A 103406-nucleotide genomic window follows, 5' to 3' on the forward strand; every position below is an offset into this window, starting at 1 on the left:
ACACTAGGGCTCTTTGAAAGAGTCCCTCCACCTCGTCGAACCGCTGTTGTTGGTAATAGAGGCCAGCGAGGTTGTTGCATGTGGCCGCCACCTCGTGGTGGTCCTTGCCCAAGACGCGCTCTCGGATATCCAGGGCTCTTCGGTAGAGTCCCTCTGCCTCATCGAACCGCTGTTGTGTTGCATAGAGGAGAGCGAGGTTGTTGCATGTGGCCGCCACCTCGTGGTGGTCCTTGCCCAAGACGCGCTCCCGGATATCCAGGGCTCTTCGGTAGAGTTCCTCTGCCTCATCGAACCGCTGTTGTGTTGCATAGAGGAGAGCGAGGTTATTGCATGTGGCTGCCACCTCGCGGTGTTCCTTGCCGAAGACGCGCTCCTTGATATCCAGGGCCATTCGGTAGAGTTTCTCCGCCTCGTCGAACCGCTGTTGTGTTGCATAGAGGGCAGCGAGGTTGTTGCATGTGGCCGCCACCTCGTGGTGGTCCTTGCCGAAGACGCGCTCCCGGATATCCAGGGCTTTTTGATAGAGACCCTCTGCCTCGTCGAACCGTTGTTGTGTTGCATAGAGGTTGGCGAGGTTGTTGTCTGTGGACGCCACCTCATGGTGGTCCTTGCCGAAGACACGCTCCTTGATATCCAGGGCTTTTTTGTAGAGTCCCTCTGCCTCGTCGAACCGTTGTTGTGTTGCATAGAGGTTAGCGAGATTGTTGCATGTGCTCGCCACCTCGTTGTGGTCCTTGCCGAAGACGTGCGCTTGAATGTCCAAAGCTCTTTTGTAGAGAGCCTCTGCCTCGACGAACCGCTGTTGTGTTTCATAGAGAGGAGCGAGGTTGTTGCATGTGGACGCCACCTTGTGGTGTGCCTTGCCGAAGACGCGCTCCCTGATATCCAGGGCTTTTTTGAAGTGTCTCTCTGCCTCGTCGAACCGCTGTTGCTCTTCATAGATGACGGCGATGTTGTTGCATGCCGTGGCAATCATGGCTTCGTCAGGTGGCGTCATGCTTTCGCAGTAATGCAGGCATCGTTCCCACTGCTCTGTGGCCTCCTCGAAAAGCCCGGCCATGCGGAAGGCTTTGCCAGCCTCGTGGCGATACAACATGGATTGGTGGCTGTCCGCCGTAGCGACCCGCTCTGCGGCTTGAAGATAGTAGTCAGCCGCCTTGGCAAAGGCGAAGCGGAGGTTTTCCAGTGCCGCCAGTTCCGCGAGGGTTTCTCCGGCCTCCAGGGCGGCGGTGTCCGCCTTTTTGAGTTGGAGGGACATGGCTTTCAGGAGAAGCTCTTCGGCCCTGTCCAATTGGCCTTCTGTCAAGGCTTCCCTGGCTTGGTGCTTGGCCGTGGCAACAGCGGCGTCGTCGGTCTCGAAACGCTCCAGACGGGCTTCCAGCTCCTTGAACCGCTCCGCAATACATCGGAGTTCATGGTCATAGTCGGAAAGAGGGATGTCTTCTTTTTCGAAAATGGCAAGGAAAGTGATCAGCGCGCCTTGGGTGATGCCGTGCTTTGTGGCGAGAGCCGCGTATTCTTCCGGTGGAACGCCATGATAGTGGGTCGTCGTTTGGTTCACAGTTCCCGCTGGTGCGGCAATGACTGAACCAGAGGGGTTGGTGATGGGGATGGTGGTGACTGATTTGTCCACCGAGGCGTGATTCCCGATGGCGGAATCGGTTGCACCCTTCGCCGTGATTTGGTCCCTCGCCGTGACTGTCCCTGGGGTGTTTCTGCGGAAAAGGCGTGTTATCATACCGCCAACAAAGATGGCTCCTGCTCCAGAAAAAAACCACTCTTTGTTTTCTGCGACCCAAGTGTAGGCGATTTCGAAATATCCCATCATCGTTTTGCCTTTATTGCGAGTTTGAAAAACTGTAGAGGCAACCCGCTGGCAGGTCAACATTTGTTGTCCGTTTTCCATTGACAACCCCCTGCCCGTGCTTATTTCCCGGGCATGTCCCGCCGTGGCGCGGGGCTTTTCACGACACTCCCAGCGCGAGGAATCTGACGAACATGGTGAAAAACAGGAAATCCGACAATCCGCTCGGCGATCTGTACGATGAGACGGGCAAGATTTTCGGCGGCGGCGACAAGGGCGCGGCACCGGAGGATGCTCCGGGAGCCGCGAAGGAAGGTGCGCAGGAAACTGTGGACGAGACCGAGGTCTCCCTGAGCCAGGACGAGCTTGAGGCGCTGTGCCGCGCTTCGGTCTGTCCGGGCTGCGATGTCTACAAGGCGGCCGAGGAAATCCGGCTGCGCGCCCTGGCCGACACCGAGAACGTCAAGAAGCGGCTGCTGCGCGAAACCGAAGACCTCAAGAAATACGCGGGCGAATCCATCCTGGCCGACCTGCTGCCCGTGCTCGACAACCTCGACCTCGCCCTGGCCCACACCGGCAACCTCGACGGCGCGTGCAAGAATTTCGTCATCGGCGTGGACATGACCCGCAAGCTCTTTGCCGACGCGGTCAAGGGCCACGGGCTGGTGCAGATCGAGGCCATGCGCGGCGGGGAGTTCAACCCCGAGGTCCACGAGGCCGTGGGCACCATGGAGGACGGCGAGCTGGACGACAACCGCATCGCCCAGGTGGTGCAGGCGGGCTACACCCTCAAGGGCCGCCTGCTGCGTCCGGCCAAGGTCATGGTGGTCAAGGCCTGACAGTGTTTTTTGGCCTGCAACCCTTTACAACCCCGGCCGCGTGATTATTGGAAGCAGTACGCAATTCTGTGCAAGAGAATTCACATCGCAATATTTTAGGAGGATATACGTATGGGCAAGATCATAGGGATCGACCTGGGCACCACCAACTCCTGTGTCTACGTGATGGAGGGCAAAGACCCCAAATGCATCACCAACCCCGAGGGCGGGCGCACCATGCCTTCCGTCGTGGCCTTCACGGACAAGGAGCGGCTTGTGGGCGACATCGCCAAACGCCAGTCGGTCACCAACCCGGAGAAAACCGTTTTCGCCATCAAGCGTCTCATGGGCCGAAAGGCTGACGCTCCCGAGGTCAAGAAGTGGCAGAAGCACTGCCCCTACCAGATAGTGGCCGGCAACGCCAACGACGCCTGGGTCGAGATCGGCGACAAGAAATACAGCCCGCCCGAAGTCTCGGCCATGATCCTCCAGAAGCTCAAGAAGGACGCCGAAAGCTACCTGGGCGAGACCGTGACCGAGGCGGTCATCACCGTGCCCGCCTACTTCAACGACTCCCAGCGCCAGGCCACCAAGGACGCGGGCAAGATCGCGGGCCTTGAGGTCAAGCGCATCATCAACGAGCCCACTGCGGCCTCCCTGGCCTACGGCTTCGACAAGAAGGCCAACGAGAAGATCGCGGTCTTCGACCTGGGCGGCGGCACCTTCGATATCTCCATCCTCGAAGTGGGCGACAACGTGGTCGAGGTGCGCGCCACCAACGGCGACACCTTCCTCGGCGGCGAAGACTTCGACCACCGCATCATCGAGTATCTGGTGGGCGAGTTCAAGAAGGAGAACGGCATCGACCTGTCCAAGGACCGCATGGCCCTGCAACGCCTCAAGGAGGCTGCGGAAAAGGCCAAGCACGAGCTGTCCAGCTCCGTGGAGTCCGAGGTCAACCTGCCTTTCATCACCGCCGACCAGAATGGCCCCAAGCACATGATGGTCAAGATCAGCCGCGGCAAGCTCGAAAAGCTGGTGGAGGACCTGGTGGAGCGCACGGTGGAGCCGTGCCGCAAGGCCCTCAAGGACGCCGGGCTTTCCGCCTCTGACATCGACGAGGTCATCCTCGTGGGCGGCATGACCCGCATGCCCCTGGTCCAGGAAAAGGTGAAGAGCTTCTTCGGCCGCGAGCCCAACCGCTCGGTCAACCCGGACGAGGTCGTGGCCATGGGCGCGGCCATCCAGGGCGGCATCCTGGCCGGTGACGTCAAGGACGTGCTCCTGCTCGACGTGACCCCGCTTTCGCTGGGCATCGAGACCATGGGCGGCGTCATGACCAAGCTCATCGAGCGCAACACCACCATCCCGACCAAGAAATCCCAGGTCTTCACCACTGCGGCCGACAACCAGCCCTCGGTGTCCATCCGGGTCTTTCAGGGCGAGCGGCCCATGTCGGCCGACAACAAGCTGCTGGGCAACTTCGAGCTGTCCGGCATTCCCCCGGCGCCGCGCGGCGTGCCGCAGGTCGAGGTCTCCTTTGACATCGACGCCAACGGCATCGTCCACGTCAACGCCAAGGACATGGGCACCGGCCGTGAGCAGTCCATCCAGATCACCGCGTCCTCGGGCCTGTCCGACGACGAGATCGAGCAGATGGTCAAGGACGCCGAGGCCCATGCCGACGAGGACAAGCTGAAGCAGGCCCTCATCGAGGCCCGCAACCACGCCGACACCCTGGTCTACACCTCGGAGAAGTCCCTGCGCGACCTCGGCGACAAGGTGGACGCCGGACTCAAGGCGGACATCGAGACCAGGATCGAGGCCCTGAAGGCGGCCCTGGCCACGGACAACGCGGACGAGATCAAGGCCAAGACCGACGAACTGGCCCAGGCCTCCCACAAGCTGGCCGAGCAGCTCTACGCCCAGCAGTCCACCGGCCAGGCCGGAGCCGCTGGCGCGGCAGGGGCGGCCGGAGCCGCCGGAGCCGATGGAGCGGCCTCGTCCTCGTCCTCGTCTAGGGCCGACGACGACGTGGTGGACGCCGACTACACCGAGGTCAAGTAATCCAACTTGCCTTGAGGGACCAAGCGAAGTATAGCATTACCCGGCCCGCATGATGCGGGCCGGGTTTTTCTTTGCCGGTTCACCAAGCCGGGACACAACGCACCATGCCCATCATGAAAAAAAATACCACCATACCCCCCATCCTGCGGTCCCTGGCGCTCCTCGCGCTGGCGGCCCTGTTCTTGTTCAGCTGCGCCCCGAGGCAGACCGTGCCCAGCGCGGACCTGCTCTCCACGCCAAACCTGCTTGTCGAGGCCGCCGCCGCCTGGGAGCGCCGCAACTACGAGGCCGCGGAGCTGTACTACGCCGCCCTGCTGGAGCGGCCCGACCTGACGCCCGGCGCGCTGCCCACCGTCTACGAGCGGCTGGCCGATTCCGCCATCCGCAGCGGCCATTACCATCAGGCGCGCATCGCCCTGGAGGACTGGGCAAACATGGACGCCTCGGTGGTGCGGCTGCGCTCCTGGGAGCGGCTGTACCTCGACACCATGGCCGCCCTGAACCGGGGCGAGCGGCTGCAAAATCACCTGCGCTGGCTCCTGGCCGCCACTGATGTCCCGTGGGAGACGCGGGCCGACGCGGCCCTGTGGTACGGCGAATATTTCCGCAACCGGGGCGACTTCGACCGCTCGCTGGAAACCCTGGCTGGGTTCTATGTCCAGGCACCGTCCCCGGCCGATCGGGCGGCCATGGAGGCCGCCTACCGGGCCACGCTTCAGTCCCTGGACAACACCCGGATCATGGAGCTTTCCCGAGCCGTGACCGCCGAGGCCCAGTGGCGCTTCCCGTACGTGCTCGTCGGGTTCGAGCGGGGTGTGCGCGAGGCCACGGACAAGGCGGCGTGGTCCGGTGTCTGGCGGACCATGCGCACCCTGGCCGCCCGGGGCGAGCTTGCGGACCGGGCTCCGCTTGAGCAGACCCTGGCCGCCCTTGAGGCGCGCTTTGGCCTGCCGCGCGTGGGCGTGGCCATGGCCCTGCCGCTGTCCGGCCCCTTTGGCAAGGTCGGCGCGGGCATCCTGCGCGGTGCCGGGCTGGCCCAGTGGCGGCTGGCCCAGGACGCCACGGACGTGGACCTGCGGGTGATCAATACCGACATCCCGGGCTGGGAGGCCCGGCTGGCCGCGCTGCCCGCCCACTACTCGGTGGTGGGTGGTCCGCTTCAGGTGCAGAATTTTCGGCAGCTTTACGAAGGGACCGCGTCGGGCAGACGCATCCTCGACTCGCGCGCCGTCTTCGCCTTCCTCGCCTCCCTGGGCGACGACCTGACCGAAGGGCGCGACGCATGGCGGTTCTTCTCCAGCCGCGATGACGAGGTGCGCAGTCTGGTCAGTCTTTCCGTGGACCAGCTGGGCATCAAGGATGTGGCGATCTTCTATCCCGAAGAGGCCTTTGGCCGGGCCATGGCCGAGACCTTCTACCGCGAGGCCGCGCCCATGGGTGCCCGGGTCCGGGGCATGCAGTCCTATCCGCCCAGGGAACTCAAGGAGTGGAGCCAGCGGGTGGCCCGGCTGCTCAAGGTGCCCGCCAATTTCAAGGACAACAAGGATGCGCCGCTCCCGCAGCCGGACTTCGGCGCGGTCTTCCTGCCCGATGGCTGGGGCCAGGCCCAGACCCTGCTGCCCAACTTCTTCTTCTACGAGGGCGACCAGCTTCTGTACCTGGGCACCAGCCTGTGGAGCCGCGCCCTGGACAGCGCCCGAAACGTGGACGAGCATTACTACCGGCTGGCCGTGTGCCCTGGCGCGTGGTGGGAGGGGAGCGACGGCGGCCGCGCCCTCCAGGCCGCGCTGACCGAGGAGGGCCTTGGTCAGGCCGACTTCTGGGTGGCCCTGGGCTACGATTTCGTGCGCTTTGCCGGAAAGATCGGCTCGCTGCCCGCAGGCTGGACCCCTGCCGACGTCAACGACCGCATCGCCTCGGCAAGCCGCATGGACTTCAGCATGGCCCCCATCAGCTGGAACGGGCAGGGCGTGGCCATGCAGGAGATGTATCTCTTCAGCCCGGCGCGCAACGGCAAGCGGCTGGTCAACGCCGCCTCCCTCGCCGACAGCATCGCCAAGGCCAAGGCCCGGCGCGACCGGCGGCTCGAAGCCTACGAGCAGCGCCAGGAGGGCGGTCGTTAGCCGTCGTTCCCGGACCGCCCACATTCACGCAAGGAGCATCGACAATGAAGATAAGCCCCCAAGAGGTGGCCAAGGTGGCGCGTCTGGCGCGCCTGGATCTGCCGCAGGACAAGCTTGAGCTGTTCGCCGGACAGCTGGGCGACATTCTGGGCCACATGGACAAGCTCGCCGAGCTGGACACCGACAGCGTGGAGCCCATGTACAGCCCGGTGGAGCACACCACCGTGCTGCGCCCCGACGAGCCGCGCAAGGAGCATGGCCGCGACGAGGTGCTGGGCAACGCGCCCAGGCAGGACGGCCAATTCTTCATCGTCCCCAGAATCGTCTGATTTTCGCCCATACCCAGGATAGACCATGTCTGCATTGCACACCAAGACCCTGACCGAACTGGCCGGGCTGCTCCAATCCCGCGAGGTCACCGCCGTCCAGGCCGTGGGAGCGTGCCTGGACCGCATTGAGGCCACCGAGCCCGCCGTCCGCGCCCTGATCACGGTCATGGCCGGCGAGGCCATGGCCCGGGCCGAGACCCTGGACGCCGAAGGACCGGACCCGTCCAAGCCCCTGTGGGGCGTGCCCGTGGTCCTCAAGGATCTGCTCACCACCCGGGGAGTCAGGACCACCTGCGGCTCGAAGATTCTCAAAGATTTCGTGCCGTTCTATGATGCCACGGCAGTGGCCCGGCTGCGCGAGGCCGGGGCCGTGCTCATTGGCAAGGCCAATATGGACGAGTTCGCCATGGGCTCGTCCACCGAGAACTCCGCCTATTTCCGCACCGCCAACCCCTGGGATGCCGAGCGCGTGCCGGGCGGCTCGTCCGGCGGCTCGGGCGCGTCCGTGGCCGCTGGCCAGTGCTTTGCCGCCCTGGGCACTGACACCGGCGGCTCCATCCGGCTGCCCGCCTCCTTCTGCGGCATCGTGGGGGTCAAGCCCACCTATGGCCGCGTGTCGCGCTACGGGCTGATCGCCTATGGCTCGTCCCTGGACCAGATCGGCCCCATGACCCGCTCGGTGGAAGACGCCGCCCGGGTGCTCCAGGTCATCGCCGGGCACGACCCCCGGGACTCCACCTCGGTCAACGCACCCGTGCCCGACTATCTGGCCGGGCTGGGCCGCGACTCCCTTGACGGCGTGACCATCGGCCTGCCGCGCGAATACTGGGGCGGGGGCATCGACCCCGAGGTGGAGGCGGCCTGCCGTGCCGCAGTGGCCCGGGCCGAGGCGCTGGGCGCAAGGACCGTGCCCCTCTCCCTCTCGCTGACCGACTACGCCATCGCCACCTACTACATCATCGCCATGGCCGAGGCCTCGTCCAACCTCTCCCGCTTTGACGGGGTGCGCTTCGGCCACCGCAGCCAGGGTGCCGAGGAACTCATCGACATGTACACCGCCAGCCGCACCGAGGGGTTCGGCGACGAGGTGCAGCGGCGCATCATCATGGGCACCTACGTCCTTTCGTCCGGCTACTACGACGCCTACTACAACAAGGCCGCCAAGGTCCGCCGCCTGCTGCGCCAGGACTTCGACGCGGCCCTTGGGCAGTGCGATTTCATCGCCGGGCCGGTCTGCCCGACCACGGCCTTCAGAGTCGGGGCCAAGGCCGACCCCATCCAGATGTACCTCATGGACATCTTCACCATCTCCCTGAACCTGGCCGGGCTGCCGGGCATGAGCTTGCCCGTGGGCCTTGGCACCGATTCAGGCATGCCGGTGGGCCTCCAGCTCATGGGCCGCCCCTTCGAGGAGGCGGACATGCTCTCCGTGGCCGCCTGCCTGGAGCGGAATCTGGACCCCATGCCGCTGCCCGCGCTTTAGACGTTTCACCATCTCTTCAACGGCAAGAAAGCCGGTGGCCGAACATTCTCGGCGACCGGCTTTCCGTTGTTCCGTCAGCGCGGGCTACTTCATGTCGTAGCTGACCGGGCCGTCCTTGTAGTTGGTCCGGTCGAGCCAGTCCGAAGGGTAGCCGATGTCGCGGACCGGGCCGCCGGGTCTGTTGAGGTAGCCATCGGAATACTTGGCAAAGAGGGTGAAGGTCAGGTCGCGCCATGTGGCGAGCACCTGGCCTGCGGTCTGGAAGCCGAACTCGGTGATCAGGCGCAGGGTTTCCTCGTCGCTCTTGCCCTTGACGGCCTCGTCCATGGCCAGCACGTCTGCCATGGCCTTGGTTTCGAGCCGTTGCTGCACGGGCTGGATGTCCACCCGGGTCATGCGCTGGAAGTTGAGGCGGGCCCAGTTGGCCAGCAGATCGAAGTGCCACCATGCCGAGGTGGGGTCGAATTCCTGGGGCGAGCCGGTCTGGTAGGGGCGCGGCAGTTGGGCCGATTTGGCGAAGAAGGGCGTGAAGCAGGTGGTGTAGGCCACGTCCGGGCCGAACCAGAGGACGCCCTTGGTGTATTCCGGGGCCTTGGGCCGGGTCTGGCAGACAAAGGTGTAGCCCTGGTAGAAGACCGATATGGCCCGCTCCCACGCGCCGTAGAACTTCTTGTCCGCGTCCACGTTGTTCTGGTTGCCGTCATAGGGGCCGACAAAGCGGTGCGGGTCGCCGTATGGCCCGGCGGCCACGCCCTTGGTCAGGTCGAACTGGGTGCCCTCGTAGTGGTCGCGGTAGAGGCTGAAGACCTTGGCCAGGTCAAGGGGGACATTGGGCTTGATGGAGAAGGGGTAGTCCGTGGTGTAGGTGTCCTTGACCCAGGGGGAGAGGCCCAGGTCCGGGTTGACCCGGTCCAGGGCCCGCCAGACGCGGCGCAGCGAGTAGTAGGGGTGGTTGTACTCGCCGGGGCTGACCGCCCGCAGCCAGTCGATGGGCCCTTGCGTCTTCTCGTCCCACCACTTGAGCTTCTTCAGGCCGGGCACGAGGTGCCTGGAGTAGAGGAAGTTGTCCGGGTCGTCCTTGATCACCTCGCGGATGCGGAAGGTATTGGCGGCCACGAAGAATTCGCCGTCGGGCACCCGCTTGGCCACCCAGGCCGAGTGGTGGGTGGCGTCGGGCAGGGCGCACATCTCAAAGACCCAGCCCTCGTTCTCGTCGGCCACCAGCAGGGTCTCGCCCGTGTCGTAGACGCCGTACTTGTCCACCAGCGCGCCCATGAGCGCCACCGCCTCGCGCGCGTTGGCGCAGTTCTCAAGGGCGATGCGCGACAATTCGGAACTGTAGAAAAGCCGCTGCGGGTTGCCCGCGCTCGCCTTGGCATTGGACGGGGGCTCGAAATTGGCCGCGTTGGTGCACTCGCCCATCATCAGGTTCTTCTCGTTCATGATCCCGTAGTTGCCGTCGAAGTAGGCGAACGACACCGTCTGCTCCCGGCCCAGGAGCTTCCATATCTCGGCGTAGGGGATGGTCGCCACCGGCTCGGTGGGCGGATACCCCGGGGTGGCGTAGGCCGGGCCGCGATCATCGGTGACAAAGCGCGGATAGGCGTAGGCCTCATGGAAAATCTTGCGGCTGCCGGTCTGCTCCTTGGAGGGAACGTAGACCAGCCGCTGGTCGCCCAGCTCGTCGTCGTCGGAGTGGGTGACCATCATGGAGCCGTCGGCGCTGGCCCCGGGGGTGATGATCATGGTGGTGCAGGCAAGGGCCCCGGGCGCGGCCAGCAGGGCGACCAGCAGTGTGGCCAGGACGGCCGTCGGGAGAAAGTGCAGCGGTTTCATGGCGAACTCCTTGTGTGATGTCTTCCTGTGCGCCGGTGTAGCACGATCTGGCCCGGTCAGACCACAAACTCTTTGCATTCGGCTCCGGCTTCCTTAGGATGCCCCGAGGCGCTGGCAGGAGCCGCGTCCGACCGACAACCCCGAGACAGATGATGACCACAGCCGTAGCCGTGAGCGGGGGCATGGACAGCCTGCTCGCCCTGGCCCTGATGAAGGAGCGCGGGCACGATGTGTTCGCCCTGCACGGCCGCTTCCTGCCAAAAGGTGGCGGGGATGGGGCGGTGGCCGGGCTGGCCGAGGCCTGCGCCCATCTTGGCGTGCCCTTTCACGTGGCCGACCTGCGCCGCGAGTTCGAGCGCGAGGTGGTGGCCCCCTTTGCCGATGCCTACCGCCGGGGGCTGACCCCCAACCCCTGCGCGGCCTGCAACCCGCGCATGAAGTTCGGCGCGCTCTTTGACGCGGCACGCGCCCTGGGTGCGGACAATCTGGCCACGGGCCACTATGTGCGGCTGGTTGACGCCAAGGAAGGTCCGCTGCTGGCGCGCGGGGCTGACCCGGCCAAGGACCAGAGCTATTTTCTCTCGTTGGTGGGGGGGGAGGCCCTGCGCCGCGCCCACTTCCCCCTTGGCGACATGCTCAAGAGGGACGTGCCCGCTCGGCTGGCCGGGCTGGGGTTGACCCCGCCCCTGCCGGGCGAGAGCCAGGAGATATGCTTCGTGCCCGGCGACGACTACCAGACGTTCCTGACCCGGCGCGGCCCCATGCCCGGCGGCGGTCCCATCGTCCTTGCGGACGGCACGGTCATCGGAAGGCACAAGGGGCTGTGGCGGCACACCCAGGGCCAGCGGCGCGGCCTGGGCATCGCCTGGGCCGAGCCCCTCTACGTGCTCCACAAACGCGTGGTTGACAACACCCTGGTGGTGGGGCCGAAGCCCTCGCTCCTGGTGCCCGGCTGCGTGGCCGGGCGGGTCAACCTCATGACCGACCCTGCGGGCTGGCCCGAGGTGGTCATGGTCCAGACGCGTTACCGCCAGCGGCCCAGACCGGCCCGATTCGCCATTGAGGACCACCGGCTCGTGGTCCGTTTCCTTGAGCCCCATGACCGCCCGGCCCCGGGGCAGGTGGCGGCGGTGTACGATGCGGAAGGGACGGTCCTGGGCGGGGGCGTCATTGAACATGCCTTGGAGCGTGGGATGGAAGGTGACGGGGGGTGAGCGGACTCGCAATCAGAGGCCCCGGCGGTCCTCCCACCGTTCCTGCCGTTCGCGGGCAAGTCCCTCGGCTCTGGCCCTGACCAGGGTCTTGCGGATGGTCTCGGGCGTCATGTCCGGCCGCTTGCGGCAGTAGCCCGTCCACCAGCGCACCTCCTGGGTGATGCGGGTGTTGAAGGGCTCGCGATAGGTGGCGAGCACGGCGAACCCCTGGTCGAGCTCGTCAAGGAACATCAGGGTCAGGCCGAGATAGAACACCGCGTCCGGGTTGCCGGGATACTGGTCCAGGGTGGCGTCGAAGTGGGTGCGGGCCGTGGGGTAGTCGCCGTCGAGAAAGGCGCGAAATCCCTCGCGGTTGATCCGATAGGCCGCGTCCGGCCCGCTGTGCAGGAAGTCGCCGTAACTGCTGAGGCTGACGCCCATGCCCGAGGCCGTGCCCACGCCCACGCCCACGCCCGAGTTCGTGCCCACGCCCACCGCGCCGTAAGAAAGGCAGCCGGTGAGCATGGTGAGCGCGGCGAGCAGCGTCAGTGTTGTCCGTCTCATGGCATTGACCCTTGTTGGGAAATGCTTTAGTCCGCTCGGGCGGGGCTAGCGCGAGCCGCCGAAATCCCGCTCGCGGTCCATGCCCTCGTCCCAGGCCCGGAACATGGCCCTGGCGATGGCCTCGTCGGTCAGGTCCGGCGTGTCGGCAAGGCGTGCGGCCATGTCGCGCACCGAGTTGGTTACCTGGACCCTGCCGGGATAGCGGAACCCGGTCAGGGTCTCGAACCCGCCCGCGCGGTCGCCCTTGGCGATCTGGCACAGGCCGGTGTAGAAGACCGCGCTCGGGTAGTTCTCCACCCCGGCGGCGTGGCGAAACGCCTCCTCGGCCTTGTCGTATTCACCAAGATTGTAGTACGCACGGCCCAGGCCGGTCAGCAGCCGGGCCGAGTCCGGCTCGTCCTTGAGGGCCTTCTGGTATTCCACCACGGCCTGTTCGTAGTCCTTGAGGGTCATGGACAGGTTGCCCGCCAGCTTGGGCTGGTGGCCGCACCCGGCCAGCAGCAGGGTTGCGAGCAACAGGGCCGAAAAGGTCAGGATGAGGGTGATGATCCGTTTGGTGTGTGTCATGGATTCGTTTTTCTCTCCGAAACATGGGTGTTCGCCTGAGCGACAGGCCGAGAGTACATGATTCGATTGTATACCGCCACCCTGGGGTGCAAGATAAACCAGTATGAGACCCGGTCCATCGCCGAGGCCTGGACCGGCCACGGGCAGGCCGTGGAGAGCGTCGCGCCCGAAGGGGCGGACGTCATCCTGGTCAATTCCTGCGCGGTCACGGCCAATGCCGTGGCCGATCTGCGCCAGACAGTGCGCCGCCTCCATCGCGCCAATCCGGCGGCCGGGATCATCGTCACCGGCTGCGCGGCCCAGGTCATGGCCGACGAACTGGCCGGGCTGCCCGGAGTGGTCAGCGTGGTGCCCCAGGCGGACAAGGGCGCGCTCCTGGCCGGGCCTGTCGCCTCGCCTGCCGCGCCTCTGGCCGCGGCGATCCCCTCCATTGATCCCGACACCACCGATCCCGACACCGCCGACGAGCCGGGCGGATACGCCCCCTTTTCCATCTCCGGCTATTCCCGGGCCAGGGCCGTGGTCAAGGTCCAGGACGGCTGTTCGCACCACTGCACCTACTGCATCGTGCCACTGACGCGCGGCCCCTCGGTCAGCCGCCCGTCGGACGAGGTGATCGCCGAGGCGGCGCGGTTGCTCGATGCCGGATTCCGCGAACTGGTCATCAGCGGCATCAATCTGCGCCACTATGGCCGGGGGCTGGCCGAACGCATGGATTTCTGGGATCTCCTGGCCCGCCTGGACCGGGAGCTGGCCCCCGGCTGGGCCGGACGGGCGCGGCTGCGCGTCTCGTCCGTGGAGCCGGGCCAGCTTGATGACAAGGCCTTCGATACCCTGGCCGGATCGTCCATGGTCTGCCCCCATCTGCACCTATCGCTGCAAAGCAGCGATGCTGGTGTGCTCCGGGCCATGGGGCGCGGTCACTACGACCCGCGCGGCGCGGCGGATTTCCTGGCCCGGCTGGCCCGGGTCTGGCCGATCATGGGCCTTGGCGCGGACATCATCACCGGATTTCCCGGCGAGGACGAGGCCGCCTTTGCCGAGACCCTGGCCCTGTGCCGTGAACTGCCCCTGACCTATGCCCATGTCTTTCCGTATTCCGAGCGGCCGGGAACCCGCGCCGCCGACATGCCCGGGCAGGTGGCCGTGCCCGTGCGCAAGGCGCGGGCCGCTCGGCTGCGTGCCCTTGTGTCCCGGCGCAGGCGGGCCTTCCGCGAGCGGCTCACCGGCTTGCCCCGCCTCGATGTGCTGGTCCAGGATGCGCAGGGCAACGGGGTGTGCGAGTTCTATGCCGGGTGTCGGCTGACCCGCCTGCCCGATGGCGTTGGCCGACGCGCCCTGGTCCGCGCCCGGCCCGTGGGCGTCGAGCGGGGTGTCGTCATGGCCGAGCCGTTGCCGGAATCGCTGCCGGAAACTGGTGGGGACAGGTCGTGAGCGTGCCCAGGGAGCCCCTGCCCGGGCTGCTGGTCATGTCCGTGCTCAGCGCCAGATGGGATTGGGTCTGGCCCGGCCTGCTCGGTGAGCTTGAGGCGCGTTTCGGCCCGGCCGAACACGTCTCCGAGTTGTTTCCCTTTGACCAGACCGGCTACTACGATGCGGAACTGGGCACGCCCATAGGGCGGCGGCTCCTCGCCTTCGAGGCGTTGCGCCCGCTGGACGAGCTGGCCGACATCAAGCTGGCCACCAACGCCATCGAGGCCGCCCACGCCGTCGGGGGACAGCGGCGCGTCAACCTCGACCCGGGTTTCCTCACCCTGGAGCGGCTGGTGCTGGCCACGGGCAAGAACTTTTCCCACCGCGTCTATCTGGGGCGCGGCATCTGGGCGGACCTGACCCTGATCTGGCAGCGGGGCGGGTGGACCGACTTTCCCTGGACATTCCCGGACTACGCGGGCCGGGAAATGAAATCGCGGCTGACAAAGCTGCGGCAGTTGTATAAAACCAAGCTCAATACATAAGGGGATCAAGCATATGCCCGTCAGCATGACCGGTTTTGGCCGGTTCGAGACCACAGAGGACGCCTGGACGCACGTCTGGGAGATCAAGAGCGTCAACGGCCGGTTCCTCGACGTCAAGTGGCGCCTGCCCGGCTCCCTGCGCGGCCTGGAGAACGGCTGGGAAAAGGTCGTGCGCACCCACGCCTCGCGCGGCCGGGTGGATGTCTCCCTCAACCTTGAGGTCATGGACGCCGGTGTGCTCGGCGTGGCCTTCAACGAGGTCATGGCCCGGGCCATGATGCGCGAGATGGAGAAGCTGGCCGCCAGCCAGGGGCGCGTCTTCGAGCCGGACTTCAACCGGATCATGACCATGTCGTCCCTGTGGCGCGACGCGGGCAACGAGCCCGATCCCGGACTGGCCGAGAGCCTGACCCGGGGACTGGAAGGCGCGCTGGCGGACTGGATGCGCTCGCGCACCGTGGAGGGCGAGGCCATGGTGGCCGATCTGCTCGCCCGGTTCGACACCCTGAGCGGGCTCGCCCGGGCCGTGGGCGCGCGCGTCCCGGCCATTCTGGAGGAAAAGAAGACCGGGCTGCGTCAGCGCATCATCGACATGCTCCAGTCTGCCGGGGCTGATTTTTCCGAGGACCGCATGCTCCAGGAGGTGGCCTACCTGACGGACAAGCTCGATGTGTCCGAGGAGCTGACCCGGCTCGACGCCCACCTTGAGCGCATCGGCGAGACCCTGCGCGGCGGCGGCGACGTGGGCAAGAAGCTCGATTTTCTCATCCAGGAGACGTTTCGCGAGATCAACACCTGCGGCAACAAGGCCCAGGATGTGGAGGTCAGCCGTCTGGTGGTGGACTTCAAGGCCGAGCTTGAGCGCTGCCGCGAGCAGATCCAGAACATCGAGTAGCCCGGCCGCGCCAACGCGATCACGTCCAAAGCATAAAGGAATTGTAGGTAGTTATGCAGAAACAGGGATTGCTCAACGTAGGTTTCGGCAACTTCGTGGTGTTGAGCCGTGTGATCTCCATCGTCAACCCCACCAGCGCGCCCATGCGCCGCCTGCGCGAGGACGCGCGCCAGGAGGGGCGGCTCATCGACGCCACCCAGGGGCGCAAGACCCGCGCCATCATCGTCACCGACTCCAACCATGTCATCCTCTCGGCCATCCAGGCCGAGACCGTGGGCCAGCGCTTCAGCGCAGAGGAGGGGGACTAGGTGGGCAAAGACGACACCTTCCGCCGCCAGGGACAGGTGCTCGTGGTCTGCGCTCCCAGCGGCACGGGCAAGAGCACGCTCATCAACATGCTGCGGCGCGAGTTCCCGGACTTCGGCTACTCGATCTCCTACACCACCCGCGCCCCACGGGGCCATGAGCAGGACGGCCGCGAATACCATTTCGTCTCCCGCGACGCCTTTGTGACCATGCGCAGCCGGGGCGAGTTCTGCGAGTGGGCCGAGGTCCATGGCAACTTCTACGGCACGGCCACCAAACCGGTGGAAACGATGCTCGGCCAGGGGTGCGACGTGCTCTTCGACATCGACGTGCAGGGGGCGAAACAGCTGCGCAACACGTTCCCGGACGGCACCTTCGTTTTCCTGCTGCCGCCCTCGCGGGCCGTCCTGGTCCGCCGTCTGACCGGCCGGGGCACCGACTCCGAGGAGTCCGTCGCCCGCAGACTTGACAATGCGGCGGGCGAGATCAGGCAGGCGGATTTCTTTGAATACTGGGTAGTCAACGACGATCTGGACATGTCCTATCAGGAACTTCGGGCCGTGTATCTGGCCGGTCGCTGCAAACCCGCCCTGCGTCCGGGCATCCTTGACGCCATCCTCGGCACCTGGGAGACACAGGGGGGGGGCGATGGCTGAACTGGTGGTGGCCCTCGATTATCCAGACGGCGCGTCTGCCCTGGCCATGGCCCGTTCGCTGCGCGGCACGGCCGGGTGGGTCAAGGTGGGCCTTGAGCTGTTCACGGCCCAGGGCCCGGCCGTGGTGGAGCCCCTCAAGAAGCTGGGCTTCAAGGTCTTTCTGGACATGAAATTCTTCGACATCCCCAATACGGTGCTCGGCGCGGCCCGGTCCGCCGCCCTGCTGGGGGTGGACATGGTCACCATCCACGCCCTGGGCGGCGAGCGCATGGCCCGTGCGGCCATGGAGGGCTGTGCCGCAGGCGCGCTTCCGGGCGCGCGGCCGCCGTTGGTCATGGCCGTGACCATGCTCACCAGCATGGGGCCGGGCGACCTGCCCGTGGACGGCGCGCCAGCCCCCTCGCGGATGGCCCTTGACCTTGCTGTGAAAGCCAAGCAATATGGCGTAAATGGAGTGGTCTGTTCCGGGCTCGAAGTGGCGGACGTCAAGGGGAAGTGCGGGGATGGCTTCCTGTGCCTGACGCCGGGCATACGGCTCGCGTCGGCGGCGGCGGACGACCAGCGCAGGGTGGTCACGCCCGGGCAGGCGGTCCGGTTCGGTTCCGATTTTCTGGTGGTGGGCAGGCCCATCACCGGGGCCGTGATTCCGGCGGACGCGGCCCGGACCATGCTTGAGGAGATGCGATCAGCCTAATCCCCGGGGGGAGCGGATGACTGAGCAAGGCGACACGGAGCGAGGCGGCCGGGAGATAGTCAGGGACGGCGCGGAGAAGATCAAGGGCGTCTTCTCCACACAGTCCGTTTCCAGGGTCGGCACCGGCACCACCCAGCGGCGAACCATCCAGAAGACCTATTGGAGCAGCGAGGAGCTTGAGGACGGCTCCATCGTCGTGCAGCCCCTCAATCGCAACTACGTTCCATCCGGACCCAGGCGCACCCTTTCCCGCGACGAGTTCCTGACCAAGTTCAATCCCGAACCCGAATTCTATCTCTCCACCGTGTTTCCGGCCATCAGGGAAATGGACGATGCCGTGGTGCGCGGCGAGAAGCACCGCGAGCGCGGCGCGGCCTACAGCGCGGAGTTCGAGTTCAAGCGGGCCACGGCCATCGACGAGGAGAACGTGCGCGCCAACTTCGGCCTGGGCCTGACCTATCTCGACCGGGGCGATCAGGTGAAGGCCAATGACATCTTCGAGCGCATCGTGGGCCTTGAGGCGGCGTTCGAGTCCGAGCACAAGCATCTGTTCAACGATTTCGGCATCAACATGCGCAAGAACAAGATGTACGAGCAGGCCCTGCAATACTACCTGCGTGCCGAGGAGTTGGTGGAGGACGACGAGCACCTGTTTCACAACATCGCCCGCTGCTTCTACGAGAAGGGCGATGTGGAGGGATGCAAGAAGTATTTGCGCAAGAGCCTGGAGGTGAATCCTGACCTCAAGGAGAGCCGCATGTTCTGGGCCTTTCTCAAGAGCGAGGGCCATGTGGCGGACGGGGCCGATCCATCGGGGACCGACACGCGCCGGACCGGAGGCGAGCGGTCGGCCGTGGGCGGAAAACCCGCTGACGAGCGCGGTGCGGCGGTCGCCAGCGGGCAGGCCAACGGGCGGCCCGTCGGGGCTCCGGCCGGGGGCAAGGCCAATGGGGCGGACGGCCAAGCCGCCACCCCCTCCAAGCCTGCCGCGCCCATCAAGCTGGATCTCGATTGACGGACCGGGCTGCCTGGGGTAGCGGCAACACGGGGCTGGCGGCCAAACACGGGGCGATCACGGAGTCTTCATGAACCAGGACAAGATACAGGCTTTCTTGCGGGAACTCCCGAGGATGCGGGACGACCTGCCCTATTCGCCCGAGGTGCTCGGCAAGCTCTTCGCCCAGACAGGGGACTCGTCCATGGCCTCCCTTGAGGATGTGGGCAAGACCGTGGGCAAGGACCAGGGGCTGACCACGCGCATCCTGCGGGTGGCCAATTCCGCCTATTACGGCCTCCAGGCCGAGGTGGTCTCCGTGTCCCGCGCCGCTGCCGTGCTCGGCATGCACGAGATCCGCAACATCGTCCTCACCCTTGGCGTCAACGGCCTCACCGCCGGTTACACCATGCCCGATGACTTTGACCTGGCCGAATACTGGCGGCACCAGTTCTATGTGGGCATGATCGCCCGCGAGGTCTCGCGTGTCACCGAGGTGGGCAAGTCAGACATCATGTTCACTGCCGGGCTGCTGCACGACATCGGCAAGCTCATTGTCGCCCTGCGCCGCCCCGCCGACTGGGCCGCCATCCGCGAACTGGCCGACGAGGAGGGCATTCCCGATGCCGAGGCCGAGGACGAGTACTGGGGGCTGGACCACGCCGTGATCGGCGCCCTGGTGCTCAAGTCGTGGGACCTGCCGCCCGCGCTGGTGGAACCGGTCAACTGGCATCACGCCCCGGAGCTTTCGCCCGGCCACTCCAACGAGGCCACGGTCATCTGTCTGGCCGACTGCGCCGCCCATGCCGTGGACGATGATGACGAATACTTCGTCTCCCGGCTCCAGGCCCTGTGCCCGGACCTGGAAATGGAGCTGGACGAGATCATGGAAGTGGCCGAGGAACTGGCCGAATCCAAGGACATCGAACAGTTCGTCCGGCTCCTCGCCTGACCCCGGGATCGCCATGCCCTGCATCTGGAAAGCCCGCGGCGAAAGTCGGCCGCCCTCGTCCGAGACCATGGCCGAGCAATTGTCCGTGTCCCCGCTCATCGTGGACATCCTCTGGAACCGTGGGATGGCCTCGGTGGAGGAGATGGACCGATTCCTCTCGCCGGGCCTGCGCCATCTGGCCCAGCCCTCTGAGATTCCCGGCCTGATGGACGCGGCCGAAGTGGTGGTGCGCGGCCTGGCCGCGGGGCGCACCCTGGCCGTGTGGGGCGACTACGACGTGGACGGCATCACGGCCACGGTCCTGCTCAAGGAATTCTTCGCCGCGCGCGGCATCGCAATCATGCACCACCTGCCCAACCGCATGGAGGAGGGCTACGGCATGAACGTTCCGGGCGTGGAGCGGCTGGCCGCCCAGGGCGCGGGCGTGCTCCTGACCGTGGACTGCGGCATCTCGGACATCGCGCCCGTGGCCCGCGCCCGGGAGCTGGGCATGCTGGTGGCCGTGACCGATCACCACCTGCCCGGCGACACCCTGCCCGACGCCCACGCCATCTGCGATCCGCGCCTGCGCGAGGGCGGCCCGTGCGACGATCTGGCCGGGGTGGGCGTGGCCTTCATGCTTGCCTGCGCGCTGAACCGGATGCTGCCGGGCGAGCCCATGGATGTGCGCCCGCTGCTCGATCTGGTGGCGCTGGGCACCGTGGCCGACGTGGTCCAGCTCACCGGCCAGAATCGCATCCTGGTCAAGAACGGGCTTTTGGTCATCAAGGATGCGGCCCGGCCCGGTATGGCCGCCCTGAAGATGGTCAGCGAATACGAGCGCAAGGCCGAGCTTGGAGCCGGACAGATCGGCTTCAACCTCGCCCCGCGTGTCAACGCGGCCGGGCGCATGGGCGATCCGGGCAAGGCCCTGGCCCTGCTCCTGGCCCCAAGCCTCGACGAGGCTATGCCCATTGCCCGGGAACTCGACGCCATCAACCTGGAGCGCCGCCGCCAGGAGCAGGATATCGCCGAAGAGGCCCTGGCCCAGGCCGAGACCATGCGGCACATGGCCGGGCTGGTGCTCCACGCCGACCACTGGCATCCGGGCATCATCGGCATCGTGGCCTCGCGGGTGGTGGAGCGCTACTACCGGCCCACCCTCATGCTCTGCTCGCGCGAAGATACCGGCCTGCTCAAGGGGTCGGGCCGCAGCATTTCCGAGTTTGACCTTCATGAAAGCCTCAAGTCCGTCAGCCCGCTGCTGGCCGGGTTCGGCGGGCACAAGCAGGCGGCCGGGCTTTCCCTTGATCCGGCCAATCTCGACGCCCTGCGGCAGGGCTTCAACGAGGCAGTCATAGCCAAGCTTGGCCCGGAGCCGCTGACCCCGACCCTCAAGCTCGACCGCCAGTTGCCCTTTGGCGAGATCACCAACACCCTGCTCAACGAGCTTGAGCTGCTCCAGCCCTTTGGCCTTGGCAACCCGGAGCCGGTCTTTGCCTCCGCGCCCGTGACCGTGGCCGAGTACCGCCTGTTCGGCCGCGACAACGAACACGTCAAGCTCGTGCTGGCCGACGCCGAGAGCGGAGCCAGGCTGTCGGGCAAGGCCTGGCGCATGGGCCGCGAGTTCCCGCGCAATACCAAGGGACAGGCCATGCGTTTCGCCTTTACCCCCAAGATCGACCGCTACCGGGGCATCCCGAGCATCGACCTGCGCATCCGCGACTGGCTGGTGTAGCCTTTCCCCGCAGTTCGCGGCATCGAAGCCGCCGCTGCCAACCATCTGCATTGATTCATCCTTATATTTGCGTGGGCAGCTTGTGCCGCTGCGTGCGGCAGGATACTGTGAGCCGCAACCCCGAGGCGTAGCAGAAGGTGTTTTCACCCCTGCCGTACGGTGATGGCGCGGGGTTGCAGGGGTTTCCGGGATGTGTCGTGATGACAAGGGCGATGGGTTTGCGGTCGTTTTCTTTGGAAACAGCAAGGAGAGAGCAATGCGTTGCAAGCGGATTTGCGGTTTCTTGTGCGTGCTTGTTGTGATGGCTGCCATTGTCGGCGGGTATGGCTGGCGGACCGCATCGGCGACAGCCGAGGTCGTTGCTTCCGGTCAGATGCCCCTGGCGGCCGAGGCGTCGGGTCGGGGATCGATCAAGACCATCGGCATCATCGGCGGGGTGAGTTGGGCGTCGTCCATTGAATACTACCGCCTGATGAACGAGATGGTTCGCGACAGGCTGGGCGGGGTGAGTTCCGCCCAGATACTGCTTTTTTCCATTGAATTCGGCGAGTTTTCCAAACAGGAGCGGCTGGCCGACAAGGGTGACTGGACGTTGATGACCCAAACCATCCTCGACGCCGCGCGGCGACTGCAACGAGGCGGGGCCGACTTCATCGTCGTCGCGTCCAATACTCTCAATTCCCTTGCCGATTCCATTGAGCGGGAAGTGGGGCTTCCAGTTCTCCACATCGCGGACGTCACGGGTGAGGCGATCAGGAAACGCGGGCTCACCACCGTGGCGCTGCTCGGGACCACCTACACCATGGAGCAGCCCTTCTACCGCGAGCGGCTCGAAAAACGCGGCATCAGGGTCGTCATCCCGAACCAGGAAGAGCGCGATTACATCAATGCCGTGATCTTCGACGAACTGTGCGCCAACAGGATCAGAAAGGAGTCGCGGGATGGATATGTCAGGATCATCAACCGACTTCAGAAAGAGGAGAAGGTGGAGGGGGTCATTCTGGGCTGCACCGAGATTCCCCTGCTGATCAAACAGGAGGATGTTTCCATCCCGGTTTTCGACACCACGGCAATCCATGCCGAGGCCGCAGTGGAATACTCCCTGTCCGATCTGAAGAAAAGGCCGGTGAACTGACGAAGGGTGGGGCCTGACCCGCCTCTCCCAGAGAAAGCGGTTACGCCGTCGGGCCTGGTTTGTCCGTTCCTTGTCCCTTCGCCACGAACTGCGCCGCGTTGTAGCTTGAGCGGACCAGGGGCGCGCTGAAGACGTGGCGGATGCCGCGTTCGCGCCCTTGGACGGCATAGGCGTCGAAGGCGGCTGGCTCCACGTAGCGGGCCACGGGGGGATGCTGGCGCGAGGGGCGCATGTACTGGCCTATGGTGACGATGTCGCAGCCGATGGCGGCCAGGTCGTCGAGCACGGGCAGGATCTGGGCGTCGGTCTCGCCCAGGCCCACCATGATGCCGCTCTTGGTGGGGATGGCTGGGGCCAGCTGTTTTGACCGCTCAAGGAGTGTCAGGCTCTGGCGGTAGTCGGCCTGGGGCCGGATGGCCGGATACAGGACGGGCACGGTCTCAAGGTTGTGGTTGAGCACGTCGGGCCGGGCGTCGAGCACGCTGTGCAGGGCTGCCTCGTCGCCCCGGAAGTCGGGGATGAGCACCTCCACGGTGCAGTCCGGCAGGGTCTGGCGCACGGCCCGGATGGTGGCCGCGAAGTGTCCGGCCCCGCCGTCGGGCAGGTCGTCGCGGGTGACCGAGGTGATGACCACGTGCTTGAGATCGAGCCTGCGCGCCCCCTCGGCCACGCGGGCGGGCTCGTCGGCCTCCAGCGGCTCCAGGCGGCCCGGGGCGATGTTGCAGAAGGCGCAGTTGCGAGAACACACGCATCCCATGATCAGGAAGGTGGCCACGTTCCTTGAGAAACACTCCCACTTGTTGGGGCACTTGGCGCTCTGGCAGACCGTGTTCAGGCGCAGGTCGTCCATGAGCCCGGCCGTGCTCGAAAACCGCTCATTGCCGGGCAGTCTGATCCGCAGCCAGGGCGGAATCCGCAAAGGCTTTTCTGAATTCGCGTGAGAAGACATGCTTGACTTCCTCGATGGTGATGTCGCGGTCGGCCTCGGCGCTCAGGGAGGTGGGCCGCGCCCCTGCTATGCCGCACAGGGTGATAATGTCGAACAGGCTCACGTCGCGGCCCACATTGAGGGCCAGGCCGTGATAGGTGACCCAGCGGCGCACGCCGATGCCCATTGAGCATATTTTGCGGCTTTCGTCCACCCACACCCCGGGATGGCCGGGGCGGCGCATCGTGGCGACCCCAAAGGCGGCGCAGGTGGCGATGACCGCCGCCTCCATGTCGTGAAAGAACCGGCGCATGCCGCCGGGCCGTTTCTCCACCCGCCAGATGGGATAGGCCACCAGCTGGCCCGGAAAGTGGCAGGTGATGTTGCCCCCGCGCGCCGTGCGGGCCAGTTCGATGCCCTGGGCGGCCAGGAACGATGCGTCCACATGCAGGTTCTCGGTCCCGCCCTGGCGGCCCAGGGTGATGACCTTGGGGTGCTCCAGCAGAAAGAGCGTGTTGTCGCATTCATCCGCCGTGACCCTGTCCAGGGTTTCGAGCTGAATCGCCTCGGCCTGGGCGTAGCTGATGAGTCCGAGGTCGGTGATGATCATTTCGATTCGACGGGGCCGGGCTTGTAGGGGAGCAGCAGGGCGCCGGACTTGAGATCCGTCCTTGGCGTGGCCGGCCACTGCGGGATGATTGCCTGCCCGGGGAACAGGGGGCGGTGCCTGCCGTAGTCCATCAGGGTCAACCCCTTGTCCGAGCAGGCGTACTGCCCGAGGCCGCCATGCAAGGGGAAGGGCTCGGAGATGAGGCGCACCGCGCCGAAATCCTTGGCCCCCTTGCGCGAGAGATAGAGGAAATTGAGCGACACGCCGGTCTTCTCAAGCCGCGCTTCGGACGAAAGCAACTCAAGCCACTTGGGCGCGCCCTTGATCGAGAGATTGAAGTGGCACCAGGGGGCGCCTTGGCCCGTGGCGGGCATGGGACACTCCAGGGTGTGCGGGCAGGGGGCGATGGGCATGAATCCGTGGGCCATGAACTGGCCGCGCATCTCGGCGATGATGCGGCCGGTCAGGCGCACCCCGGTCTCGATGAGCAGGATGCGGCCGGTCTCCTTGCACGCGCCGGTCATGTGCCGGGCGAGCTTTTCGGCCTGGGGCCGGGCGATGCGGCCGGACCAGTCCAGCTCGTTGAAGGCGTTGGCCGCGATGATCATATCCGCCTTGCGCAGGATGCGGTCGGTGAAGGCCGCCTTGACCGTCTTGACGCGCCACGGGGTGTCGCCCGCCACGGCGTTGAAGAGTCTGAGGCCTTCCTGCATGGCTTTGGGCACCCGGTCCATGCAGGTGAAGGTGAGCTTGCGCCCCCGCAGATGCGGCCGCGACATCCACAGGGCGATGACCGAGGTGAGCGGGCCGGAGCCGAGGTCCACCACCTCGCCGTCGTCGGGTATGTCCAGCTCCATGCCGCCGAAGAGGCGCGACATGCGGTAGAGGTTCCACGGCAGGAAATAGCACAGGTAGGGCGAGAGGAACCGGGCCTCTCCCATGTAGTCGAGCCGCCGCTCGGAGCGCTCGTTGGTCAGGCTGCGCGACATGTCGCGGATGTCGTACTTGAGCTGCTCCCGATGCTTGGCCTTGAGCGGCCAGACCTGCTTGAGGATGTCGCCAAAGCGTTCCAGCTCGGCCGTGTTCTCGAACGTGATGTTGGGAAAAAGGCTGTCAATCGACATGGGTGAAGCGCATCCTTTGCATGAACCTGTGGCCGAAGGAGGGATCGGCGGTCAGGTCGAGGGCGGTTATGGTGTCCGGCAGCGTCCGGGCAAAGGCCCGTGCCCCGGGATCGGTCACGAGCTTCTCTGTACCCTTGAGCGAGGTGTTGCCCGCCTTGACGGTTCTGGCTCCCAGGCCGGGCGGCAGGAAACCCAGCGTCTCCAGGTCGTCCAAGGAGACATGCTCGCCCAGGGCCCCGGCGACATGCACGGCGGCCAGTCGGGACGGGGACAGCCCGGCCTCGGCCAGCAGGGCGGACATGGCTAGGTTGAAGGCCGCCTTGACCTTGAGGATTTCCTCCACGTCCGAAGCCGGGAGAAAGAGCCCGTGGTCAAGGGCCAGGGCAGGCTCGTCGGCCAGGGTGGTCAGCCGGGCGGCCAGCCTTGCCGCCAGCGGGGTGGTGCCGGTGGCGAAGTGGCCCGCATCGTCGAGCACGCCATGGCGCAGCAGGATGGCGGTCAGGGAAATATAGCCCGTGCCGGTCATGGCGGTGGGCGGCCCGTCGGCCGAATCCCCCTCGAAACGCACGGGCGCGAGGCCCTGCGGGGTCAGCCGGAAGCCGGTGATGGTGGACGGCCCGGCGGTGCGGCCAAAGGAGAGGCCGACACCCTCCAGGGCCGGACCCATGGGCACGCTGGCCACCAGCCGTCGATCTGGCGACAGGGCCAGGACAAACTCGCCGTTGGTGCCCAGGTCGGCCAGTAGAAAGGGATAGTGCGGTGCGCTGCCGTACTCGATGGCCACCAGCCCGGCGCTGATGTCCGCGCCCACGAAAGGGGCCAGCAGCGGCGGGATGTGGGCCGGGGGCAACCCTGCCCCAAGCCTTCGCTCGTCGCCGCCCGCGTAGGTCAGGGCGTAGGGCGCGGCGGCCAGCCCGTCTGGCTGCATGCCGAGCAGGATGTAGGTCATGGCCGGGTTGCCGGACACGGCCAGTCCGGTGCACGCGCCGCCCATGTTCCGGGCGGCCATGGCCGCGATCTCGGCCAGCCGGTCAAGGATCAGGGCGCGCAGCACAAAGCGGCCCTCGGCGGTGGCGGCCACGGCCAGCCGGGACATGATCTCGCTGCCCAGGCCGGTCTGGGGGTTGAGTTCCTGGCCCGTGGCCACAGGCTGGCCGTCGGCCAGGACCGTCCAGTGGATGGAGGTGGTGCCGAGGTCCACCGCCAAGACGAAGTCTCCTCCGGCCAAGACGAAGCCGCCTCCGGCCGGGGCCGCGTCTCCCCCGGATGAAGCCAGGGCGCGCACGGCGCGGGCGCTGCGCACCGGGGCCGGAATCTCCACCTCGCACGGCTCGGACGGATGCAGGCAGGCCAGCCGCCATCCCTGGTTCAGGGCGTCGCGGCCGAGTTTCTTCAGTTCCTCGCCGGTGGAATCGGGCGGGGCGGAGACGAAGCGCACGCGGCACAGGCCGCACTTGCCCAGGCCCGAGCACAGCGGCACGTCGTGCCACAAACGGCTCAGGAAGATGGTCCGGGCCAGGCTCTCGCCCAGGCGCGGCTCAAGGGCCAGGTGGCCGCCGTCTGCGGTGTGTATCAGTATGCTCACGATCATGTCCCTGTGGCGGGCAGACTAGCCCATGCCCAACCGGCTGTAAATGAGCATCTGGCCCGGCCCCGGCAGGCGGGTGAGGCGCGGGGCGAGGGGAGGAGCCGGGAAACTCAGCAGCGCGACAGGCGGCGCATGGCGTCGTCCAGGTGGGTCAGCCAGATGTCCACCAGGGCGTCGTATTCCCCTGCGCCCTTGAGCACGGGCACACACTCGATGCCCGCGTCTTCGAGCCGGGTCTTCCAGCTGGTCGCCTCCTCGCCCACCATGTCGCGGGCCGCGTGCCAGCCCGCGCCAAAGAGGAAGGGCAGGAGATAGACGCGCTTCACGCCGCTCCCGGTGAACCGCTCGATGATGGTGTCGATGCCGGGCTCGGCTTCCATGGCTCCCATGTGCACGGCCTTGTCCCGCGCCTGAAAGGCCTGGTGCAGACAGTCGTAGTAGACGTTGCCGTCGTGCTTGGTGCCGTGGCCCATGAAGAGCACGGCATCGTGTTCGCTGCGGCCGTGCAGGGCCTCGGCCAGGATGGCGTCCACCACCCTGTCCACCCCGGCCTCGCCCGCCACCAGGGGAAAGCCCACCTCCACCCGGCTGAAGCCGCCGCGCAGCATCCGCTCGTTGGCCAGCTCCAGCAGGCCGTGGAACTCGGTGCCCGGGATCAGGTGCAGGGACTGGACGGCCACATGGGTGACGCCCTCGGCCAGCAGCCTGTCCAGGGCGTCGGGCACGGATTCCACTGCCTCGCCCGCCCTGGCCATGTGCCCCCGGATGGTCTTGGAGGTATAGGCCACGCACACCTGGGTTTCGGGATGCGCCCGGCGGACACACTCGGTGATGCGGGCCAGGGAGGCGACGGCGTTATCGTGTCGTGAGCCGAAGGCTGCGAGGACGATGGCTTTCTTCATGTCTCGGCGCTCCTACTTCCCGGTGTTTTTCTTGACCAGCGCCAGCGAGAAGTAGTGCGGCGTGGCGGGCGCGTCCCTGATGTCCATGAGGATGGATTCGCCCTCCATGCCAAGGCGCGACACGAGCACGGTCTTGTCCGACAGCCGCAGCCGCTCCAGGGTGGACCGGATCTCCTCGAAATTCTTGTAGGCCTTGAGGATAACAGCGTTGTCCGCCACGTCAAGCTGGGCTTCGAGGCGCTGTGGATCGGACACGCCCGAGGTGATGAGCAGCGATTCCTTGGACTCGCACAGGACCAGCCCGATGTGGGCGGCCGCCGCGTGGAACGAGGTGATGCCCGGAATGACCTGAAGCCGGATGGTCGGGTCCGTGGCCAGCAGGGTGCGCTGGAGGTAGCCGTAGGTGGAGTATGTCAGCGGGTCGCCCAGGGTGATGAAGGCGGCGTCCAGCCCCTGGTCCAGCACCCGGGCCACGGCCTTGGCGTTGGCTTCCCAGGCCGCGTTCAGCTCTGCATCGTCCTTGGTCATGGGAAATCCGAGATGCTCCACGCGCACGTTCGCCTTGAGGTGAGGGCGAGCGATGTCATAGGCCGTGGAGTAGTCGTTTTTGGTGGAGGAGGCGGCAAAGATGACGTCCACCTGCCCCAGGGCGCGGACCGCCTTGAGGGTGAGCAGTTCCGGGTCGCCGGGGCCGACGCCGATGCCGTAGAGGGTGCCTTTTTGTGTCATGTAATGGATTCTCCCGTGGGCCTTTCGCGCCGGGGTGTTTGTCAGTTCCAGGCCGTGGGATGGAGCAGGGTGTGGACCGTTTCGATGCCGCGCAGCAGCCGCATGGTGGGCCGCGAGACCAGCCGCTCGTCCACCAGAAAGACATTGCGGTCGCGCACGGCCTTGATGCGCGACGCCGCCGGGCCGGTGGCGATGTCCCTGACGGTCACCGAGTTCATCGCGCCGTATTGCGTGAGGTAGACGTCGATCTGCGAGGATTTGGCCAGCATGCGTTCCAGGCCGTAGTCCGCGATGTTGGTACCCTCGCGAGAGGCCGCGTCGGCGGCCACGTTGCGTCCTCCGGCCGTTTCCAGCACGAAGATGGGCATGGAGCCTGGGGCAAAGGTGGCAAACCTGCGGTGGATGGACTCGAAGAACACGCCGGGCCGCCGGGCCGGGTCGATGCTTTCCATCCGCTGCCGGGCCAGGACAAGTCCGTCCTTGAACCGGCCGACCATTTCCTCGGCCTGCACCTCCCTGCCTGTCAGGGTGCCCAGGGTGCGCCAGTAGTCGTACATCTCGGAGACGGTGTCCGGCTGCAGGGCGGCGACGGTGACGCCGTGGCGCTCCAAGGCGGCCCACAGGTCGGGCTGGTCGGCCTGCTGCATGGGCCTGATGAGTATCAGGTCCGGCCGGGCGGCCAGGAGCTTGTCCACGCTGTCGCGGGCAGTGAAGGCAGGTTTTTCGAGGGCGGTGGAGGGGAAGTCCTCGTGCTCGGTGACGCCGATTATTGCGTCGTCCAGGCCGAGTTGGAAGAGGTTTTCCGTGTGGGCGGAATAGAGCGAGATGATCCGGGTGAAGGGCGCGGACACCCCGATGACGCGCCCGGTGTCGTCCCGGACGCTCTGGGCCGGGGCCGGGCCGGGCAGCAGCGTCATGACCATGAGCAGGGCCAGGATGAGGCGCAGGGCGAGGGGGGACAGGGAGTGAAGAGAGAGTGTGGTGCGCAGGCGGGTCATGTTGAAGTCCTTGGTCTCGGAGGCGATTGTCATGGGTCCAAAGGCCATGCGGCCGACGATGGCGCGTGCGCAGAACACCGCCCGGATGGTCTCGGGGGTGAGGGCGATGGCCGGGTCGCTCAGGGTGTGCCGGATGTCCATACTCGAAGTGGGCGCGTCGGGCAAGAGGCCCGGCCCGGACGCGCCCGGCCACCGGCCCATGTCCGTCCCGGCCACCGGAGGGTGCAGCGGCATCCGGGCATGAATCTCCCTCGTCGGGGGGATCGGCGGGAAAGAGGACGCCCTCTTCCCGTGGCAGTGGTCCATTGGCAGGACGAGGGCGGTTCGTCAGGGCGTCACGGCAGCGGGTCAGGACGCCGCAGTGGCCACGCCCCGAAGCTCCTCGAAATAGTGGAGGATTTTCTCGGTGTCGATGACCAGGGCGTCGGACTCGCCCATCATGCCGAAGCCGAGGATGGGGATGTGGAAGATTTCTTCCACCGGCACGGTGAAGCCGGTGATGACCACCTGCTGCTGCCTGAGGACCTCGTCCACCAGGATGGCGGCCTTGTAGTCGCCCACGCGGACCACGATGGCCTGGGCCATCTCGATGTTCGTGACCTCGGGCTCAAGGCCCAGCAGGTCGGCCAGCCGGAGCAGGGAATGAACCTCGCCGCGCACGTCCACGGTCTCGCGGCCATCGGGCAGCTCGACCACGTTGTGGTTGCGGGGCATGTATATCTCGACCACGTCGCGGCTGGGCACGATGAAGGTGTCGCCGCCCACCTTGCAGACCAGGGCCTCCACGATGCCCTCGTTGGCCGAGCGGTCAAGGGGGATTGAGATGGTGAAGGAAGCGCCCCTGCCCGGTGTGCTCTCAATGGCGATGTCGCCGTCAAGGGTGGTGCGGATGACGTTGATCACCGCGTCCATGCCCACGCCCCGTCCCGAGACGTCGGTGACCTGCTCGGCGGTGGAGAAACCGGATTGGAGCACGAATTGAAGAATCTCAGGTGTTTCGTATGTCTTGTCCGGGTCGGCAAGCCCCTTTTCCAGAGCCTTGGCCAGGATGCGGTCCGGGTCCAGCCCGCGTCCGTCGTCGCGCACCTGGATGAAGGCATTGTCGCCCTTGCGCCAGGCCGAGAGGATGACGTTGCCCGTCTCGTCCTTGCCTGCCTGTTTGCGGCCATCGGTGGTTTCCAGGCCGTGGTCCACGGCGTTGCGCAGCAGGTGGACCAGGGGTTCGTTGAGGCTTTCGACAATGGTCTTGTCCAGGGCCAGTTCGTCACCGCGCACCGTGAATTCGAGCTTCTTGCCGATCTTCTGGCTCAGGCTCTTCACCAGCCGGTGCATGGGCATGAAAATCTGCTTGAGGGGCACCAGACGGATGGCGTCCACCTCTTTTTGCAACCGGCTGATGACGTTGTCCAGCTCGCGTAGCGAGGCGGCCATCTGGGCGAGGTTGCGCGCGCCGCCCTGGGCGATGACCGCGTAGGTGACCATGAGCTTGCCCACCAGCTCGATGACCCTGTCGAGCCTGTCCGTGGGCACGCGGATGGAGGAGATGGCCTGGGCGGACGGGGCCTTGTCAGCCTTGTCCGTCTTGGCTTCCGGGGTTTTGGTGGCTTCCTCGTCGCCATCGTCCAGGTCATCTTCCCGGGTGGCCTCGAACGAAACCGCAGCCGGGTCCAGAAACGCCCTGGCCGCGGCTTCCTCGCTCTCGAAGCGTTCGCCTTCCACCGCCGCCGGGCGCGACTCTTTGCGGCCCAGGCCCGCAGTGTCCGCGTCGAGCAGGCCCGCCACGGCGAAGAGGAACCGCTTCTGGGCCTCGCACACGCCGAGCATGGCCGTGACGATGTCGTCATTGACCGGGGTGATGCCGTCGGTGAGCATGTCGAGCACCGTGATGACGCTCGCGCTGGAGAGTTTCATGTGTGACAGCCCAAGCGCATCAACGGCTTCCCCGGCCCCGGTGCCGGAGTCCGCCATGTCGAGAATCTGTTTCTCGATGTCTACGATGCATTTGCTGATGCTGTCCTGCATGGAGTCTCCTTACTGGATCGAAAAATAGGTGTCTTCGTCGGGATACACGGCGATGGTGGCGTCGAATCCCCAGGCGTAGAAGGTTTGCTTGGCGGCGGGGCTCAGGGCGCAGGCCGCGACCTTGAAGGTGGTGCCCATGCTGGCCACCGTGGCCCAGGCCGTGGAGCCGAAGGTGAGCACTTGGCTCAGGTCGAGCAGTATCTTGTCGCCCGGCTCCACGCCGAGCACGGCCGAGATGATGGGCTTGTAGTGTCCCTCCAGATGAACGCGGCGGTCACGCACCCTGATGATGGTGACGGTGTCGCGCACGGCCACCTCCACCCCGGCTCCGACGGTTTCTGTGCCCACCTGCCTGCTGGCCGATGCCTCGATGATCAGGGCCAGCACCTCCTCCTGCTCCTCCTCGTCCACGGTGTCGTCCCTGAGTTGCTCAAGCACCTGGAAGATCATGTTGATCCCGCGCGAGAGGAGCGTCAGGTTCTCCTGGGCGGGTTCCACATCGCCGGACTGGACCTTCTTGAGGAAATCCTCGATCTTGTGAGTGAAGTGCGAGGCGGGCTCGAAGCCGGGCATGAAGCCGGTGACGCCCTTGATGGTATGCAGCGGGCGCGAGAGAATCTCCACTCCCTGGGCCACCTCGCCGCCTTCGAGCAGTTCCAGTCCCTCCATCACCTGGGGGTAGTACTTGTCGTTGACCTCGGAGAAGAACTCCTCCACCATCGGGTCGTCGCTCATGAATGCTCCCCGTCCTACTTGCTGAGAAGATTGAGCTTCTCAAGCTCCTTGTAGAGTTTTTCCTTGACCACGGGCTTGACGATGTAGGCCGATGCCTCTCCGTCGTAGAAGGATTTCATCACCGTCTGCGGGTCGTCAAGGGCCGTGGTCATGATCACCTTGACCCTCGGGGTGAGGCCCTCCCGGGCTTCCATCTCCCTGATCTGGCGCAGGGCCTCGATGCCGTCCACCTCCGGCATCATGATGTCCATGAGGATGAGGGCGTAGGGCTGGTTTTCACTGTGGGCCAGCCTGAAGGCCTCTATGGCTTCGCGGCCGTTGACCACGATCTCCACTTCAAAAAGGGTCATGAGGAAGGATTTCAGGACCTTCCTGCTCAGAAATTCGTCCTCGACAATGAGTGCTCGCATCGGCGTCCCCTGATTCTTGGACAGGTGAAAGAGTCATCTACCTTTTCCTATGTAATGGAAAAATTTGTCAATAACTTGCGTGAAAAAATAATGCCTCGGGGCCGTTCGGGCTGACCACGCCGCCCTTGCGCTCCCGCGCGATCTTCGGGTACCAAACCGCCATGAGACGCGAAATATCGGAAAAAAGAAAACAGCGGATAGACCAGGTGCTGGCCCGGCGGCAAAGGGACCTGACCCTGGTCATGGACAACATCTGGGACCCGCACAACGTGTCGGCCGTGCTGCGCAGCTGCGACGCCTTTGGCGTGTCGGACGTGCATCTGTACTACACCATCTCGCAATGGCCCGACCTGGGCAGGAAGAGCTCGGGCTCGGCCAAGAAGTGGATCCGGCTCAACCAGCATGTGGACGCGCCATCCATGGTGGAGGTGCTGACCCGCGAGGGCGGGCAGGTGCTTCGCACCGGGTTTTCGGCCACGGCCCGGCCGGTGATGGCCTTTGATTTCACCCGGCCCACGGCCGTGATCCTGAGCAACGAGCACCGAGGCACCTCGCCGGAGCTGGCCGCCCTGGTGCCCGACGAAGTGTACATCCCCATGCAGGGCATGGTCCAGAGCCTCAATGTCTCTGTGGCTGCGGCCATTATCCTCTACGAGGCCTTCACGCAGCGGTATCGGGCGGGCCTGTACGACGCCCCGTCCTTCGATGCCGGGGAGCTGGCCGCCCTGCGTGCCGAGTGGTATGGCCGCTGATGGCCGATGCCGCCCATTTTTTCGTTGAAAGGGCGTCCGTTCAGGTATACATATTCGGCCAAGTTTCCATGCCCGGCCGGGCAGCCCACGGGCGGCGGCCGCTGTCAGCAATGCGCACGGATTGGAGGCACGCTTGCAGAATCTACTCAAGGCCATGACCGCGGGAGATGTCGTCGTCTATCCCACCGAAACGCTCTACGCGCTGGGTTGCGACGCCACCAATGCGGCGGCCTGCGACAAGGTCATGGAGATCAAGGGGCGAAGCGCGGCCAAGCCGCTGCCGCTGATCATCGGCGGGGTGGACATGCTCGGCCTGGTCACGGACGACAGGCCCCCGGCCCTGCTGCAACTGGCCAGCGCCTTCTGGCCCGGCCCCCTGTCCATCCTGGTCAAGGCGCTGCCCGACCTGCCGCCGAGCCTTTCGGACGACGAGGGCTATACCTCGGTGCGCTGGAGCGGCCATCCCTTTGCCTCGGAGCTGTCCCGCCGCCTGCGCCGACCCATCGTGGCCACCAGCGCCAATCTGGGCGGTGAGGCCCCTGTGGCCCTGCCCGAAGACCTCTCACCCCGGCTCATGGAGAAGGTGGGCGCGGCCTACGTGGACCCGCCCTGGCCCAAGGGGGGCATGCCGTCCACAGTCATCCGCGTCCTCGGCGCCACCCGGCTTGAGGTGCTGCGCGACGGAGCGGTGTCGGTCAAGAAGCTCTGTGACAAGGGTTTTTCCGTGACCATCGCCGACCCTGCCTAGGAAGCACCGCCTGCGTCCGGCGGGCACATGCCTGCCCCGGCGATCTGCCTGCGGACAGCGTCTGCGCTCTCATCTGGCTGGCACGGCAGGGGTTTGACTTGCCCGGCGCGTTGGGCCACAAGGAGGCGTGGTCCCGGCGCGATGCTGTGCCGGGCGGCCCGGGAGCAGTGCATGGAATCGAGAAAACCCTGTCCTCATTGCGGCGGCGAGTTGGTCGCCCACTGCCACTGCAATCCGTTGCCCACGGTGGACGTGGTCATTCTGGTCCCTGGCAATGCTTCGGGCGATGACGCAGTGGTGCTCGTCAATCGGGCCAATCCCCCTCTGGGCTGGGCCCTGCCCGGCGGGTTCGTGGACTGCGGCGAGACCTGCGAGCAGGCGGCCGTGCGCGAATGCCGGGAGGAGACCGGGCTGGACGTGATCCTGACCGGCCTGCTCGGCGTCTACTCCGATCCCGCGCGCGACCCTCGCCACCATACAATGAGCGTGGTCTACACCGGCCTGGCCCGGGACATGAAAGCGCTGCGGGCGGGCGACGACGCGGGCGATGTCCGGCTTTTTCCCCTGGACCGGCTGCCGCGCACCGCCTTTGATCACGACCGGATTCTGGCGGATTTCCTGGCCCGGCTGGCGCGGCCCGCGTGACATTCCACGCGAAGCCACAAGACAACCCCATCAGGCGGACATGACATGCTGACCCTGTGCGTGACCCTTGGCGATCCCTGCGGCCTTGGCCCGGAACTGGCCGTTCGGCATTTTGTCCATGCCCGGCGGCGCGACGAGCGCGTGCTCCTGCTCGGCCCCGAGGCGGTGCTGGCCCGCGAGCTTGACCGGCTCGGGCTGCCCGGATTCTGGGAGATCCTCGACGACCCGGCCGCCATCGCCGGAAAGGGGGCCGGGGTATACGTGCACGAGCCCGCCGCACTGGCCGGTCTCGATTTTCCACCCGGCCAGGCCACGGTGCAGGGCGGGCTGGCCGCCGGAACCTGCCTGGACGCGGCCGTGGCCCTGCTTCGGGCCGGGCTGGCCCATGGGCTGCTCACCTGTCCCTTGAACAAGGCTATGCTCAAGGCCGCCGGGTTCGACTTTCCCGGCCATACCGAATTCCTGGCCACGCGCCTTGGCGTTGGCGCGGATCAGGTCTGCATGCACCTGTGCGGCCATGATCCCGACGCAGACGCCGCGTTCAAGCCCGATCCCGGCAGGGCTCCAGCCCCGGTGCTGCGCGTCAGTCTCGTCACCACCCACCCGCCCCTGCGCGAGGTGCCCGGACTGGTCACTGCGGAGCGGGTCCTGCGCTGTTTGCGGCTCACGGCCCGGTTCGTTGAAACGCTGGGTTTGTCCGGGCCGGTGGCCGTGTGCGGTCTCAATCCCCACGCGGGCGAGTCCGGCCGCATCGGCGACGAGGAGACGCGGATTATCGAACCCGCCCTGGCTGCGGCCCGGGCAGAGGGCATCGACGTGGCCGGTCCCTTTCCGGCGGACACCATCTTCCACTTCGCGGCCCGGGGCGACTATCCTGCGGTGCTGGCCATGTATCACGACCAGGGGCTGGCCCCGCTCAAGCTCCTGCACTTCAGCCGGGCGGTCAACGTGACCCTTGGCCTGCCCCATCCGCGCACCTCGCCAGACCATGGCACGGGCTATGATCTGGTGGGCACGGGCAAGGCGTCCATAGGCAGCTTTCAGGCCGCCCTGGACATGCTCCGGCGGTTGGCCGGGACCGGGGAGTGACCATGGGGGCGGACGTCATCCTGCTCGATCGCGACGGCACCATCATCGCTGACAAGCACTACCTGAGCGACCCGGCCGGGGTGGAACTGCTGTCCGGCGCGGTCCAGGGGCTGCGCCGGATGCGCGGGCTTGGGCGGCGGCTGGCCGTGCTGACCAACCAGAGCGGCGTGGGGCGCGGCTACTATGACGAGGCCTCGGTCCGCGCCTGCAATGCGCGCATGGCCGAACTGCTGTCGGCCCACGGTGTGGAGCTTGACGGCATATTCTATTGCCCCCACGCGCCCGAGGACGCCTGTGGCTGCCGCAAGCCCGCTCCGGGGCTGATGGAGCAGGCCGTGGCCGCCCTGGGCTTTGACCCGCGCCGGGCCGTGGTCGTGGGCGACAAGGACGTGGACATGCTCCTGGGCCGGGCCGTGGGTGCCACCACCATACTGGTGCGCACCGGCAAGGGGGCCGACCATGAGGCCCGCTGCCGCCACAGCGCGGATCACGTGGTAGACGATCTCGCCGGGGCCGCAGACATCATTGCCGGGCTGGAGTGATCTGCGTTCGATTTCTCTGCCAAAAATCAGCCTGAAAGGCGTCTCCCGTGGGCCTCGACACCAGCAGCCCACCCAGGGCGGCGAGCCTGACCCGTCTGTCGGACGACCTTGCCAGTTCGGCCAAATCGGCGCGCAACGCCTTGAGCCCGTCCCCGTGGCCGGGGGTTCCGCCGAACAGGGCATGGAGGGAAAGGCCGTGGGCGATGGTCTGTAGGATCAGCCGTCCCTCCTCCGAAGCCTCGACGTGTCTGACAACCTCTTTATAACACTGGTCAAACTTGGCCGGGTCCATCAACTCCGCGCCAGCGGCGTACTGGGTCGCGCCCAGTCCCGCCCGGCGGCCAAAGACCTGGGTGGCCAGGACCATGGCCCCGCCCAGCCGGTTGGCCCCGTGCATGCCCGTGGCGCACTCCCCCACCGCGAAGAGGCCGGACAGGGTCGTGGCCCCGTGCTCGTCCACCACGGCCCCGCCGTTGCCCGCGTGGGCGAAGAGTCCGGCCCTGATCTCGCCCCCGGGCGTGATCACCCGGGCGAGTCCGTCCGGGTGCAGCCCGCGCAGGAGCAGCCTGTCCAGCACGGCCTGGGGCCGGTGGTGGAAGGCCGGGCAGTGCAGGGCGCGCGCGGCGCGCAATTCGTTCAGCGCCTGCCCCACGGCCTCACTCGGATCGAGCAGGCTGGCGTCTGGCAAGACGGATTCCGGCATCATCAGCCGGTTGCCCGGGCCGAGGAGCCGGGCCGGGGTGAGGAATGCCCCGTTCTCGCGGCCCCACATGAATTGCAGATACGGCTCGTTGGCGGTCAGTACCCCGGCATCTGCCAGCATGCCAAGCCCCAGACCGGAGCTGCCGCGCCCGGCCTGATGACGGGCAAAGAGCGGGGCCGGACCGCCCAGGGCCATGATCACAGCCCGACCGCGCAGGGCCATTGGCTCACCCGTGGTCATCTCAACCCCCCACGCCCCCCAGGCCGCGCCATCGTTGGTCAGGATGCCAAGAATCTCGACACCGTTTAAAAAGGCGACGCCGCAAGATATTGTTTTTGAATAGAATTGATTGAATGCGTCAAGAAGGTCGTCAAAAATCAGGGCACGGGCCTCAAGGCTGCCGCAGCCCGGGAACCGAGCCCGGGCACCACGGTCGGTTTGCCGAAAGCGCAGATCGAGTGTGCTGAGTTCGCGCACCCGGGCCTCGGCCTCCTCGGCCAGGATGGCGACCAGGGCGGGGTCCATCAGACCGGGGTCGCCCAGGGCCAGCACCTCGGCACAAAAGGCGGCCCGACGCGCGTCCGTGTCCGGCAGCTGGATGCCCAGCGCGTTATTGCGGTTGGCGAAGGAAGAGCCGGTCGGCCCGGCTTCGGCCCGGACCACAGTCACCGTGAGGGACGGGTTGGCCTCGGCGGCGGCCCAGGCGGCGCGCAAGCCGGCCAGCCCTGAGCCGAGGACGAGGATGTCTGTGGTCACGTGGTTGGGCGGCCAAAGGGTGGCGGGTCGGGGGGTGACTGGCATGGGGCACCGTGGGTTTCCGGGCTGGCCGGATTGGTCTGCCCAAGTGAAATTTTCCCCTGACCCCGGTCCGGGGTCAAGGGAAAATCAGGAGCACTGTGGTGCGTCCGGGTCGGGCCGAGGCCCCACTGATCAGGGACGGTTCCGGTGTTTTTGGTCGAGGGCGTGCGAGACGTAGCACATCAGGATCGCGAAGCCGATCTCTAATCCGGCCATGGGTATGGCCATCCATCCCAATTCTGTCCAATAATTCATCCTTCCTCCCATGCCCCAGGTCGGGGAAGGGCGGTCTCTACCAAGGAAGACGGTGGCCTGTAAAGGGAAATGGCGGCTTGGGCCGCCATTTGTAAAGGGTCGCGAGATCGTTTCCGGCTACTCGGCCATTTTTTTCCTGGCGAATTTGAGCATTTTTACCGCCTCGGCGAAGTCGGGATTGAGGCTGACGGCGGCTTCGGCGGCCCGGGCCATCTTGGCCCACTTGCGCCAGTCGTAGTAGAGGCGGCCGACGTTGTAGTGCAGGTACTCGTCGCCGTGGCTCAGGCTGAGCGCCTTGATGTAGTATTTTTCGGCGGTGTCGTAGTCCTTCATCTTGCGCAGGACCATGCCGATGCGGTTGTACAGGTGGATGGCGTTGGGGTCGTCGCGCAGGGCGTCGTCCAGCATGTGAAAGGCTTCCTTGTAGCGGTCCGCATTGAGGTAGCGGTCCGCGATGTCGGCCTTGAGGTCCGTGTCGCCGCCGAACTCCCTGACCAAGGTGTCGAAGACCTTGCCTGCCTCGTCCCACTGTTGCTGGTCGAGCAGGGCCTGGCCCTTTTCAAGGGCCTCGCGCTTTTTGGCAACGATGGCCTGCATGTCATCCTGGACTTCCTCGTTGAGCACCTTCTGCAATTCCTGTAGCAGCTCGCGCATGGCGTCGAGCAGGGCGCGTTCCTTGCCCGGCTCGTAGCTGATGACCAGCGGGTAGAGCTTGCGCAGGTCCGGGTCGTTGCTCAGGTTGTAGGTGACCTTCTTGAGGAGATCCTCGAACTCGTCGCGCTCGGACTTGATGGTCGGGGTCTTGAGCAGCAGGATGAGGCCGTCGTGAATACACTGGACGGCGTTCATGTACTTGCCCTTCTTGAGCATGGTGTTGACCATGTTCAGTTTTTTTCGTGCGTTGACCAGTTCGGATGACATGCGTACCTGCCCTTTGCGTTGGTGCCGGTTCGGATGAGGCGCCTATTTTCCGGTGCTGTCCCTGACCATATCACGAAAACGCGGGAAGAAATAGCGGCTGTCGTGGGGGCCGGGTCCGGCTTCGGGGTGGTGCTGGATGGCCAACATTGGCTTTTCCCTGTGACGGAATCCCTCGAGGGTTCTGTCATTCAAGTTCATATGCGTGGGTTCGAGAAAATTCAAGCCCTCGATGCCCACGCAAAAGCCGTGGTTCTGGGAGGAGATTTCGATCTTCTCGGTTTGCAGGTCGATGACCGGGTGGTTGCAGCCGTGGTGGCCGAACTTGAGCTTGTAGGTGGTGCCGCCCATGGCCAGCCCGAGAATCTGGTGCCCCAGGCAGATGCCCGCCAGGGGCAGATCGGCCGCAAGCTCGCGGGTGGCCGCCACGGCCGTGGTCACGGCGGCCGGGTCGCCTGGGCCGTTGGACAGGAACACCGCGTCCGGCCCAAGCTCGCGCACCTGGGCCGCGCTGTAGCAGGAGGGCACCACGAGCATGTCGAATCCCTGGTCGGCCAGCAGCCGCAGGATGTTCCACTTGATGCCGAAATCGTAGACCACCAGCCTGGGGCCGGTGCCCTGCCAGGCGAAATCCTTGAGATCGTCGATGAAGACCGGGCGCGTGCCGTCCCAGGTGTAGGGCTTGTCGCAGGAGACGCGGTCGGCCAGATTCAGGCCTTCCATGCTCTCGATGGCCCTGGCCCGGTCCACCAGTTCGTCGGGCGAGACGTTGCCGGTGGCCATGAAGCCCCGTTGGGCGCCGTGGATGCGCAGGTGGCGGGTCAGGGCGCGGGTGTCGATGCCCTCGATGCCCATGACTCCGGCCTGTGCGAGATAGTCGGGCAGGGACATGGTCGAGCGCCAGTTGCTCGGGGTCTTGCAGCACTCCTTGACAATGAAGGCCGCCGCCTGGACCCTGGCCGACTCCACATCCTCGGGGTTGACGCCGTAGTTGCCGATGAGGGGGTATGCCATGACCACCATCTGGCCGGTGTAGGAGGGGTCGGTCAGGATCTCCTGATAGCCGGTCATGCCGGTGTTGAAGATGACCTCGCCGCTGGCCTCGCCTTGGCCGGTGAAACTTGATCCCCTGAAAATGGTGCCGTCTTCCAGGGCCAGGATAGCTTTCATCACTCGTTCTCCAGAATATGCTTCACTTTTTCAAGGTCTTCGGGCCTGTCCACGCCGTGGCAGGCATGCCTCGTCTCGGTCACGTATATGTCCACGCCGTCTTCGAGCAGGCGCAGTTGCTCCAGTTTTTCCCGCAGCTCCAGCGGGCTCGGCTCAAGTTGGCCGAATCGTCGCAGGGCCTCCATGCGGAAGGCGTACAGCCCGATGTGCAGCAGGTGGCCGCCGGGCTCGGCGTCGCGGTCAAAGGGGACCACGGCGCGGGAGAAATACAGGGCGCGGCCATTGCGCGCCCGGACCACCTTGACCCTGTCGGGCGAGGCCGCCTCGGCCGTGCTCATGGGCGTGGCCAGGGTGGCCACGCGCACCTCGGGCGATGAGAACGGGGTGAGCAGTTCGGTGAGCATCGCCGGTTCGAGGCAGGGCTCGTCGCCCTGGATGTTGACCACCACGGCCTCGGGGGAGAGGCCCAGGGCCAGGGCCGCTTCCAGCACCCGGTCCGTGCCGCTCTGGTGATGGCTGCCGGTCATGACCACGGGCACGCCGAGGCTGCGGGCGGCGTCGAAGATGCGCGCATCGTCCGTGGCCAGGGTCACGCTGCCAAGCTGCGGGCAGCGGCTGGCCCGGGCGTGGACGTGCCAGAACATGGGCCTGCCCTTGATTTCGACCAGGGGCTTGCCCGGAAAGCGCGACGACTCGTACCGCGCCGGGATGATGCCGTGACACTCGGGAAATGTGCTCATCTCGTCTCGTGAAGAGGGTTGTTAATCCTTATCGAGAAAATCGGCAACCTGTTTGCGCACCGCTGCCGCGCCGCCCCTGCGATCCTTGATGTAGGCCGCGCCCCTGGCCGAGACATGGTCACGCGAGGGCGTGTCGTCAAGCAGGCGCAGCAGGGCGGCGAGGGCCTCGACCGGGTCGGCGGCGCGCACGGCCAGCCCGCTGTCAAAGATTTCCCGGCCGACCCAGGCGAAGTTGCTCCAGTGCGGCCCGATGACCGGCACCACGCCCCGGGTGATGGGCTCAAGGAAGTTCTGCCCGCCAAGCGGAGCCAGGGAGCCGCCCACAAAGGCGGCCCGGGCCAGACCATAGGCCGGGAGCAACTCGCCAAAGGTGTCCCAGAGTACCACCGAGCCGGGCGCGACCGGGGCGGTCAGGCGCGAGCGTTCGGCGCAGGACAGCCCGGCGCGGTCCAGCGCCCTGCTCCACAGGGGGATGTGGTGCAGATGGCGCGGGAAGAGGCCGATGACGGCCTCGGGACGGGCGCGCAGCAGTCCGGCGGCCAGCCCGGCCACCTCGGCCAGTTCTTGTTTGCGCACCGAGCCGAAGACCACCAAGGGCGAGTCTTCCGGGATGATGCCCGCCAGAGGGTTGTCGTCATGGCCAGTCGGGCCAGTCGGGCCAGTCGGGCCGGGCGCGGTCATGCGGTCGAACTTGATGTTGGGCATGACCAGGACGCGGTCGCGGCCGAACAGGGTGGCGAAGCGGTGGCCGTCGGCCTCGGACACGGCCATGATCCGGTCCGGTGCCAGGGCGCGGAAGAGTCCGGGCCAGGCCAGATAGCCGCCCAGGCTGCGGGCGGTCATGCGCCCATTGGCCAGCAGCACCCGCGTGCCCTGCCTGCGGCAGGCGTCGAGGAACCCGGGCCACAGCTCGGTTTCGAGGATCAGGGCGCAGCGCGGGCGCACATGGGCCACGGTCCGGCGCATGATCGAAGGCGCGTCCAGGGGAAAATACCAGGGCTGCACGGCCAGCCCCTGCTTGCGGCCGTTGATGTCGTCGGCCGCGCGGCACAGGGTTTCAAACCCCTGCCGGGTGGCCGAGGTGGCGAGGACGCGCAAGGGACCGCCGTCGGGCGGGACCATGTCCTTGAGCACCTCCCAGGCAAGATACGCCTCGCCGCCGCTGGCCGCCTGGACCCAGAGATCGGCCCGGGCGGGCAGGCCGCCGGTCAGGGTGCGCTGGTCCCAGCCCTCGCGCAGGCGGTGATTGAGCCTGAGCATGGGGGAGGCGCACTTCCAGAGCGCGTTGTACGCGGTCAGGGCCGCGTCGATGCCCTTGGCCATGGCCTAGCGGCCCCGCTCTTCAAGGCCGAGGCGGATCAGTTCGGCGATGAGGGAGTCAAAGGGCAGGCCGGCCTGGGCAGCGGCGCGCGGCAGCAGGCTGGTAGGGGTCATGCCCGGCAGGGTGTTGACCTCAAGCAGATACGGGGTGCCGTCGCCGGACAGGATGAAGTCGCCCCGGCTGTAGCCGGTCAGGCCCAGGGCCTTGTGGGCCGTGACCATGAGCGACTGGACGTGCTGCGTCACCTCGTCGGGCACGGGCGCGGGACAGACCTCCTCGGCCCCGTCCTCGGCGTACTTGTTTTGGTAGTCGAAGAAGGCCGCTCCGCCCTTGGGGGTGATCATGATCAGGGGCAGGGGACGGTCGTCGAGCACGGCGCAGGTCAGCTCCACGCCGGGGATGAATGTTTCCACCAGGGCGGACTGGCACAGGGAGAAGACTGTGTCCAAGGCGGCCGGAAACTCGTCCGCCGTGTGCACGAGGCTCATGCCCAGGCTGGAGCCGCCCTTGTTGGGTTTGACGAACACGGGCAGCGGCAGCCTGGGCGGGGTATCCACCCCCTGCACCCGGGTGACGAACTGCCAGGCCGGAGTGGGGATGCCCACGGACTCGAAGACCTCCTTGGAGGCCGCCTTGTTCAGGGCCAGGTAGGAGGCGGCGGCACCGGCCCCCTGGTAGGGACAGCCCGCCTTGTCGAGCACTGCCTGGATCAGGCCGTCCTCGCCGGGCGTGCCGTGCAGGTTGATGAAGGCGAAGTCCGCCTCGCGGGCCACGCGCAAGAGGTTCTGGAAGTCCTCCGCCGGGTCGAGGAAGGTGACGTCGTGGCCCAGTTGTTCCAGGGCCGAGTTGATCTTTCGTGCGCCCGAGAGGGAGACCTCCCGTTCGTCAGACCAGCCGCCCGCAATCAAAATCACATGCATTCAGATCTACCTCAAGAGTGTCGCAGAGCAGCGCTTCGAGTTCCATGGCCTGCGCCCTGGTCATCTCGATGCGTTGGCGAATGGCTTCGGTGACGCCGTAGCGGGCGTCGAGATCCCGGAACCGGGATTCGATGCTGACCAGCGTGTCGTGGCGGACGCGCTTGTCCGCGTAGATGACCGCCAGCGGCGTGAAATAGTCGGCAAGGTCCAGGGGAAAAGGCCAGTAGACGTGGTGGGTGACGCCGGTGGCGATGGCCGGGTTGCCAGTCAGGGCCACGGTCCATGCGCCGCCCAGTTGGCTGTGGTTGCCGCCGTGGCGGATGGAGTAGGACTTGGCGATGTCGTGGAGCAGGGCCGAGGCGCGCACCGTGGGCACGTCCACGGCCATGCCCAGCTCCCGGGCGCGCAGGGCCAGGAAGGTCGCAACCCGGGCCACTACCAGGCTGTGGGCGGCCACGTTGTCGAGCATGGCAAAGACGCTCCAGTGCTCCATGCACCGGGCATCGTCAGGCACCGCGAGCCCCGGGTCGACGACCACGGGCGGCGGCGCGGGCAGGGGCGAGCGCATCTCGAGGCATGGGGCAGGGGCGGGCTTGCGGGCGTTCATCGCGGTTTCCGTGCCGATCGCCGGGCACTGGTCGTCTGGCCGGGGGCATCATTGCGTCCGGCTGCTCCAACCTACCAGCAGGCGGGGGAAAAATAAAGCGCGCCGGATCGGGAAGATGGCATTTCCTCCTGTCCCGGCGTGGCCGCTGGCCGGGAAGGCGGGCGGTCTTGTCCGGGACGCGAGCCATGGCCCCTGTCGCAGCCCGAGCGTCCGGCGTGCGTCAAGCGGGTTCCCGCGATGGTGAACCCGCTGTGCGCCCCAATCGGGAGCCGCCTGATGATCACGGGGCGGCCCCCTTCCGTCAACTGCGTTCTTGCTATTCCGTGGTCCAGGGAAGGCCCTGGAAAACGCGGGCACGTTGCCTGCGCCGGATGCCCCGTCCCTGAATGGCTCCCGGGCCGAACCCGAATCCTCTGCCGGGCGCGAGGTTGCCCACTTCCTGCGCCATGGCCCGGTTCATGAGCCGGGCAGGGCGGCCGACATCAGGGGCGGTGACACCGGAGTCAACCCCCTGGGCAAAGCCGGTTCCCATGCCGCGCCCGAAGCCACGTCCCTGGCCCGGACCCGAGGCGGGATCGGCCGGCCATTGGCACCATCCGCAACCGTATCCACGGCCCATGCCGCCGCATCCCCGGCCCTGGCCGCCGAAACTCCGTCCCGCGTTCTGTGGCCGGATGGAATCGGTGGCGGTGAAACCTTGTCCGAATTTTCGATTGGTGAAGAAGGGCATGAATACCTCCCTTGTTGTGGCCGGTTCCGGCCGGTTCGGACCGCCTTTGCATTGCGCGGTCATCTGTAAGAATGAAGATATGCTCATGCGTCAAGGTGTCAAGATTAAAATGAACATATGTTCACAAAAGTTTGGCCACGAATAAAATAAACTCTGCAAATGCAGTGTGTTTTGCTCCTGCGCGTTGGCGGTAATCAGTGCGGTGCACCGGGTTGAGCAAAGGCAAATGTCACATCAGGTGTTCGTGCCGGGATTTTGTTTGCCCGTTGGGTGCAATCGGTATATGGAAAGTCCTGACCCTGAAGCCGGGGTGACACTTTCAATACGGGGGGATGGTTTGAGCTTCGAATTACTGAACAAATTTCGCGATCCCGAGTTGTGTGGCAAGGTGCTGGACACCCTGCGGGCCGAGCTTTCCGGCGGCCTGCGCTTCATGGAGGTGTGCGGCACCCACACCGTGGCCATATTCCAGAGCGGGCTGCGCTCCCTGCTGCCCGAGGAGATCATCCACCTGAGCGGGCCGGGCTGCCCGGTCTGCGTCACCCACGAGTCCGAGGTCAACGCCTTTCTCGATCTGGCGGGCAGAGACAACGTGATCATGGCCACCTTTGGCGACCTGATGCGCGTGCCCGGCCACCATGGGCGCAACCTGAAGAAGGCCCAGGCCGACGGCGCCCGGGTCAAGGTCGTGTACTCGCCCTTTGATACCCTCAAGCTGGCCCGTGAGAATCCGGGCGATCTCGTGGTCTTCATCGGCGTGGGCTTCGAGACCACGGCCCCGACCATCGCCGCCACCATGAAGATGGCCCGGGAGCAGGGCATCGACAACCTGCGCGTGCTCTGCTTTCACAAGACAGTGCCCGCCGCCCTGGAGGTGCTCCTGGCCGACGAGCGGGCGGGCATCGAGGGATTCATCCTGCCCGGTCACGTTTCGGCCATCATCGGCCTTGAGCCGTACAAGTTCATCGCCGAAAAATACGGGAAGTCCGCCGTGATCGCCGGGTTCGAGCCCCTGGACATCCTCCAGGCGCTGCTCTCCATGGTGCGCTGGCGCAATGCGGGCGAGGCCCATGTGGTCAACAGCTACACCCGCATCGTCAGCGACGGGGGCAATGCCAAGGCGCGCGAGATCATGTACGAGGTCTTCGAGCCGTCCGACGCCCTGTGGCGCGGCATCGGCTGCATCCCGGGCAGCGGCCTCGAAATCCGGCCCGAGTGGGAGTCCTTTGACGCCAAGAAGACCTTCGGCATCGTCATCGAAGAGGGGGCGGCCCTGCCCGGCTGCAAGTGCGGCGACATCCTCAAGGGCATCAAGCGGCCCGACGAGTGTCCCCTGTTCAAGAAGGCCTGCACCCCGGCCAACCCTGTGGGCCCGTGCATGGTCTCCACCGAGGGCAGCTGCGCCGCCTACTACAAATACAAACTGGATTAGTCATGAGCGACAAGGTTTTACTCGATTACGGCAGCGGCGGTCGCGCCTCGCAGCGGCTCATCTCGGAACTCTTTCTCAAGCACTTGGGCAACGACGAACTGAACCGGCTCAACGACGCGGCCGAGCTGACCGTGTCCGGCCGCATCGCCATGAGCACGGACTCCTTCACCGTGGACCCCATCTTCTTCCCCGGCGGCAACATCGGCTCCCTGGCCGTGCACGGCACGGTCAACGACGTGGCCATGATGGGCGCCGTGCCCCGGTATATGACCTGCGCCTATATCATAGAGGAAGGGCTGCCCATGGACGATCTCGAAAGGATCGTGGCCTCCATGGGCGAGGCCGTGCGCGAGGCCGGGGTGATCATCGTTTCCGGCGACACCAAGGTGGTGCCCAGGGGGGCGTTGGACAAGATATTCATCAACACCACCGGCATCGGCGAGATCATCGTGGACCCGGCCCCCAGCGGCGACCGCGCCCGGCCCGGCGATGCGGTGCTCATCTCCGGCACCATCGGCGACCACGGCCTGACCATCCTCGGCACCCGCGAAGGTCTTGATTTCCAGTCCAAGGTCGAGAGCGACAGCGCGTCGCTGAACCACCTGCTGGTTCGGCTGGTGCGCGAGCTGCCCGAGGTCCATGTGCTGCGCGATCCCACGCGCGGCGGGCTTGCCACCACCCTCAACGAGATCACCCACAGCTCGGGCGTGTGCTGCGAGCTGGACGAGGCGTCCCTGCCCGTGCGTCCCGAGGTGGCGGGCGGCTGCTCCATCCTTGGCCTGGACCCGCTCTATCTGGCCAACGAGGGCAAGTTCCTGTGCGTCCTGCCCGAGGCCCATGCGTCGAAAGCCCTGGAGATCATGCGCGCCGACCCGCTGGGTCGCGACGCCTGCCGCATCGGCACCATGACCGATGCGAACCCGGGCAAGGTGGTGCTCGTCACTCACCTGGGCGGCAAACGGCTGCTGGGCATGCTCGAAGGCGAGCAGTTGCCTCGCATCTGCTGACATGACCCGCATCTGCTGATACGGCCCGCTTCCACCCGCAAAAAGAAACGGCCCTCGGATATTTCCGAAGGCCGTTTTCTCGTCAGTGGAAAGGTGCTCAGCGCTTCTTCTTGTGTGTCTCGATGAGGGCGGCGGCGCGCTGGGCGAGGTACGTGATCTCGGGCTTGGATATCTGGTCGTCCGCGCCCACGGCCTCGCCCCGGTAGCGCAGCTTCTCGGTGATCAGCGAGGAGAAGAGGATGACCGGGATGTCGCGCAGGACGGGGTCGTCCTTGATGCGCCGGGTCAGGTGGTGGCCGTCCATCATGGGCATTTCGATGTCCGAGACGATGACCTGGACGTAATCCGTGATGGGGCGGCCTTCATCCACGGCGCTCTGCTTGATCTCCTTGAGCCGGTCCCAGCACTCGCGGCCGTTGTTGGTCTTTTCCACGCGGAATCCGGCCTGGCCGAGCATGTCGCGGATCATTTCGCGGATGAGCGGGGAGTCGTCGGCGATGAGGGCGCGGTAGCGCTCCGCGGTGTTGAACTCCACATTGTCGTCGAGCTTGAGCCGCATCTCGGGGTTGAGCTCCGAGACGATGCGCTCAAGGTCAAGGATGAAGACGATGCGGTCATCGAACTTGACCACGCCGGTGATGGAGTCGCTCGACAGGGCCGAGACGTATTTGTTGGGTGCCTCGACATCCTCCCAGCTGATGCGGTGGATGCGGGTGACGCCCGAGACCATGAAGGCCGAGGTGACCTGATTGAATTCGGTGACGATGACCTTGGGCGGTTCGTTTTCCACGCGGCGTTTCTTGAGCCACATGGCGAGATCGAGCAGGGGAATGATGCGCGAGCGCAGGTTGAAGGCGCCGAGCACGGACACATGGGAGACCTCGGGCATTTCCGTGACATCGGGCATGCGGATGATTTCCAGCACCTTGGCGACGTTGACGCCGAAATAGCTCTTGCGCGTCTTGGGTGCCCCTTCGGTCCGGGGGGACGGCGAATCGTCGTTGTTCTTGGGAATTTCCTCAATGTAGAACTCGACGATTTCCAGTTCGTTGGTTCCCGCCTCAAGCAGGATTTCGCTCGTCTCGGTGGACATGGGGCACCGTTTCCTTTCAAAAGAGAGTACGAAAACGAGAAGGTCGATCAGGCGTGGTTGTAACCGTTATTGGCAAATCACGTCAACAAGCGTTTCCGGCGTGAGGCCGTCTGCGGGTTCAAGATGGGCGATGGTCGCCGCCGCCGCCTCGAGGGCCGGCCAGTCGCGGCATTCGAGCAGGGAGGCGCGCAGGGCGCGGATGCCCTTGAGCCCCTTGGCGTAGCGGGGAATGATGGAGCGGATCTTGCGAAAGGACCGGCCGTCGCCTTCATGCTCGCGGGTCAGCCGGATGTGCTCGCGCACGATCTCTGCCAGGGCCGCGCCGTCGCGCGCGGGCGGCTGCTCCCCGGCCAGCAGGGCGCGGAAGCGGGCGAAGATGGACGGATCGTAGAGCGCGCCCCGGGCGAACATGACCGCGTCCACCCCGGTCTGTTCCACGCAGCGCACCCCGTCCTCGGCCGTGAACAGATCGCCCGAGGCGATCACCGGGATGGAGACCGCACCCTTGAGCAGGGCGAGCTTGGACCAGTCGGCCTGGCCCGCGAACATCTGGCGGCCGTAGCGCGGGTGCAGGGTGACCCAGTGGACGCCCGCGCCCTCAAGCCGCCGGGCCAGATCAAGGTAGGTGTCAACACCCTTGTCGAACCCCAGGCGGAACTTGACGCCCACCCGCCCTCCCAAGGGATGGGCGGCGGCCCGCTCCACCATGATCGAGGCGATGCGGACCAGGGTGTCCGGGTCTTCCATGAGCTTCACGCCGCTGCCGGATTTGAGCACCTTGCGCACCGGGCAGCCCGCGTTGAGGTCGAAGTTGCGGTAGCCAAGGGCCACCAGCCTTTCCATGACCGGGCCGAAGAGTTCCGGGTCGGCCCCGAAGAGCTGGAGGACCATGGGGTTATCTTCAGGGCAGGTGGCGATGAGCCGCTGGGTGCCCTCGTTGCCAAAGGCCATGCCCTTGACGCTGACCATCTCGGAGCAGGCCACGGCGCATCCGTATCGTCGCGAAAGCAGACGAAAGGGCAGGTCGGAATACCCGGCCAGGGGCGCGAGCCACGGCTCGTCAGAGGCGATGCGAAACGATGTCATGGGCCAAGCTCATAATGGGAGTCGGTCGCGGAGTCAAAGGATTCGGACGTGGCCGCAGGGCGGTTCTGACTGGTATTTTGAAAAAACTTGCCGGGCAGGGTTGACAAAACAGGGACGAACAACTTAAACCGGCCCGTCTTCGAGCGCTTCAAGGGCGCATGCGTGCATCCGGTGAAAAAGCCGACGAAACGCTTGCTTTTTGACACCATGGCGGATATAGACTTCGTTCCCGATGAGCTGGCGTAGCTCAATTGGTAGAGCAGCTGATTTGTAATCAGCCGGTTGCGGGTTCAAGTCCCATCGCCAGCTCCAAAGACACAAATGGTGGGGTTCCCGAGTGGCCAAAGGGAACAGACTGTAAATCTGTCGTCGAACGACTTCGGAGGTTCAAATCCTCCCCCCACCACCAAATTTTTTATAAGCCACGCTGTAGGAGGCGGTCCGGGACTGCTGTATGGACTACGGAGAGTGAGCGGGAATAGCTCAATGGCTAGAGCATCAGCCTTCCAAGCTGAGGGTTGCGGGTTCGAGTCCCGTTTCCCGCTCCATTACTCTAGCACTACCGTTGTCCATCCATACTCCTTATATACAAGCGTGGGCTCGCGTGCCCACGTAGCTCAGCAGGTAGAGCACATCCTTGGTAAGGATGAGGTCACCGGTTCAAATCCGGTCGTGGGCTCCATAGTTCATGCCGTGTTAGCTTAGTATTTAAAGTAATAAAAAAAACCTACACCACTTTTAGTTAGGGGGATCACAATGGGAAAAGCAAAATTTCAGCGTAGCAAGCCGCACGTCAACATCGGTACCATCGGTCACATCGACCATGGCAAGACCACGCTGACCGCAGCCATCACCAAGCTCGCCTTCCTCAGGGGTTTCGGCCAGTACGTCGCCTTTGACGAGATCGACAAGGCGCCCGAGGAGAAGGAGCGCGGCATCACCATCGCCACCGCCCACGTCGAGTACGAGACCGCGAACCGTCACTACGCCCACGTGGACTGCCCCGGTCACGCCGACTACATCAAGAACATGATCACCGGTGCCGCCCAGATGGATGGTGCCATCCTCGTGTGCGCCGCCACCGACGGTCCCATGCCCCAGACCCGTGAGCACATCCTGCTCGCCCGTCAGGTGGGCGTGCCCGCCATGGTTGTCTTCCTCAACAAGTGCGACATGGTCGACGACGAGGAGCTGCTGGAGCTGGTGGAGCTTGAGGTTCGCGAGCTGCTGAGCAAGTACGAGTTCCCCGGCGACGACATCCCGGTCATCCGCGGCTCCGCCCTGAAGGGCCTGGAGTGCGAGAGCGCCGACGATCCGGACGCCAAGCCCATCTACGACCTGCTCGAAGCCTGCGACAACTACATCCCCGAGCCCGAGCGCGACATCGACATGCCGTTCCTCATGCCCGTGGAAGACGTGTTCTCCATCTCCGGCCGCGGCACCGTCATCACCGGCCGCATCGAGCGCGGTGTGGTCAAGGTCGGCGAGGAAATCGCCATCATCGGCATCAAGGACACCATCAAGACCACCTGCACCGGCGTCGAGATGTTCCGCAAGATCCTCGACCAGGGTCAGGCCGGCGATAACGTGGGCCTGCTGATCCGCGGCGTGAAGCGTGAAGAGGTCGAGCGCGGCCAGGTTGCCGCCAAGCCCGGCTCCATCACCCCGCACACCAAGTTCAAGGCCGAGGTCTACGTCCTCTCCAAGGACGAGGGCGGCCGCCACACCCCGTTCTTCTCCGGCTACCGTCCGCAGTTCTACTTCCGCACCACTGACATCACCGGTGTCGTGGCCCTGGAAGAGGGTGTCGAGATGGTCATGCCCGGCGACAACGCCACCTTCAACGTCGAGCTCATCGCGCCCATCGCCATGGAACTCGGCCTGCGCTTCGCCATCCGCGAAGGCGGCCGCACCGTCGGCGCCGGTGTCGTCACCGAGATCGTGGAGTAATCCATGCGCATCAACATTCAGCTGCAGTGCACCGAGTGCAAGCGTAAGAACTACGCCACGCAGAAGAACAAGAAGAACACTACCGGTCGGTTGGAAGTGAACAAGTATTGTCCCTGGGACAAGAAACACACTGTCCACAAAGAGACCAAGTAGGTTCGATAGAGCAGGGGTATAGTTCCAACGGCTAGAACGCCGGTCTCCAAAACCGGATGTTGGGGGTTCGAATCCCTCTACCCCTGCCAACTCTGTTTGCAAGCGGGCGTTACGGGGCCTTGACCGCAACACGGCAAGGCCCCGCGACCCGCTCAATAATTTGGAAAAAGAAGTTATGACCAAGAAAAAAGACAAGCAGTCCGCCACGGCGGTAGCATCCGGTCCGGTCGGGAAAATCAAGGAATTCATGGAGTTCTTTGAGGAATCCAAGGTCGAGATCAAGAAGGTTGTCTGGCCGACACGCAAGGAGACCATCAGCACCTGCGTGGCGGTGTTGCTCGTCAGCCTGGTCGTGGCTCTTTACCTGGGCATTGTTGACCTGGCGCTCTCCAAGATCGTCGAGGCCATACTGTCCTAGAAGTCCCTAGCTCTGGAGCAAAGGCTGGATCAAACATGGATGCCACAATGGAACAAGCAGCACCTCGCTCGCGCTGGTACATCGTTCACACCTATTCGGGGTTCGAACAGCGCGTGGAGCAGACCGTCCGGGAGATGATGCGGACAGGGCAGGACAAGGGCCTCATCGAAGAGGTTGTCATGCCCACCGAGAAGATCGTCGAGATGGTCAAGGGGGAGCGCAAGACTTCCACCCGGAAATTCTACCCCGGGTACATCATGATCAAGATGATCTTGACCGATGACACATGGCATCTGATACAGTCCATCCCGCGCGTCACCGGCTTTGTGGGCGGGAAGAACCGTCCCACCCCCATGCGTGACAGCGAGGCGGAGAACATCCTCAACATGATGGAGAGCCGCCAGGAGAAGCCGCGTCCCAAGTTCAACTTCGAACGCGGGGACGAGGTGCGGGTCATCGACGGCCCTTTCAGCGGTTTCAACGGTGTTGTGGAAGAAGTCAATTACGACAAGGGAAAACTCAAGGTTTCCGTCTCCATCTTCGGGCGTCAGACTCCTGTGGAGCTCGACTTCGTCCAGGTGGACAAGGGATAGCCCGGAAATACTCGCCAACAGCGAAATTTCTCACCGAGGATTACAATGGCCAAGAAAGAAATAGGAAAGATCAAGCTGCAGATTCCCGCCGGGAGTGCCAACCCCTCCCCGCCGGTTGGTCCGGCGCTGGGCCAGCATGGCGTGAACATCATGGAGTTCTGCAAGGCGTTCAACGCCAGGACGCAGGACCAGAAGGGGCTGATCATACCGGTCGTCATCACGGTCTTCGCAGACCGCTCCTTCGACTTCATCACCAAGACCCCTCCCGCTCCGGTGCTGCTGCTCAAGGCAGCCAAGCTGGAGAAGGGGTCCAGTGAACCCAACAAAGTGAAGGTCGGCAAGGTCACCAAGGCCCAGATCAAGGAAATTGCCGAAATGAAGATGCCCGACCTGAACGCCAACGACCTTGAGAAGGCCATGCTGCAGATTGAGGGCACCGCCCGCAGCATGGGCATCGAAGTCAAAGGCTAGCGAGGAAATACGAAATGCCCAAGCATGGAAAGAAATACCGCAATGCCGTCGGCGACAGGGACACCACCCTGCGCGTTCAGGTCGAGGAAGGCGTGAAGACCGCCATTGAGAGCGCCTTCGCCAAGTTCGACGAGACAGTGGACGTGGCCATCAACCTCGGTGTTGACCCCAAGTACTCGGACCAGATGATCCGCGGTGCCGTCAGCCTGCCCAACGGGCTTGGCAAGGACGTGCGCGTGGTGGTCTTCTGCAAGCCCGAGAAGGTGGCCGAGGCCAAGGCCGCAGGTGCCGACTACGCGGGCTCCGACGACCTGGTCGAGAAGATTCAGGGCGGCTGGCTCGACTTCGACAAGGCCGTGGCCACCCCGGACATGATGGCCCTGGTCGGCAAGATCGGCCGCACACTCGGTCCCCGCGGCCTGATGCCCAACGCCAAGACCGGCACCGTGACCATGGATGTGGCCAAGGCCGTGTCCGAGCTCAAGGCGGGCAAGGTCGAGTTCAAGGTGGACAAGGCCGGGGTGCTTCACGCGCCCATCGGCAAGGTCTCCTTTGGCACCGAGAAGCTGTGTGAAAACCTCAAGACCCTGCTGGCCCAGGTCATGCGCATGAAGCCTTCCAGCGCCAAGGGAACCTACATGAAGGCCATGGCCGTGGCCACCACCATGGGCCCCGGCGTGAAGATCGACCCCCTGGCCATCAGGAAGTTCATCGAAGCCTAGCAGGCGGATACTGGAATACCGGGCGGCCCTCGCGGGTCGCCCTGGATATAATCGCACGGAGAGTTGAGTCAGAGAAGGCAGGTGGGACCGTGATCCCTTAATACCCTGCTCAGACAACGCTTTGACCTGCTTTCCGGGCCGAACGACGAGGAGTGGTGGATGAACAGGCAAGAAAAAGCCCAGATCATCGAGCAGCTGCACGCAAAAGCTGCGCGGGCGAGCATTGCCGTCGTCACCGACTTCAAGGGACTCAGCGTTGAGGAGATCACCAGCCTCCGCGCCAAGTGCTACGAAGTCGGCGTTGACTACCAAGTCGTCAAGAACACCCTGGCCCGGTTGGCTCTCAAGGACACCGAACACGGTGGATTGAGCGAACATCTCAAGGAGAACTGCGCCATTGCGCTCGGGTACGACGATCCTGTCGCCCTGGCCAAGGCGCTGTCCGAATTCGACAGGACGAACAAGAAGTTCGCCCTGCGTTTCGGATCTCTTGAGGGACAGTTTCTTGACGGCGACGGCGTACGTGAACTCGCCAAGATGCCCAGCAGGCCTGAGCTCTTGAGTTCCGTACTTGGCACCATGCAGGCCGTACCGCGCAATTTCGTGTGCTTGTTCGCAAACATTGAGCGCAAGTTCCTCTATGCCTTGACCGCGATCAAGGAACAGAAGGAAGCTGCGTAAACCAGGTTCAAAGCGAATCTTTCGTAAGGAGAATTTATCATGGCTGACATCACCAAAGAACAGGTTGTCGAGTTCATCGGCAACATGACCGTCCTGGAACTGTCCAAGTTCATCAAAGAGCTCGAAGACGTCTTCGGCGTCGAGGCTGCCGCTCCGGCCGCCGCTGTCATGGTCGCCCCGGCCGGTGCCGCCGCTGCCGATGCCGCCGAGGAGCAGACCGAGTTCACCGTTGTCCTGACCGGCGCTGGCGCCAACAAGATCGCCGTCATCAAGGCTGTTCGCGCCCTGACCGGCCTGGGTCTGAAAGAGGCCAAGGCCGTGGTTGACGAGGCTCCCAAGCCGATCAAGGAAAACGTTTCCAAGGATGAGGCCGACGACGCTGCCAAGCAGCTGAAGGAAGCCGGCGCAGAAGTTGAAATCAAGTAGCTTCGCACACTTAAGCTAATCAGGCAAAGAGCGCTCGCCCTGAAATAAGGGTGTTGCGCTTTTTGTCCTGTCTCTATATATACTGGGTGATTGGTTCCGCCTTCGGGCTCAGGCGCTGATGGCGAATGCAATCGCCTGCTCCTGTTTTACATGCGCTCCGGGACCGGTATCCCGGCCATGGTCATCATCCTTTAGCGCAGCGTCCGAATCCACGCGGCCGTTGCGGACGACAGTGGGCGGCCGGTCCCCCATCGACAGCGCGCCCCAACCATCAACCACTCATACATGAGGGTACAATGGGTCAACTCAGAAAAAAATTCGGCAACATCGTCAACACGCTCCCCATCCCCCACCTGCTGGAGCTTCAGGTCGATTCCTACAAGCGGTTCCTGCAGCTGGACACTCCGCCCACCAGTCGTGCCGACGTCGGGCTCGAGAGCGTGTTCCGGTCCGTGTTTCCCATTGAAGATTTCAACAAGACCGCCAGCCTTGATTTCGTCAAATATGAAATCGGTGAGCCAAAATACGACGTCGATGAGTGCATCTCCAAGGGTCTGACCTACGAGACGCCCATCCGTATAACTGTCCGTCTCGTAGTTTTTGACGTGGACGAAGAAACGGACAACCGCACCATTCGCGACATCAAGGAACAAGACATATACTTCGGCACACTGCCGCTGATGACGGACAAGGGAACTTACGTCATCAACGGCACCGAGCGTGTCATCGTCAACCAGTTGCAGCGCTCTCCGGGCATCCTCTTCGAGCATGACTCGGGCAAGACCCATTCCAGCCGCAAGGTGCTCTACTCAAGCCGCATCATTCCCATGCGTGGCTCCTGGCTCGACTTTGATTTCGACCACAAGGACATCCTGTACGTGCGCATCGACCGCCGCCGCAAGATGCCCGCCACCATCCTGCTCAAGGCCATGGGGCTGTCGCGTACCGACATCCTCGAATACTACTACGACATCGAGTCCTACACCCTGCTCAAGACCAAGGTGCAGCGCGCCGTGGTGGACGAGCAGTACCGCAAGGAAATAGCCTTTGCCGACATCAAGGACGGCGATACGGTCCTGGTGGCCAAGGGCACCCCCATCACCAAGGGCGCGTGGAAGAAGATCGTGCGCGCCGGGATCAAGACCATCGAGGTCGATCCCGATTCGCTGACGGGCCTGTTCCTGGCGGCGGACATGGTGGACAAGAACGGCGAGGTCATCGCCGAGGCGGCCGACGAGCTGACCCCGGACATGGTGGCGCGCATCCGCGAGGCCGGCATCAAGGACCTGGGTGTGCTGCATACCCGTGGTCAGGATGTGTCCTCGGCCCTGCGCGACACGCTGCTCCTCGACAAGACCACGGACCTGGAGACGGCCCAGATCGAGATATACCGCCGCCTGCGGCCCAGTTCTCCGCCCACGCCCGAGATCGCGGCCAACTTCTTCGAGAACCTGTTCCGCAGCGCCGACTATTACGACCTCTCCAGCGTCGGCCGCTACAAGCTCAACTCGCGCCTGAACCAGGATGTGGATCTCAACATCCGCACCCTGACCAACGAGGACATCCTGCTGGCGGTCAAGGAACTCCTGCGCCTCAAGGATTCCCATGGTCCGGCCGACGACATCGACCACCTGGGCAACCGCCGGGTGCGCCCGGTGGGCGAGCTGGTGGAAAACCAGTACCGCATCGGCCTTGTGCGCATGGAGCGCGCCATCAAGGAGCGCATGAGCCTCCAGGAAGTGGCCACCCTTATGCCCCATGACTTGATCAATCCCAAGCCCGTGGCGGCCGTGCTCAAGGAGTTCTTCGGAACCTCCCAGCTCAGCCAGTTCATGGACCAGACCAACCCGCTCTCCGAGGTCACCCACAAGCGCCGCCTGTCCGCACTGGGGCCCGGTGGCCTGACCCGCGAGCGTGCAGGCTTCGAGGTGCGCGATGTGCACACCTCGCACTACGGTCGCATCTGCCCCATCGAGACGCCCGAAGGACCGAACATCGGTCTGATCGTCTCCCTGACCACCTACGCCAAGGTCAACGACTACGGGTTCATCGAGACGCCGTACCGCACGGTCCGCGACAAGCAGGTCACAAACGAGATCCACTACATGGACGCCTCCAAGGAGGCCAAGGAAGTGGTGGCCCAGGCCAACGCGCCCCTGGACGAGACCGGCACCTTCGTCAACCCGCGCGTCAACGCCCGCATCAGCGGCGACGTGCAGCTGACCCTGGCCGAGGAAGTGACCTGCATGGACATCAGCCCGAGCCAGACGGTTTCCATCTCGGCCGCGCTGATTCCCTTCCTTGAGCATGACGACGCCAACCGCGCCCTCATGGGCTCGAACATGATGCGCCAGGCCGTGCCCCTGCTCCAGGCCGAGCAGCCCCTGGTCGGCACCGACATGGAAGGCCCGGTCGCCCGCGACTCCGGCGCCTGCGTGCTGGCCGAGGAAGACGGCATGGTCCACTTCGTCGACGCCGAACGGGTCATCGTCAATTACGACAATGGTCTGTACCCGGCCTCGGGTGGTGCCAAGCACTACGAGCTTCAGAAATGGCACAAGTCCAACCAGAACTCCTGCTTCGGCCAGCGGCCCAGGGTCCAGGTGGGGCAGGTGGTCAAGAAGGGCGACGTGCTGGCCGACGGTCCCGGCATCGAGGATGGCGAGCTTGCCCTGGGCAAGAACCTGCTCGTGGCCTTCATGCCCTGGTGCGGGTTCAACTTCGAGGACTCCATCCTCATCTCCGAGCGCATGGTCAAGGAGGACGTGTTCACCTCCATCCACATCGAGGAGTTTGAACTGGTGGCCCGCGACACCAAGCTCGGACCCGAGGAAGTGACCCGCGACATCTCCAACGTTTCCGAGGAGATGCTTCGCAACCTTGACGATTGCGGCATCATCCGCATCGGCGCGCGCGTCAAGCCCGACGACATCATGGTCGGCAAGATCACGCCCAAGGGCGAGACCCAGCTGACGCCCGAGGAAAAGCTCCTGCGCGCCATCTTCGGCGACAAGGCGCGCGACGTGAAGAACACGTCCCTCAAGGTGCCGCCGGGAATCGCGGGCACCATCGTGGACGTCAAGGTCTTCAACCGCCGCTCCTCCGAAAAGGACGAACGCACCAAGGCCATCGAGGAAGCGGAGTTGGCCGCCTTCGACGCCAAGGAAATGAAGCATATCGCCTCCATGACCGACGCCATCCGGGAACGGATCTGGGACGTGGTCAAGGGCGAGACATACAAGAAGGATCTGGCCGGGACCAAGAAGGCCTTGCTGGGCAAGACCGGCGAGGCGGTGGACCGCGAGGCCATCTTCTCCGTGCCGGTCAAGAAGCTGCTGGGCATCTTCGACAAGGACCCCAACGAGCAGATCAAGATGATCGTTGCCGATTACGACCAGCAGATCCACTTCATCAAGACCCTCTACGACGTGAAGCGCGAGAAGGTGACCGAGGGCGACGACCTGCCCCCGGGCGTCATCAAGATGGTCAAGGTCTACGTCGCCGTGAAGCGCAAGCTCAGCGTGGGTGACAAGATGGCTGGCCGCCACGGCAACAAGGGCGTTGTCTCCTGCATCCTGCCCGAGGAGGACATGCCGTTCTTCGAGGACGGTACGCCTATGGACATCGTGCTCAACCCCCTTGGCGTGCCTTCGCGCATGAACATCGGCCAGATCATGGAGACCCATCTGGGCATGGCTGGCCGCAAGCTCGGCGAGCAACTCAGCACCATGTACGAGGAGAACGCCTTCAAGGACATGCGCAAGGATGTCAAAGGCTTCTTCGAGGACAAGGACATGGATGCGCTCATCGACTCCATGACCGACGAGCAACTCGTGGAGGCCGTCAAGAAGGTCAAGAAGGGCATTGTGGCCAAGACGCCGGTCTTTGACGGCGCCAACGAGGAGGAAATCTGGGGCTGGCTCGAAAAGGCCGGACTCTCGGACGACGGCAAGTTCGTCCTCTTTGACGGCCGCACCGGCGAGCCCTTTCACAGCCGGGTCACGGTGGGTGTCATGTACATCCTCAAGCTGCATCACCTGGTTGACGAAAAGATTCACGCCCGGTCCACCGGCCCTTACTCCCTGGTCACGCAGCAGCCTCTGGGCGGCAAGGCCCAGTTCGGCGGCCAGCGCCTGGGAGAGATGGAGGTCTGGGCCCTGGAGGCCTACGGCGCCGCCTATCTTCTGCAGGAGTTCCTCACCGTCAAGTCCGACGATGTGCAGGGCCGCGTGAAGATGTACGAGAAGATCGTCAAGGGTGACAACTTCCTGGAAGCCGGACTGCCGGAATCCTTCAACGTTCTGGTCAAGGAACTCATGTCGCTGGGTCTGGATGTGACCCTGCACTACGAGGACCGCAAGCGCCCGTCCTCTGCTCCGCAGCGGCCTTATCTGGCGTAAGACCGGACACTCTCGGTGAAAAGCCCGGCCGGTCGAGCGGCCGGCCGGGCATATGATAACTTTTTACGATAGGGGATATCCATGACGTTGGACGATCTGTTCACCTTGCGTGGAGCACCAAATGCCGCCGCCCAGGGGCGCAACCTGAACGCAATCCAGATATCCATCGCCTCGCCAGAAACCATCAGGGAATGGTCCTTTGGCGAGGTGAAAAAACCGGAAACGATCAATTACCGCACCTTCAAGCCGGAGCGCGACGGCCTTTTCTGCGCCAAGATATTCGGTCCGGTCAAGGATTACGAGTGCAACTGCGGCAAGTACAAGCGCATGAAGCATCGCGGCATCGTCTGCGAAAAATGCGGCGTTGAGGTCATCGCCTCCAAGGTCCGCCGCGAGCGCATGGGCCACATCGAACTGGCAGCGCCCGTTGCCCACATCTGGTTCCTGAAGACGCTGCCCTCCAAGATAGGCACGCTGCTCGACATCACCATGGCCGACCTGGAGAAGGTGCTCTACTTCGACTCCTTCATCGTGCTCGATCCGGGCGACACCCCGCTCAAGAAGCATCAGGTGGTCAGCGAAGACCAGTACTTCCAGGTCATCGACCACTTTGGCGAGGATGCGCTCAAGGTCGGCATGGGTGCCGAAACCGTGCGCGTGATGCTCGAAGCACTCGACCTTGACATGCTGCGCATCGAGCTGCGCGAAGAATCGCAGTCCACGCGGTCCCAGACCAAGAAGAAGAAAATCACCAAGCGGCTGAAGATCGTCGAGGCCTTCCTCGAGTCCGGCAACAAGCCCGAGTGGATGATCATGGAAGTGATTCCCATCATTCCGCCCGAGCTGCGCCCGCTGGTCCCCCTGGACGGCGGCCGCTTCGCCACCTCGGACCTCAACGACCTGTACCGCCGTGTCATCAACCGCAACAACCGCCTCAAGCGGCTGCTGGAGCTCGGCGCGCCCGAGATCATCATCCGCAACGAAAAGCGCATGTTGCAGGAAGCGGTGGACGCCCTGTTCGACAACGGCCGCCGCGGCCGGGCCATCACCGGCACCAACGGCCGCCCGCTCAAGTCGCTCTCGGACATGATCAAGGGCAAGCAGGGCCGGTTCCGTCAGAACCTGCTGGGCAAGCGCGTGGACTACTCGGGCCGTTCGGTCATCGTGGTCGGTCCCAAGCTCAAGCTGCACCAGTGCGGCCTGCCCAAGAAGATGGCCCTTGAGCTGTTCAAGCCCTTCATCTACGCCGAGCTTGAGAAGCGCGAGATCGCCACCACCATCAAGTCGGCCAAGAAGATGGTCGAGCGCGAGGATCTGGTCGTCTGGGACATCCTCGAGGACGTGGTCCGCGAGTATCCGATCATGCTCAACCGCGCCCCGACCCTGCACCGCCTCGGCATCCAGGCCTTTGAGCCGCTCCTGGTGGAAGGCAAGGCCATCCAGCTGCATCCGCTGGTCTGCTCCGCCTACAACGCGGACTTTGACGGCGACCAGATGGCAGTCCACGTTCCCCTGAGCGTGGAGGCCCAGATCGAGTGCCGCGTGCTGATGATGTCCACCAACAACATCCTCAGCCCGTCCAACGGCTCGCCGGTCATCAACCCATCGCAGGACATCGTGCTGGGGCTGTACTACCTGACCACGCCGCGCTCCTTTCAGCGTGGCGAGGGCATGATCTTTGCCGATCCCTCGGAGGTCATCGCGGCCCACGACCACGGCGCGGTGGGGCTGCACGCGCGCATCAAGGTGCGCATCGACGGGAAGATCGTGGAGACCACCACCGGCCGCATCATCGTCAGCGAGCTGCTGCCGGATAAGGTGCCCTTTGACATGGTCAACTGCGTGTTCAACAAGAAGAACATCGCTGCCCTGGTCTCCGGCGCCTACCGGCTGGCAGGCACCAAGGCCACGGTCATCCTGTGCGACCGCATCAAGGACATGGGCTACGAGTACGCCACCCGCGCGGGCGTGACCATCGGCGTCAAGGACCTGAAGATTCCCGATGCCAAGGCCGGGCTGCTCGAAGCGGCCCACGCCGAGGTGGAGGAGATCGAGAACCAGTTCCAGGACGGCATCATCACCCGCACGGAAAAATACAACAAGGTCGTTGACGTCTGGACCAAGACGACCAACGACATCTCCAACGAGATGATGCAGGAGATGAGCACCGACGTGCTGACCGATCCCAAGACCGGAAAGACCGAGGTCAACTCCAGCTTCAACCCCATCTATATGATGGCCACCTCCGGCGCCCGAGGCAACCAGGACCAGATGCGCCAGCTGGCTGGCATGCGCGGCCTGATGGCCAAGCCTTCGGGCGAGATCATCGAGACGCCCATCACCGCGTCCTTCCGCGAAGGGCTCTCGGTCCTGCAGTACTTCATCTCCACCCATGGCGCGCGAAAGGGTCTGGCCGACACGGCGCTCAAGACCGCCAACTCCGGCTACCTGACCCGCCGCCTCGTGGATGTCGTGCAGGATGTGACCGTGTCCGAGCTGGACTGCGGCACCGTGGACGGCCTCGAGCTGACCCACTTTGTCAAGAGCGGCGAGATCAAGGAGCGTCTGGCCGACCGCGTCAAGGGCCGGGTGACCATGTTCCCGATTCATGACGAGGAGAACGGGGAGATGATCATTCCCGCCAACACCATGATCGACGAGAACTACGCGGCCAAGCTCGACGCCACGGGGGTGAACTCCATCACCATCCGCTCGGGCCTGACCTGCAAGTCGAGGCAGGGCATCTGCGCCATGTGCTACGGGCGCGACCTGGCCCGCGGGCATCTGGTCAACGTCGGCGAGACCGTGGGCATCATTGCCGCCCAGTCCATCGGCGAGCCCGGTACCCAGCTGACCATGCGCACCTTCCACATCGGCGGCACCGCGTCCAAGGAGATCGAGTCCTCGTCCATTGAGTCGCAGCACCAGGGCCGCGTGGTCTGCTCGCGCATGCGCACCGTCGTCAACACCGACGGCCACAAGATGGTGCTCGGCAAGAGCTGCCAGGTGGGCATCGTGGATGAGCAGGGCCGCGAGCGCGAGAAGTACGTGCTGCCGTCCGGTGCGCGTCTGCTGGTGGACGAAGGGCAGATGGTCAAGAAGGGCAGCCCGCTGGCCGAGTGGGACCCCTACATGGAGCCGTTCATCGTCGATGCGGCCGGTATCATCAGCTTCACCGACATCATCGAGGGCAAGACCGTCCAGGAGGATCGCACCTCCAAGGCGTCCTATACCATCATGGAATACCGGACCACCAACTTCCGCCCGGCCGTGACCATTCTGGGCGAGAACGGCAGGCCCAAGAAGCGGGCGGGCACGGCCATCGACGCCACCTTTGCCATGCCGGTGGGCGCCATTCTCATGGTCAAGGACGGCGACACCGTGCGCTCGGGCGACGTCATCGCCCGCAAACCGCGTGAATCGTCCAAGACCAAGGACATTGTCGGCGGCCTGCCGCGAGTTGCCGAGCTGTTCGAGGTGCGCAAGCCCAAGGACATGGGCGTGGTCTCGTCCATCGACGGCATCGTCACCTTCGGCTCCGAGACCAAGGGCAAGCGCAAGGTCGTGGTCACCCCGGAGACTGGCGATCCCATGGAGTTCCTGATCCCCAAGGGCAAGCACATCACGGTACAGGAGTCCGACTTCGTGGAGGCGGGCGATCTGCTCACCGAGGGCAGCCCCGAGCTGCACGACATCCTGCGCATCAAGGGCGAGAAGTATCTGGCCCGCTACCTCGTGGAAGAGGTTCAGGAGGTCTACCGCTTCCAGGGCGTCAGCATCAACGACAAGCATATCGAGATCATCGTTCGCCAGATGCTCAAGAAGGTGGCCATCGTCGATCCCGGCTCCACCACCTTCCTCATCGGCGAGCAGGTGGACAAGCTGCGGTTCACGGAGGAGAACGCCAAGGCCATTGCCGAGGGCGGCACTCCGGCCGTGGCCGAGACGCTGGTGCTTGGCATCACCCAGGCCTCGCTCTCCACGGACTCCTTCATCTCCGCGGCCAGCTTCCAGGAGACCACCAAGGTGCTGACCGAGGCATCGCTCAGGGGCAAGGTGGACAATCTGCGCGGTCTCAAGGAGAACGTCATTGTCGGCCGCCTGGTTCCGGCGGGCACCGGCTTCCGCCGGTACATCGACTCGGGCATCATCGTGCCCGAACAGCTCGAGCGCAAGGACAAGTTCCTTGAAGACCTGGAGGAGAACCCGCTCCTGGTGGAGATTGATTGAAGATTATAACATCGCCAGAACGATGTTCGGTATAGGAAAGTGACTGGGGAGGCTGGTCCTCTCCAGTCACTTTGCCGCCGGGGACCGTCCCGCGTTGAGCTGGTCAAGCCAAACCGCTTGACAAGGCTTCTGCTTTTGGATTACTAGCGGTCCTCTTTGCGCATGAATGCGTGCGGCAATGTATTAACTATTGATTTCGGAGGATGAATGCCCACCATCAACCAATTGATCCGCAAGGCGCGCGTGGCGCAGCCCAAGCGGAAAAAGACCCCGGCCCTGCTCGAGTGCCCGCAGCGCCGCGGTGTTTGCACCAGAGTGTACACCACGACCCCCAAGAAGCCGAACTCCGCGCTTCGCAAGGTCGCCCGTGTCCGCCTGACCAACGGCATCGAAGTCACCGCCTACATCGGCGGCGAAGGCCACAACCTGCAGGAGCACTCCGTGGTGCTGATCCGTGGCGGCCGCGTCAAGGACTTACCCGGTGTCCGCTACCACATCGTGCGCGGCTCCCTCGATACCTCGGGTGTCGATGATCGCCGTCGCGGCCGTTCCAAGTACGGTACCAAGCGCCCGAAATAGGTTGACGCTTTTTTCGTAATGCCCGGGGTGGGATGACAAAGTAGGGCGGAGGCTGCCCAAAATAATGTCCCCCCGGCCGAAATCCAAGGAGAAAGAAATGCCTCGTAAAGGTCCTGTCGCCAAGCGGCAGATCCTGCCGGACCCTGTATACGGCAGCAAGCTGATCACCCGCTTCATCAACCGTCTCATGTTTGACGGCAAGAAGAGCACCGCTGAAAGAATTTTCTACCAGGCCGTCGAATCGCTGGCCAGCAAGACCAACGAAGACCCGTTGCGCGCCTTCGAGAAGTGCCTGGACAATGTCCGGCCTTCGGTTGAGGTCAAGTCCCGCCGTGTCGGCGGTGCCACCTATCAGGTGCCCATGGAAGTCCGCCCCGATCGTCAGCTGGCCCTGGCCATCCGTTGGATGATCAGCTACGCCCGTGGCCGTGGCGAGAAGGGCATGGTCGCCCGGCTCTCCGGCGAGTTGCTCGACGCATTCAACAATCGCGGCGGAGCAGTCAAGAAACGGGAAGACACCCACAAGATGGCCGAAGCCAACAAGGCTTTCGCCCACTACCGCTGGTAGACCCGGAGTATTACTGTGCCAAGAATGGTTCCCAGAAACAAGCAGCGCAATATCGGCATCATGGCCCACATCGACGCGGGCAAAACCACGACGACCGAGCGCATTCTGTTTTATACCGGCGTCTCCCACAAACTGGGCGAAGTCCATGACGGCGAAGCCACCATGGACTGGATGGTTCAGGAGCAGGAGCGCGGCATCACCATCACCTCCGCCGCCACCACCTGCAACTGGCGCGACCATCGCATCAACATCATCGACACCCCCGGGCACGTCGATTTCACCATGGAAGTGGAGCGCGCCCTGCGTGTGCTCGACGGTGCCGTGGCCGTGTTCGATTCCGTGGCCGGTGTCGAGCCCCAGTCCGAGACCGTCTGGCGTCAGGCCGACCGCTATCGCGTCCCGCGCATGGCCTTTGTCAACAAGATGGACCGCATCGGGGCCGATTTCTATCGCTGCGTCTCCATGATGAAGACCCGGCTCAACGCCAAGGCCGTGCCCGTGCAGATTCCCATCGGGGCCGAGGACGAGTTTGTCGGCATGGTCGATCTGATCGAGGGCAAGGCCTACATCTTCGACCAGCAGGACAAGGGAGCCACCTTCCAGGTCGCCGACGTTCCCGCTGATCTTCAGGACCAATACGAACTGATGCGCGCCGAGATGATCGAGGCCGTTGCCGAGGAGGACGAAACCCTGCTCGAAAGGTTCATGGCTGACGAGGAGCTGACCCCCGAGGAGATTCGCGAGGGCGTGCGCAAGGCCACCACATCCCTGGCCATCTGCCCTGTGCTGTGCGGCACCGCCTTCCGCAACAAGGGCGTGCAGCAGCTGCTGGACGCGGTTGTGGACTTCATGCCGTCGCCGCTGGACATCGAGGTGATGAAGGGTATCAACCCCGACACCGGCGACGAGATCGAGTGCCCGTGCGACGACGACAAGCCCTTGGCCGCTCTGGCCTTCAAGCTGATGACCGACCCCTTTGTGGGCCACCTGACCTTCCTGCGCCTTTACTCCGGCAAGATCGAAAGCGGTGCCACCTTCATGAACGGCGCCACCGGCAAGAAGGAGCGCATCGGACGACTGCTCAAAATGCACGCCAACAAGCGTGAAGAGATAAAAGAGGCTTACGCTGGCGACATCGTCGCCGCCGTGGGGCTCAAGAACCTGGCTACCGGCGACACCCTGGCTGACCTCAAGCAGGCGGTGGTGCTCGAATCCCTGGATATCCCGGAGCCGGTCATCGAAGTGGCCATTGAGCCCAAGACCAAGGCCGACCGCGACAACCTGTCCAACTCCCTTGTCAAGCTCGCCAAGGAGGACCCGTCCTTCCGCGTCAAGACTGACGAGGAGACCGGACAGACCCTTATCGCCGGAATGGGTGAGTTGCATCTCGAGATCATTGTTGACCGTCTCCTGCGGGAGTTCAACGTCAACGCCAACGTGGGCGCGCCCCGCGTTGCGTATCGCGAGACCATTTCCGCGCCGAACAAGGCGGATGTCAAGCATGCCAAGCAGTCGGGCGGCCGCGGCCAGTACGGCCACGTCGTCATCGAGATCGAGCCCAACCCAGAGAAGGGCTACGAGTTCGCGGACGAGATCAAGGGCGGCGTGATTCCCAAGGAATACATTCCCGCCGTGGACAAGGGCATCAAGGATGCCCTGAAGAACGGCATCGTCGCCGGGTTCCCGGTGGTCGATGTCAAGGTCAAGCTGGTCTTCGGCTCGTTCCACGAGGTGGACTCCAGCGAACAGGCGTTCTACGTTGCCGGTTCCATGGCCATCAAGCAGGCATGCAAGGGAGCCAAGCCCGTGCTGCTGGAGCCCATCATGTCCGTGGAAGTGGTCACGCCCGAGGATTACCTGGGCGATGTCATGGGTGATCTGAATGGCCGTCGCGGCCGCGTGGGCGAAATGGAAGCCCGGCCCGGCGTGCAGGTGGTGCGGTCCTATGTCCCGCTGTCCGAGATGTTCGGCTACGCGACGGACCTGCGCTCCAAGACCCAGGGACGCGCCACGTTTACCATGCAGTTCAATCACTATGAGAAGGTGCCGAACAGCTTGGCCGAAGAGTTGATGACAAAGAAAGATTAACGACGAGCCGGGATTTTCCCTTCGCTTGACAGACGCGGCGTGTTGAGAGTACACAACCCGACCGCTGCGAAATTGCGCGCCCGCAATTTTTCGGGCGCGGCGAAGATAAATCCTTTGAGGAGAAAGCACTATGGCTGCTTCGATGGCGAGCGATCGCATCAGAATCAAATTGAAGTCATACGATTACCGTATTCTGGACAAGGCCGTGAACGAGATCGTCGACACGGCCCGGAATACCGGTGCGGCTATTGCCGGCCCCGTGCCCCTGCCCACCGACATTCATCGTAATACCGTCCAGAAATCCGTTCACGTGGACAAGAAGTCCCGCGAGCAGTTCGAGATGCGCATCCACAAGCGTCTTTTGGACATTCTGGAACCCACTCAGCAGACCGTTGACGCCCTGGGCAAGCTCTCGCTGCCCGCCGGTGTGGACGTCGAAATCAAGCTCTAGGAGTACCAATATGCCTAAGAAGCTTGGAATACTCGGAAAGAAGCTGGGCATGACCCGCATTTTCAAGGATGACGGCAGCGTCTGCTGCGTCACCGTGATTCAGGCGGGCCCCTGCCCGGTCATGCAGATCAAGACGCAGGACAAGGAAGGCTACAACGCCCTGCAACTCGGCTATGACGCCATCGCCGAACGCAAGGTCAACAAGCCCATGAAAGGCCACATGGCCAAGGCCGGAAAGGACCTCTACCGCCACCTCAGGGAATTTCCCATTGACGGTGTGGACGGCTACGAGCTTGGCCAGGAGATCACCGTCGATATTTTCTCGGCAGGTGAAAAGGTCAAAGTGACGGGCACCAGCAAGGGCAAGGGCTTTCAGGGTGTCATGAAGCGCCACAACTTCTCCGGTTCCCGTGCGTCCCACGGTGCCGAGAAGGTGCATCGCGTTCCCGGTTCCATCGGCAACGCCACCTACCCCGGCCGGGTCTGGAAGAACAAGAAGATGCCCGGCCAGATGGGGAACGCGCGCGTGACCTTGAGCAACGTGGAGATCATCGATGTGAGGCCCGAGGACAATGTCCTGGTGGTGAAGGGCCAAGTGCCCGGACCCAACAACGGCTTCGTGATGATCCGCAAGAACGGCTAGCCGGGGCTGGAGGTATACGTCATGGCAAAATTGCAAGTTGTAGATCAGAATAATCAGAAAGTGGGCGACATAGAGCTGGCCCCCGAGGTCTTCGAGGTTGAAATCCAACCCGAGATCCTCAACCTCGTTGTGCGCGCCCAGCGCGCCGCGAAACGCAGCGGAACCCACGCCACCAAAACGCGCGGCATGAAGCGCGGCGGCGGACGCAAGCCCTGGCGCCAGAAAGGCACCGGCCGCGCCCGCGCAGGCTCCACCCGCTCGCCCTTGTGGCGCGGCGGCGCGGTGACCTTTGGCCCGCAGCCCCGCGACTATACGTTCAAGGTCAACAAGAAGGTCCGCAAGCTGGCCTTGCAGATGGCCCTGTCTTCCCGGGTGGCTGAGCAGAAGATGACCGTGCTCAAGGCCATCGACCTGGCCGAGGTCAAGACCAAGGCCTTTGCGGCCATTGTTCGGAATCTCGGACTCGGCAAGACCCTGATCGTGGCCAAGGACGCTGACAGCACCCTGGCCCTCTCGGCCCGGAACCTGCCGAACGTCAAGGTCATTGAGGCCGACAAGCTGAATGTTTACGACGTGCTGCTGTATCCCGAGCTGGTCATGCTCGAGGCCGCCGCCGAAGACGTTCAAGAGAGGTTGAAATAGTCATGGATTATTCCAAGATATTGCTCAAGCCCGTTGTCTCCGAGAAGGCCAACGAAGCCAAGGAGCAGTCCAATCACGTCTCTTTTTACGTCCACCCCGATACCAACAAGATCGAGGTGAAGAAGGCCGTCGAGGCAGCCTTTGACGTCAAAGTCGAGTCCGTGAACATCGTCAGAAAACAAGCCATGCCGCGCAAGAAGTTTGGCCGCGTCACCGGTCGTATCTCCGGTTACAAGAAGGCCTACGTCAAGCTCGCGGAAGGCGACAAGATCGAAATCTTCGAGGGAGTGTAACACATGGCAACCCGCAAGCTGAAGCCTACTTCTCCGGGCCGCCGGTTCCAGACGATCTCCGACTTTGCCGAGATCACCCGGACCACTCCCGAGAAGTCGCTGACCAAGGGCCTGGTCAAAAAGGCCGGTCGCAACAACAATGGTCGCATCACTGCCCGCCGCCGTGGCGGAGGGCACAAGACGCTGTATCGCATCATTGATTTCAAGCGCAACAAGCTTGGCATTCCCGCCAAGGTGGCCGAGATCGAGTACGATCCGAACCGCAGCGCCCGCATCGCGCTCCTGCATTACGCCGATGGCGAGAAGCGCTACATCCTGGCCCCGGTGGGCCTCAACCAGGGCGACAGCATCCTCTCCGGCGAGGGTGCGGACATCAAGCCCGGCAACGCCATGAAGCTCAGCCAGGTGCCCACCGGCACCATCGTGCACAACATTGAGCTGCACCCGGGCCGTGGCGGCCAGTTCTGCCGCGCCGCAGGCACCTATGCCCAGCTCATCGCCAAGGAAGGCAAGTACGCCCTGCTGCGTATGCCCTCTGGCGAAGTGCGCAAGGTGCTGGCCGCATGCTGCGCCACTGTCGGCCAGGTGGGCAACGTCCACCACGAGTCGATCAAGATCGGCAAGGCTGGCCGCAACCGCTGGCTTGGCCGTCGTCCCAAGGTGCGTGGCGTAGCCATGAACCCGGTGGACCATCCGCTCGGCGGCGGCGAGGGCCGCAGCTCCGGCGGCCGTCATCCGGTCTCGCCGTGGGGTGTCCCGGCCAAGGGTTACAAGACCCGCAACAAGAAGAAGGCTTCTGCGAAGCTCATCGTCAAGCGCCGCGGCCAGAAGTAGGAGTATAAGTAATGCCAAGATCTCTTAAGAAGGGCCCGTTTCTCGACGGCCACCTGATAAAGAAAGTCCAAGTGGCTGCGGAGAACCAGGATCGCCGCGTGATCAAGACCTGGTCGCGCCGCTCCACGATCATCCCCGAGATGGTCGGCATGACCTTCGCCGTCCACAATGGCCGCAAGTTCATCCCCGTGTTCGTGACCGAAAACATGGTCGGTCACAAGCTCGGCGAGTTCTCGCCCACCCGCACCTACTTCGGCCACGCGGCCGACAAGAAGAAGTAGGGGGAGACCATTATGGAAGCCAAAGCAGTCGCCAAATACATTCGCGTGTCTCCGCGCAAGACCCGCATCGTTGCCGAGAACATCAAGGGCAAGGCCGTTGAGGACGCCCTCAACATTCTTCGGTTTACCCCGAAGAAGGCCGCCAAGATTCTCAGCAAGGTGCTCTATTCCGCCATTTCCAACGCGGAGCAGATGCCTGGAGTGGACGTGGACGCCCTGATTGTGGATACGGTCATGGTCAACGAAGGCCCCACCTGGAAACGCATCCAGCCCCGTGCCATGGGCCGCGCCTATCGCGTCAGGAAGCGCACGAGCCATATCACCATCGTAGTGAAGGAAATGTAGTTATGGGACAGAAAGTACATCCTTACGGGTTTCGTCTGGGGTATAACAAGAACTGGCTGTCCCGCTGGTACAGCAAGAAAGATTATCCTGCCTTTGTTTTGCAGGACGATCAGATTCGCAAGTTCGTCAAGAAGAAGCTCTTTCAGGCTGGCATTGCCCGCCTTGAGATCGAGCGCGCTGGCGGAAAGATTCGCCTGATCATCCACACCGCGCGTCCGGGAATCGTCATCGGCCGCAAAGGTGTAGAGATAGAGAAGCTGCGCGAGGAATTGCGCGGCAAGTTTCAAAACGAATTCACCATTGAGGTCAACGAGATCCGTCGACCGGAGGTTGAAGCTCAGCTCGTAGCTGAGAGCATTGCCCAGCAACTCGAACGCAGAATTGCCTTCCGCCGTGCCATGAAGCGTACGGTGGGCCTTGCCAGGAAATTCGGCGCCGAGGGTATCAAAGTCGCGTGTGCCGGTCGCCTTGCTGGCGCCGAAATCGCGCGCGGCGAGTGGTACCGTGATGGGCGTGTGCCTTTGCACACCCTCCGTGCCGACATCGACTACGGTTTTGCCGAGGCCCACACGACCTACGGCGTCATCGGTGTCAAGGTCTGGATCTTCAAGGGTGAGATTCTGGACAAAGAGGTGGAACAGTAATGCTTGCTCCAAAAAGAGTGAAATTCAGAAAGCGGCAGAAAGGCCGCAACAGAGGCAAGGCCCAACGGGGTAACAGCGTGTCCTTCGGCGATATCGGGCTGAAGGCATTGGAGCACGGAAAGATCACCAGCCAGCAGATTGAATCCGCTCGTGTCGCCATCATGCGGCACATCAAGCGCGGTGGTAAGGTCTGGATACGCATCTTCCCGGATGTCCCCGTCACCTCCAAGCCCGCGGAAGTCCGCATGGGCAAGGGAAAGGGCGCGCCCGACGGTTGGGTCGCCCCGGTGAGACCGGGCCGGATCATGTACGAAGTGAAGGGCGTCGATATCGCGCTGGCCAAGGAAGCGCTCAAGCGTGCCTCCTACAAGCTGCCGATCAAGACGACCATCGTTGTCAAGGAGGGTCTGTAAGATGACTTCCAAGGAACTTCGTGAACTGAACGACGCCAAGCTGGTCGAGAAGCTGGTCGAGTCCCGCAAGGAACTCTTCGGCCTGCGTTTCAAGCATGCGACTGCGCAGCTTGATAACACCCGGCAGCTGAGCGGCGTCAAAAAGACCATCGCCCGTATCCTGACTATCCAGCAGGAACGACAGGGAGCGTAACCAATGGCTGAGTTCAAACACACAGGCAACAGGCGAGTGCTCACCGGCCAGGTCGTCTCCGACAAGGGGGACAAGACCATTGTCGTCCGGGTCGAGACCCTGGTCAAGCATCCGCTGCTGAAGAAGTACATCCGCCGCCGCAAGAAGTTCATGGCCCATGATCCGGCCAACGACTGCGGTGTTGGCGACAAGGTGCAGATTGTCGAATCGAGGCCCATGAGCCGCCGCAAGCGGTGGCACTTGGTGCAAATCCTCGAAAAGGCCGTCTAGGGTTAGGAGGAAATACCATGATACAGGTTGAATCCAACCTCGACGTCGCTGACAATTCCGGGGCCAAAAGGGTCGCGTGCATCAAGGTGCTCGGCGGGTCCAAGCGCCGCTATGCCAGCGTCGGCGATATTATCGTAGTGTCCGTCAAGGAGGCCATGCCCCATTCCAAGGTGAAGAAGGGCGCGGTCATGAAGGCGGTGGTCGTTCGGACCAAGAAAGAAGTGGGTCGTCCCGACGGCTCCTACATCAAGTTCGACAACAATTCCGCTGTGCTGCTCAACAACAACGGCGAGCCCGTGGGAACCCGAATTTTCGGTCCCGTGGCCCGCGAGCTGCGTGCAGCCGGCTTTATGAAGATCGTTTCCCTCGCCCCCGAGGTCCTGTAAGAGGATATGCAGATGAAGACCAAGATACGCAAAGACGACAAGGTCATGGTCATCGCCGGGAAGGACAAGGGAAAGATCGGCAAGGTGCTCAAGATTCTGCCCAAGAAGGACACCGTCCTCGTTGAGAAGGTCAACATGGTCCAGCGTCACACCAAAGCCAATCCCTATGCCCAGCAGCCCGGCGGGATTATTGAAAAGGAAGCCCCGATCCATGTATCCAATGTGGCTGTGGTGTGCGATGCGTGCACCAAGCCCACGCGGATCGGGTACAAGAAGACCGAAGACGGCAAGAAGCTTCGTTTCTGCAAGAAGTGCAACGAAGTCTTCAAGTAAGGTGTACCAATGACTCGTCTGGAAAAAGTATATGCGGAAAAGGTAGTCCCTGAGCTCCAGAAGGAGTTCGGCTACAGTTCCTCCATGGAGATCCCCAAACTGACCAAGATCTCCCTGAACATCGGCCTGGGTGCAGCAAGCCAGAACAGCAAGCTCATCGAACCCGCCGTTGAGGAGCTGACCGCCATCGCGGGACAGCGGGCCGTGGTGACCAAGGCCAAGAAGTCCATCGCCCAGTTCAAGCTGCGCGAGGGCATGCCCATCGGCACGCGCGTCACGCTGCGCGGCAGCGCCATGTGGGACTTCTACGACAGACTCGTGAGCTTTGCCCTGCCCCGGGTGCGCGACTTTCGCGGCATTCCCGATCGCGGGTTCGATGGTCGCGGGAACTTCACCATGGGTATCAAGGAGCACACCATTTTCCCCGAGCTCGATATCGACAAGGTGGAATTGGTCAAGGGCATGAACGTGACCGTGTGCACGAGCGCCAAGACAGACAAGGAAGGCAAGATGCTTCTTGATCTCCTTGGCATGCCCTTTAAAAAGTAGGAGGACGGAAAGTGGCCAAGACAAGCATTCGCGTTAAGGCACGCCGCAAACCCAAGTTCAAGGTTCGCGCATACAATCGGTGCCCGATTTGTGGCCGTCCTCGGGCATTTCTGAGGCGTTACGGCGTCTGCCGTATCTGCTTCCGTAAAAAGGCTCTCGCCGGGGAGCTGCCCGGTGTTCGCAAGTCGAGCTGGTAATCAAGGAGAAATGAAATGGCTGTTGTTGATCCTGTAGCCGACATGTTGACCCGCATCCGGAACGCCTACGGCGCGCATCATAACGATCTCGTCGTGCCGTGTTCCAAAATGAAGACTTCCATCGCGGGTATCCTGAAGGAAGAAGGTTATATCGCCGACTACGCTGTCGAGGACAGGGACATCAGTATTACCCTCAAATACGCAGACGGAAAACCGCTTGTCACTGGCCTGAAGAGGGTCAGCAAGCCCGGCCGCCGCGTATATGTAGGTGCTTCTGACATCCCCCGCGTGCAAAACGGTATCGGCATTTGTATCGTGTCCACCTCCATGGGGGTGCTCGAAGGCGCCAAGGCCAAAGAGGCCAATGTCGGCGGCGAACTGCTGTGCGAAATCTGGTAGTGAGGTTCCACAATGTCTCGTATTGGAAAAAATCCCATCGAAATACCTTCGGGTGTTGAGGTGTCTGTTGGAGCCTCCGAGATCCAGGTCAAGGGCCCCAAGGGTACCCTGACGACCGCGGTCCATCCGACCGTGGCTTACGCTGTCGAGGATGGCAAGGTTTCCGTCACCCGTGCTGACGACACGCGCGAGGCGCGCGCCCAGCACGGTCTGCGCCGCTCGCTCCTGGCCAACTGCGTCGAGGGTGTCTCCAAGGGCTTCGAGAAGGGCCTGGAGGTCATCGGCGTCGGCTACAAGGTGTCCGTGCAAGGGCCCAAGGTGGTCCTGAACGTCGGGTTCTCCCATCCGGTCGAGTTCGATCTGCCGTCTGGCATCGAGGCCCGGGTCGAGGGCAGCAAGCTGATCCTCCAGGGGATCGACAAGCAGCTTCTCGGAGAGGTCGCGGCCCGCATCCGCCGCGTTCGTCCGCCGGAACCCTACAAGGGCAAGGGCATCAAGTACATCGACGAAGTTATCCGCCGCAAGGCTGGTAAATCCGGCGCGAAGTAAGGGTAATAAGCCATGAGTAAGAGTAAGAACGATCAGAGGCTTCTGCGCAAGCCCCGCATCAGGAAGAAGATCTCCGGCACCCAGGCCCGGCCTCGGCTGGTGGTCTTCCGTTCCAACCAGCATCTCTATGCGCAGCTGGTTGACGACGTGACCGGAACCACCCTGGCCTCGTCCAGCACTCAGGTGCTGAACAGGGCGGGCGAAACACTGAAGGCCAACAAGGACTCCGCCGCCAAGGTGGGCAAGGACATTGCCGCCAAGGCGCTCGAAAAACATATCGAGTCCGTGGTCTTCGACCGCAATGGCTATATCTACCACGGCAAGGTCAAAGCTCTTGCCGACGGTGCCCGCGAGGGCGGGCTGAAATTCTAGGCAGCTAGGAAAGTACAATGGAACAAAATGAAAGTGGACTGATCGAAAAAATCGTCTACCTCAATCGCGTCGCCAAGGTTGTCAAGGGTGGCCGCCGTTTCAGCTTTAGCTGCCTGGTGGTCGTCGGTGACGGTGAGGGTGGGGTCGGTTACGGACTGGGCAAGGCCAACGAAGTGCCCGAGGCCATCCGCAAGGCATCCGAGCGGGCCAGAAAGAACATGATCACCGTTCCCCTGCTGGACGGCACCCTGCCTTACGAGGTGCTGGGCCGCTACGGCGCGGGCCGGGTCATGCTCAAGCCTGCCAGCCGCGGTACCGGCATCATCGCCGGTGGCCCGGTGCGTGCCATCATGGAGGCGGTCGGTGTTCACGATATCCTGACCAAGGCCATCGGCACCAACAACCCGCACAACGTGCTGCGGGCCACCATCGCCGGTCTTGAATCCCTGCGCAGCGCCGAGAGCGTGTCCGCCCAGCGCGGCGTCTCGGTGTCCACGCCGAGAAAGTAAAGGAGATCGACGTGTTGAAAGTTAAGCTGATCAAAAGCAGGATCGCGGTCAAGCCCGGCCTGGTCAAGACCCTTGACTCCCTGGGCCTGCGCAGAATCCGGCAGGAAAAGACCCACGAGGACAATCCGGTCATCAGGGGCATGATCTATAAAGTGCGACACCTGGTGGAGGTAACCGAATCATGAGACTTCATGAACTGTACCCGTTTCCTGAAGAGACGAAGAACCGCAAGCGCATAGGCCGCGGCTCGGGCTCCGGTTCCGGCAAGACGGCCGGAAAGGGCCACAAGGGCCAGAACGCCCGCGCCGGTGGCGGTGTGCGTCCGGGCTTTGAGGGCGGCCAGATGCCCCTGGCCCGCCGTCTGCCCAAGCGCGGCTTCAAGAACCTCTTCCGTGAGGAATACGAAGTCGTCAACATCGGCCGCCTGCTGGCCATGTTCGACGGCAAGGACGAGATCACCCTGGCCGACATGTACGAGCGCGGCGTTATCAAGAACGGTGCGGCCGTCAAGGTGCTGGCCACCGGAGAAATCGACAAGGCCGTGACCATCGAGGCGCATCGCTTCAGCGCATCGGCCGCGGAAAAGATTGCCAAGGCCGGCGGCAACGCCAAGGCCGTCGAGGCATAACTCATAGAGTATCGGAAGGGTTATTGTGGCGATGTCAGGAGTTGAGAATCTTGCCCGAGTGCCGGAGCTGAAAAAAAAGCTGCTCTGGACCTTCGCTTTGCTTGCTGTCTACCGGATTGGCATCCATATCCCGATTCCCGGCGTCGACAGTGCCGCGTTGGCTGAATTTTTTGCCAACGCGCAAAATACCCTGTTCGGCATCTTCGACATGTTCTCGGGCGGCGGACTTTCCAATATGTCCATCTTCGCCCTGGGAATCATGCCGTACATCTCCGCCTCGATCATCCTCCAGCTTCTGACAGTCGTTTCGCCCGAGCTGAAACGACTGCAGAAGGAGGAGGGCGAGGCCGGGCGCAAGAAGATCACCCAGTACACCAGGTATGGCACCGTGCTCATCACCGTGGTCCAGGGCTTTGCCATTGCGGCCGGACTCGAGAGCGCGGCCAGCCCCACCGGGGCCCCCATGGTCCTGATTCCGGGCCTGGGCTTCAAGCTGATGACGGTGCTCACCCTGACTGCGGGCACCATCTTCCTGATGTGGCTTGGCGAGCAGATCACCGAGAAGGGCATAGGCAACGGCATCTCCATGATCATCTACGCGGGTATCGTGGCCGGGCTCCCGAGCGCGACCATCAATACCGTGCGCCTGATGACCATGGGCGAGATCACCCTGTTCGTGCTCCTGTTCATCGGTGTCTTCATGGTGGCCACCCTGGCCTTCATCGTCTTCATGGAGCGCGGCCAGCGCCGGATTCCCATCCACTACGCCAAACGGCAGATGGGTCGAAAGATGTTCGGGGGGCAGACCACGCACCTGCCGCTGAAGATCAACACCGCGGGCGTCATCCCGCCGATCTTTGCCTCGTCCATCCTGATGTTCCCGGCCACCCTGGCCCAGTTCTCCAGCGTGCAGTGGCTTCAGGACATCTCGTCATTCCTGAGCCCTGATTCCATAATCTACAACCTGATGTTTATCGGCATCATCATCTTCTTCTGCTATTTCTACACGGCGATCATGTTCGATCCCAAGGGAATAGCGGAGAACATCCAGAAGCAGGGCGGCTTCATCCCGGGCATCCGCCCGGGCGCGCGCACCCGTGAATACATTGACAAGGTGCTCGCCCGCATCACCCTGTGGGGCGCGTTCTACGTGTCTGCGGTCTGCGTGCTGCCGATGGTGCTGATTTCCAACTTTGGCGTGCCTTTCTACTTCGGCGGCACCTCGCTGCTGATCGTGGTTGGCGTGGCCATGGACTTCATGGGCCGGATCGAGTCCTACCTGATTTCGCGTCAGTACGAGGGCTTGCTCGGCAAGGCAGGCAAGGGAAGATAGTCTTGAAGAAATTCAGGGGGATCTTCCTCAAAAACGACAAAGAGATTGGCCTCATGCGCGAGGCCAATCGCATTGTTTCCCTGATTCTCGACGAACTGGGCGAGAACGTCAAACCAGGCGTCCCGACCATGCTCTTCGAGGAAATATGCCGGGCCAGATGCGAGGAGCACGGGGTTCGCCCGGCGTTTCTCGGCTACCAGGGATTTCCCTTTGCCCTGTGTTGTTCTGTGAATGAGGAGATCGTGCACGGCTTTCCGTCCCGGGAGCGCATTCTGGTCGAGGGCGACATCGTCAGCTTCGACATGGGCGTCGTGCACGAGGGGTTCTACGGAGATTCCGCCCGCACCTTCGCGGTGGGGCAGATTTCGGACGAGGCCCAAAGGCTCATGGATATCACCCGTGAGTCGCTGAACATAGGTATCGAGCAGGCTGTTCCCGGCAACAACCTTTATGACATTTCCGCGGCAATACAGTCATATGTTGAAGGGTTCGGCTTTGGTATAGTCCGTCGATTCGTCGGACACGGGATCGGAAGCCATCTCCACGAGAAGCCCGAGATCCCCAACTTCGTCCCCAAGGGCATGGCTGGCATTCCTCTCAAAGCCGGCATGGTGCTCGCCATTGAGCCGATGGTCACGGTTGGGACCTACGAAGTTGAAGTCCTTGAGGATAAGTGGACTGCGGTGACCAAGGACAGGAAGCTGTCCGCTCATTTCGAGCACACCGTGGCCATCACCTCCGACGGGCCCATGATCCTGAGTCTGTCAGACTAGCCTTTCGGGGCGCAGATTCGGGCTTGCTCTTTATATCGAAACGCTGTATAAATCGCAGCTTCGTTTTCAATGGCCAGCCCCCGGTGGGGCTTAGGCGTTATGATTTATTAAGACAGTCTGGAGTCGGTCATGAAAGTCAGACCTTCTGTTAAGAAAATGTGTTCCAAGTGCAAAATCATCAGACGCAACGGTGTCTTGCGTGTCCTTTGCGACAACCCCAGGCACAAACAGCGTCAAGGATAGAGGGATATAACTATGGCACGTATAGCTGGTGTTGATCTGCCGAGAAACAAGCGCATGGACATTGCGCTGACCTACATTTTCGGCATCGGTCGGGCCATGGCCCTGCAGATTCTCGAAACCGTTAACGTTGACTGGCGCAAGAGCTCCGATGATATCTCCGCCGAGGAAGTCAACGTCATCCGTACCGAGATCGAAAACAACCACAAGGTCGAGGGCGACCTGCGCCGCGAGATCACGACCAACATCAAGCGCCTGATGGACATCGGCTGCTATCGCGGCCTGCGCCATCGTCGCGGTCTTCCCGTTCGCGGGCAGAAATCCAAGACCAACGCTCGCACCCGCAAGGGTCCGCGCCGCTCTGTCATGGGCCGCAAGAAGAAATAGCGTCGGTACTGAGAATCTAGCGCGGGTGGCTCTTCGGGAGCCGCTGTCGCGTTTTTAAAGACTTTTATTCAACGGAGATCAAGGCAATGGCTAAACCCCGTCGAACTGGGAAGAAGAAAGAGAAAAAGATCATTCCCGTTGGCATCGCACACGTCAAGGCCACGTTCAACAACACGATCGTGACCTTCACCGATGTCAAGGGCAATGTGATCAGCTGGGCTTCGGCCGGTGCCCATTTCAAGGGTTCCCGCAAGTCCACTCCTTTTGCGGCTCAGATGGCCGCCGAGGCTGCGGCCAAGCGGGCCCAGGATTCCGGCATGCGTACCGTGGGCATCTACGTCAAGGGCCCCGGCTCCGGACGCGAGGCCGCCATGCGCGCCATCAACAACGCTGGCTTCAAGGTGACCTTCATTCGGGATATCACGCCGATTCCCCACAATGGTTGCCGTCCGCCCAAACGCCGCAGGGTCTAATGAAGGAGATGAATCGTGGCTAGATATACCGAAGCAAAATGCAAGCTGTGCCGCCGCGAGGGAACCAAGCTGTTCCTCAAGGGCGATCGCTGCTACACCGACAAATGCGCCTACGAGAAGCGTCCCTACCCCCCGGGACACGCCGGTCGCATGCGCCACAAGATGAGCGACTACGCCGTCCAGCTTCGCGAGAAGCAGAAGGTGCGGCGCATGTACGGCATCCTTGAGGGTCAGTTCCGCGCCTACTACGAGCGCGCCGACGGCATGAAGGGCGTCACGGGCCACAACCTGCTGATGCTGCTTGAGCGCCGTCTCGATAACGTCATCTATCGTCTTGGATTCGCCAATTCCCGCGACCAGGCGCGCCAGCTGGTGCGTCACGGCATCTTTATCCTCAACGGCCGCCGGGTGAACATCCCGTCCATGCAGGTCAAGGCCGAGGATGTCATCCAGGTTCGCGAGGAGGCACGGAAGATTCCCGTGATCAATGAGGCCCAGGAAGTCATCGCCCGCCGCGGCTGCCCCGCTTGGCTGGAGTCCGACGGCGCCAACTTCAAGGGCACGGTTAAGGCCATGCCGAGCCGGGACGACATCCAGTTCCCGATCAACGAGCAGCTCATTGTCGAATTGTACTCCAAGTAAATAGGGGACTTCATGCTTATTGAGAACGGCGACAAACTCATCAACACCCGCAACTGGAGTGAACTGGTAAAACCCGAGAAGCTGGTGCGCGACTCCAAGTCCACCAACCGCTACGGGAAGTTCATCTGCGAGCCCCTTGAGCGCGGCTATGCCACCACCATTGGCAATGCCATGCGCCGGGTTCTTCTTTCCTCTATGCAGGGGTGTGCCATTGTTGCCGCCTCCGTAGAGGGAGTGCAGCACGAGTTCACGACGCTGCCCGGTGTTCTCGAAGACATGACGGAGGTCGTGCTCAACCTCAAGCAGGTTCGCATAGCCATGACCACCGATGAGCCCCAGAGGCTCGTTCTCGAGGCCGATACCAAGGGCCGGGTGACCGCTGGCATGATCCAGGAAAATCAGAATGTCAGAATTCTGAACACCGATCAGCTCGTCGCCACCCTGACTGAGGACCGCCCCCTGCGGATGGAGCTTGAAGTGCGCATGGGCAAGGGCTACATGCCCGCCGACATGCACGAGGGGTTGACCGAGGAGATTGGTTCCATCATCCTTGATGCCAGCTTCTCGCCGGTCAAGAAGGTCGCCTACTCCGTGGAGCAGGCCCGCGTCGGCCAGATGACGAACTACGACAAGCTCATCCTTGAGGTCTGGACCGATGGGTCCGTCACCCCCGAGGACGCCTGCGCTTACAGCGCCAAAATCCTCAAGGACCAGTTGTCCGTGTTCATCAACTTTGATGAACTCTCCTCCGAGACCAGGGAGGAGGAGGACAGCTCCATCGATCTGAACCCGAACCTCTTCAAGAGCATTGATGAACTCGAACTCTCGGTTCGGGCCACCAACTGCCTGAAGGCCGCCAACATCCAGCTTGTGGGCGAACTGGTTCAGCGCAGCGAGCAGGCCATGCTCAAGACCAAGAACTTCGGCCGCAAGTCCCTGGACGAGATTCGTCGCGTTCTGGACTCCATGAGCCTCAAGTTTGGCATGGGCGTCGAGGATTTTGACAAGAAATACCAGGAATGGTTGAAGAGGAAAGAGAAAAATGAGGCATAGAAAGTCCGGTCGCAAGCTGAATCGGTCCAATTCTCACCGCACCGCCATGTTCAAGAACATGGCCCGTGCGCTCCTGACCTACGAGCAGATCCGCACCACTGATGTCAAGGCCAAGGAACTTCGCCGCGTTGTCGACAAGCTCATCACTCTGGCTCTTCGCAACGACCTGCATGCCCGCCGCCAGGCCTACAAGGTCCTGGGCAACCACCAGCTGGTGCAGCGACTCTTTGACGAGATCGGCCCGCGCTTTGCCGGTGGTCAGGGCGGCTATACCCGTATCATCAAGCTCTCCCAGCCCCGCACCGGCGACTGCGCCCCCATGGTCATCATCGAGCTGACCAAGAAGGCGTCCGATGCTCCGGCACCGGAGAAGGTCGAGGAAAAGGCTGCGGATACCGCTGCGAAAGAGGCTCCGGCCAAAAAGGCTCCGGCCAAAAAGGCGGCCCCCAAGGCCGAGGCTCCGGCCGAGGAGACAGCGCCTGCCCCAGAGGAAGCTCCCGTCGAAGAAGCCCCCGCCGAGGAGGCTCCCGTCGAGGAGGCTCCCGTCGAGGAAGCGCCTGCCGAGGAGCCCGATCCGAAAAAAGAAGCCTAAACGGCGTGTTATGAGGGGCAGGTCATTGACCTGCCCCTTTTTCTTTGCGCACCGACCACCAGACGGTCACAGGGAGGGAGCATGGATATCCGCAAGCTTGAGGCGTTCTGCCATGTCTACGAGACGCAGAGCTTTTCCCGGGCTGGCGAGGTGATGTTCCTTTCGCAGCCGACCATCAGCTCCCACGTTGCCAATCTGGAGGCCGAACTCGGGGTCCGTCTTTTCGATCGCCTGGGCCGCCGGGTCCTGCCGACCCAGGCGGGCGACATTCTCTACCGGAGCGCCCGCGCCATATTCAGTCAGGTCGCTCAGGCGCGGTCAAGCATCGAGACCCTGCGCGACCAGGTGGTGGGCGAGCTGGTCATCGGGTGCAGCACCATCCCGGCCCATCACATCCTTCCCGGCTTTCTGGCCGGGTTCGGCCAGCGTTACCCCCTGGTCTCCTTCCGCGTCCAGACAGGCGACTCGTCCGAGGTCGCGACCCGGGTTGTTGATGGACAATGGCCCCTTGGTCTGATGGGCCACCGGCCCGAGAATGACGAACTGGCCGTGCATCCCCTGTTCGAAGATGAGACCGTGGTGGTGGCGTCGAGCGCCGCCCCGTGGCTGCCCACCGTGAGCGGCCCCCTGTCCGTGCGCGATCTGACCGGGCTGCCGTGGGTCATGCGCGAGCGCGGTTCAGCCACCCGGCGCGCGCTGGAAGACACTCTGGCCGGCCTCGGCCTGAGTTTGCAGGACATCAATGTCCGCTGCTGGGTGGACGGCACCTGCGAGGCCGTGGCCCATGTGCTCAGCGGCGTTGGGTTGAGCGTCACCTCCCACCTGGCCACCCGGCAGATGGTGGAGAGCGGGGCGCTGGTTCGCCTTGATGTACCCGAGTTGATGGGGCGACGCCGCTTTTACCTTGTCTTTCACAGGGATCGCCAGATGTTCCCGGCGTACAAGGCGTTCGTGGATCACTGCCTGGGCCTGTGAAGGCTGGGCAAAGACGCGAAAAGGCCCGGGCGGTTTCCGTCCGGGCCTTTTCGCGTGGTCGGGGTCAGGGGAGAAAGCGCAGGGGCGGCACGGCGTCGATGAGGCCGTGCTCGGCCAGTCGGCGATAGAAGAGAGTCATGCCCTGGATTTCCGCCTCGCCCAGATCGTAGACCAGCCCGGCAAAGTACGAGCGCAATTCCTGCTGGCTCAGGCAGCTGTGCTCCGCAGCCAGGGCGCACATGGAGGTGATGTTGGCCTCGCCCCATAGCCGCGCCTCGATCAGCGCCTCGCAGGCCCGACGCATGGCTGCTTTGCTCCGAGCCAGACTGTCGCGCCGGGCGATCCACACGCCGAAGATGAAGGGCAGGCCGGTCAGGGCGCGCCACGCCTCGCCAAGATCGGTGCGCACCGGGTAGTCCGGGTGAAAACGCAGGTTGAGGGCCTCGTCGCCAATGCACAGGATGGCCTGGGGCCTGTCGCCTCCTGAGAGGATGGCTGTGGCGTCGCCGGTGACGAAACGCGTGTGGACCTTCCACTCGGCCAGCAAGACGCGGAGCAGGGCGGCCGAGGTGTGGGTCTGGGCGCTGACCAGGATGGTTGCCCCGTCCAGGGATTCCACCGGCTCGCGGCTGAGGAGCAGCACGCTCTGCACCGGACCCCGGCTGCCGATGGCGATGTCGGGCAGGAGCAGGTATTTATCGGGATGGCGGGCGTATTCGATGCTCGACGCGGCCGAGACATCGAGCTGGCCCGCGTCCATGAGCCGGTTCAGGGCCGAGGGCGGGCCGGAGACGATGGAGAAGTCGTTGTCGATGATCCCGGTTTCCAGCGGATGGTAGATGGGCAGGACGTTGAGGTAGCCGATCTTGCCAATGCGCATGCTCATGATCCGGCCTCCACCATGCCGTAGGCCATGGTCCGCTGCCTGGGCGTGAATCCGGCGTCCTTCACGAGGCGGTGGATTTCCTGGCGCGAGAGGCTGAAGGAGACACCTGCGGCCCGGACCACGTTCTCCTCGATCATGGTGGACCCGAAGTCGTTGCCGCCGAAGAAGAGGGCCAGCTGGGCGATCTTCGGCCCCATGGTCACCCAGGAGACCTGGATGTTGTCCACGTTGTCGAGGAGAATGCGCGACAGGGCCAGGGTGCGCAGGTATTCCACGCTGGTCAGCTTGCGGCAATGGCTCAAGGCGGTGTGGTCGGGCTGGAAGGTCCAGGGGATGAAGGCGGTGAATCCGCCAGTGCGGTCCTGCGCCTCGCGTACGGCCAGCATGTGCTCCACGCGCTGCTCCACGCTCTCCAGGTGGCCGAACATCATGGTGGCCGTGGTGCGCAGCCCCTGGGCGTGGGCCTCCTCCATGACCGCCAGCCACTGCCCGGCCGGGCACTTGTTGGGCGCGACCCGGGAGCGGACCTCGTCCACCAGGATCTCGGCCCCGCCGCCCGGGATGGAATCCAGCCCGGCCTTGCGAAGCCGCCCGATGACCTCGGCCGCCGGGATGCGCTCAAGCTCGCTTAGGAAGACGATCTCCGGCGGTGAAAAGGCATGGATGTGGATGGCGTGTTTGGCCTTGATGTGGGACAGCATCTCCTCGTACCAGGAAAGGGGCAGATGCGGATGATGGCCGCCCTGCATGAGAATCTGCGTGCCGCCCAGGGCGATGGTCTCCTCGATCTTGCGGCTGATTTCGTCAAAGGAGAGCACATAGCCGCCTTCCTGGCCCGGCTCGCGATAAAACGCGCAGAACGTGCAGCAACAGACGCAGATATTGGAATAATTGATGTTGCGGTCCACCACATAGGTGACCACCGGCTCGGGATGCCTGGCCAGCCGCACCCGATGGGCCAGCCACCCCAGGTCGGCCAGCTCCGCCTGATCGTGCAGGATCATGGCCTCGTCAGCCCCGATCCGCTCCCCATCCAGAACCTTCCCGAAAATTCTCTCTATCACTTTCATTCCTTCCCTTTTTTCTTCCCCACTCCCCCCTCCACCAAAAAGTTTAGGAAAGGGGATGGGATGGGGGTCCAGGGGGAAGGGGGGAAACCCTTTGAAAAGGGTTTCCCCCCTTCCCTTCCCCCGGCCGCCGGAGGCACCTCTATATCTCGTTGAAATGCGCGTCGCGTTCGGTGGGGGTGCAGCCGCAGCCTTGGATCATGGCTTCGAGTTCGGCGCGAGTCAGTCCCTGTTCGCTGGTGGCTCCAGCCTCGTGTCCGATTTTTTCCTCGACCACGGTGCCGTCGAAGTCGTCGGCGCCGAACTTGAGGGCGGCCTGGGCCTGCTTGACGCCGAGCATGACCCAGTAGGCCTTGATGTGCGGGATGTTGTCGAGCATCAGGCGGCTGACGGCGATGGTGCGCAGCTCTTCGAGGCCGGTCAGGGGGTTGTTTATGGCCAATTGGCTGTTTTCGGTCAGAAATGGCAGGGGGATGAAGCAGGTGTAGCCTTGGCTTCGATCCTGGCTCTCGCGCAGCCGGATGAGGTGGTCGATGCGGTCGGCGCGGGATTCGACGTGGCCGAAGAGCATGGTGCAGTTGGTCTTGATGCCTAGGGCGTGGGCCTCCTCGTGGACGGCCAGCCACTCTTCGGCCGTGGACTTGCGCGGACAGATGCGCTGGCGCACGGCCGGGGCGAAGATTTCGGCCCCGCCGCCCGGGAGCATGCCCAGCCCGGCGGCCTTGAGGCGCTCAAGCACTTGGCGGGTGGTCGTGTTTTCGAGTCTGGCGAAGTGGGCGATCTCCACGGCGGTGAAACATTTGAGCACGGCCTCGGGCAGGCGCTGGTGCACGGTGTGCAGCAGGGTCTCGAAGTAGTCGAGGCCGAGGGTGGGGTGGCAGCCGCCCACGATGTGGATTTCGCGCGGAGGCAGGGGCGCGGCGTCGATACGGGCCAGCACCTCGTCCGGGGAGAGGACAAAGCCGCCGGGCTGGCCGTCCTCGCGCTGGTAGGCGCAGAAGGTGCAGCCGTTGACGCAGATGTTGGTGTAGTTGATGTGGCGGTTGATCACGTAGAACGCCTTGTCTCCGTGCAGCCGGGTGCGCACGCGCTGGGCCAAGGCACCCACGGCCAGGGGCTCGGGGCAGTCGAAGAGGCGCATGCCGTCGTCATGGGAGAGCCGCTCGCCGTTCTCGACCTTGGCCCGGATGTCGGCTAGGCCCATGTTCTCGAAGAAGTCGCTTCTCAGGATTTGCATTGGATTTCCTTGGATTGCTGATGGAGGGGGCCACCCAGGCCGTGGCGCAGAAAATCGGCCACACCTCTGGCTCTGGCCCGGATGGTCGCCCGGTCCGGGATGGTCGCGACCCCCGGGTTCAGGGCTGCCACGGCGCAGGATTGGAGGAAACGGTCCATGACCGCGTCCAGGTGGAGCACGGCCATGTCCGGGTCGATGTCCGGTCGCAATTGGCCCGATTCCGCAGCGTTGGCCACCAGGGTGCGCAGGAATTTGTCGGAGGCGCGGCGTATCTCGCTCAGGAAGGTGTCGCGCATGGGGAACCCCTCCTGGTAGACCATCTTGAGGTAGATGCTGTAGACCAGCGGATGGGTGGCCACGAAGTCGGCCCCGGCCAGCAGGGTCCGCTCGATGCGCTCGAAGAGGTCGCCGCTCGCATCGTCCCTGATGGCCTTGAGGGGCTTCTTGAACTCGGCCACGGTCTGGCCGAAAAGATACTCGAAGATACCCTGCTTGGAACCAAAATACTTGAAGAGCGACCCCTTGGCGATGCCCAGCCGCTGCACCATGCGGTTGACGCTCGCCTGATGGTAGCCGTGCTCGGCGAATTCGCGCGTGGCCTCGGCCAGCACGCGCTCGCGCTTGTCGCCGGGCAGGTTCTCGAAGGTCTGGTTGCGGGATTCCATGGGTTCCTTCTTGCCCTTGCGGGCGGGGTCCGGTAGTGGTGACCAGGTGGTCACTTTGTGTATCCGTGCCGGATGAGCCTGTCAACCCGATGCAACCGTGCAGCGATCAAAGAGGATAAGGAATGCCTGAAGCGCTCAAGATGGGTTTTTCGCCGTGTCCCAACGATACCTTCATCTTTCACGCCCTGGCTACCGGGGCGGTCCCGTGGCCCGGGGCGATTGCGGTGACCCTGGCCGATGTGGAGGAACTCAACGCCATGGCCACTGCCGGGCGTCTGGACGTTGTCAAGGTCTCGGCCGCGGCCGTGGCCGGGATTCTGGACGAGTATGTTCTGCTGCGCGCCGGTGGGGCCATGGGTCACGGTGTCGGCCCGGTGCTGGTGGGGCGCGAGGCTTCGGGCGGGCTGGCCGCCCTGAACGGCGCGAGGGTGGCCATTCCCGGGCGCATGACCACTGCGGCCCTGCTCTTTGGGCTGTGCTGCCGCGAGGCCGGGATTTCCGTCGAGGTCGTGCCCATGGTCTTTGACGAGGTCATGGAGGCAGTGGTGGCCGGACGGGTGGCCGCAGGGGTGGTCATCCACGAGGGGCGGTTCACCTACGCGGCAAAGGGGCTGGCGCGTATCCTGGACCTGGGGGCGTGGTGGGAGGCGCATTCCGGGCTGCCCATCCCGCTGGGGGCCATCGCCATGCGCCGCTCCATGGGCCAGGAGGCGGCGCAGGCCATGAACGAGGCGATCCGCCGCAGCCTGCTGGCCGCGCGGGCCAATCCGCAGGGGGCGTGGGATTACGTCAAGGCCCATGCCCAGGAGATGGACGACACGGTCATCCTCCGGCACATCGAGACATTCGTGACCGACTACAGCCTTGATGTGGGCGAGGCCGGGGAGCGGGCCATGACCCGGCTGCTGGCCGAGGCGCAGCCTGATGCGGGGCGGGACTGCCCCGTGTTCATCACGCGGCGGAGGGAACCGGCCGCGTGCGGTCCTGGCTGAGGAACACCCCGCCCAGGACCACGGCCGACGCCAGGTACTGGAAGGGGGTCAGCATCTCCCCCAGGAAGAACCAGCCGAAGACCAGGGTGATGACCGGGATCAGGTTGATGAAGGCGGACGCCTGGCTGGCCGGAATCTTGGACATGCCGAAGTTGTAGGAGCCGTAGGCCAGGATGGTGACGAACACGCCGAGGAAGAGGATGGCCCCGACGCCCACGGGGTCGAAGGCGACGGGCAGGGTGGTGGTCGGCAGGAAGAGCAGCGGAAAGTAGAAGATGGAGCCGAAGAAAGCCTGGATCATGGTCAGGAACCAGGGGTTGTAGCGCGGGGTGAGGCCCTTGAGGGTGACCATGTAGCCGGTGGCGCAGACCATGGCCATGAATTCGAGGAAGTTGCCCAGGGCCGGATTGGGGGCGCTGACGCTGGGTTTTGCGGCTGCGGACAGGGCCACCGCGCCCGCAATGGCCAGGACAAAGCCCGAGAGGGTGCGCCGGGAGATGCGTTCGCCCAGGTGGAAGCGCGCGGCCACGGCCACCATCAGCGGCAGCAGGGCGCAGATCATGCCCGCCTGGGAGGCGTCGGTGTAGGTCAGGGCCATGGCCTCGAAGATGAAGTAGAGCCCTGGTTCGCAAAAGCCCATGAACAGGAGCAGCTTCCAGTCTCCGGGCTGATACTTGACCGTACGGGAGAGATGCCTGAAGACAAGGAGAAAGCACAGCGAGGCCACGGCCATGCGCCCGAAAATGACCACCATGGGGTCGAACCGGGTGAAGGCCACCTTGAGCACCACAAACGAGCTGGCCCACAGGGTCACACCCGTCAGCAGCGCCACGACAGCCAGTCCCTTGCCTTGCGTCAGCGTCATTGATCCTTCCTTTTCGTCAGTCGGTAGGGAGGTCTATCATTCGGGGGCTGGCTTGGGAACTGGATAAGACACCATTTTTTGGCATGATAGCCATCGGAAAAGACAAAGGCCCCGCATCGTGCGAGGCCTTTGGCGTTTGATCGATTGGGTTCCGGGCTAGTGGGGACAGACGGCCAGGACGTTGACCGGCTTGTAGCCGTTGCCCGGGTCCAGGGCGAAGCGGCAGCCCAGGTGCGAGTCGTCGCGCTTGTTTTCGATGTCCTCTTCGGAGCCGAGGTAGAAGGGGCAACTGTTGTTGTTGCAGATGAGGATGACCCCCCAGCCTGTTTCGGGCGGGGCGAGCCAGGGCTCCATGGCCCGGTTGCAGTGCGGGCAGTCGTGATCCTTGAGTTCGGTGATGATGCCGGCATATTCATGAATGACCATGATGTCTCCTTGTGGATGCGTGTAGCAGGAATTGCTTTAGGTATGTAGATAATCCTGCAACCGCTGACGTCAAGGGGAAGGACGGTTATTAACGGGCTTCTAGTGCAGGTCGTCCCCGGCTTCGGGGGTGTCGGTGGGGGCGTGTGGCGATGTCCTGGTCAGGCCGTGCAGCAGCCGGAACAGGGCTCGGGCCGAGGCGGGCGGTTTGCCCGCATCCTTTTCGCGCCGGGCGGCCAGCACCAGCTGGCGCAGCCGCTGGCCTTCATCCGGGTGGGCCTCGAAGAGTTGCTGCACCAGTTCGTCGTCCCCGTCCACCAGCCGGTCCCTGAGGCGTTCGGCTCGGTGGAAGGCCTCGGTGCGCACGGCGTGGCCCTGTCTGGCCGCTGCCACGATTTCGCGGATGCGGCTGGTGTCAAAGGTGCGCATGAGCTTGCCCACGTATTGCAGGTGCCTGCGCCGGGCCTCGTGCTTGGTCAGGGTCCGGATGAGCAGCAGGGCCGATTCCAGTTCGGGAGGCAGCCCGGCCTCTTTGACCACCTTGTCACCCAGGGCGGCGAATTCCTCGCCCAGGGCCTGAAGCTCGCTGCTGTCGCGCTTGAGCTTGGACTTGCTGGGGCCGTATTCGCGCTCGTCGAATTCATCGGGTCTGTACAGTGAGTTGTTGCGTTTGCCCATGGTGTTAATACCCCGCCTGCGCCAGATCGCGCTCAAGCTGCGTGAAGATGGTTCCGGTGCCCAGGTTCAGCGCCCGGACCATTTCGTCAGCGCTCGGCTGGGTCAGGGCAATGCGCTGCGTGTAGTCGCCGGAGAAGAGGATGGCGTTGTCCGGGGTGGATTCGTCCACCAGGAAGAACTGCATGGAGATGACGGCCGCCGGGGGCGAGGCAGCGAAGTCGCCATACAGGGTGTTGACCACGCCTTCAAGGGTCAGGTGGGGCACGGCCAGGCTGCCCGGGGGCACGACGTGGGAGAATCGGCCCGAGCCCGCCAGCCAGTTGCGCAGCTCGGTGGAGAGCATGATGCCCGGCGTGATGAAGTATAGGTTGTAGAAGTCTGACTCCATGCGGCCGTTGGCCATTTGGTAGACCATCTCGCGGGTGTTGTAGAGTTCCGAGATGGTCAGCCTGCGGACGCTGAGCACCGGGCCGTCCTGGGCTGGCGGGGCGACATGCTCTCTGGTCGGGGCGATGCGGTAGTATCGTTTGTCGATGGGCTTGCCGCCGAGCTTGACGCAGGCTGTGCAGGCCAGGGCCAGGGCGATGAGCAGGATGAGTTTCTTCATGGTCTCCGGGTCCGGTTAATCGGTTTCAGGTCTGGCCTGTGTCGGCGGGCTGCCGAATATCACGCCCGAGGGGTAGCGCTTGGCATCGCGGGTGATGTCCCTGATGTTTTCCATTACCTCGCGGGTGTCCTCGATGATGGCATGGATGCTTGCCTCCTCGCTGGCAGTGAGCGAGTTGAGCCGGTTGGTCAGGGCATGGACCTTGGCCACGGCGGCGGCCATGTCGCGCGAGGCGTTGCCGATGTTTTCCAGGGACGGGGCAAGCTGGGCCATGGCCTGATCCAGGCGCGGATCGGCCAGGGTGCGGGCCAGGGCATCGGACGCCTGACGGAAGCTGGCCATGGCCGCTCGCGCATCGTGGACGGCGGCCACCGCATCCTGCTCCGAGGCCGCGATGAGCCGGTCCATGCCCTCCACCGCCCGGGCCGTGGCCGGGATGATCCGCTCGGCAGCCGGGTCGGCCAGCAGCCGGTTGGCCCGGGCCAGGATGTCGCGGGTTTCGGCGAGGATGGAGAGGATCTTTTTCCCGGCCTCCTTGCCGTCTTCGGTCTGGATGAAGGTATTGATGGTCGAGACGATGGACTTGATGTCCTTGATGATGGCCCCGATATCTTCCTGGCTGAGACCGCTCAAGGTCTTGCTGATGGTGGTCACGGCCGCCTCGATGCGGCTCATGGTGCTTTGCACCGCCGGAACGTAGTTGGTGGTCGGTATCCAGTCCACGGCCAGCGGGGGTTCTGCGTCCGAATCGTAGGTGAGATTGAGAAAGAGCTGGCCGGTGAGGCCGAGCGATGTGGGCCTAACCCGCAGGCCGTGGGCCACCTCCTGCTTGATGGTTTCGGCGAACTGCTGCTTGTCCAGGTCGCCGAACACGTCGTCGTCGATGTCGCAGATGACGTAGACGTAGCGGCGTTCGTCCTGTCTGGCGCCGGGGTAGGTGTTGAGCACGAAGTCGATGTCCGCCACCCGGCCGATGTTCACGCCGCGCAGCTTGACCGGCGAGCCCACCTCCAGGCCGTTGACCGATTCGTTGAAGTAGGTCTCGATGGTGAAACTGGTGCTGAAGAACCGGCCCGCGCCCAGAATGACGATGACCGCCATGAGCATAGCGGTGCCCAGGATGATGAATGCGCCAAGTTTGAAATAATCCTGTTTTCTGACCATCTGCTGTCCTTATTCGGCGGCGCAGTCAACCCGGGGGGTGCCTGCGTCTTGTGAGGGCATGCGGTGGAAGAACCGCTTGACGTAGATGTTTTCCGACGTGTCGCGCAGCACCCTGGGGTCGCCCTGGGCGACGATGGTCCTGACGTCCTTGTCCAGCATGATAACCCGATCGGCTGTTTTGTAAATGCTCTCCAGTTCGTGGGTGACGATGACAAAGGTGATGCCCAGCGCCCGCGACAGGCTGAGCACCAGCTCGTCAAGCTCGGCCGAGGAGATGGGGTCCAGCCCAGCCCCGGGCTCGTCGAGGAAGAGGATGGTGGGATCAAGGGCCATGGCTCTGGCGATGGCCGCGCGCTTCCTCATGCCGCCGCTCAGGGCCGCAGGCATCTTGTAGAGCGCCTTTTCCAGGTTGACCATGGCCAGCTTGGAGCGGGCGATCATGGTCATGGCCTCGCGCGGCAGGTCCGTGAACTCCTCCAGGGGAAGCATGACGTTCTGCAGCAGCGACATGGAGCCGAAGAGCGCGCCCATCTGGTACATGACGCCGAATCTGCGGATGATCTCGTCGCGCTCGCGGCCGCTGGCGGTCACCAGGTCCCGGCCGTCGATGAGCACCTGACCGGCCATGGGTTCATAGAGCCCGATCATGTTCTTGAGCAATGTGCTCTTGCCGCAGCCCGAGCCGCCGAGGATGATGAAGACCTCGCCGGGCATGATGTCGAAGCTGACGTTTTCCACCACTATGGTGTCGTCGTAGCCGCAGGTGAGGTTGCGTACGCTGATGATGGGGTGGACGGCGGTCATGGGTCTCCTCGCTGCCTATATCTTGAGGTAGTAGAAGGCCACGGCAAAGAGGCCGTCGGCAAAGGCGATGAAGATGATGCCCGAGACCACCGCGCTGGTGGTGGAGAGCCCTACCGCGCTCGCCCCGCTGCGGGTCTGCATGCCGCGCAGGCAGCCCACCCCGGCCACCAGCACGGCAAAGACCAGGGCCTTGGCCATGCCCCCGAAAAAGTCGCTGTAGTGGACGTATTTGAAGACCCGGGAGGTGAAGGTCACGAGCGGATAGCCCAGGGAGAGCATGACCAGCGCCCCGCCCACAAGGCTGGCCAGATTGAAGAAGATGGTCATCAACGGGACCATGGCCAGGGCCGAGAGCAGCTTGGGCACCACCAGAAAGCGCATGGGCGAGAGGCCCATGGTGGTCAGGGCGTCAAGCTCCTCGTTGATCTTCATGGTGCCGATCTCGGCCGCAAAGGCGGAGCCCGAGCGCGCGGCCAGCAATATGGCCGTGACCAGCGGCCCCATCTCGCGGAACATGACCAGCCCGAGCATGTTGGGCACGAATATCTCGCCGCCGAACCGCTGCAAACTGATGGCCGACTGAAACGACATGATCAACCCCATCAGGAAGCCGATGAGGGTGATGATGAACAGGGAGTCCACACCCACCTGGACGCAGGAGAGCAGGACGTCCTTCCAGCGGACTCGCGAGGGGTGGCGGATGACCCCGGCGATGATGACCGAGGCCTCGCCCACAAAGGACACCATCTCCCGTGTCGCGACCAGGGTCTCGCTGGCGGCCATGCCCACGCGGTGGGCCAACCCTCGCCGCTCGGGGATGAGGGAATCGAGCTGGTCCGGGCAGTGCCAGGTCAGGTCAATGAGCTGGCTGTGCTGCGGGCTGAGTCCGGTCAGGGCCAGGGTCGCCCCCTGGGCAGCGACCACTTCGCGCAGCTTGAGCAGCAGGGCCACGCCCGAACCGTCCATGTATTCGATGGCCGAGCAGTCGGCCGGCAGGTCCCGGCCTTGCAGGTTTCCGGCCGCAACGTGGGCCGCTGCGGCCGCTTCGTCCCAGACATGGGCCGTGCCCGGCGCATCGAGCCTGCCCCGGACCATCAGGCGCAACGAACCGCCGTCCTGGTCGGCGAGGACCGAGGCTCCCGGATGGTCCTTGGGCAGCGGATGATGCGTCACGGTTGGTTTCCTGTCTGTCTGGATCGGGCTGTCGGCCCTGTTGGTGGAAAGCAGAAGATATATGAGCTTTTTCAAAATGAAAAGGGCGACCTGTTTTTCCCCTCCGCCACGCCCGGCAACCTCTTGACAGGATCAGGAAAGAACATTATTTTTTTTGACTATGAATAACAGAAAAATTGACGATCTCGATCTAAGAATCCTGAATATACTTCAGGAGGACGGCAAGGTCTCCAATGCGGAAATCGCCCGCAAGGTAGGCAAGGCCCCGTCTGCCGTGCTTGAGCGCGTGCGCAAGCTGCGCAAGAGCGGGGTCATCAAGGGCTACGAGTGCATCGTGGATCACAAGAAGCTCGGGCGCGGCCTGACAGCCTTCACCTCCATCCGCGTCGAGGAGGGAGTGGGAGCCACCGAGGTGGGCGTGAAGCTCGCCCGGCTGCCCGAGGTGCTGGAGGTCCACTACACGGCCGGGCGGGACTCCTATCTGGTCAAGGTCCGGGTGGAGGACACCGAGGCGCTCCAGGCCACCCTGGCCAAATTCGGCACCATCGGGGCCGTGCGCGACACCAATTCGACCATCGTCCTGACCACGGTCAAGGAGTCCCGGGTGATTCCGCTCCCGGCAAACGACGAATAGCCTTTATTCAAGGAGTCTTTGATGACTATCGACATTTCCTCCCTGGACCCGAGGATCATCGCTCGGGGCCGGGAGTTCTTCGCGTCCATCTCCGGCGAGTCCCCCTCGGTCTTCAACAAGGGCTGGTGGACCGGCAAGGTCATGGACTGGGCCATGAAGAACGAGGACTTCAAGGTCCAGATGTTCCGCTTCGTCGATGTGCTGCCGTATCTGAACACCTCGGAATCGCTGTCGCGTCATATCGAGGAATATTTCGCGGGCGACGACTCCAACATCCCGGATGTGCTCAAGTGGGGCGCGACCAAGACCAAGCTGGGCGGCGGTCTGGTGGCCAAGGTGCTCAACATGACCATCCGCTCCAACATCGAGTCCATGGCCCGCCAGTTCATCATCGGCCAGACGGCCAAGGAGGCTGTCAAGGGCATCCGCAAGCTGCGCAAGGACGGCTTCTCCTTTGTCATCGACCTGCTTGGCGAGGCCACGGTCAGCGAGGCCGAGTCCGGGGCCTACCGCGACGGTTACCTGGAAGTGCTCGACGCCATCCACAAGGAACTGGACAAGTGGCCCGCCCTGGACGGCGGCAAAGGCGACCTCGACTGGGGCCACGCCCCCCGGGTCAATGTGGCGGTCAAGCCCTCGGCCTTCTACTCTCAGTCCAAGCCCGTGGACCTGGACGGCACCACCGAGGGCATGCTCGCCAATATCGAGCCGGTGTATCGCAAGGTCATGGACATGGGCGGGTTCCTGTGCATCGACATGGAGCAGCTCAAGTACAAGGATGCCACGGTGGAGCTGTACAAGCGCCTGCGCACCAAATACCCCGACTATCCGCACCTGGGCATCGTCTTCCAGACCTATCTGCGCAGCGTGGACTCGGACGTGAGCGACTTTCTGGCCTGGGCGCGCGAGGCCGCGCTGCCGGTCTCCATCCGGCTGGTCAAGGGCGCCTACTGGGACTATGAAACGGTCATGGCCAAGCAGAACGGCTGGCCCGTGCCCGTGTGGACCCACAAGCCCGAGTCCGACGCCGCCTTTGAGCGCGTCTCAAGGACCATCCTCGAAAACAGCGACATCTGCCACTTTGCCTGCGCATCGCACAACATCCGCACCATCTCGGCGGTCATGGAACTGGCCTCGGCCCTGGAGGTGCCCGAGGAGCGCTACGAGTTCCAGGTGCTCTACGGCATGGCCGAGCCCGTGCGCAAGGGGCTGAAGAACGTGGCCCGGCGGGTGCGCCTCTACTGCCCTTATGGCGACCTGCTGCCCGGCATGGCCTATCTGGTGCGTCGCCTGCTCGAAAATACGGCCAACGAGTCGTTCCTCAAGCAGACCTTTGCCGATGAGGCGGACATGGACAGGCTGCTGGAAAACCCGGAAATCACCCTGCGCCGCCAGCTGGAGGCCAAGTGCAGGACCGCCGCACCCGACAGGGAAGATAAGGAAGGCATCGGCCGGTTCCGCAACTTCCCGGCCGCGGACTTCACCATCGAGGCCGAGCGGCTGGCCTTTCCGGCAGCCATCGAGCGGGTGCGCGCCGCAGTCGGCACCACGGTGCCCCTCTTCATCAACGGCCGCGACGTGGAGACCGGCGACATCCTCGAATCATACAACCCGGCCGATCCCGACGAGATCATCGGCCGCGTCTGCCAGGCGGGCGTGACCGAGGTGGACCAGGCCATCGAGGCCGCCTCCACCGCCTATCTCACCTGGCGCGACGTGGCGCCCGATGGGCGCGCCGCCGTGCTCCTGCGCGCCGCGCAGCATCTCAAGGACAACATCCACGATTTCAGCGCCCTGCAAGTGCTCGAAGTGGGCAAGCAGTGGGATCAGGCCCACGCCGACGTGGCCGAGGCCATCGACTTCCTCGAATACTACGCCCGCGAGATGATCCGCCTTGGCAAGCCGAGGCGCATGGGGCAGGCTCCGGGCGAGATGAGCCATCTCTTCTACCAGGGCAAGGGCGTGGCCGCGGTCATCGCGCCGTGGAACTTCCCCCTGGCCATTTCCGTGGGCATGGTCTCGGCGGCCATCGTCTGCGGCTGCCCGGTGGTCTACAAGCCCGCGGGCAGTTCCTCCTGCATCGGCCGCGGTTTGGTGGAGATGTGGCGGGCCGCCGGGCTGCCTGACGGCGTGTTCAACTACACCCCCGGGCGCGGCTCGGTCATCGGCGACCATCTGGTGGACCACCCGGCCGTGTCGGTCATCGCCTTCACCGGCTCCATGGAAGTGGGCCTGCGCATCCAGGAGCGCGCCGCCAAGGTGCATCCCGGGCAGCAGCAGTGCAAGCGGGTCATCGCCGAGATGGGCGGCAAGAATGCCACCATCATCGACGACGATGCCGACCTCGACGAGGCCGTGCTCGGCGTGCTCTACGCGGCCTTCGGCTTCCAGGGCCAGAAGTGCTCGGCCTGCTCGCGGGTCATCGTGCTCGACGCCATCTACGACAAATTCACGGCCCGGCTGGCCGAGGCGGCCAACTCCGTCAAGCTCGGCCCGGCCGAGAACCCGGCCAATTACATGGGACCGGTGGTGGACAAGAGCGCCCAGAAGAACGTCATGCGCTATGTCGGCATAGCCGAGCAGGAGGGCCGCGTGCTGGTCCGGCGCGAGGTGCCGGACGAGGTCAAGGCGGGCGGCGGCTGCTACGTGCCCCTGACCATCGTGGATGGCATCACCCGCGATCACCGCCTCGCCCAGGAAGAGGTCTTCGGCCCGGTCCTGGCTGTGATGCGCGCCCGTGACATGGACGAGGCCCTTGCCATCGCCAATTCCACCCGCTTTGCCCTGACCGGGGCCATCTACTCGCGCAGCCCGGCCAATTTGGAACGCGCCTCCCGGGAATTCCGCGTGGGCAATCTCTACCTGAACAAGCCCAGCGTGGGCGCGCTGGTGGAGCGCCACGCATTTGGCGGCTTCAAGATGTCCGGCGTCGGCTCCAAGTCCGGCGGGCCGGACTACCTGCTCCAGTTCCTCGATCCGCGTCTGGTCTGCGAAAACACCATGCGCCGGGGCTTTGCCCCCATTGAGGAGGACGACGACTGGTTGAGCTGATTGCAGTAACCCGTTGAATTGCAAAGGCCCGGCGCATGATGTTCGCCGGGCCTTCTTTCTCGCGCCAGTCAAGAGGGCACCCGTGCGGCATCGCGCATTGACGGGCAGCAAGCCTTTCCGGTATCCAACAGGCGACAATCCAACCAAGACACAGCGAGGCTCCGTGAAAATCCAGGACTTGTTCGGCGAGGTGGCGGCCGCTCTCGAAGAGCGGACCCCGAGGCACGGCTACGACAGCAAGAGGAAGCCGCTGTGGCGCTGGGCCTCCCGGCAGCGCGGTTCCCTGTGGAAGCGGCTCGCCTTCATGTTCGAGCGTTCCACCTTCAAGGAATGGGATCGGGCCGAGGGGTGTTTTGGCCTGGAGCTGAGTCGGTCCTTCTGGCCCCTGCTCAACGATCCTGCCCCCTACGAGGCCGCCTTCGAGCGGCTGGAGGACGAGGAATCCCGTCTGGTTTTCCTGTGGCGGCTCAAGGTCAGGCTGGCCATGCCCTTTGTCATGCGCTGGGAGGACGTGTATCCCGCCCCCCAGCCGCCGGGCGTCGGCTCGCTGTCCATCGGGGAGCGGGAGGAGGCCTTTTGCAAGGGGTTCAAGTCTGGGCAATATCTGCTGCGCGACATCTGCATGCCCGATCCGGGAGATATGGTGCTCGACGTGGGCGCGTTTCTCGGAGACTCGGCCGTGGCCTTTTCCAGGCTGGTGGGGGATGGCGGAAGGGTCTATTCCATCGAGGCCCTGAGGCCCCAGTTCGAGACCCTGAAGGAAAATCTCGCCCGCTTCGGCTGCCACAACGTGACCGCGCATTTCAACGCCGCCTGGAACAGGAACGAAGACCTGTGTATCTCGGCCAACCGGGGAAGCTCATGCATCGGCGGGGCCGGCAACCCGGTTCCGGGAATTCGCCTGGACGATTTCGTGCGCGAGCAGGGGCTTGAGAGGGTCGATTTCGTCAAGATGGACATCGAGGGCGCGGAGCAGCAGGCCATCGAAGGCGCGGCCGAAACCATCCGCCGCTTCCGGCCCAAGCTGGCGCTGAGTGCCTACCATCGGCCGGAAGACATGTACCAGCTGATGGACATGGTCGCCGAACTGCACCCCGGGTATCGGTACTACATGCGCCATTACGACCCGAAGGGGCTTAACGATTCGGTCCTCTACGCGGTGGGCTAGGCGGACGGCTTACAGGGCCAGGCTCATGCTGTGCCAGACAGCCCCGCCGTGGGTGGAGGCGGACAGGCCGCCGTGCGCGAAACCCCTGCGCTGGTAGTAGGGCACAAGGTCTTCCTTGCACAGGAGCAGAACCTTGTGCTTGCCCATATCCCGGGCGTGGTTGACGAAGCCGTCCAGCAGCCGGGTGGCGATGCCCCGGTTGCGGTACTCGGGCAGCACCGACAGGGAGAAGATGACGATGTTCTCGCCGTCAGGGTCGTGGCCCACCAGTTGCTTGAATTCCGCGTCCGAGATGTCGTCCTTGCTGGTGGAGCCGCTGTTGATCTGGCCCACCACCCGGTTCTCCAGTTCGGCCACGAGGTAGCCCTCGGGATAGGTCTCGATGCGGGTGCGCAGGGCCGAGGTCCAGGCCGCTTCAAGCGGTGGGAACGAGCGTGCCTCAATGGTGTGGCAGGCGGTCAGGTCGTCGGGCTCGACCATCCGTATGGTGATGTTTTCCATGGGCTTGTCAGTCCAGTTCGGCGCCCTCAAGGGCGGCTTCGAGTTCTTCCCAAGTGCCATACGCATTTTCCAGCTCCTGTTCAATGGCTTCCAGCCGCGCCTGGTCGGCGGCCATGGTTTCGCCCGGTGTTTTGTAGTAGTCCGGTTCCGACATCCTCGCCTGGAGCGCTGTCTGTTCGGATTCCAGCGCCTCTATGCGGGTGGGCAGGCTTTTCAGGGCCTCGCGCTTTCGCTCAAGTTCGAACTTGTCCTTGTAGCTCAGTTTTTTTCTGGCCTCGGGGCGGGCCGGTGTCGCCTTGGCCCGGCAGGCCCTGGCCGGTTCGGCGGGTGTTTGGGGCCGCTGCCGCAGCCAGTCGTCGTAGCCGCCCACATACTCGGCCACCACGCCCTGGCCCTCAAAGGCGATGGTCGAGGTGACCACGTTGTTGAGAAATTCGCGGTCGTGGCTGACCAGCAACAGGGTGCCCGGGTAGTCCATGAGCAGCTCTTCGAGCAGGTCCAGGGTCTCGGCGTCCAGGTCGTTGGTGGGCTCGTCCATGACCAGCACGTTGGAGGGGCGCATGAAGAGCTTGGCCAGCAGCAGCCTGTTGCGCTCGCCGCCCGAAAGCACCGAGACCGGTACCCTGGCCCGGTCGGGCGGGAAGAGAAAATCCTTGAGATAGCCCATGACGTGCTTGTTGCGGCCGCCGATGTCGATGAAGTCGTTGCCGTCGGCCACGTTGTCGCGGGCCGATTTGCTCTCGTCCAGCTGGCCGCGCAGTTGGTCGAAATAGACCACCTGGAGATTGACCCCGTGGCGCACGCTTCCGGCCTGTGGCTCGATCCCGCCCAGCAGGAGCTTGAGCAGGGTGGTCTTGCCCGCGCCGTTGGGGCCGATCAGTCCCACCTTGTCGCCGCGCATGATGGTGGTGGAGAATCCGCCGATCAGGGGTTGGTCGTCGAAGCCGAAGCACAGGTCCGTGGCCTCGATGACCAGCTTGCCCGTGCGCTCCGCCTCCTGGATGATCATCTTTGCCGTGCCCCCGCGCTCGCGCCGGGCGCGCCGCTCCTCGCGCAGCTTGATCAACTCGCGCACCCGGCCCATGTTGCGGGTCCGCCGCGCCTTGATGCCCTGGCGAATCCACGTCTCCTCTTCGGCCAGCTTGCGGTCGAAGTTGTGGTTCTGTTTGGCCTCGGCCTCCAGGTCCGCCTCCTTGCGCGCCACATAGGTCGCGTAGTCGCAGTCCCAGTTGAAGAGGTTGCCCCGGTCCAGCTCCACGATGCGCGTGGCCAGCCGCCGGAGAAAGGCCCGGTCGTGGGTGACGAAGAGCACCGCCGCGTTCTGGCGCAGCAGGAAATCCTCAAGCCAGTTGATGGATTCGATGTCCAGGTGGTTGGTGGGCTCGTCGAGGATGAGCAGGTCGGGCTGGCTGACCAGGGCGCGGGCGAGCAGGGCGCGCCGCTTCATGCCGCCCGAAAGCGAGGCAAAGGGCGCGTCGCCGTCGAGCTTGAGGTGCGAGAGCGCGGCCTGGATGGTCTGGTGGTGGGGCCAGCCCCCGGCCTCTTCCAGGGCATTCTGGGCGTGTTCGAGCCGGGCCACCAGGGCGGACTGGTCTCCGTCGGCCGTGCCCAGCCGGTGCGCGGCCTGATGGTAGGCGCTCAGGTGCGCGCCTACCTTGCCCAGCCCGTGGGCCACGATGTCGTAGACCAGGCCGTCGAGATCGCCGGGCACCTCCTGGGGCAGCATGGCCACCCGCGCGCCCCGGGCGTAGTCCACGTTTCCGGTGTCCGGAACCAGCGTGCCGTCGATGACCGAAAGCAGCGTGGACTTGCCCTCGCCGTTGCGACCCAGCAGGCAGACGCGCTCGCCCGGCTCGATTTGCAGGGACACGCCGTCAAGGACGGTCGTGCCGGTGAAGTTGACGACGATGTCGCGGAGGCTGACGATGGCCATGATTGTCCTGCCCGTGAGATGGTCTGCGCGGGCCGCGGCGGCTAGGTGCAGGCGTCCTGAAAGGCCCGGTGCCGGGCATCGTAGGGCGGGTGGCCGAAGAAGGCCGAGCCCGAGACCAGCACATCCGCGCCCGCCTCGACCAGGGCGCGGGCGTTGTCCAGCGTCACGCCGCCGTCCACCTGGATGAGGGTGTCGCTCCCGGCGGCGGTGATCATGGCCTTGAGTTCGCGGACCTTGCTCATGCAGAAGGGGATGAAGGTCTGGCCGCCGAAGCCCGGGTTCACGGACATGATCAGGACCATGGAAAGCTGGGGGATGAGATAGCGCAGGACATCGAGCGGCGTGTGCGGATTGAGGGCCACGGCGGGCTTGGCCCCGGCCTCGGCGATCTGGGAGCAGACGCGCTCCAGGTGGTCGCAGGCCTCGGCGTGGACGCAGATGAGGTCGGCTCCGGCCTCGGCAAAATCGCGGATGTAGCGGCCCGGCTCGCTGATCATCAGGTGGCAGTCGAAGAACAGGTCGGATTTGGCGCGCATGGCCTTGATGATGGGCGGGCCAAAGGTGATGTTGGGCACGAATTGGCCGTCCATGACGTCCAGGTGGACCCACTTCAGGCCCGCCTTTTTCAGGGCCGTCAATTCGGATTCCATGTTGGCGAAGTCCGAGGACAGCATGGATGGGGAAAGGATCATCTCGCTCGCTCCGGGTAGGGATTGTCTGCTGGGAGAGGTGTACCCGCTCCGAACCGGATGCGCAAGCCCTTCGTCCTGTTCCGGCCGGGCAGCGGTCCGGGCTATCGGTGGCGGGGCTGGCTGGTGATGAGTTTGTCCGAGGCGAGGCCCAGCAGGCCGCCGAGGACCAGGGAGGCGAGCAGCAGCGAGGCCGTGGCCGAGGGCGTGGTCTCCGAGGCGAGGACAGTGAAGGGGATGCCCGTGAGCAGGCCGATGACAAGGCCGGTGAACCAGCCGGAAACGGGCATGCGGGCATAGGTGATGATGATGCCAAGGCCCATCCAGCGCAGCAGGGCGGCCACGCACAGGTGCCAGCCCGCCCCCTGGAAGACTAGCGGGATGACGTCGATGATTCCGGCGGCGGTACCGAGGAGCAGGGCCTTGATGAAGATGTCCATGCTCTCCGCTATTGCCCGAGTCGGGCCTACTTGTCCATCTTGAAATCGACCTTGATCTTGAACAGTCGGCTGGCGGGCAGGTTGAGCACCTTGATGCCCGTGGCCTCGGTGATGGAGGCGAGGATGGCCTCCACCGCGTCCATGTCCGGGGCGATGAGGGCGAACCAGACGTTGAACTCGTTCTCGCGCAGGTAGTTGTGGGTCACGCCGTCGTGCTTGTTGACCTCGGCCACGAAGGCGTCGAGCCTGTCCTCGGGCACCGAGGCCGCGCACAGCGTGGACTGCCAGCCCAGGGTGTTCGAGTTGAAATTGGCGCCCATGCGCCGGATCACGCCGGATTTTTTCAGGGCGTGAACCCGCGCGAGCACCTCGTCCCCGCTCAGCCCCACCTGCCTGCCGACCTCGTCATAAGGCCGCGAAACCAGGGGGAAATGAGACTGGATGATGTCGAGTATCTGCTTGTCGTAGGTGTCCATGGGGTTAGCCTCCGGCGGCCAGAGAACCTTTTGGAAAAGGTTCTCTGGACTCTCCAAAACTTTTTGTGTGAAACGGCGCTGGGCGGCTTGTTCAACCCGCAGAGGTCGTATGCGCCGTTTCGTCTTCTTCCCTTGATTGAGACGGCGTGACTTCGCGAGACCGTGCGCCCCTCTACGCCGCCCTCCGTTCTTTTCTTCCCAACTGACCTTTCAGGCGGCGTAGCCCATGCAGTTTTCCCCCAGCCGTAGGAGACATTAATTCTTCGCCTTCTTCTTCGGCTCGTAGGAGCACAAAGGCTCTTCGCGCAGGTAGTGGCCGTTCATGGTCTGGGCGCGGGCGCGGCAGCCGCCGCAGACGCGCTCGTATTCGCAGTGGCCGCACTTGCCTTCGTAGACATCCGGGTTGCGCAGGTTGAGGAACTGGGGCGAGGATTTCCAGATGTCCGGGAAGGGGGTGGTGCGGACATTGCCGCAGTCGAGATCGAGGTAGCCGCAGGGCTGCACCTGGCCGCGATGGGAGATGAAGCAGAAGCCCACGCCGCCCAGGCAGCCCCGGCTGACGGCATCGAGTCCGAAGGTCTCGAAGGTGACAGGGATGCCTTCTTCCTTGGCCCGCTGGCGCAGGATGCGGTGGTAGTGAGGGGCGCAGGTGGCCTTGAGCTGCATGTCCGTGGTCTTGCGGAAATCGTAGAACCAGTTGAGCACGTCCTCGTACTCGGTGGCGGTGATGACCTCGGTGCCCAGTTCCACGGCCCGGCCCGTGGGCACGAGCAGGAAGATGTGCCATGCGGATGCGCCGATTCGCTCGCAGAGATTGAAGATGTCCTTGAACAGGTGGAGGTTGTTCTTGGTCACCGTGGTGTTGATCTGGAACTCGATGCCCGCGTCCTTGAGGTACTGGATGCCACGCATGGAGGCGTCAAAGGCACCGATTTCGCCCCGGAATTCGTCGTGCTGGGCCGCCTCGGGCGCGTCGATGGAGATGGAGCAGCGCTCGATGCCCGCCTCCTTCATCATTTTTGCAGTCTCGGGCGTAATCAGCGTGCCGTTGGGGGCCATGACGCAGCGCAACCCCTTGGTCTTGGCGTAGGCGATGAGCTCGTACACGTCGTGGCGCATCATGGGCTCGCCGCCGGTGAAGATGATGATGGGGCTGCCCACGGCCGGGAAGGTGTCGATAAGTGCCTTGGCCTCGGCGGTTGACAGCTCGCCCTCGTAGGGCTCGGGGTGCGCCTCGGCCCGGCAGTGCTTGCAGGCGAGGTTGCAGGAGCGGGTCACCTCCCAGGCGATGAGGCGGCAGATGGGCGTGACGCCGTCGTCGAGCACCCGCTTGGGCGCGGTTTCCGCTCCCGGATGAGAGCCGGGCCGGGAGCCGGGATGGGAGTCGGGATGGGAGTCGGGATGGCCCATGGCGTGGGGGTGTTCGCCGGGATGTCCTTGTTGTTTGGTCATGTCGTTATTTCAGTGCCTTGAGCACGTCTTCGGTAAAATAGGTGAGGATGAGGTCTGCCCCGGCGCGCTTGAAGGCCACCAGGGATTCCATGACCACGGCTTGTTCGTCGATCCAGCCGTTGAGGGCGGCGGCCTTGATCATGGCGTATTCGCCGCTGACCTGATAGGCGGCCACGGGCGCGTCAAAGGCATCGCGCACCTGACGGATGATATCGAGATAGGGCAGGCCGGGCTTGACCATGATGATGTCCGCGCCCTCGCCCAGGTCGGCGGCGGCCTCGCGCATGGCCTCGCGCGCGTTGGGCGGGTCCATCTGATAGGTCTTGCGGTCGCCGAACTGCGGGGTGGACTCCGCAGCCTCGCGGAAGGGGCCGTAGAAGGCTGAGGCGAACTTGACCGCGTAGGACATGATGGGCGTGTTGACAAAGCCCGCCTCGTCGAGCGCGGCGCGGATGGCGGCCACGCGGCCGTCCATCATGTCGGACGGGGCGACCATGTCGGCCCCGGCGCGGGCCTGGGCCACGGCGGCCCGGGCGAGCAGGTTGAGCGTCGGGTCGTTGAGCACCTCGCCGTTCTTGACCAGCCCGCAGTGACCGTGGGAGGTGTACTCGCACAGGCAGGTGTCGGCCACCACGATCAGCTGGGGCCAGCGGTCCTTGAGCAGCCGGATGGCCTGCTGGACGATGCCCGAGTCGGCGTAGGCCTGGGAGCCGGTCTCGTCCTTTTGCGCCGGGATGCCAAAGAGGATGCATGCCCGAAGGCCGTTTGCTACGGCCTCGCCCACCTTCCGCTCCAGTTGCCTGAGCGAGAGCTGATACTGGCCGGGCATGGACGAGATTTCCTTCATGAAGGACTCGTCGTCGGTCTCGACCACGAAGTAAGGCATGATCAGGTCCTGGGGTCTGACCTGGTTCTCGCGTACCATTTCGCGCAGGGCCAGGCTGGAGCGCAGCCTGCGACCACGATGAAAATCCGAAGGAATCATGGCATTCTCCAGCAAAAAATCATTCATCCTGAATTTCTTGTATCCGATCTCGTCTCATCCGCCAACTCCGTGAATCATGCTGACCCTCTCCCCCCCGCGAAGCGCCCCAAAAAGTTTGGGAAAAAGGGGGATGGGGGTCCGGGGG

General features: G+C 63.9%; 112 protein-coding genes and 5 tRNA genes. 75 read left to right on the plus strand and 42 right to left on the minus strand.

Annotated elements, in window-relative coordinates; translation table 11 throughout:
- Nucleotides 1-1906, minus strand: a 1906-nt coding sequence (locus tag QQS14_RS03415) for a tetratricopeptide repeat protein (protein ID WP_285905502.1), incomplete at its 3' end; no start/stop codon positions are given.
- A 92-nt stretch (nt 1907-1998) separates the two neighbouring features.
- Between QQS14_RS03415 and QQS14_RS03420 the strand changes: the two genes are divergently transcribed.
- The 5 genes from QQS14_RS03420 (at nt 1999) to gatA (ending at nt 8624) form a co-directional block, all read left to right on the plus strand.
- Nucleotides 1999-2643: a nucleotide exchange factor GrpE gene (locus QQS14_RS03420; protein ID WP_285905503.1), complete on the plus strand. Its 645-nt coding sequence runs from the start codon at nt 1999-2001 to the stop codon at nt 2641-2643.
- A gap of 111 nt (nt 2644-2754) precedes the next feature.
- Entirely contained in the window at nt 2755-4689 is a 1935-nt protein-coding gene (gene dnaK, locus QQS14_RS03425) for a molecular chaperone DnaK (protein WP_285905504.1), read from the plus strand.
- A 104-nt stretch (nt 4690-4793) separates the two neighbouring features.
- Entirely contained in the window at nt 4794-6812 is a 2019-nt protein-coding gene (locus tag QQS14_RS03430) for a penicillin-binding protein activator (protein WP_285905505.1), read from the plus strand.
- 44 nt (nt 6813-6856) lie between these two features.
- A complete protein-coding gene (gatC, locus tag QQS14_RS03435; protein ID WP_285905506.1) occupies nt 6857-7141 on the plus strand; it encodes an Asp-tRNA(Asn)/Glu-tRNA(Gln) amidotransferase subunit GatC in 285 nt (94 codons plus the stop codon).
- Between the two features lie 25 nt (nt 7142-7166).
- Nucleotides 7167-8624 (plus strand): Asp-tRNA(Asn)/Glu-tRNA(Gln) amidotransferase subunit GatA, encoded by a 1458-nt coding sequence (gene gatA, locus QQS14_RS03440; protein ID WP_285905507.1) that lies wholly within the window; start codon nt 7167-7169, stop codon nt 8622-8624.
- An 84-nt stretch (nt 8625-8708) separates the two neighbouring features.
- Here gatA and QQS14_RS03445 read toward each other — a convergent pair whose 3' ends face one another.
- Nucleotides 8709-10460: a dipeptidase gene (locus QQS14_RS03445; protein WP_285905508.1), complete on the minus strand. Its 1752-nt coding sequence runs from the start codon at nt 10458-10460 to the stop codon at nt 8709-8711.
- Nucleotides 10461-10612: 152 nt separating this feature from the next.
- Between QQS14_RS03445 and mnmA the strand changes: the two genes are divergently transcribed.
- A complete protein-coding gene (mnmA, locus tag QQS14_RS03450; RefSeq protein ID WP_285905509.1) occupies nt 10613-11674 on the plus strand; it encodes a tRNA 2-thiouridine(34) synthase MnmA in 1062 nt (353 codons plus the stop codon).
- A 12-nt stretch (nt 11675-11686) separates the two neighbouring features.
- Here mnmA and QQS14_RS03455 read toward each other — a convergent pair whose 3' ends face one another.
- Nucleotides 11687-12217 (minus strand): tetratricopeptide repeat protein, encoded by a 531-nt coding sequence (locus QQS14_RS03455; protein WP_285905510.1) that lies wholly within the window; start codon nt 12215-12217, stop codon nt 11687-11689.
- A gap of 45 nt (nt 12218-12262) precedes the next feature.
- Nucleotides 12263-12784: a tetratricopeptide repeat protein gene (locus tag QQS14_RS03460; RefSeq protein WP_285905511.1), complete on the minus strand. Its 522-nt coding sequence runs from the start codon at nt 12782-12784 to the stop codon at nt 12263-12265.
- A gap of 57 nt (nt 12785-12841) precedes the next feature.
- On the opposite strand from QQS14_RS03460, the gene QQS14_RS03465 reads away from it, so the two are divergent.
- From QQS14_RS03465 to QQS14_RS03510, 10 genes are all read left to right on the plus strand, one after another.
- Nucleotides 12842-14218, plus strand: a complete 1377-nt coding sequence (locus QQS14_RS03465; protein ID WP_285905512.1) for a MiaB/RimO family radical SAM methylthiotransferase — start codon at nt 12842-12844, stop codon at nt 14216-14218.
- Nucleotides 14215-14742, plus strand: coding sequence for a DUF4416 family protein (locus QQS14_RS03470; RefSeq protein ID WP_285905513.1), 528 nt, complete (start codon nt 14215-14217; stop codon nt 14740-14742). The genes QQS14_RS03465 and QQS14_RS03470 overlap by 4 nt, the downstream gene beginning before the upstream one ends.
- Nucleotides 14743-14755: 13 nt before the next feature.
- A complete protein-coding gene (locus QQS14_RS03475) occupies nt 14756-15637 on the plus strand; it encodes a YicC/YloC family endoribonuclease (RefSeq protein ID WP_285905514.1) in 882 nt (293 codons plus the stop codon).
- A 53-nt stretch (nt 15638-15690) separates the two neighbouring features.
- A complete protein-coding gene (locus QQS14_RS03480) occupies nt 15691-15945 on the plus strand; it encodes a DUF370 domain-containing protein (RefSeq protein ID WP_285905515.1) in 255 nt (84 codons plus the stop codon).
- The gene (gmk, locus tag QQS14_RS03485; RefSeq protein WP_285905516.1) at nt 15946-16599 is read left to right on the plus strand and encodes a guanylate kinase; all 654 of its coding nucleotides are present in this window, start codon (nt 15946-15948) and stop codon (nt 16597-16599) included.
- The gene (pyrF, locus tag QQS14_RS03490; RefSeq protein ID WP_285905517.1) at nt 16592-17293 is read left to right on the plus strand and encodes an orotidine-5'-phosphate decarboxylase; all 702 of its coding nucleotides are present in this window, start codon (nt 16592-16594) and stop codon (nt 17291-17293) included. The genes gmk and pyrF overlap by 8 nt, the downstream gene beginning before the upstream one ends.
- Nucleotides 17294-17309: 16 nt before the next feature.
- Nucleotides 17310-18308: a tetratricopeptide repeat protein gene (locus QQS14_RS03495; RefSeq protein WP_285905518.1), complete on the plus strand. Its 999-nt coding sequence runs from the start codon at nt 17310-17312 to the stop codon at nt 18306-18308.
- A 70-nt stretch (nt 18309-18378) separates the two neighbouring features.
- The gene (locus QQS14_RS03500) at nt 18379-19239 is read left to right on the plus strand and encodes an HDOD domain-containing protein (protein WP_285905519.1); all 861 of its coding nucleotides are present in this window, start codon (nt 18379-18381) and stop codon (nt 19237-19239) included.
- Between the two features lie 13 nt (nt 19240-19252).
- The gene (gene recJ / locus QQS14_RS03505) at nt 19253-20956 is read left to right on the plus strand and encodes a single-stranded-DNA-specific exonuclease RecJ (RefSeq protein WP_285905520.1); all 1704 of its coding nucleotides are present in this window, start codon (nt 19253-19255) and stop codon (nt 20954-20956) included.
- 301 nt (nt 20957-21257) lie between these two features.
- On the plus strand, nt 21258-22091 hold the full coding sequence (locus QQS14_RS03510) for an aspartate/glutamate racemase family protein (RefSeq protein WP_285905521.1): 834 nt from the start codon (nt 21258-21260) through the stop codon (nt 22089-22091).
- A 40-nt stretch (nt 22092-22131) separates the two neighbouring features.
- Here QQS14_RS03510 and lipA read toward each other — a convergent pair whose 3' ends face one another.
- The 10 genes from lipA to QQS14_RS03560 form a co-directional block, all read right to left on the minus strand.
- Complete coding sequence (lipA, locus tag QQS14_RS03515) at nt 22132-23040, minus strand: lipoyl synthase (RefSeq protein ID WP_285905522.1); 909 nt, start codon at nt 23038-23040, stop codon at nt 22132-22134.
- A complete protein-coding gene (gene lipB / locus QQS14_RS03520; protein ID WP_285905523.1) occupies nt 22967-23629 on the minus strand; it encodes a lipoyl(octanoyl) transferase LipB in 663 nt (220 codons plus the stop codon). The genes lipA and lipB overlap by 74 nt, the downstream gene beginning before the upstream one ends.
- On the minus strand, nt 23626-24753 hold the full coding sequence (locus QQS14_RS03525) for a small ribosomal subunit Rsm22 family protein (RefSeq protein WP_285905524.1): 1128 nt from the start codon (nt 24751-24753) through the stop codon (nt 23626-23628). The genes lipB and QQS14_RS03525 overlap by 4 nt, the downstream gene beginning before the upstream one ends.
- The gene (locus tag QQS14_RS03530; protein ID WP_425607910.1) at nt 24743-26344 is read right to left on the minus strand and encodes an ASKHA domain-containing protein; all 1602 of its coding nucleotides are present in this window, start codon (nt 26342-26344) and stop codon (nt 24743-24745) included. The genes QQS14_RS03525 and QQS14_RS03530 overlap by 11 nt, the downstream gene beginning before the upstream one ends.
- A gap of 107 nt (nt 26345-26451) precedes the next feature.
- Nucleotides 26452-27243 carry a sirohydrochlorin cobaltochelatase gene (locus QQS14_RS03535; protein ID WP_285905526.1) on the minus strand — a complete coding sequence of 264 codons (792 nt, stop codon included), beginning with the start codon at nt 27241-27243 and terminating at the stop codon, nt 26452-26454.
- Between the two features lie 12 nt (nt 27244-27255).
- Nucleotides 27256-27972 carry a precorrin-2 C(20)-methyltransferase gene (gene cobI, locus QQS14_RS03540; RefSeq protein WP_285905527.1) on the minus strand — a complete coding sequence of 239 codons (717 nt, stop codon included), beginning with the start codon at nt 27970-27972 and terminating at the stop codon, nt 27256-27258.
- A gap of 41 nt (nt 27973-28013) precedes the next feature.
- Nucleotides 28014-29204, minus strand: a complete 1191-nt coding sequence (locus QQS14_RS03545) for an ABC transporter substrate-binding protein (protein ID WP_285905528.1) — start codon at nt 29202-29204, stop codon at nt 28014-28016.
- A 114-nt stretch (nt 29205-29318) separates the two neighbouring features.
- Nucleotides 29319-30992, minus strand: coding sequence for a chemotaxis protein CheA (locus tag QQS14_RS03550; protein ID WP_285905529.1), 1674 nt, complete (start codon nt 30990-30992; stop codon nt 29319-29321).
- Nucleotides 30993-31001: 9 nt separating this feature from the next.
- Nucleotides 31002-31727 carry an STAS domain-containing protein gene (locus QQS14_RS03555; protein WP_285905530.1) on the minus strand — a complete coding sequence of 242 codons (726 nt, stop codon included), beginning with the start codon at nt 31725-31727 and terminating at the stop codon, nt 31002-31004.
- Between the two features lie 14 nt (nt 31728-31741).
- A complete protein-coding gene (locus QQS14_RS03560; protein ID WP_285905531.1) occupies nt 31742-32137 on the minus strand; it encodes a response regulator in 396 nt (131 codons plus the stop codon).
- 161 nt (nt 32138-32298) lie between these two features.
- Here QQS14_RS03560 and QQS14_RS03565 point away from each other — a divergent pair, with 161 nt between their 5' ends.
- From QQS14_RS03565 to QQS14_RS03585, 5 genes are all read left to right on the plus strand, one after another.
- The gene (locus QQS14_RS03565) at nt 32299-32889 is read left to right on the plus strand and encodes a TrmH family RNA methyltransferase (protein ID WP_285905532.1); all 591 of its coding nucleotides are present in this window, start codon (nt 32299-32301) and stop codon (nt 32887-32889) included.
- Nucleotides 32890-33022: 133 nt separating this feature from the next.
- Complete coding sequence (locus QQS14_RS03570; RefSeq protein WP_285905533.1) at nt 33023-33637, plus strand: L-threonylcarbamoyladenylate synthase; 615 nt, start codon at nt 33023-33025, stop codon at nt 33635-33637.
- A gap of 171 nt (nt 33638-33808) precedes the next feature.
- Nucleotides 33809-34282, plus strand: a complete 474-nt coding sequence (locus tag QQS14_RS03575) for an NUDIX domain-containing protein (protein WP_285905534.1) — start codon at nt 33809-33811, stop codon at nt 34280-34282.
- Between the two features lie 45 nt (nt 34283-34327).
- Entirely contained in the window at nt 34328-35371 is a 1044-nt protein-coding gene (pdxA, locus tag QQS14_RS03580; protein WP_285905535.1) for a 4-hydroxythreonine-4-phosphate dehydrogenase PdxA, read from the plus strand.
- Nucleotides 35372-35373: 2 nt separating this feature from the next.
- Entirely contained in the window at nt 35374-35913 is a 540-nt protein-coding gene (locus tag QQS14_RS03585; protein WP_285905536.1) for a D-glycero-alpha-D-manno-heptose-1,7-bisphosphate 7-phosphatase, read from the plus strand.
- Here the strand turns inward: QQS14_RS03585 and QQS14_RS03590 are convergent.
- The 8 genes from QQS14_RS03590 to QQS14_RS03625 form a co-directional block, all read right to left on the minus strand.
- On the minus strand, nt 35894-37417 hold the full coding sequence (locus tag QQS14_RS03590) for an FAD-binding protein (protein WP_285905537.1): 1524 nt from the start codon (nt 37415-37417) through the stop codon (nt 35894-35896). The two genes, QQS14_RS03585 and QQS14_RS03590, sit on opposite strands and share 20 nt — an antisense overlap.
- 369 nt (nt 37418-37786) lie before the next feature.
- Nucleotides 37787-38590 (minus strand): tetratricopeptide repeat protein, encoded by an 804-nt coding sequence (locus QQS14_RS03595; protein WP_285905538.1) that lies wholly within the window; start codon nt 38588-38590, stop codon nt 37787-37789.
- 42 nt (nt 38591-38632) lie between these two features.
- A complete protein-coding gene (gene carA / locus QQS14_RS03600) occupies nt 38633-39757 on the minus strand; it encodes a glutamine-hydrolyzing carbamoyl-phosphate synthase small subunit (protein WP_285905611.1) in 1125 nt (374 codons plus the stop codon).
- Nucleotides 39757-40497: a 3-deoxy-manno-octulosonate cytidylyltransferase gene (kdsB, locus tag QQS14_RS03605; protein ID WP_285905539.1), complete on the minus strand. Its 741-nt coding sequence runs from the start codon at nt 40495-40497 to the stop codon at nt 39757-39759. Before kdsB ends, carA begins: the two co-directional genes overlap by 1 nt.
- A 21-nt stretch (nt 40498-40518) precedes the next feature.
- A complete protein-coding gene (locus QQS14_RS03610) occupies nt 40519-41820 on the minus strand; it encodes a 3-deoxy-D-manno-octulosonic acid transferase (protein ID WP_285905540.1) in 1302 nt (433 codons plus the stop codon).
- Between the two features lie 3 nt (nt 41821-41823).
- Nucleotides 41824-42738 carry a D-alanine--D-alanine ligase family protein gene (locus tag QQS14_RS03615; protein WP_285905541.1) on the minus strand — a complete coding sequence of 305 codons (915 nt, stop codon included), beginning with the start codon at nt 42736-42738 and terminating at the stop codon, nt 41824-41826.
- Nucleotides 42704-43345 (minus strand): HDIG domain-containing metalloprotein, encoded by a 642-nt coding sequence (locus QQS14_RS03620; RefSeq protein WP_285905542.1) that lies wholly within the window; start codon nt 43343-43345, stop codon nt 42704-42706. The genes QQS14_RS03615 and QQS14_RS03620 overlap by 35 nt, the downstream gene beginning before the upstream one ends.
- 316 nt (nt 43346-43661) lie before the next feature.
- Nucleotides 43662-44075, minus strand: coding sequence for a hypothetical protein (locus QQS14_RS03625; RefSeq protein WP_285905543.1), 414 nt, complete (start codon nt 44073-44075; stop codon nt 43662-43664).
- A 337-nt stretch (nt 44076-44412) separates the two neighbouring features.
- On the opposite strand from QQS14_RS03625, the gene hypD reads away from it, so the two are divergent.
- Both hypD and hypE read left to right on the plus strand, forming a co-directional pair.
- On the plus strand, nt 44413-45507 hold the full coding sequence (gene hypD / locus QQS14_RS03630; RefSeq protein WP_285905544.1) for a hydrogenase formation protein HypD: 1095 nt from the start codon (nt 44413-44415) through the stop codon (nt 45505-45507).
- 2 nt (nt 45508-45509) lie between these two features.
- Complete coding sequence (gene hypE / locus QQS14_RS03635) at nt 45510-46514, plus strand: hydrogenase expression/formation protein HypE (protein ID WP_285905545.1); 1005 nt, start codon at nt 45510-45512, stop codon at nt 46512-46514.
- A 97-nt stretch (nt 46515-46611) separates the two neighbouring features.
- Here hypE and QQS14_RS03640 read toward each other — a convergent pair whose 3' ends face one another.
- Nucleotides 46612-47607: a chemotaxis protein gene (locus QQS14_RS03640; RefSeq protein ID WP_285905546.1), complete on the minus strand. Its 996-nt coding sequence runs from the start codon at nt 47605-47607 to the stop codon at nt 46612-46614.
- Nucleotides 47608-47673: 66 nt separating this feature from the next.
- Complete coding sequence (locus QQS14_RS03645; protein ID WP_285905547.1) at nt 47674-48693, minus strand: tRNA dihydrouridine synthase; 1020 nt, start codon at nt 48691-48693, stop codon at nt 47674-47676.
- A 236-nt stretch (nt 48694-48929) separates the two neighbouring features.
- Here QQS14_RS03645 and QQS14_RS03650 point away from each other — a divergent pair.
- The 48 genes from QQS14_RS03650 to QQS14_RS03885 all read left to right on the plus strand — a co-directional run bounded on the left by QQS14_RS03650 (nt 48930) and on the right by QQS14_RS03885 (nt 81371).
- A tRNA-Thr gene (locus tag QQS14_RS03650) sits at nt 48930-49005 on the plus strand.
- Nucleotides 49006-49016: 11 nt separating this feature from the next.
- A tRNA-Tyr gene (locus QQS14_RS03655) sits at nt 49017-49102 on the plus strand.
- A gap of 63 nt (nt 49103-49165) precedes the next feature.
- A tRNA-Gly gene (locus tag QQS14_RS03660) sits at nt 49166-49241 on the plus strand.
- Between the two features lie 58 nt (nt 49242-49299).
- Nucleotides 49300-49375 (plus strand) — tRNA-Thr (locus tag QQS14_RS03665).
- Nucleotides 49376-49449: 74 nt separating this feature from the next.
- Nucleotides 49450-50643 carry an elongation factor Tu gene (gene tuf / locus QQS14_RS03670; RefSeq protein ID WP_285905548.1) on the plus strand — a complete coding sequence of 398 codons (1194 nt, stop codon included), beginning with the start codon at nt 49450-49452 and terminating at the stop codon, nt 50641-50643.
- 3 nt (nt 50644-50646) lie between these two features.
- The gene (gene rpmG, locus QQS14_RS03675) at nt 50647-50796 is read left to right on the plus strand and encodes a 50S ribosomal protein L33 (protein WP_285905549.1); all 150 of its coding nucleotides are present in this window, start codon (nt 50647-50649) and stop codon (nt 50794-50796) included.
- Between the two features lie 12 nt (nt 50797-50808).
- Nucleotides 50809-50885: transfer RNA gene (locus QQS14_RS03680), tRNA-Trp, on the plus strand.
- Between the two features lie 86 nt (nt 50886-50971).
- Nucleotides 50972-51214: a preprotein translocase subunit SecE gene (secE, locus tag QQS14_RS03685; protein ID WP_285905550.1), complete on the plus strand. Its 243-nt coding sequence runs from the start codon at nt 50972-50974 to the stop codon at nt 51212-51214.
- Nucleotides 51215-51249: 35 nt separating this feature from the next.
- Nucleotides 51250-51807, plus strand: coding sequence for a transcription termination/antitermination protein NusG (gene nusG, locus QQS14_RS03690; protein ID WP_285905551.1), 558 nt, complete (start codon nt 51250-51252; stop codon nt 51805-51807).
- A gap of 45 nt (nt 51808-51852) precedes the next feature.
- Complete coding sequence (gene rplK / locus QQS14_RS03695) at nt 51853-52278, plus strand: 50S ribosomal protein L11 (protein ID WP_285905552.1); 426 nt, start codon at nt 51853-51855, stop codon at nt 52276-52278.
- A gap of 14 nt (nt 52279-52292) precedes the next feature.
- A complete protein-coding gene (rplA, locus tag QQS14_RS03700; protein WP_285905553.1) occupies nt 52293-53000 on the plus strand; it encodes a 50S ribosomal protein L1 in 708 nt (235 codons plus the stop codon).
- A gap of 159 nt (nt 53001-53159) precedes the next feature.
- Nucleotides 53160-53681: a 50S ribosomal protein L10 gene (rplJ, locus tag QQS14_RS03705; protein ID WP_285905554.1), complete on the plus strand. Its 522-nt coding sequence runs from the start codon at nt 53160-53162 to the stop codon at nt 53679-53681.
- Between the two features lie 39 nt (nt 53682-53720).
- Nucleotides 53721-54107, plus strand: a complete 387-nt coding sequence (gene rplL, locus QQS14_RS03710) for a 50S ribosomal protein L7/L12 (RefSeq protein WP_285905555.1) — start codon at nt 53721-53723, stop codon at nt 54105-54107.
- A gap of 296 nt (nt 54108-54403) precedes the next feature.
- Nucleotides 54404-58507: a DNA-directed RNA polymerase subunit beta gene (gene rpoB, locus QQS14_RS03715; RefSeq protein ID WP_285905556.1), complete on the plus strand. Its 4104-nt coding sequence runs from the start codon at nt 54404-54406 to the stop codon at nt 58505-58507.
- Between the two features lie 81 nt (nt 58508-58588).
- Nucleotides 58589-62737 (plus strand): DNA-directed RNA polymerase subunit beta', encoded by a 4149-nt coding sequence (gene rpoC / locus QQS14_RS03720; protein WP_285905557.1) that lies wholly within the window; start codon nt 58589-58591, stop codon nt 62735-62737.
- A 207-nt stretch (nt 62738-62944) separates the two neighbouring features.
- A complete protein-coding gene (rpsL, locus tag QQS14_RS03725) occupies nt 62945-63316 on the plus strand; it encodes a 30S ribosomal protein S12 (protein WP_155931598.1) in 372 nt (123 codons plus the stop codon).
- Nucleotides 63317-63413: 97 nt separating this feature from the next.
- Nucleotides 63414-63884, plus strand: a complete 471-nt coding sequence (gene rpsG, locus QQS14_RS03730; protein ID WP_285905559.1) for a 30S ribosomal protein S7 — start codon at nt 63414-63416, stop codon at nt 63882-63884.
- A 15-nt stretch (nt 63885-63899) separates the two neighbouring features.
- A complete protein-coding gene (gene fusA / locus QQS14_RS03735; protein ID WP_285905560.1) occupies nt 63900-65972 on the plus strand; it encodes an elongation factor G in 2073 nt (690 codons plus the stop codon).
- Nucleotides 65973-66102: 130 nt separating this feature from the next.
- Complete coding sequence (gene rpsJ, locus QQS14_RS03740) at nt 66103-66423, plus strand: 30S ribosomal protein S10 (protein WP_345782783.1); 321 nt, start codon at nt 66103-66105, stop codon at nt 66421-66423.
- Between the two features lie 10 nt (nt 66424-66433).
- Nucleotides 66434-67066, plus strand: coding sequence for a 50S ribosomal protein L3 (gene rplC / locus QQS14_RS03745; RefSeq protein WP_285905561.1), 633 nt, complete (start codon nt 66434-66436; stop codon nt 67064-67066).
- 21 nt (nt 67067-67087) lie between these two features.
- Entirely contained in the window at nt 67088-67708 is a 621-nt protein-coding gene (rplD, locus tag QQS14_RS03750) for a 50S ribosomal protein L4 (RefSeq protein ID WP_285905562.1), read from the plus strand.
- Nucleotides 67709-67710: 2 nt separating this feature from the next.
- Nucleotides 67711-68001, plus strand: coding sequence for a 50S ribosomal protein L23 (gene rplW, locus QQS14_RS03755; protein WP_285905563.1), 291 nt, complete (start codon nt 67711-67713; stop codon nt 67999-68001).
- Between the two features lie 3 nt (nt 68002-68004).
- Entirely contained in the window at nt 68005-68835 is an 831-nt protein-coding gene (gene rplB / locus QQS14_RS03760) for a 50S ribosomal protein L2 (protein WP_285905564.1), read from the plus strand.
- Nucleotides 68836-68846: 11 nt separating this feature from the next.
- Nucleotides 68847-69116: a 30S ribosomal protein S19 gene (gene rpsS, locus QQS14_RS03765; RefSeq protein ID WP_285905565.1), complete on the plus strand. Its 270-nt coding sequence runs from the start codon at nt 68847-68849 to the stop codon at nt 69114-69116.
- 12 nt (nt 69117-69128) lie between these two features.
- Nucleotides 69129-69461, plus strand: coding sequence for a 50S ribosomal protein L22 (rplV, locus tag QQS14_RS03770; RefSeq protein WP_285905566.1), 333 nt, complete (start codon nt 69129-69131; stop codon nt 69459-69461).
- 2 nt (nt 69462-69463) lie between these two features.
- Nucleotides 69464-70105, plus strand: a complete 642-nt coding sequence (gene rpsC, locus QQS14_RS03775; protein ID WP_285905567.1) for a 30S ribosomal protein S3 — start codon at nt 69464-69466, stop codon at nt 70103-70105.
- Complete coding sequence (rplP, locus tag QQS14_RS03780) at nt 70105-70518, plus strand: 50S ribosomal protein L16 (RefSeq protein WP_285905568.1); 414 nt, start codon at nt 70105-70107, stop codon at nt 70516-70518. Before rpsC ends, rplP begins: the two co-directional genes overlap by 1 nt.
- A gap of 1 nt (nt 70519) precedes the next feature.
- Entirely contained in the window at nt 70520-70711 is a 192-nt protein-coding gene (gene rpmC, locus QQS14_RS03785) for a 50S ribosomal protein L29 (protein ID WP_285905569.1), read from the plus strand.
- A gap of 3 nt (nt 70712-70714) precedes the next feature.
- Nucleotides 70715-70981 (plus strand): 30S ribosomal protein S17, encoded by a 267-nt coding sequence (rpsQ, locus tag QQS14_RS03790; RefSeq protein WP_285905570.1) that lies wholly within the window; start codon nt 70715-70717, stop codon nt 70979-70981.
- Nucleotides 70982-70998: 17 nt separating this feature from the next.
- Entirely contained in the window at nt 70999-71367 is a 369-nt protein-coding gene (rplN, locus tag QQS14_RS03795) for a 50S ribosomal protein L14 (protein ID WP_155931571.1), read from the plus strand.
- A gap of 12 nt (nt 71368-71379) precedes the next feature.
- Nucleotides 71380-71700, plus strand: coding sequence for a 50S ribosomal protein L24 (gene rplX, locus QQS14_RS03800; protein WP_285905571.1), 321 nt, complete (start codon nt 71380-71382; stop codon nt 71698-71700).
- A gap of 9 nt (nt 71701-71709) precedes the next feature.
- Complete coding sequence (gene rplE, locus QQS14_RS03805) at nt 71710-72249, plus strand: 50S ribosomal protein L5 (RefSeq protein WP_285905572.1); 540 nt, start codon at nt 71710-71712, stop codon at nt 72247-72249.
- A gap of 11 nt (nt 72250-72260) precedes the next feature.
- Entirely contained in the window at nt 72261-72446 is a 186-nt protein-coding gene (locus tag QQS14_RS03810) for a type Z 30S ribosomal protein S14 (RefSeq protein ID WP_285905573.1), read from the plus strand.
- A gap of 15 nt (nt 72447-72461) precedes the next feature.
- The gene (gene rpsH, locus QQS14_RS03815) at nt 72462-72845 is read left to right on the plus strand and encodes a 30S ribosomal protein S8 (RefSeq protein WP_285905574.1); all 384 of its coding nucleotides are present in this window, start codon (nt 72462-72464) and stop codon (nt 72843-72845) included.
- A 12-nt stretch (nt 72846-72857) separates the two neighbouring features.
- The gene (rplF, locus tag QQS14_RS03820; protein WP_285905576.1) at nt 72858-73394 is read left to right on the plus strand and encodes a 50S ribosomal protein L6; all 537 of its coding nucleotides are present in this window, start codon (nt 72858-72860) and stop codon (nt 73392-73394) included.
- A 12-nt stretch (nt 73395-73406) separates the two neighbouring features.
- On the plus strand, nt 73407-73766 hold the full coding sequence (gene rplR / locus QQS14_RS03825) for a 50S ribosomal protein L18 (protein ID WP_285905577.1): 360 nt from the start codon (nt 73407-73409) through the stop codon (nt 73764-73766).
- 17 nt (nt 73767-73783) lie between these two features.
- A complete protein-coding gene (gene rpsE / locus QQS14_RS03830; protein ID WP_285905578.1) occupies nt 73784-74275 on the plus strand; it encodes a 30S ribosomal protein S5 in 492 nt (163 codons plus the stop codon).
- A gap of 11 nt (nt 74276-74286) precedes the next feature.
- Complete coding sequence (rpmD, locus tag QQS14_RS03835) at nt 74287-74460, plus strand: 50S ribosomal protein L30 (protein WP_285905579.1); 174 nt, start codon at nt 74287-74289, stop codon at nt 74458-74460.
- On the plus strand, nt 74457-74903 hold the full coding sequence (rplO, locus tag QQS14_RS03840) for a 50S ribosomal protein L15 (RefSeq protein WP_285905580.1): 447 nt from the start codon (nt 74457-74459) through the stop codon (nt 74901-74903). The genes rpmD and rplO overlap by 4 nt, the downstream gene beginning before the upstream one ends.
- A 25-nt stretch (nt 74904-74928) precedes the next feature.
- Nucleotides 74929-76236 (plus strand): preprotein translocase subunit SecY, encoded by a 1308-nt coding sequence (secY, locus tag QQS14_RS03845; RefSeq protein ID WP_285905581.1) that lies wholly within the window; start codon nt 74929-74931, stop codon nt 76234-76236.
- A gap of 2 nt (nt 76237-76238) precedes the next feature.
- On the plus strand, nt 76239-77009 hold the full coding sequence (gene map, locus QQS14_RS03850; protein WP_285905582.1) for a type I methionyl aminopeptidase: 771 nt from the start codon (nt 76239-76241) through the stop codon (nt 77007-77009).
- A 129-nt stretch (nt 77010-77138) separates the two neighbouring features.
- Nucleotides 77139-77252 carry a 50S ribosomal protein L36 gene (rpmJ, locus tag QQS14_RS03855; protein WP_285905583.1) on the plus strand — a complete coding sequence of 38 codons (114 nt, stop codon included), beginning with the start codon at nt 77139-77141 and terminating at the stop codon, nt 77250-77252.
- A 12-nt stretch (nt 77253-77264) separates the two neighbouring features.
- The gene (gene rpsM, locus QQS14_RS03860; protein ID WP_285905584.1) at nt 77265-77636 is read left to right on the plus strand and encodes a 30S ribosomal protein S13; all 372 of its coding nucleotides are present in this window, start codon (nt 77265-77267) and stop codon (nt 77634-77636) included.
- An 86-nt stretch (nt 77637-77722) separates the two neighbouring features.
- Nucleotides 77723-78109, plus strand: coding sequence for a 30S ribosomal protein S11 (gene rpsK, locus QQS14_RS03865; RefSeq protein WP_285905585.1), 387 nt, complete (start codon nt 77723-77725; stop codon nt 78107-78109).
- 15 nt (nt 78110-78124) lie between these two features.
- A complete protein-coding gene (gene rpsD, locus QQS14_RS03870) occupies nt 78125-78751 on the plus strand; it encodes a 30S ribosomal protein S4 (RefSeq protein WP_285905586.1) in 627 nt (208 codons plus the stop codon).
- A 12-nt stretch (nt 78752-78763) separates the two neighbouring features.
- Nucleotides 78764-79804 carry a DNA-directed RNA polymerase subunit alpha gene (locus QQS14_RS03875; RefSeq protein WP_285905587.1) on the plus strand — a complete coding sequence of 347 codons (1041 nt, stop codon included), beginning with the start codon at nt 78764-78766 and terminating at the stop codon, nt 79802-79804.
- Complete coding sequence (gene rplQ, locus QQS14_RS03880; protein WP_285905588.1) at nt 79794-80396, plus strand: 50S ribosomal protein L17; 603 nt, start codon at nt 79794-79796, stop codon at nt 80394-80396. The genes QQS14_RS03875 and rplQ overlap by 11 nt, the downstream gene beginning before the upstream one ends.
- Nucleotides 80397-80477: 81 nt before the next feature.
- Entirely contained in the window at nt 80478-81371 is an 894-nt protein-coding gene (locus QQS14_RS03885) for a selenium metabolism-associated LysR family transcriptional regulator (RefSeq protein WP_285905589.1), read from the plus strand.
- Nucleotides 81372-81435: 64 nt separating this feature from the next.
- Here QQS14_RS03885 and QQS14_RS03890 read toward each other — a convergent pair whose 3' ends face one another.
- From QQS14_RS03890 to QQS14_RS03905, 4 genes are all read right to left on the minus strand, one after another.
- Complete coding sequence (locus QQS14_RS03890; protein ID WP_285905590.1) at nt 81436-82257, minus strand: menaquinone biosynthetic enzyme MqnA/MqnD family protein; 822 nt, start codon at nt 82255-82257, stop codon at nt 81436-81438.
- Nucleotides 82254-83327 carry a cyclic dehypoxanthinyl futalosine synthase gene (mqnC, locus tag QQS14_RS03895; RefSeq protein WP_285905591.1) on the minus strand — a complete coding sequence of 358 codons (1074 nt, stop codon included), beginning with the start codon at nt 83325-83327 and terminating at the stop codon, nt 82254-82256. Before mqnC ends, QQS14_RS03890 begins: the two co-directional genes overlap by 4 nt.
- Before the next feature lie 139 nt (nt 83328-83466).
- A complete protein-coding gene (gene mqnE, locus QQS14_RS03900) occupies nt 83467-84561 on the minus strand; it encodes an aminofutalosine synthase MqnE (protein ID WP_285905592.1) in 1095 nt (364 codons plus the stop codon).
- Complete coding sequence (locus tag QQS14_RS03905) at nt 84549-85280, minus strand: TetR/AcrR family transcriptional regulator (RefSeq protein WP_285905593.1); 732 nt, start codon at nt 85278-85280, stop codon at nt 84549-84551. The genes mqnE and QQS14_RS03905 overlap by 13 nt, the downstream gene beginning before the upstream one ends.
- A gap of 68 nt (nt 85281-85348) precedes the next feature.
- Between QQS14_RS03905 and QQS14_RS03910 the strand changes: the two genes are divergently transcribed.
- The gene (locus QQS14_RS03910) at nt 85349-86218 is read left to right on the plus strand and encodes a 1,4-dihydroxy-6-naphtoate synthase (protein ID WP_285905594.1); all 870 of its coding nucleotides are present in this window, start codon (nt 85349-85351) and stop codon (nt 86216-86218) included.
- Here QQS14_RS03910 and QQS14_RS03915 read toward each other — a convergent pair.
- From QQS14_RS03915 to QQS14_RS03945, 7 genes are all read right to left on the minus strand, one after another.
- Nucleotides 86178-87083 carry a DMT family transporter gene (locus QQS14_RS03915; RefSeq protein ID WP_285905595.1) on the minus strand — a complete coding sequence of 302 codons (906 nt, stop codon included), beginning with the start codon at nt 87081-87083 and terminating at the stop codon, nt 86178-86180. The genes QQS14_RS03910 and QQS14_RS03915 overlap by 41 nt on opposite strands.
- A gap of 156 nt (nt 87084-87239) precedes the next feature.
- A complete protein-coding gene (locus QQS14_RS03920; RefSeq protein WP_285905596.1) occupies nt 87240-87509 on the minus strand; it encodes a hypothetical protein in 270 nt (89 codons plus the stop codon).
- 99 nt (nt 87510-87608) lie between these two features.
- Nucleotides 87609-88184, minus strand: a complete 576-nt coding sequence (gene yjgA / locus QQS14_RS03925; RefSeq protein WP_285905597.1) for a ribosome biogenesis factor YjgA — start codon at nt 88182-88184, stop codon at nt 87609-87611.
- A 4-nt stretch (nt 88185-88188) separates the two neighbouring features.
- Nucleotides 88189-88791 (minus strand): ABC-type transport auxiliary lipoprotein family protein, encoded by a 603-nt coding sequence (locus tag QQS14_RS03930; protein ID WP_285905598.1) that lies wholly within the window; start codon nt 88789-88791, stop codon nt 88189-88191.
- 15 nt (nt 88792-88806) lie between these two features.
- On the minus strand, nt 88807-89955 hold the full coding sequence (locus QQS14_RS03935) for an MlaD family protein (RefSeq protein WP_285905599.1): 1149 nt from the start codon (nt 89953-89955) through the stop codon (nt 88807-88809).
- 9 nt (nt 89956-89964) lie between these two features.
- A complete protein-coding gene (locus QQS14_RS03940; protein WP_285905600.1) occupies nt 89965-90759 on the minus strand; it encodes an ABC transporter ATP-binding protein in 795 nt (264 codons plus the stop codon).
- 15 nt (nt 90760-90774) lie between these two features.
- A complete protein-coding gene (locus QQS14_RS03945; RefSeq protein ID WP_285905601.1) occupies nt 90775-91932 on the minus strand; it encodes an ABC transporter permease in 1158 nt (385 codons plus the stop codon).
- Nucleotides 91933-92092: 160 nt separating this feature from the next.
- Between QQS14_RS03945 and QQS14_RS03950 the strand changes: the two genes are divergently transcribed.
- The 3 genes from QQS14_RS03950 to QQS14_RS03960 all read left to right on the plus strand — a co-directional run bounded on the left by QQS14_RS03950 (nt 92093) and on the right by QQS14_RS03960 (nt 96785).
- Nucleotides 92093-92566 carry an Lrp/AsnC family transcriptional regulator gene (locus QQS14_RS03950; protein WP_285905613.1) on the plus strand — a complete coding sequence of 158 codons (474 nt, stop codon included), beginning with the start codon at nt 92093-92095 and terminating at the stop codon, nt 92564-92566.
- 21 nt (nt 92567-92587) lie between these two features.
- Nucleotides 92588-95617 (plus strand): proline dehydrogenase family protein, encoded by a 3030-nt coding sequence (locus tag QQS14_RS03955; RefSeq protein ID WP_285905602.1) that lies wholly within the window; start codon nt 92588-92590, stop codon nt 95615-95617.
- Nucleotides 95618-95780: 163 nt separating this feature from the next.
- A complete protein-coding gene (locus tag QQS14_RS03960; protein WP_285905603.1) occupies nt 95781-96785 on the plus strand; it encodes an FkbM family methyltransferase in 1005 nt (334 codons plus the stop codon).
- A gap of 9 nt (nt 96786-96794) precedes the next feature.
- Here QQS14_RS03960 and QQS14_RS03965 read toward each other — a convergent pair whose 3' ends face one another.
- From QQS14_RS03965 to hemB, 7 genes are all read right to left on the minus strand, one after another.
- Nucleotides 96795-97286 (minus strand): GNAT family N-acetyltransferase, encoded by a 492-nt coding sequence (locus QQS14_RS03965; RefSeq protein ID WP_285905604.1) that lies wholly within the window; start codon nt 97284-97286, stop codon nt 96795-96797.
- Nucleotides 97287-97293: 7 nt separating this feature from the next.
- Nucleotides 97294-99219, minus strand: coding sequence for an ATP-binding cassette domain-containing protein (locus QQS14_RS03970; protein ID WP_285905605.1), 1926 nt, complete (start codon nt 99217-99219; stop codon nt 97294-97296).
- 41 nt (nt 99220-99260) lie between these two features.
- Nucleotides 99261-99911, minus strand: a complete 651-nt coding sequence (gene rpe / locus QQS14_RS03975; RefSeq protein WP_285905606.1) for a ribulose-phosphate 3-epimerase — start codon at nt 99909-99911, stop codon at nt 99261-99263.
- Nucleotides 99912-100012: 101 nt separating this feature from the next.
- Nucleotides 100013-100348: a hypothetical protein gene (locus tag QQS14_RS03980; RefSeq protein WP_285905607.1), complete on the minus strand. Its 336-nt coding sequence runs from the start codon at nt 100346-100348 to the stop codon at nt 100013-100015.
- Nucleotides 100349-100374: 26 nt separating this feature from the next.
- Entirely contained in the window at nt 100375-100824 is a 450-nt protein-coding gene (gene ahbA, locus QQS14_RS03985) for a siroheme decarboxylase subunit alpha (RefSeq protein WP_285905608.1), read from the minus strand.
- A 255-nt stretch (nt 100825-101079) separates the two neighbouring features.
- The gene (ahbD, locus tag QQS14_RS03990; RefSeq protein ID WP_285905609.1) at nt 101080-102276 is read right to left on the minus strand and encodes a heme b synthase; all 1197 of its coding nucleotides are present in this window, start codon (nt 102274-102276) and stop codon (nt 101080-101082) included.
- 4 nt (nt 102277-102280) lie between these two features.
- A complete protein-coding gene (gene hemB / locus QQS14_RS03995; RefSeq protein ID WP_285905610.1) occupies nt 102281-103261 on the minus strand; it encodes a porphobilinogen synthase in 981 nt (326 codons plus the stop codon).
- Nucleotides 103262-103406 lie beyond the last annotated feature (145 nt).

This window comes from Pseudodesulfovibrio pelocollis (assembly GCF_030282845.1).
GTDB lineage: Bacteria > Desulfobacterota > Desulfovibrionia > Desulfovibrionales > Desulfovibrionaceae > Pseudodesulfovibrio > Pseudodesulfovibrio pelocollis.

What these genes read in the sequence shown, in the direction of transcription:
- QQS14_RS03430 (WP_285905505.1), top strand. Translation starts at nt 4,794, where the DNA reads ATGCCCATCATGAAAAAAAATACCACCATACCCCCCATCCTGCGGTCC.
- rplL (WP_285905555.1), top strand. Translation starts at nt 53,721, where the DNA reads ATGGCTGACATCACCAAAGAACAGGTTGTCGAGTTCATCGGCAACATG.
- mqnC (WP_285905591.1), bottom strand. Translation starts at nt 83,327, where the DNA reads ATGAAAGTGATAGAGAGAATTTTCGGGAAGGTTCTGGATGGGGAGCGG.
- QQS14_RS03480 (WP_285905515.1), top strand. Translation starts at nt 15,691, where the DNA reads ATGCAGAAACAGGGATTGCTCAACGTAGGTTTCGGCAACTTCGTGGTG.
- lipA (WP_285905522.1), bottom strand. Translation starts at nt 23,040, where the DNA reads ATGTCTTCTCACGCGAATTCAGAAAAGCCTTTGCGGATTCCGCCCTGG.
- QQS14_RS03460 (WP_285905511.1), bottom strand. Translation starts at nt 12,784, where the DNA reads ATGACACACACCAAACGGATCATCACCCTCATCCTGACCTTTTCGGCC.
- rpsC (WP_285905567.1), top strand. Translation starts at nt 69,464, where the DNA reads ATGGGACAGAAAGTACATCCTTACGGGTTTCGTCTGGGGTATAACAAG.
- QQS14_RS03615 (WP_285905541.1), bottom strand. Translation starts at nt 42,738, where the DNA reads ATGCATGTGATTTTGATTGCGGGCGGCTGGTCTGACGAACGGGAGGTC.
- QQS14_RS03885 (WP_285905589.1), top strand. Translation starts at nt 80,478, where the DNA reads ATGGATATCCGCAAGCTTGAGGCGTTCTGCCATGTCTACGAGACGCAG.
- yjgA (WP_285905597.1), bottom strand. Translation starts at nt 88,184, where the DNA reads ATGGGCAAACGCAACAACTCACTGTACAGACCCGATGAATTCGACGAG.
- pdxA (WP_285905535.1), top strand. Translation starts at nt 34,328, where the DNA reads ATGCTGACCCTGTGCGTGACCCTTGGCGATCCCTGCGGCCTTGGCCCG.
- QQS14_RS03495 (WP_285905518.1), top strand. Translation starts at nt 17,310, where the DNA reads ATGACTGAGCAAGGCGACACGGAGCGAGGCGGCCGGGAGATAGTCAGG.
- QQS14_RS03530 (WP_425607910.1), bottom strand. Translation starts at nt 26,344, where the DNA reads ATGATCGTGAGCATACTGATACACACCGCAGACGGCGGCCACCTGGCC.
- QQS14_RS03525 (WP_285905524.1), bottom strand. Translation starts at nt 24,753, where the DNA reads ATGTCGATTGACAGCCTTTTTCCCAACATCACGTTCGAGAACACGGCC.
- QQS14_RS03940 (WP_285905600.1), bottom strand. Translation starts at nt 90,759, where the DNA reads ATGACCGCCGTCCACCCCATCATCAGCGTACGCAACCTCACCTGCGGC.
- rpmG (WP_285905549.1), top strand. Translation starts at nt 50,647, where the DNA reads ATGCGCATCAACATTCAGCTGCAGTGCACCGAGTGCAAGCGTAAGAAC.
- pyrF (WP_285905517.1), top strand. Translation starts at nt 16,592, where the DNA reads ATGGCTGAACTGGTGGTGGCCCTCGATTATCCAGACGGCGCGTCTGCC.
- QQS14_RS03420 (WP_285905503.1), top strand. Translation starts at nt 1,999, where the DNA reads ATGGTGAAAAACAGGAAATCCGACAATCCGCTCGGCGATCTGTACGAT.
- QQS14_RS03970 (WP_285905605.1), bottom strand. Translation starts at nt 99,219, where the DNA reads ATGGCCATCGTCAGCCTCCGCGACATCGTCGTCAACTTCACCGGCACG.
- secE (WP_285905550.1), top strand. Translation starts at nt 50,972, where the DNA reads ATGACCAAGAAAAAAGACAAGCAGTCCGCCACGGCGGTAGCATCCGGT.
- QQS14_RS03590 (WP_285905537.1), bottom strand. Translation starts at nt 37,417, where the DNA reads ATGCCAGTCACCCCCCGACCCGCCACCCTTTGGCCGCCCAACCACGTG.
- QQS14_RS03610 (WP_285905540.1), bottom strand. Translation starts at nt 41,820, where the DNA reads ATGGCCAAGGGCATCGACGCGGCCCTGACCGCGTACAACGCGCTCTGG.
- QQS14_RS03930 (WP_285905598.1), bottom strand. Translation starts at nt 88,791, where the DNA reads ATGAAGAAACTCATCCTGCTCATCGCCCTGGCCCTGGCCTGCACAGCC.
- rpsM (WP_285905584.1), top strand. Translation starts at nt 77,265, where the DNA reads ATGGCACGTATAGCTGGTGTTGATCTGCCGAGAAACAAGCGCATGGAC.
- QQS14_RS03890 (WP_285905590.1), bottom strand. Translation starts at nt 82,257, where the DNA reads ATGAGCATGCGCATTGGCAAGATCGGCTACCTCAACGTCCTGCCCATC.
- QQS14_RS03475 (WP_285905514.1), top strand. Translation starts at nt 14,756, where the DNA reads ATGCCCGTCAGCATGACCGGTTTTGGCCGGTTCGAGACCACAGAGGAC.
- rplO (WP_285905580.1), top strand. Translation starts at nt 74,457, where the DNA reads ATGAGACTTCATGAACTGTACCCGTTTCCTGAAGAGACGAAGAACCGC.
- QQS14_RS03555 (WP_285905530.1), bottom strand. Translation starts at nt 31,727, where the DNA reads ATGAGCGACGACCCGATGGTGGAGGAGTTCTTCTCCGAGGTCAACGAC.
- rpmJ (WP_285905583.1), top strand. Translation starts at nt 77,139, where the DNA reads ATGAAAGTCAGACCTTCTGTTAAGAAAATGTGTTCCAAGTGCAAAATC.
- hemB (WP_285905610.1), bottom strand. Translation starts at nt 103,261, where the DNA reads ATGATTCCTTCGGATTTTCATCGTGGTCGCAGGCTGCGCTCCAGCCTG.
- rplD (WP_285905562.1), top strand. Translation starts at nt 67,088, where the DNA reads ATGGCAAAATTGCAAGTTGTAGATCAGAATAATCAGAAAGTGGGCGAC.
- QQS14_RS03620 (WP_285905542.1), bottom strand. Translation starts at nt 43,345, where the DNA reads ATGAACGCCCGCAAGCCCGCCCCTGCCCCATGCCTCGAGATGCGCTCG.
- rpsQ (WP_285905570.1), top strand. Translation starts at nt 70,715, where the DNA reads ATGGCTGAGTTCAAACACACAGGCAACAGGCGAGTGCTCACCGGCCAG.
- QQS14_RS03510 (WP_285905521.1), top strand. Translation starts at nt 21,258, where the DNA reads ATGGCTGCCATTGTCGGCGGGTATGGCTGGCGGACCGCATCGGCGACA.
- QQS14_RS03465 (WP_285905512.1), top strand. Translation starts at nt 12,842, where the DNA reads ATGATTCGATTGTATACCGCCACCCTGGGGTGCAAGATAAACCAGTAT.
- rpsH (WP_285905574.1), top strand. Translation starts at nt 72,462, where the DNA reads ATGGCTGTTGTTGATCCTGTAGCCGACATGTTGACCCGCATCCGGAAC.
- rpoC (WP_285905557.1), top strand. Translation starts at nt 58,589, where the DNA reads ATGACGTTGGACGATCTGTTCACCTTGCGTGGAGCACCAAATGCCGCC.
- hypE (WP_285905545.1), top strand. Translation starts at nt 45,510, where the DNA reads ATGAGCGACAAGGTTTTACTCGATTACGGCAGCGGCGGTCGCGCCTCG.
- rpmC (WP_285905569.1), top strand. Translation starts at nt 70,520, where the DNA reads ATGACTTCCAAGGAACTTCGTGAACTGAACGACGCCAAGCTGGTCGAG.
- carA (WP_285905611.1), bottom strand. Translation starts at nt 39,757, where the DNA reads ATGAAAGCTATCCTGGCCCTGGAAGACGGCACCATTTTCAGGGGATCA.
- QQS14_RS03920 (WP_285905596.1), bottom strand. Translation starts at nt 87,509, where the DNA reads ATGGTCATTCATGAATATGCCGGCATCATCACCGAACTCAAGGATCAC.
- QQS14_RS03585 (WP_285905536.1), top strand. Translation starts at nt 35,374, where the DNA reads ATGGGGGCGGACGTCATCCTGCTCGATCGCGACGGCACCATCATCGCT.
- rplA (WP_285905553.1), top strand. Translation starts at nt 52,293, where the DNA reads ATGCCCAAGCATGGAAAGAAATACCGCAATGCCGTCGGCGACAGGGAC.
- QQS14_RS03455 (WP_285905510.1), bottom strand. Translation starts at nt 12,217, where the DNA reads ATGAGACGGACAACACTGACGCTGCTCGCCGCGCTCACCATGCTCACC.
- QQS14_RS03915 (WP_285905595.1), bottom strand. Translation starts at nt 87,083, where the DNA reads ATGACGCTGACGCAAGGCAAGGGACTGGCTGTCGTGGCGCTGCTGACG.
- rplC (WP_285905561.1), top strand. Translation starts at nt 66,434, where the DNA reads ATGCCTAAGAAGCTTGGAATACTCGGAAAGAAGCTGGGCATGACCCGC.
- QQS14_RS03545 (WP_285905528.1), bottom strand. Translation starts at nt 29,204, where the DNA reads ATGCCGCTGCACCCTCCGGTGGCCGGGACGGACATGGGCCGGTGGCCG.
- kdsB (WP_285905539.1), bottom strand. Translation starts at nt 40,497, where the DNA reads ATGAGCACATTTCCCGAGTGTCACGGCATCATCCCGGCGCGGTACGAG.
- QQS14_RS03550 (WP_285905529.1), bottom strand. Translation starts at nt 30,992, where the DNA reads ATGCAGGACAGCATCAGCAAATGCATCGTAGACATCGAGAAACAGATT.
- dnaK (WP_285905504.1), top strand. Translation starts at nt 2,755, where the DNA reads ATGGGCAAGATCATAGGGATCGACCTGGGCACCACCAACTCCTGTGTC.
- gatC (WP_285905506.1), top strand. Translation starts at nt 6,857, where the DNA reads ATGAAGATAAGCCCCCAAGAGGTGGCCAAGGTGGCGCGTCTGGCGCGC.
- rplJ (WP_285905554.1), top strand. Translation starts at nt 53,160, where the DNA reads ATGAACAGGCAAGAAAAAGCCCAGATCATCGAGCAGCTGCACGCAAAA.
- gatA (WP_285905507.1), top strand. Translation starts at nt 7,167, where the DNA reads ATGTCTGCATTGCACACCAAGACCCTGACCGAACTGGCCGGGCTGCTC.
- QQS14_RS03950 (WP_285905613.1), top strand. Translation starts at nt 92,093, where the DNA reads ATGAATAACAGAAAAATTGACGATCTCGATCTAAGAATCCTGAATATA.
- rplN (WP_155931571.1), top strand. Translation starts at nt 70,999, where the DNA reads ATGATACAGGTTGAATCCAACCTCGACGTCGCTGACAATTCCGGGGCC.
- rpsK (WP_285905585.1), top strand. Translation starts at nt 77,723, where the DNA reads ATGGCTAAACCCCGTCGAACTGGGAAGAAGAAAGAGAAAAAGATCATT.
- rplF (WP_285905576.1), top strand. Translation starts at nt 72,858, where the DNA reads ATGTCTCGTATTGGAAAAAATCCCATCGAAATACCTTCGGGTGTTGAG.
- cobI (WP_285905527.1), bottom strand. Translation starts at nt 27,972, where the DNA reads ATGACACAAAAAGGCACCCTCTACGGCATCGGCGTCGGCCCCGGCGAC.
- rpsL (WP_155931598.1), top strand. Translation starts at nt 62,945, where the DNA reads ATGCCCACCATCAACCAATTGATCCGCAAGGCGCGCGTGGCGCAGCCC.
- rplE (WP_285905572.1), top strand. Translation starts at nt 71,710, where the DNA reads ATGACTCGTCTGGAAAAAGTATATGCGGAAAAGGTAGTCCCTGAGCTC.
- QQS14_RS03875 (WP_285905587.1), top strand. Translation starts at nt 78,764, where the DNA reads ATGCTTATTGAGAACGGCGACAAACTCATCAACACCCGCAACTGGAGT.
- QQS14_RS03935 (WP_285905599.1), bottom strand. Translation starts at nt 89,955, where the DNA reads ATGGTCAGAAAACAGGATTATTTCAAACTTGGCGCATTCATCATCCTG.
- QQS14_RS03535 (WP_285905526.1), bottom strand. Translation starts at nt 27,243, where the DNA reads ATGAAGAAAGCCATCGTCCTCGCAGCCTTCGGCTCACGACACGATAAC.
- QQS14_RS03640 (WP_285905546.1), bottom strand. Translation starts at nt 47,607, where the DNA reads ATGTCCACCGAGACGAGCGAAATCCTGCTTGAGGCGGGAACCAACGAA.
- QQS14_RS03560 (WP_285905531.1), bottom strand. Translation starts at nt 32,137, where the DNA reads ATGCGAGCACTCATTGTCGAGGACGAATTTCTGAGCAGGAAGGTCCTG.
- lipB (WP_285905523.1), bottom strand. Translation starts at nt 23,629, where the DNA reads ATGATCATCACCGACCTCGGACTCATCAGCTACGCCCAGGCCGAGGCG.
- tuf (WP_285905548.1), top strand. Translation starts at nt 49,450, where the DNA reads ATGGGAAAAGCAAAATTTCAGCGTAGCAAGCCGCACGTCAACATCGGT.
- rpsE (WP_285905578.1), top strand. Translation starts at nt 73,784, where the DNA reads ATGGAACAAAATGAAAGTGGACTGATCGAAAAAATCGTCTACCTCAAT.
- rplQ (WP_285905588.1), top strand. Translation starts at nt 79,794, where the DNA reads ATGAGGCATAGAAAGTCCGGTCGCAAGCTGAATCGGTCCAATTCTCAC.
- QQS14_RS03500 (WP_285905519.1), top strand. Translation starts at nt 18,379, where the DNA reads ATGAACCAGGACAAGATACAGGCTTTCTTGCGGGAACTCCCGAGGATG.
- rplK (WP_285905552.1), top strand. Translation starts at nt 51,853, where the DNA reads ATGGCCAAGAAAGAAATAGGAAAGATCAAGCTGCAGATTCCCGCCGGG.
- rpsJ (WP_345782783.1), top strand. Translation starts at nt 66,103, where the DNA reads ATGGCTGCTTCGATGGCGAGCGATCGCATCAGAATCAAATTGAAGTCA.
- QQS14_RS03645 (WP_285905547.1), bottom strand. Translation starts at nt 48,693, where the DNA reads ATGACATCGTTTCGCATCGCCTCTGACGAGCCGTGGCTCGCGCCCCTG.
- QQS14_RS03910 (WP_285905594.1), top strand. Translation starts at nt 85,349, where the DNA reads ATGCCTGAAGCGCTCAAGATGGGTTTTTCGCCGTGTCCCAACGATACC.
- QQS14_RS03955 (WP_285905602.1), top strand. Translation starts at nt 92,588, where the DNA reads ATGACTATCGACATTTCCTCCCTGGACCCGAGGATCATCGCTCGGGGC.
- rplV (WP_285905566.1), top strand. Translation starts at nt 69,129, where the DNA reads ATGGAAGCCAAAGCAGTCGCCAAATACATTCGCGTGTCTCCGCGCAAG.
- QQS14_RS03625 (WP_285905543.1), bottom strand. Translation starts at nt 44,075, where the DNA reads ATGCCCTTCTTCACCAATCGAAAATTCGGACAAGGTTTCACCGCCACC.
- rplB (WP_285905564.1), top strand. Translation starts at nt 68,005, where the DNA reads ATGGCAACCCGCAAGCTGAAGCCTACTTCTCCGGGCCGCCGGTTCCAG.
- mqnE (WP_285905592.1), bottom strand. Translation starts at nt 84,561, where the DNA reads ATGCAAATCCTGAGAAGCGACTTCTTCGAGAACATGGGCCTAGCCGAC.
- ahbA (WP_285905608.1), bottom strand. Translation starts at nt 100,824, where the DNA reads ATGGACACCTACGACAAGCAGATACTCGACATCATCCAGTCTCATTTC.
- ahbD (WP_285905609.1), bottom strand. Translation starts at nt 102,276, where the DNA reads ATGACCAAACAACAAGGACATCCCGGCGAACACCCCCACGCCATGGGC.
- QQS14_RS03595 (WP_285905538.1), bottom strand. Translation starts at nt 38,590, where the DNA reads ATGTCATCCGAACTGGTCAACGCACGAAAAAAACTGAACATGGTCAAC.
- mnmA (WP_285905509.1), top strand. Translation starts at nt 10,613, where the DNA reads ATGACCACAGCCGTAGCCGTGAGCGGGGGCATGGACAGCCTGCTCGCC.
- rplP (WP_285905568.1), top strand. Translation starts at nt 70,105, where the DNA reads ATGCTTGCTCCAAAAAGAGTGAAATTCAGAAAGCGGCAGAAAGGCCGC.
- rplR (WP_285905577.1), top strand. Translation starts at nt 73,407, where the DNA reads ATGAGTAAGAGTAAGAACGATCAGAGGCTTCTGCGCAAGCCCCGCATC.
- rpoB (WP_285905556.1), top strand. Translation starts at nt 54,404, where the DNA reads ATGGGTCAACTCAGAAAAAAATTCGGCAACATCGTCAACACGCTCCCC.
- nusG (WP_285905551.1), top strand. Translation starts at nt 51,250, where the DNA reads ATGGATGCCACAATGGAACAAGCAGCACCTCGCTCGCGCTGGTACATC.
- rpsG (WP_285905559.1), top strand. Translation starts at nt 63,414, where the DNA reads ATGCCTCGTAAAGGTCCTGTCGCCAAGCGGCAGATCCTGCCGGACCCT.
- recJ (WP_285905520.1), top strand. Translation starts at nt 19,253, where the DNA reads ATGCCCTGCATCTGGAAAGCCCGCGGCGAAAGTCGGCCGCCCTCGTCC.
- QQS14_RS03575 (WP_285905534.1), top strand. Translation starts at nt 33,809, where the DNA reads ATGGAATCGAGAAAACCCTGTCCTCATTGCGGCGGCGAGTTGGTCGCC.
- rpe (WP_285905606.1), bottom strand. Translation starts at nt 99,911, where the DNA reads ATGATCCTTTCCCCATCCATGCTGTCCTCGGACTTCGCCAACATGGAA.
- QQS14_RS03565 (WP_285905532.1), top strand. Translation starts at nt 32,299, where the DNA reads ATGAGACGCGAAATATCGGAAAAAAGAAAACAGCGGATAGACCAGGTG.
- QQS14_RS03965 (WP_285905604.1), bottom strand. Translation starts at nt 97,286, where the DNA reads ATGGAAAACATCACCATACGGATGGTCGAGCCCGACGACCTGACCGCC.
- rplX (WP_285905571.1), top strand. Translation starts at nt 71,380, where the DNA reads ATGAAGACCAAGATACGCAAAGACGACAAGGTCATGGTCATCGCCGGG.
- QQS14_RS03980 (WP_285905607.1), bottom strand. Translation starts at nt 100,348, where the DNA reads ATGGACATCTTCATCAAGGCCCTGCTCCTCGGTACCGCCGCCGGAATC.
- rpsS (WP_285905565.1), top strand. Translation starts at nt 68,847, where the DNA reads ATGCCAAGATCTCTTAAGAAGGGCCCGTTTCTCGACGGCCACCTGATA.
- QQS14_RS03445 (WP_285905508.1), bottom strand. Translation starts at nt 10,460, where the DNA reads ATGAAACCGCTGCACTTTCTCCCGACGGCCGTCCTGGCCACACTGCTG.
- rplW (WP_285905563.1), top strand. Translation starts at nt 67,711, where the DNA reads ATGGATTATTCCAAGATATTGCTCAAGCCCGTTGTCTCCGAGAAGGCC.